A 115,343-nucleotide genomic window follows, 5' to 3' on the forward strand; every position below is an offset into this window, starting at 1 on the left:
ATCCTTAGCATATCTCTACTCGACAAAACTCCTATAAAAGAAGTACTTACGAAATACGATTACAAAAATGTCAAAGAACTAAAAAATAAACAATTAATAATCAGCGGGTTTTAAGTGCCCGCTTATGATACTATCTATGAATTAAATACAATTTTTCAGAAGAAAATATGTTCTTTTTACTGGATTTTTTTTCTTTCAATTGAGAAAAGAAATCAAGTAGACTCGTGCTTTTCAGGAAGATACCGCCAAAACCTCCGCGGCATGTGCTGTAACTGCAAACGAAGGTTTTTACGTTCCTCAATATTGATATGCTTGAAATAAGAGCGCCACAATTTCAGGTAAAAATCTTCATCTTCATCCAGCAAAGCCTGTTTCACCTGACCGTTAATCGCATTAAATTGTTTCTTCGTTATCTCCACTTCTTCCACCTTGTTTTTATCGTAAAAAACGCCGTAGTTGCGCTGCAGATCGTAAATCAACCATTCTTGGTCGGCAAAACGGTTCTGATAATGCTTGACAACCAAAGGCAGGACATCGAATTTGGGCTCAATTCCACAAAAAAACATACCATCTTTTGTACGCTGAAAACGCACAAACTGCAAGATTCGCATGGCCTCTTTCTTAACTTTCTGCGCCGACTGCACAATGTAGATAACATCAGAGTCGCCAAAATCGGTTTCCAGGTTCATGTATCCGCTGAACAAACGTCTCAAAAAACGGTAAATTCTCATTTCAATTCCTTCTTCTTCTGACAAATAAGCATAAAACAACAGCTGTTTATTGCCGGCCGATAACTTATCCTGAATACCCTTCCAAACCCGTTCTGCCTTTTGGGGGTCTGTTTGAATATCAACACTCTCGACAAAAAGATACCGCGGTTTGGCGTACCTCGAACAAATATCAATCGGAAAATCCTTGCGCCGGTAACATTCAAAAACGGCTGTCAGCAATCCTTCAAAGGTATGATCGTATGTGTAAATTTTCATAATTCGATACTGGTTTTAATGGGCGATTGTAAATCACCCAACCCAACTTTGAACTCTAAACTCAATGTAGCGTTGGCAGTACTGGTTTAAAATCGGCAAACAGCTTCAGTTGAGTATCAAGCGATTTTTTATATTTTGAATGAGTGTCAATCACCAGTTGCCGCTTTAAACGAACCGGGTCCCAATCGGAAAACTTTGCAGGCAGCTCGTTACAGGTAATAAAATATTTGGCGCGTTTCAACACCACTCCCAGCTCTTTAAGATTTAAGGTGGTAAGCCGGCGATGACGACGTGCCATGATGATCTTCTGCGCCGACAGCACGCCAATTCCCGGCACCCGCAAAATCATTTCATAATCGGCTTTATTGATATCCACCGGAAACAGGTGCATGTTTCGTAAGGCATATCCCAGTTTCGGGTCCACATCCAGATCGAGAAAAGGTTGATCGTCGCTGAGAATTTCCTCTGCTTTAAAATGATAAAAGCGCATCAGCCAGTCGCTTTGATACAAGCGGTTTTCGCGCACCAAGGGAGGTCGGCTAATCGCCGGAAGTCGCTTGTCGTAATCATTTACCGGAAGATAACCCGAAAAATACACACGCTTCAAATTCTGATTTTTATACAATCCCGATGAAAGCAGGATGATTTCCCGGTCGGTTTCAGGTGTGGCTCCCACTATCAGCTGCGTACTTTGGCCCGCCGGGGCAAACTGCTTTGCACTTCGGTACTTTCTGTGTTCTTCCTTGCTGATCAGAATCGAATTCCGAATCTGAGTCATCGGCGAAATAATGTCGGGGTAATTCTTTTCGGGCGCCAGTTTTTTCAGGTTGGGCTCGGTGGGTATTTCCATGTTTACACTTAAGCGATCGGCCCAGATACCTGCTTCCTGAATCAACTCGGAACTCGCTCCCGGAATGGCTTTCAGGTGAATATATCCATTATAGTTTTCCTCAGTACGCAGTTTTTTCGCAGTCGAAACCATCCGTTCCATCGTGAAATCAGGATTTTTTATCACGCCGGAACTTAAGAACAGTCCTTCAATATAATTGCGGCGATAAAAACCAATCGTCAGGTCAACAATTTCCTGTGGGGTGAAAGTCGCCCGCGGACGGTCGTTGGTACGGCGGTTAATACAATAGGCGCAATCGTAAATACAGTGGTTGGTCATCAAAATTTTAAACAGACTGATGCAACGTCCGTCATCGGTAAAACTGTGGCAAATGCCTGCATAAACTCCGTTTCCGATTCCATTTCCGGTATTTTTTCGCGTGCTCCCGCTCGATGCACACGAAACATCGTACTTGGCAGCGTCGGATAATATCGCCAGTTTCTTCTGAATTTTCTCGTTCATTGTTCGTTAATTACAGCTTGCATTTTTCAAATCGTGCCTACTAAAGTTCATCCTTCATGAAGGCAAAAATCCCCGGTCAACACCGGGGATTTGGAACCTAATTATCGGGTATGAACCCACTGGAATTGATGGAAATTGTTTTCATAGCTTTGATAATATTATTATCATTATTGCCGATAATAATTTAATCATTTACATCGTATCCACAAGAAAAATTTTTACTTTTGAAAAAATAAATGAATAGGATGAATCATTTCAGCAACAATATCAGGCTTTTACGAAACCGGAAAAATCGTACACAAAATGACCTGGCTTTAGCGTTAAATTTAAAGCGTACAACGATCAATGCACTCGAGAATTCGATCAGCCAGCCAACGGTTCCGCAGCTACAGGCCTTTTCAAAATATTATGGCATTGCCATCGATACCTTGATCAACATTGATTTGAGCCGGCTTTCAGAAATGCAGTTTACCGATCTTCAAAATGGTTTTGATGTTTTTATTCGGGGAACCAATCTCCGCGTCATTGCCACCACGGTTGATTCATCGAACAACGACAACATTGAGTTTGTAAACGAAAAAGCGCAGGCCGGTTATGTAACCAGTTTTTCCGATCCTGAATACATTGGGAAACTGCCCGTTTTTCAGTTGCCGTTTTTGTCGAAGGAGAAAAAATACCGGGCATTTACCATAACCGGCGATTCGATGTTGCCTATTCCCAGCGGATCGGTGGTGATCGGTGAGTTTGTTCAGGATTTCCTGGACGTAAAAACGGGACAAGCCTGCATTGTGGTTACCCGCGACGAGGGTATTGTTTTTAAGCTCGTGAAGAATGAGATTGCCGAAAAAAGATCGTTGGAGATGATTTCGCTGAATGCACAGTTTGAAACTTATGATTTAGCGGTTAGCGAGGTAAAAGAAATCTGGAAATTTGTTTGCTACCTGAATACAGAAATTCCGGAACCCGAAAGCGATTTGCAACAGCTGTTGAAAAGTGTAAATGAAATGAAAATGGAATTGCAGCGTTTAAAATCAGGAATGCTGTAATCAAATCAATACCAACTATTTCGTTATTTCTTCTGGCGTTCGATCAGTTCGAATACCACTCCTTCGCGCAAGGCAAAATCGGTTTGTACAATTTTTTGAATACCTATTTCACGAACCAGGGTTTCAATCAAAATCACGGCCGGAACAATAAGATCCACCCGCACATAATCCATTCCTTTAAACTGCATCCGTTCGGCGCGGGTCGAAGCAATCAATTGGTGGTAAACCGTATAAAAATCATCGAGTGTTACTTCCTGCGTAATACGTTGTTTGGTTCCAGGCTCTACCTCATCAATCATATCCACCACAGTATCAAAAGCACCGGAGCACCCTACCAGCATTTTAACGCCGTGCTGCTTGCAATTAAAAATGGCCTGCACATGTTGCGCTGCAAAATAATCCTGAAGCAATTTGATTTCATTCTCCTTGATCGGATCGGAAAGACCGAAACGGTTAATAATACGTGCCATTCCGGTTGGCTGACTTTCTTTCCAGATAATATCCGTATCTAAAGCCACGATTAACTCATTACTTCCACCGCCGATGTCGAGAATAACTGAAGGATCATCAAGATTTGTGAAAGCCAGCAACACTCCTTTAAAAATCAAGTCAGCTTCTTTTGCTCCCGTAACAATTTTCACCAGCCAGCCACTCTCCTCTCCCAGTTTTTCGAGAAATTCAGCTTTATTTGCCGCAGTACGAACTGCAGAAGTAGCGATTACATACACACGATCCACGCCTCCAAGTTCCCGGATAATATTTTTGTGTTTACGAAACGAGTCAACCGTCCTCGCTGTTGCTGCTTCACTGATTTCATTCTCGCGAATCTTGTCGTCGCCCAGTTTTACCAGCTGTTTACTTTGGTGCAAAATCCTGAAATTTCCTTCCAGAATTTCGGCTACCAGTAAATTACAGGTATTGGTTCCTAAATCAACAACAGCGATGCGCATAAATGCTATTAATGAAAGTTTCTTAATTTTGATTTCAATGAAATCCACACAAATATCTGATTTAATCAAAGAAAAAGCAAAATCGCTTGGACTTTCTGACTGTGCCATTGTTCCGGCTTCTTTTCTCGCGGAAGAAAAGGAACATTTTGAATCCTGGCTTTCAAATGAAATGCACGGCGAAATGGGGTATATGGCCCGAAATGTGGAAAAACGGCTCAATCCAAAACTTCTGGTTGAGGATGCTCTTAGCATCATCGTCGTACTGCAGAATTACTTCCCGAAAGAAATGCAACACGACAAAGATGCTCCTGTACTTTCGAAATATGCATACGGTACCGACTATCATTTTGTGTTAAAAGAAAAGCTGCGTCAGCTTCTGGAGTTTATTAATACTGAAATCGCCCCCTGTTCGGGACGACCGTTTGTAGATTCGGCGCCGGTACTCGAACGTGCCTGGGCCCGAAAAGCCGGGTTGGGGTGGATTGGCAAAAACAGCAACCTGATTTCACTTCATCACGGGAGCTTCTTTTTTATCGGGGAACTGATCGTCGACATTGAACTCCCGTACGACAATCCCAAACCGGTGACCGACCATTGCGGGCGCTGCACCAAATGCATCGATGCCTGCCCAACAAAAGCCATTGTGGCCAACCGGGTGGTGGATGCCCGCCGCTGCATTTCGTACCAAACCATCGAAGTTAAAGGCGAACTGGATGAAGCTCTGAAAGGCCAATTTGAAAACCGTGTTTTTGGCTGCGACATTTGCCAGGATGTTTGTCCCTGGAACCTGAAATCGGAACCCCACAACGAAACTTCATTTGCTCCTCATCCTAAATTACTTCAGTTAAATAAAGAAGAATGGGAAAACATGGAGCGGCCGCTTTTTAATGAGCTTTTTAAGAACTCTACAGTAAAAAGGGCCGGTTTTGGTGGATTGAAACGCAACCTGAAATTCCTAGGAGATGCCTAAAAAGTTCGCATATAAAACCGTCCTGATAAAAGGCCCGATGAACGGGGTTTATGCAGAGTTTCCCTTTGACAGCCGTAAGGAATTCGGGACCAAAAAACATATCTGGTGTACAGTAATTGTGGAGGGTAAAACCTTCGCCATGAATTTGCTTCCCAACGGGAAAAACGGGCACTGGCTTCATTTGAAAAAGAATATCCGGGAAATGATCGGGAAACAGGAGGGTGACACGGTTCAAATTGAGCTGGAACAAAACACAAAGCCGCGTACTGTTGCCGTTCCGGATTACCTGCAATGGCTGCTTGACGACGATCCGCTAATGGCCAAATACTTTGAAAGGCTGACGATTTCGGCTAAAAAATTCTGGATTGCCAACATCGAAGACACAAAAAACGAAGACACAAAGGTGGACAGGATCAATGTTTTTTTTGAATATCTGCATCGGCATTATTCAGGGAAGGTGTAGTAATGTTTGAATAATTCATTAATTTCGGAAACCAACTAAATCAGATCGTTATGAAATCAATCTATTGGCTTGCCTTTTTAATCATTCTGTTTTCATCCTGTTCAACCCAGTCTTCAAAAAAAGAAAATGAAAAACTGCCCAATTTTGTGGTGGTGTTTATCGACGACATGGGCTATGGTGATGTGGGATGTTACGGAGCCACGGGTTACACAACGCCCAACCTGGATAAAATGGCAGCCGGCGGTATGCGGTTTACCAATTTCTATGCCGCACAACCGGTGTGCAGTGCTTCGCGTGCAGGACTGCTCACGGGCTGTTATCCCAACCGGATCGGATTTTCCGGAGCACTTTCTCCGCACAGCAAGGTGGGCATCAATCCCGACGAAACGACCATCGCCGAACTTCTGAAATCAAAAGGATATGCAACGGGTATTTTTGGCAAGTGGCACCTGGGCCATCTTCAGAAATTTCTTCCGCTGCAAAATGGCTTTGACGAATATGTGGGTATTCCCTATTCCAACGACATGTGGCCACTCGATGATGTAGGCAATCCGCTGCCAGAAGGGCACCGCAGAAGAACGTTTCCCGAACTTCCCATTATGGTTGGAAACGAAGTCGGCGAAAGGGTTACCAGTCTGCAAGATCAGGATAAACTCACAACGCTTTACACCGAAAAAGCAGTGAATTTTATCAACCGCCACGCCGGCGAACCATTTTTTCTATACCTGCCTCATTCTATGGGACATGTTCCACTGGGGGTTTCCGATAAATTCAGGGGGAAAAGCCAGCAGGGAAAATACGGAGATGTGATGATGGAAATTGACTGGAGCGTAGGCGAAATTGAAAAAGCGCTGGAAAACAACGGAATTGCCGATAACACTGTTTTTATTTTCACAACCGACAACGGCCCCTGGCTGAACTACGGCAACCATGCGGGATCGGCAGGAGGTTTACGTGAAGGGAAAACCACCAGCTGGGATGGCGGACAACGTGTGCCATTCATCGTTAAATGGCCTGGCAAAATACCTCCAGGAACCATTTGTAACAAGCTTGCCTGTGCCATTGATATTCTTCCAAGTTTCGCGCAAATTTCAGGAGCAGATTTACCTAAGAACAAGATTGACGGAACCAGTATTGTTGAGCTATGGAAGGGCAATACTGACGCCGAACCTCGCGAAACCATTCTTTTTTACTATGGTAAAAATAACCTGAACGCTGTACGAAAAGGCAACTGGAAACTGGTTCTACCTCATACCTGGGCTTCTTATAACACCCGGCCGGGGAAAGACGGGCGCGGCGGCCCGCGTGCGAACATGAAGGTTGAAGAACCCGAGCTTTACAACATGATGCGCGATCCGGGGGAGCAGTACAATGTTATCGAATGGAATCCCGAAAAAGCGGCTGAATTGATGGAGATTGTTGAAGCTGCACGGGCCGAACTGGGAGACCTGAATGTAGGATTGGAAACCGGAAGCGGCTCACGCGAAATAGGCAGATCCGAATAACCCGCGATATCGACAGTTCGTTACCTTATATCCAACAACAATGAAAAAACAAATATTTTTTATTTTACTGACTTTGACGTGGAACACTATCGTTTTCGCGCAGGAAACAACAGTGAAAGGCAAACGCATTTTGATATACACAAAAACAGGAGAAGGCTATGTACACGCCAATATTGCGGCGAGTGTAAACGCCATCCAGGAGATTTGCGACAAAGAACAAATTCGGTACGATGTTTCGGACAACCCGGAAACCATGACCAAAGAAAACCTTGAAAAATATGATGCTTTGTTTTTTGCCAATGCATCCAACAAAGTGTTCGAAACGCAGACTCAAAGAGATGCATTTCAGGCGTACTGCCGGAGCGGAAAAGGATTTGGAGGTATTCATGCAGCCAATACCGTTGAACGCGACTGGCCGTGGTTTGTACAGTTGATTGGCGGAAAATTTGTGCGTCACCCAAAGTATCAGGCCTTCGATGTTCTTGTGGTCGACCCCAATCATCCGTCGACCCAACCATTACCCAAACGATGGACCGTGGAAGATGAATGTTATTTGTCAGATCAGCTCAACCCTGATATACACATTTTAATGGTGGCTGACCTGAATACACTCGAAGACGATAAGTTAAATGAATATCCCGGCAACACTTTCTACCAGTCTTTTCCGCTGGTTTGGTGTCACCAGTTCGAAGGAGGCAGACAATGGTTCTCTGCCTTGGGCCACGATCCTGAATTTTATAAAGATCCTGTTTTCAGAGCACATATTCGCGGGGGTATCTTATGGCTGCTTGGTGTTGAATAAACAAAACCACAAAATAATCCCGCGAAATGCTACATCGATAAACGGCAATCGTTTATTTGGTTATCACTCCTATTTCGGCAGCTGAAAAGCGCTTACCACCTCCCAAACTTTTCAGACAACTCAAACGGATCATACGCGCCGGATATTTTTTGTCGAAACGTTCTTCCTGCAACACAGGGTTGTTTTTGATATTATCAAAAGTTCCGGTTGCCGCTGTTTCCCATTTCTTACCGTCGCGGCTAACTTCCAATTTATATTCCTGGCAAATTCCGCTTTCATCTTTTGCATCCGGCAGATAGCTAAACCCGTGCAATTTTAATTCTTCGCCCAGATCTATTTCAATAAACGGAACACTTCCACTTTCTGCACTTTCCCAAACAGTTGATGGATCTGCGTCAATGGCGTTTAACGCTTTATTTCCTTCCAGCTCTGACGAGACCTTAGCTATTTCCCATTTTGCAGAGCAGATATCAAAATCAACTGAAACTACTTCACTTTGTCCTGAGCCATCCAAAGCATAAGCAATGGCTTTTATTTTTCCACCTTTCGGAAGATGAATAGACTTTTGATAAACCGGTGAATCTTGCGTGGGTTCGGCTCCATCGGTCGTAAAATGAATTTGTGTGTTTTCAACAGAACATTGAATGCCAACCTCACCTTCCCTGTTTCGAACAATCTGAGGATTTTCGAACAACTCAATGGTTTTGTAAATTCCGATTTCAGAAAGCGTAGGTGCAACGCGCGATTCCAGTATCCGAACTCTCACTTTATCCGTTTTTACCATCGGAATCCGACGGATGCTTTTATAACCGATAATGGTGCTGTTGTCAACCTCCTGCCAGCTTCCGTTTTTCCAAACATCAATAGCAAAAGCTTCCACCCGCTGTCCCTGCGTTCGAATGGCTTCCTGTAAAAGAATCGCATTAAACTCTTTCTCTTCCCCCAAATCGATTGTGAAAGAGGCATTGGTTGTTCCGTCTTCCGGTTTCCAGAAAGTGTTTTCATTACCGTCGTTTGCCAATTCTGCACCGTGGTCTGCCATGGCTGCCGAAGCACTCATTTTCGCTCCATCTGCCAGATTATCCTGAAACGATTCTTTGATGATCCTTCCCACTTCGCGTAAACGCGCCGCATCTTTATCGGGTATCAGTCCTCTGCGGTCAGGCGTTAAATTAAGCAACAACACCGTATTTCCGCCAACGGAGCGGTACCACAAGTCGAGCAAGTGTTCAACGGTTTTCACATACTGTTTGTCATCGCGGTAAAACCAGCCATGCCGAACAGAAGTATTGGTTTCCGCCGGATACCAGTACAAGTATTTGGCGTCTTTCAGCATTTCCCTGCTTCCCAGATCATCTTTTGTTTTATCGGGCCAGTCGTAATCTGCAGGCGCAACCGGTAATGGCAATACACTCCACTCGGCATTTCGGGTATGGCCTGCTTCGTTTCCACACCAGCGCACATCCGGTCCTTTGATTGCAATCACAGCTCCCGGCTGCAACTGACGGATCATATCGTACCAGGCTTTTCGATTATAGCTTTGCCCTGTCCCCGGTTTAGGATTGGCCCCATCAAACCAGACTTCTTCAATCTGCCCGTACTGCGTGAGAATCTCATACAACTGATTCATAAAAAGGGCATCGTAATCGTCGAGTTCGTACTCAAAAATCTTTTTTGCTGTTTTTTGCAAGTCGGGATCGGAGGGAATCTGAACCTTGTGTGGTTTTGAACCATTTCCGTAAGTCCCTCCGGGGCGTTCAATCTCGTGAAGATCGGCAGGCGACAAATACAGGCCCACTTTAATATCCTGCTTACGTGCTGCAGCTACAAGTTCACCCAATACATCGCCCTTACCGTTTTTCCAGTTCGAGCTTTTTACCGAATGGTCGCTTGTTCGGGTGGGCCACAAACAAAAGCCGTCGTGATGTTTTACCGTTAGCATGGCCATTTTCATTCCGGCATCTTTCACCACCGAAATCCATTGATTGGCGTCCAGTTCGGTCGGATAAAAATCTTTTGGATCTTCCTTGCCGGTTCCCCACTCCAAAGCATGAAAGGTATTTTGTCCGAAATGCAGAAAAGCAATGTATTCCAATTGCTGCCACTCGTATTGGCGATCATCGGGAACGACCAAAGTCGATTTCCTGACGATTTCATCAAGATCGTCATTCGGTTCTACCTTAATGGTATTTCCGGGTGTTTGCGCGAAAACGTTCAAGTTCAGCAAACACAACGTCAGAAAAATGTATCGTTTTAGATTCATAGCTTATGTTGATTTAGATATCCACTCTGTATTCCATCTTTTCACCGGCTTTTAAGGATAATTGCGAATAATCGTCGTTGTACAACACCCGAATGTCGCCTCCCTTTTCCGAATAAATGCTTGCACTTACCAACCGGCCCTCTTTCCAATTGAAATCGACAGTAAACCCACCGCGGGCTTTAAAACCCTTAACACTACCGTCTTTCCATTCTGCGGGAAGCGCAGGGAGCAAGTGCAACACGCCGGCCTGACTTTGCAAGAGCATCTCGGCAATTCCGGCAGTGGTTCCAAAGTTGGCATCCATCTGAAATGGAGGATGCTGCCCGAACAGGTTGGGCGAAGTGCTTTTGCGCAGAACAGTATTCAAACTCTTTTGGGCATTGTCACCGTCGAAAACACGGGCATACTGACTGATCAGCCAGGCCGCACTCCATCCGGTGTGACCACCACCGTTGGCAATACGGTAGTCGAGCGATTTTTTTGCAGCCTCTACCAAATCGGGAGTATCCCATGGATTGATATGTTCTCCGGGATGAACGGCAAACAAATGTGAAATATGACGGTGTCCGGGTTCAACTTCCGGAAATTCGTGTGCCCATTCCATCAAACGGCCATCGGAACCGATCTTCGGACCTGCCAGTTCATTTTTGGCTTCCGAAACTTCGCGCACAAAATCGTCTTCAATACCCAACTCGTTTGAAGCATAAATAAAGTCGGTGAACAGTTGCCAGATCACTTCCTGGTCGTGTGTTGGCCCCATGCTTATCTGGCTCCGGCTTCCATCGGGTGCAATAAAGGTATTTTCGGGCGACACAGCCGGTCCCGAAACCAGCTTCCCTGTTTCAGGGTCGGTTACCAGCCAATCGATGTAAAATTCAGTCGCGCCTTTCAACACCGGGTACATCTTTTTCAGAAAATCCTTATCACCGGTAAACCGGTAATGTTCTGCAATGTGCGTACTGATCCAGGCACTCCCCCCGGTATGCATTCCCCAGCTGGCAGCTTCTCCCGGAGCGGTGTAGCCCCAAACGTTGGTAATCGGGTGAATTACCCAACCGCGGTTTCCGTACTGAACATCAGCTGTTTTTGTGCCGGGCTTTACCAACGACTCCAAAAGGTCAAAAAGCGGCAAATGCATTTCAGAAAGATTGGTCGATTCGGCGGGCCAGTAATTCATTTGCACATTTACATCGGTGTGATAATCGCCGTTCCAGGGTGTTTGAATTTTATTCGTCCACAAGCCCTGCAAATTGGCAGGCAAACATCCCGGACGCGATGATGAGATCAGCAGGTAGCGCCCGTACTGAAACATCAGCTCTACAAGGTGCGGATCGGAATTGCTTTCGCGAAATAACTGAATCCGTTTGTCGGTGGGAACAGGAGCTACCTCGGCAGGAGTGAGATCAAGCTCCACTCTGTTGAAATAACTTTGATACTCATCCACGTGTTCCTTTAACAATTCCTTGTATGATTTTTTTGAAGCGTTCTCAATACTTTGTGCTGTTAAACCAACATAATCACGTCCTTTGTACTCGGGATAAGTCAATTTATAATCGGTAGATGCAGCGAGTAACAAAATCACCTCATCTGAATTTCTTACCACCAATTCAGAACCTTTGCAGGCCACTTCCCCGTTTTTTGCAATGGCTTTCAGGCGAGTCATATAATGAAGGTTCTCGCCTCCTTTTCCATCCGATAATGCACCGGACATGATCAACTGATCGTCTTCGGCATAGGTTTTAAAACATTCGGGGCGGTCCATAGTACAACTAAAAGAAATCTGCCCCGATTGATCGGCTGTGAATTTTGCCACCATCACCTGCCCGGGATAACTGGTAAAAATCTCGCGTTGAAAATTCACGCCATCCTGGGAATACTTCACACGCACCACTGCATCGTTTAAATCGAGTTCGCGGTGGTAGTTTTCAAATCCGGAGGTTTTGCCAAAATCGATGCGCAAATCGCCAAGCGTTTGAAACGAACCAAACGGAACGGTTGAGCCATTTCCGTGACCGCTGCCCGCACCTTTACATATCTGCGTTTTGTTGGTCAGCTCGGTTGCTTCTTTGTATTTTCCTTCAAACAACAACCTTCTGATTTCCTGCTGAGCTTCGCGTGCTTCGGGATTATCGTTGTCGTCGACACTTCCCGACCACATACTTTCTTCATTCAACTGAATCCGTTCGTTATTGACATCGCCAAACACCATAGCCCCCATCGAGCCATTCCCCAACGGAAGCGCTTTCAGCCATTCAACATCGTCTTTCCATCCATTCTTGTCGTCCACAGCCGTTGCATTGGCAGGAGCATCGTACCACAGTTTGAGTTCAGGTTTCTCCTTCGTCGCTGTTGTACAAGAGATCCATAAAATAAAAGGAAGAAATAAAGAAAATCTCAGAAAGTGTCTCATCTTGTTAAGTTTTCAAATGATTCGTTTATTCGTGCAATTCGTTTACATTTCAATGCATAAAAATAATGCTTCCTGTAAAACATACTTCAGAATTTTCGGTCAATCCGTCTGTAATGTTTCGTGAACAAGAATATCGCATCAATAATTACGAACAAAAGCCGCTACCGTGCGGGATTTTTTTACTTTTGGTTACCTATTTCAACATTTAACGAATCAAGAATTATGAAGAATTATTGTATGGTATTTACCCTGCTGGTTTTGTTAGCTTCCTGTGGAGGAAATACCAAGACACAAAAAGCAGAAGAAACGCAAAAAAATATGTTTACCGGAGCCCGTGGGGAAGTAAAAATCATGACACTTGACCCGGGGCATTTTCATGCCGCGCTGGTTCAGAAAAATATGTTTGATCAGGTTGATCCAACGGTGTATGTTTATGCGCCTGAAGGTCCCGATGTTCAGAGTCATCTGGCATTGATCGAACGCTTCAATACCCGTGAAGAAAATCCGACCAGCTGGAAGGAAGAAGTTTACACCGGCCCGGATTACCTGGAGAAAATGCTGGCCGACAAACCGGGTAACGTTATGGTGACCGCCGGTAATAATGCGAAAAAAACGGAATACATTTTAAAATCGGTGAAAGCAGGGATAAATGTTCTGGCAGATAAACCCATGGTAATTTCACCCGAAGAGTTTCCGATACTGGAAGAAGCCTTTAAAGTGGCCGAAGAAAATGGCGTGTTACTGTATGATATTATGACCGAGCGCCATGAGATTACAACAATGCTCCAACGTGAATTGTCGATGTTGCCTGAAGTGTTTGGAACACTGCAAACCGGATCGGAAGAAAACCCGGCGATTACCAAGGAAAGTGTTCACCACTTCTTTAAATATGTTTCGGGAAATCCGCTGGTACGTCCGGCCTGGTTTTTCGACACTCAACAACAGGGTGAAGGAATTGTGGATGTGACCACTCACCTTGTGGATATGATTCAGTGGGAAGCGTTCCCCGAAGTGATTTTAAACAAAGCTGATGTGCAGGTTTTGTCGGGCAAACGCTGGGCCACTGACCTGACTCCGGAGATGTTTACTAAAGTTACCGGCCTCGCAAGCTATCCCGATTATTTGCAAAAAGATCTGGACGGCGATGTACTTAAAGTATTTGCCAATGGTGAAATTAACTATACGCTAAAAGGTATTCATGCTAAAGTTTCGGTAATCTGGAATTTTCAGGCTCCCGAAGGAACCGGTGATACCCACTACTCGATTATGCGGGGCACCAACTGCAACCTGATCATTCAGCAGGGTGAAAAAGAAGGCTATAAACCACAATTGTATGTTGAATCGACCGGCGGTGACGTTAAAGCTTTTGCAGGTTTCCTGTACAATGCAGTTGAAGGTCTGACCGCCAAATATCCGGGAATTGCCCTGGAAAAAATAAACGATACCCAATGGAAACTAAATATTCCGGATGAATTCAAAGTGGGTCACGAAGCGCACTTTGGACAGGTGACAGAAAAGTACCTGAAATATTTGGTTGACGGAAAACTTCCGGAATGGGAAGTGCCGAATATGATTGTAAAATATTACACCATTACCGAAGGCTTAAAGTCGGCATTAGAGAAGTAACGTAAACGAATAAAATTAAAAAGGCTGATTCATTCCGAATCAGCCTTTTTAATTTATTTATTCACCGGTTTATCTACCACAATCCGGTTCTTTTGATTGGCCACTCTGTCTGCCAGCAGAAAAGCATACTGAGCCACCCGCTTCATTTTTGTATAATCGATTTTATCCACCTCATCGGTAACTTTATGGTAATCGTCGTGCAATCCGGTGGAAAGCCCAAGAACCGGGATATTGTTCTTGTAGAAATGCAAATAATCGCTGCGGTCGATAAAAGCTTTTGACAAGCGATCGTTTAACACCAGGTTTTGTTCTTTGCTGATTTCGTTGCTCAGTTCCCAGAATTCGGTACTTTGCTTTCCGGTAATCACATACAAGCCGTTGGGCCCCGCCAGTTGTTTTTCCTCGGCAGCATCGGCCGGAGGTTCTGTTTCAGCTGAGCGCCCCACCATATCAAGGTTAATATCCACCAGTGTTTTTTCGAGTGGAAACACCGGATGCCCGGCATAATACCCGGAACCAAACAAACCTTTTTCTTCGGCAGTAACCCAGGCAAAAACAATGCTTCGTTTAGGTTTCTTTTTCATGCTCTGGAAAGCCTGTGCAATCTCGAGTAAAGCTACAGTTCCGGTACCATTGTCATCGGCGCCATTGTACACTTCACCACCGGCATCTACTCCAATATGATCGTAATGCGCAGTAAAAATCACACATTCATTTTTTAACACAGGATCGCTGCCTTCGATCACCGCCACCACGTTTTTCCCCTGTACTGCGGTCTTTTCTTTTGGCAACTGAATTTTTGCCTTAATACCTTCAATCTCAAAAGACTTTGGAGTTCCGCTTTTGTTGATTTCGTTTTGCAGCTGCGCCAGCGTTTTACCGGAGGGTTTAAGCAACTCACCGGCCAGCCTGGCTGTTCCAAAAATCAGGTTCATCGGCAGCACCTGCCTTCTTTGGACCCCTTTTAAGGTGATCGTTCCGCCTGTGGCATATTTTTTTACTTCCTCAAATTCTTTGGGATCGGGATTCAAGGGGTCGGGAACAAGAATCAGGGCTTTGGCGCCACCCAACAGCATCTTGTTCATTTTCTGCATTTCTGTATTAAAATCAAGGTTTTTGGAGGCAGTGTCGGCACACAGTTCTATATTCCGGCTCATTACCAGAACAATTTTGCCTTTCACATCTATTCCTTCCGTGTCGTTGTATTTGGTTTTATCGTTGTACCAACCGTAACCGGCAAACACCACCTCGCTCTCTATCGTATCTCCGTTTGGAGGTCCCATCAGTGCAAAAAAATCATCGGTAAAGGTTTCCAGTACTTCTCCTTCACTGGTTTTAATCTGAAAAAATGTGTTGGCCAGGTCGGGTTTCGTCATTTCCATATCAATGTTTTGGAAATAATCGTCAACCCCCGGTTTCAGCCCCATTAGCCGGCACTGAGCCCTCAAATAATCAGCGGCTAAATCCACTCCCGAAACTACAGTATTAAAATCGCGGCCCAGCATGTCATCGCTGGCAATAAACTCGAGGTGAGCGCGAAGATCGTTCTCCGTAATGGTTTCCATCTCTTTCTTTTGCGCGAAAAGAACAGTTGATACTGAGAGGCAAAGAAAAGTCAGCAAAAATTTAGCATTCATTGTTTTGTTTGTTTTATGGCTCATGAGTAAGCATTTGGGGCTAAAAATTACTCTTCTGTGGTTTTTCTGTGTATCTCGTTACGATTGGCAATATCAAGTCCCATCAAAAAGCAAAGCTCTGCCACACGTTTTATTTTTTCGAAATTGATCTTGTCCACTTCATCCCCCACCCGATGATAATCGGCATGATAACCGGTGGCATAATTCAAAATGGGAACTCCGCTTTTATGAAAGTTATAATGGTCGCTGGCCCTGATAAAATATTCAGGCAGGCTGGAGTCGGCAACCAGTCCCAATTCGGCACATTTTTGCTGATTGAGTTCAGCCAGCTTCGGCCATACATTGTTTGAAAGCGTATACAATCCATCAAAATCCTTTACTTTTTTAGGCGATTTGTTCCAGATCGAATCCCGGGGTTCGAACACACGCCCCACCATATCGAGGTTGAAACAAGTCACTGTTTTTTCCAGCGGAAATACCGGATGTTGTGTGTAATAAGTGGAACCAAACATCCCCAGTTCTTCGCAGGTAACCCACAAAAACACCACGCTGCGTTTGGGTTTAGGATCGAGACTGGCAAAAGCCTCAGCCACTTCCATAATGGCCACGGCTCCCGAGCCGTTGTCGTCGGCGCCATTATATACCTCTCCGCTTTGGTCTACACCGATATGGTCGTAATGCGCCATAAAAACCACACACTCGTTTTTTAACTCCGGATCGGTTCCTTCTACATAACCGACGATATTCCGGGCATGGAGTTCCCCTTTTATAACTGACGATGCGAAAGAAATCGTTTTATCTTCAACCTTCAGCCATTCGTGTTGCTGACTTGCAGCAACTGCCGCAAGGTATTTTTTGAATTTTCCTTTTCCACCCAAAACCTTGTCGGCTAATTTAGGTAAGGCCACCAGAACCGGGATTCCTGCCTGTTCCTGCTCATCGGTCAAGCGATATTGTTCGCGGTTGAGCCAGGCTTTTAGTTCGTTAAATGCCTGATGGTGATGATCAAGAGGACTAGTAACAACAATAATGGCGGCTGGATTTTTCTTTTCGATTGCACGTATTTTGCTTCGTTCGTCCCGGTTGTTCCACGAGAACTTCTTCGTTGTATTAAAATCTTTTGCCTGCCCCTGAGCAAGTATCACCACTTTCCCTCTCCAATCTGTTTCATTGGAAATTTCACCAAAACCGGCCATAACTATAGAAGCATCGTACAGCGCTTCTTTTGCCATTCTTCCATCGAGCCGGATGAGATCGTTGGTACGAAAAACCGTTCGTCCTTTGTTCCCGGTAATTTCAATAAAACTCTCCGGATCAGGAACCGAAGTAACCAGGGGCACTTTCTGACTGTATCCCGGCACACCGGGTTTAAGGCCGAGTTTCCGGGCCTGTTCAACAATATAGTCAGCTGCCATCTCCAATCCGTCGGCCGGTGTTCCCAACCTGCGTCCCTGAAGTTCATCAGACGCCAGGTAAGTCAAATGTTCGTGCAAATCCGCCGTATCGATTTTGCCGATTGCCGCATGTTGTCCAAAAGCGTTAACAAAAAACAACAGTAAAAATAAACCCGGGAAAGCAGTTTTTTGTATTAACATAGATTTGTCCGTATTTTTGAAGAAATTTACATTTCCGTTCTTTAAAAGTAACAATTAACACGAAATCGGGATTAAATCCGTTTTAAATTGAGTGTAAAGTCGTAAACAAAGAAACCACATCTAACATTCAGAATATGAAAGCTACTAAATCGATTTTTTCACTGTTGCTACTTGCAGCGCTAATTTTATTGATTCCCTCATGTGCTGTAAATCCTGTAACCGGCAAACGGCAAATCATGTTTGTTTCGGAGGAACAGGAAATTGCCATGGGTGCGCAGTATCATCCGTCGGTGGTTGCCACTTTTGGAATTTATGACAACCCTGCCTTGCAAAAATTTATCGAAGAAAAAGGGACAGAGATGGCCAAAATCTCGCACCGTCCCAACTTAAAATATCATTTTACCATTCTCGATTCTCCGGTGGTGAATGCCTTTGCCGTTCCAGGCGGCTACCTCTACGTTACCCGCGGAATTTTGGCGCAGTTTAACAGCGAGGCAGAACTGATCGGGGTGTTAGGGCACGAAATGGGGCACGTTACAGCACGGCATTCGGCGCAACAACAAACCAACCAAACCATTGGGCAGGCCGTTTTGCTGGGTGGAATGCTGGCCTCTAAAGAAATTTATGAAATGGCTGATGCGGCGATGGCCGGAATGCAGCTGCTTTTCATGAGTTTCAGCCGCGAAAATGAACGCGAATCCGACCGATTGGGTGTGGAATATGCCACAAAAATTGGTTACGATGCCCACAAAATGGCCGATTTCTTCCAGGTACTTGAGAAAATGAACATGGCCAGCGAGCAAGCCGGTGTGCCTACGTTTATGTCGACGCACCCCAATCCGGAAGACCGTTTTAATACCGTCCACAAAATCAGCGACGAGTGGCAGGCTAAATATCCCGGAAAAGATTTTATAGTTGACAACAACGACTATCTCAGCATGATTGACGGAATCGTGTATGGTGATGACCCGCGGCAGGGCTTTGTGGAAAACAACACTTTTTATCACCCGGAATTGAAATTCAAATTTGCATTTCCATCGGGCTGGACATTGGTAAACTCGCCCACACAGGTGCAGATCGCCGCTCCCGATCAAAAAGCCGGAATTATCTTTGCACTTTCCGACGAAACCACAGCGGCAGCAGCTTCGCAAAAGGCGATCACCGACCTGAAACTGTCAGGAGTTGAGAGTAAGAATGTGCAGGTTAACGGAGCCAATGCAGTAGAAGTCATCTCGCAACAAAGTTCCGAAACACAATCAGGAACTCAGCAGGTGATCAAACTTTGCTCGTATTTTATTGAAAAGGGCGGCAAAGTATTCGCTTTCCATGGTATTGCTGCCGATGCCGACTTCAGTAAATACCGGCCTTCTTTCGAATCGACCATGAAAGGTTTTTCAACTTTAACTGATGCATCGAAGTTAAATGTAAAACCTGACCGGATCAGGATAAAAACGGTTCAAAAAACAAGTACCCTTTCCGATGCTTTTGCTTACTTCGGTGTTCCCAAAGACCAGTACAAACAACTGGCGCTTCTGAACAACATGGATTTAAACCAACAGCTGACCAGAGGCAAACTGATTAAAGTTATTCTGAAATAAGCAATCACGGTTTCAGCCCCATCGCCTGAATGTATTCATCGTTAACTGTACAATTTTTGAATCGGCAGTTTTCGATGAATTCAAGCATGGCTTTTTTCACCACCTCCTGGTCGGGACGGGCAGCACGAATTTCGGCAAAACTACTTCGCGGAGCTTCGGTAAACTCAACGATTACCTCCCAGTTTTCGGGGGTTGGAATGGTTGCCATTCCGCGTTCACTTCCCATCTTTTTATAGGGCCAGTAGGTGTATCCAATGTTATTGCGGATCATCAGCCGGGTCCAGGCCGAAATCCACTCGTTGGTGTTCTCGCCTGTTTCACCCATAAACATAGGCAGGTTTACCGAGTCCCTGAAATCAACAAAATCCTGAATATTGGCCTGCAGCGTATCGCACCAGTAGCGGTGGCAGGAGTACATGATGTTGTCATCAAACTTCGAATCGGTAAAAACGCTGAAGTTGCTGTTCCACTGCGCACCTCCGAGCATAATAATATGGTTGTTATCTACCTCGCGAATAGCTTCAACGGCCTTCATATAAACCGGTTCAAGTTGCTTGTTCAGCATTTCCCGTTCTTCTCCGGTAAAATGTGTTGCAATGGGTTCATTTAACAGGTCGTAACCTAAAATCACGGGCTCATTTTTATAATGATCGGCAATTCTTTTCCAGATATCGACAAATAGTTTCTGACTGGATTCGCTTATCATCAGCCACGGATAGCCGTAGCTGTCGTCAATGTTGTCGCCCGTTTGTCCGCCGGGAGCATCGTGCATATCAAGTATCAGGTAAATCTCCGACACGCGGCACCATTCCACCAAACTGTCCAAACGTTGAAATCCATCCTGATCACGGGTTAGGCCCATGTAATCTTCATCGGTAAAAAGTTTGTAGTGAAAAGGTATTCGAATGGTATTGGCACCCGTACTTTTAATGTATTGAATATCCTCCCGCGTTACGTAATTGTCTTTGAACTGCTTCCAGAATTCATCGACAAAATCGGGCCCTACCATTTCGCGAAATGCCTGATCAATCAACCTGGCCGAGTTGGTTTTCCGGAATTGAAACATATAACCTTCGGGATTCAGCCAATTCCCCAAATTCGTGCCCTGAATAAAAAACTTGCTCCCGTCAGGAGCGAGCAGATCAGGTCCGCTAATGGTAATGAATTCAGGCTCGGGATTGCTTACCGGTGTTGTTTTACAGGAATAAAAGGCAGCCACCAGTACTGCCAGTAAAATGATCAGTCCAGCATGTCTCTTCATATCGGTTTATATTAGATAATTCCTGAAAATACAAACAATCCCCGGAAACGAGATAAAGACGCTGCTCTTTCCGTCAGAAGAAGGTTTATTTTCAGAATGTTAGCTTTTCCAAGGTTTCTCCGTCGGTACTTTTTCGAAGAATTGAAAAGCTGTTAAGATCGGCATTTACCTCCAGCGAGGTGTTGTGCGCATTAATAATGATCGGAAAATCATACAGTCCCGGCTCCGGTTTTAAATATTCGTAGCTATGCAAATGCCCGCACAACATGGCTGTTACGCCCTGGCCGTTTAATACCGGCAAAAACTTATTCCGGATATCGTTGGGGCCGTGCCAGGTCGATCCTGCCGGAGGAATGTGAATCAGCACCACTTTGTATTTCGCGGTTTTAAAATCTTCGGTTTTGATCAATTCTTTCAGCCACTGCTGCTGTTCGCTGCGGTAGGCGTCAAATTGTGCCAGCCCCGAATATTCGATATCCGAATCCGGTTTGTCTTCGCCTCCGTCGAGCACAATAAAATATACCGGCCCCTGGCGAAACGAATAATAGAGTTTCCCGGTATTCGTCGGAAAATACTCCGGAAAATTAACACTGAACTTACCGCGTGTTTCATGATTTCCGCGGCAATAGTACATGGGCACTTCGCCGGCAAACATCGTTACGGCGTCGTCCATAAAACCGCTGAAAAACTGTGTCTCGTCGTTCATCGACGAAACCATATCGCCGTTAAAAATGACAAGATCGGTCTTTCCGTACTCAACCTTTCCCGATAGGTTCTTCAGGTCATCCACCCGGCTGTGGATATCATTTAACATCAGAAATGAAATTGTTTTTTTGTCTTTATCGAGCGTTGAAAAACGCAAAGGTTTTTTCGAATATACATTCGACGATGCAATGTTTCCGTACAAAACACGGTGCCCTTCGTAACTCCGTACCGCCTTCGAAAAAATACGGTAACGGTATTCCGTTCCTTTTTTCAAACCTGCAATTTTTATTTTATGCAGCGTTCCCACCACCCGGTTTCCGTTTGAAGTCTGGTAATACTTCGGGCGTTCGCTGGCATAAAAACTGTCGTCGCCAGCCGGTGCTACTTCCACCCACGAAACGGCGTTGCTATCAGTGGTCCAAACAATGGTTGCTTCATTTTCCCCAAGTGCCTGAATATACGGCCCATGTGTAATATTTACCTCTTGCGCGTATCCTGCAAGCGAAAAAATAGAAAGGAAAAAAGAGAGAAGCGGAAATGTTATTGCTCTGTTCATGATTTTTTAGGTTATCGCTTCAAACTGAATTCCCATCGTTCCATACGATTTGAATTCAATCAAGCTTAGTTGGTAAAAACAGCTGTGAAATTAGCAAAAAGTGTCAAAAGAAAAAGCAGACAAACTTGCGCTTACCTGCTTTTTCTGCTATTTCGTTATAAAACTATTCGTTCAGCAACGAAGCGCTTTCGCCGTCCAAAAACAGAATGGCTTTAGGATGCTGGCGCAAAGCCGTTGAGGGATAGTTCTGATCGACCGTTTGCGTTAACGTTTTTTGAACAGCCCATGCCTTGGTAAGCCCCGGAACCATACAAAATACAGAAGCAGGACGCATTAAAGTGGGCACCGTAAGTGTAAGTGCATGCGTTGGAACTTCCTCAATCGCAGTAAAACATCCGTCGTTTACCTGCTGCTGACGGCACGAGAGATCCAGGTCAACCACTTTTACGGTTTCCGGATCGTTGAAATTAGCCACATGCGGATCGTTAAACGCAATGTGTGTGTTTTCGCCAATTCCCATACAAACAATATCAGGCTGAAAACCATTCAGCAGTTCGGTATAGCGCACACATTCCTGCTGCGGATCATCAGCGAGTCCGTTCAAGTAATGTACTTCATGGAACGGCACTTTATCAAATATCCGTTCTTTCAGGAAATTTCCAAAGCCCTGCGGGGCGTCTGCCGGGAGCCCAATGTACTCATCCATGTGAAAGGCAATCACACGTTGCCAGTCGATGCCCGGCTGAGCGATTAAAGCCTCCAAAAATTCGTTTTGTGAAGGCGCTGCGGCAAAAATCATACTGATGCGCTCGCGTTCGTCCAGCAAAGTACATATGGTTTCAGCCACCATAAAGGCTGCACTTTCGCCCATTTCGCGGCGAGTGGAATATATTTTTACAGAAAGGCTATCTTTCTGAAGTTCGGTTTTTATCTTCATTCTTTCAATTTTGTACAATGATTTTACAAGCAAATTGGTTCCCCAAAAATTACTGCTCCTTTCATTGACTTTTTTATTCTGGTCTGTTATAAATTTTGATAGATCATATCGCCTTTTACCAAAGTAGCCAACACCCGAATATCAGCATCAAAAATGGTGATGTCGGCATCTTTCCCAATGGTCAGGCTTCCTTTTTGTTTTTCTACACCTGAAATTCGTGCGGGTGTAGAGGTGATCATCTGCACGGCATGCAACAGCGGCACCCCCGCCAGCTCGATCATGTTTCGCACCAGGCGGTCGGCCGTAGCCACACTTCCGGCAAATGCAGTACGATCGGGCAATTTGGCAACGCCATCTTCCACCAAAACGGGCATCCCGTCTTTTGTACTTCCAAGTATGCTTTCGCTTACTTCCTGACCGGCAGCGCGCATCGAATCGGTTATTAGTGCAATCCGGTTCGGCCCCATTTGTTTGTAGATCAACTGCAACAAACTGGGCGGAAGATGCACGCCATCGGCAATAATTTCAACCGTTAACTGATCGTATAAATAGCCACTTTCGATGATCCCGGCATAACGGAAAGCATTGCGACGGGTTACACCCGACATGGCTGAATAAAAATGCGTCAGGTGCGTATAGCCATTCTCCAGCGCCTCGGCCACCACTTCGGAAGTAGCGTCGGAATGAGCGATTGCCGCCAAAATTCCTCTTTTGCTCAATTCCCGGCCAAATTCCATGGCGCCGTCCAGCTCGGGAGCGGCACTCCAGCGAATAATATCCGACGATTGATTCAGCAAAGCCAGGTATTCATCGCGTTGCGGACTCCGGATGTAACGCGGGTCTTGTGCTCCTTTCTGACTCATGGCAAAATACGGTCCTTCGAGATGCAGCCCCAAAAACTGCGCGCCTCCGAAGTTCTCGCTTTTCACCTGCTTGTACGATTCCAGCAGTTGCAACAGGTCTTCTTTTTCGGCCGTAAGCGTTGTAGGTACCAGCGCCGTTGTTCCAAAACGGGCATGCGTACGGGCAGCTTCGCGAAAAGCTTCAACCGTACCGTCCATAAAGTCGTAGCCACCGGCGCCATGCGTGTGCAGGTCGATAAATCCGGGGGAAACATAATTCCCCCCGGCATCCACTACCTCTGAGTCCGGAAAAGATATATCTCCCGAACCTACTCCTATAATTGTCCCATTTTCAATCAACAAGGTTCCGTTCTCAATAACCCGGAACGGAGTTATCAACTTCCCGTTTATTATTTTTATCCGTTTCATTGTGTTCCTTATTTAATTATCCTAAATAACCAGCTAGGCTGCCACACCTGGTCTCCACCGTTTGATCCGGTAACCATAAGCAGCAAAGAAAACCAGGTACATGTAACATGGAATTAAAATCAGGTAGGCCGAACGCACGCTAAAATGATCGGCCATTATTCCGTACAATACCGGAGTGAGAGCATTACCACACAAGCCCATAATCATGATGGAAGAACCGAGTTTGGTAAAACGTCCAAGCCCTTTGATGGCCAGGGGCCAAATGTTTGCATAGATCAGCGAATTGGGTAGCCCCAACGCTGCCAAAAACCAAATGGAGATATCGGTTTGGTGCCCAAATACGTTAACCGATCCGCTAAAGATCAGCACCGCTGCAGATAACACCAGTCCAAGTAAAGTACAAACCAATAGCGCATTTCGCTGATTAATAAAACGCGGAATGGTGATCACTCCCACGAAATAACCACACATGGTTGCGCCCAACACATACGAAGGAAACACTTTGGCTTCAAGCAAATCCAGTCCCATGGTACGCGCGTAGCCAATAATGGTATCGATGGCAATGATTTGCGACCCCACATGAAAAAATATGGCCAGCGCTCCTAAAACCAGGTAGGGAAACTGGAAAATACTGGTTTTGCCATGTTCACCTTCCGCCAGTTCTTCTTTGTTCGATTGTTCGGTATTCAACTCGGGTAGCGGCGAAAAGCGAACCAATATGCCCACTGCAACCAGCATCACTCCCAATACCGAATAAGGAAAAATCACTCTGCGGATCAGCTCATCGAGCAGGTGGTTTTTCTCGGCCACAGCCAGCGTTCCGCTTTCGAGTGTCCGGAACAGTTCACTGTCGGTTACCTTCAGTACAACAGCAGCAAAAACCAGCGGCGCCAGAATACCGGCTATCTTGTTACAGATTCCCATAATACTGATGCGCTGTGCAGCTCTTTCAATCGGGCCCACAATGGTCACATACGGATTGGCCGCTGTTTGCAGTAAAGCCAGTCCGGTTCCGATCAGAAACAAACCGGAGAGAAACACCGGGTATGCCCGGGTTAAGGCTGCCGGAACAAACAAAAATGCGCCGATAGCCATCGAGAAGAATCCAATCATCATACCTTTTTTAAAGCCCACCTTATCCAGCAAAAGCGAAGAAGGTACCGACATAAAAAAGTAAGCCACATAAAATGCAAAGGCCACCAGGTACGATTGGAAGTGCGTTAATTCGCAGGCAATCTTAAAATATGGAATCAGGATGGCGTTGACCCAGGAGACAAAGCCAAAAATAAAAAACATGAGTCCAAGGATTGCGATCGATATAATTGATGTTTTGTTTTTCACAAACTTGATATATTATTCTTATTGACTCGCAATAAGAGAGTTTAGATAATCTTTTTATTTACTTCGTCCCACTCCACGCATCGTTTTTCAACATAAGCGCGGTGAGCCATAATACAGGTAATACCTTCTTCAAAAGCCATGTCGATATTGGCGCTGGTTGTTCCGCCGTTTCGAATACAACCCAGCCACTCTCTCAGGTGAAGGTGCGTTACATCAACATTTCTCCCGTTAAGAGTGGTTGTTGTAAGTCCGCGCGAAGCATAATATTTCTCAGAAGCCGAACTCACTGCATCAATTTGCTGTGAAGCCGGATTGTAAGTTAAAAGTGGCGAGCCGGTATCGATCGCCCCCGATTTTATTTGCTCTTTGTAACGTGTCGATCCCGAATCGGCATGAATGATGACATTGCTTCCGAGTTCCATCGAGGCATCGTGCCCCATAAAAACCCGTCCGCGGCTGCGACTCGATGCCAGGTTTCCGCTGTACATCAGCGTAAGGTCATGTTTCGGATATTCAAAAACACAATTCAGCGAATCGGGCATTTCGCGGCCGTCTTTCCAGAAGTACACCCCGCCTGACGAAACCACTGATTTTGGAATACCCACACGTAGCAGCTGATTTACCGCATCAAATTCGTGGGTAAACAATTGCCCGATCATGCCAGTATCGTAATCAAACCATTGAGTCCAGTTGTAAAAACGTTCCACACTAAAGGGCACCTCGGGCGCTTCGCCAAGCCACTGTTTCCAGTCGATGCTTGATTCGCTGCCGGGTTTCAGGTTTCCTTTGGCATCGAGATGCCTCACCCAGGCGCCGTTTGCCGAATTCCGGTTCGATGTGGTTTCGATCAGGGTAATTTTGCCAAGAATATTCTTTTTGACAATTTCTTTGGCTTGCTGAAAGACCACACTTTGCGGAATTTGATGACCGAGCTGAAAAACAACCGCGCTGTTTTTTACGGTGGCGTACAACTCGTTGAGCTCGTCTTCGTGAAGCGCCACACTTTTCTCGCAATAAATGTGTTTTCCGGCTTTTGCCGCATCAATCGAAATGCGGGCATGATGGTGATCGGGCGTCGCCACAATCACGGCATCAATGTCTTTGTCGGCCAGCATTTCGTGGTAGGTGCGATAGCGTTTTACCGGTAATTTGGGAGCGCTGTTGCCTCCCGGGCGCGTATAGTTTTCGGCAGTAGCCAGTCCGTCTTCGGCATGGTTATCGAAAACATCGCAAATGCCTGTGATGGCTACATTCAAATACTCCTGTTGCAACCAGTCGTTAAGCAAATTTCTTTGCTGCCACGATTTCATATCCTCGGGATGAATAAAACCGAGCGCACGCGATAATTGCCGGGCACGCGTGCCAAAGCCGATAAATCCGACCCGGATTAAGTCGCCCTGCGGTTTCGTTTGTCCGTAATCTGATTTTGGAAGCTCCAGCGAATCCAGGCCCAACTCTTTTATAATGGAATTCTTTTTAGAAAGATCGTACTCCCGCTTATTGAGTAAGCCGATTCCAAACAAGCCCAAAACAGGCAATCCGGCCATCGCTTTCAAAACAGTTCTCCGTTTCATATCCCGGTTAATTCCAAGATTTTCGCGTAACGAAGGTCCCTGATCCGTTTTTTTATCACTCATCTTATTTCTCCTCCTTCTTTTTTTTCCATCCCGCCATCAGTGCATCCATTCCCAAAATTCTGGAAGTTGGGAAAAAGGCGAGTACAGCCAGTGCAAAAGCCTCGATCAGCGTTTTATTGACAATCAGGTTGTTCCCATCGGCCGGCAACGAGTATTCGATACCCACCAATGGCGGACAATTGAAGTAATACACCACCAATAGCACAAATCCGGACAGTGCAGCAACTCTGAAAAACATCCCCAGAATAAGCCCCAGCCCGATGGCAATCAGCCCCCAGGTATTCAGGAAATCAACCGCACTCAGGATCGACGGATCGCTGATCACCCATTTCGCAAATCCGGATAAAATCCACTGCGATTCTTTTAAAAATCCGATGGATGACCATTGTGGATTCAACAGTTTTGCAATCCCTTCGTACAACAGGTGCCATCCGATCAGAAATCGCAAGGCCATCAGAAAAAGCAGTTGCCAACGGGTATAAGTATTTTTCATGTTAAGCATCGAAAAAGTAAATCAAGGGTACTACAATTTCATTTCCCAGCCTTTTTCATACTCACGTGTCCACAGTTTGCTGGCTTCCTTGTCTTTTATGATATGTCCGTTAGTCGGATCAATGTCCAAAGAACGGCCTACACGCTGAGCAATATTTCCCAACTGCACCAGGAGAGTACTTTTGTGTCCTGAATCAATATCCGATCTAAGTTTTTCTCCTTTTAAAATGCCGTTAAAAAAGTTTTGAATGTGCAAAGCATCCAACTGCTGAGCAGGGCTGGCGGCATTACGCGGATCAATTTTAGCTTTGTCTTCTACTTTTTTAAGTTCTTTCCCGGCATTGTCGAAAAGGGTGTATCCGTTTCCTCCGGTAATCAGTAAAGAACCTTTATCGCCGTAAAACATGGCACCAACCGACGAACCTTCAATAGGGCTGCCGTTGCAGCTGCGCCCCTCCCAGGTCATGGTAAAGCCTTCTTCAAAATCCATACTGATTACTTGTGTATCGGGCGTTTCCCAGTCGTCCTGATAATGGTATCTTCCTCCGTTTGAGCTTACACGAACGGGGTAATTCACTTCCATTCCCCAGCGCAGCAAGTCGACCATGTGTGTTCCGTTATTTAATGCTTCTCCGGTACCCCAGCGCCAGAACCAGTGCCAGTTATAATGTACAAAATTATCTTTAAACGCTGTACGCGGAGCCGGTCCTTGCCACAGCTCCCAGTTCAACCAGTCAGGAACAGCTACATTTTGTCCAACTCCAATTGATGCACGGGTATTGGTATACCAGCTTTTCCCAAAATAGGGTTTCCCGATGGATCCAGCTTTAATTTCCTCGATTCCTTTAATCACGTTAGGCCACGAACGACGCTGATTTCCCATCTGCAAAACCCTGCCGTAACGAGCAGCAGCTTCCACCAGCATTTCTCCCTCTGCAGGACTGTGACTACAGGGTTTCTCCAGGTAAACCTCTTTGCCGGCTTTCATGGCGAGCAAAGCTGCCGGTGCATGCCAGTGGTCGGGTGTTGCAATAACCATCGCATCAAGGTCTTTATCCTCTAATGCTTTCCTGAAATCGCCATAGATTTTAGGACGACTCGCTGATACTGCTGAAACCTCTCCAACACAGCGTTCTGCAGCTCTGCTGTCGACATCCGAAACCGAGATTAAATTACAATTTTCCTGCATTGCAAAGTTTTTTGCCAATGCCAATCCCCTGGAGTTAACTCCAATTGAGCCCACATTAATCCTATCGTTGGCTCCTAAAATGTTCCGGTAGCTTTTTGCAGCCATTCCTGGCAAAATTCCGCCAAATGATAAAGCTGCAGTTCCAAGTGCTGCTGTTTTTATAAAGGTTCTTCTATTGTTTTCCATAATTTTTCGTTTGATTGTTATAATTTGATTTTCTTTTTGCTCTCTTTCTCTGCCTTTTTCATCACATCGGCAATTGAAACCGGGACTCCCCCTTTTTTCTTACTTAGATCGGCAGCTTCCATGAAGGCCAATATTTCCAGCGTTTCTTCTTTTATTACCGGCACTTCTCCTGTTTCAAAAAAATGTACAATTTTATCCAGCAAAGGAGTATATCCGTTGTAAGAACCTAATGAAAGAATGCCTTTCTCTCCGTAAACAACACCACCGTATCCATCTTTTCCGCTACGAATTCCGCGAAACGAGCCAATTCTTCCGCCAGCCCAGGTTCCCACTGTCACATCAGTATCCGGCGTGTTAATACGCACTACCGTTTCACAACCGGTTCCCATTGCGGTAAACAAAGTTTCTACCCCGTGAATTCCGTACCAAAAGAAATCGGGATGTGTAGCTTCCAGTTTACAGGGGCTGTATGTTTCGGCGCCTAGCACTTTACCGATACTTCCGCTGGCAACTTCATCCATCTTAACAATGTAACGAAGCGACGAAGCCGAAAAAACAGGAAGATTATAGTGTTCTGCTGCGCTAAAAATTGCCATTGCATCGCTTAACGATGCGGCCATCGGTTTATCAATAAACATGCGTTTCCCGGCAGCCAGTACCGGCAACGCCTGCTCCAGGTGACGGCGACCATCGTTTGTTTCCAACAGCACCACGTCCACTTTGGTAAGTAATTCTTCAACAGAACCTACGATCTCCACATCAAGTTGCTTCATTTGCTGAGTATAGCCTTCAATCCGGTCGACTGCCGACTTAATATCCAAACTTCCCTGCGGATAAGCCGCCACCACTTTATAATTCAGAAAAGTATCTCCGGCCGATGGGTCATTCATCGCCTTTGTAAAAGCAATACTGTGTGAGGTATCCAGGCCAATAATTCCTACCCGTTTCCCTTTCAACACCGGCTGCGCGATGCTAAAACTGCTCAAAAAGGCCATTACTATCAGCAATACGCCTACTTTCATCGAAATCAATCTTTTAGTCATAATATCTTTTTTATGGTTTTATATTTATTGTCCTTCCAGTTTGTTCTTGCGCTTCAAAAAATAGCTAAAAAACGCATATATCTGCTTATTCGATTCTTTATTCGGAGCATGTTCCGGCCGGTTGGTCATGCCCACTCTCCCGTTATATCCGAGTAATGCATTCACTTTCACGGCATGATTTAATGCCACCCAGCGTTCGGGCGGGTCTTCCGAACCTCCCGATACCAGGAAGGGTCGCGGAGCCATCAAAGCGTGCAGTTCCGTCAGATTATATCCCTCCGTTCTAAGTTTCGGATAAAGTCCCCTGGCCGGATTATCTTCCGTAATCATTCCCCTTTTTCTCCACGGTTTGGGATGATAACCCAGATACCAGGGCTCCCAGTAATTTACAGACTCACGCGATTCTTCGAAAACAATCCCGGGATCGGACCAAACGGCACAGGCAAACTTCTCGTACAAACACGATGCAAACATGGCCCACTTTCCGCCAAACGAATGTCCCACAATTCCAATCCGGGTAGAATCAACGCCTTCAACCCGGGCTAACACATTCCAGGCATTGGCTGCGGCATAGCCCAACATCGACAACGGCTGAACCTGTGCATTCTCAATTGAAGGATAATACAGCGAAAAGTTATTGGCTTTTGATGCCTCGCGCGTTCCCAACGACAAGGTAACAAAACCGCGCTGCGTAAGTTGATTGGCAAAATCGCGGTAAGGCTTCGCTCCTTCGGCTCCGATAGCCGTCTCGGGCTCATAATAAACCGTAATTACCGCAGGCTTTAGCCCTTCGCCATCCGGCACCAGCAGATAGGCATCTGTTTTCTCGTTGGGTGTCCAGTAAAAACGAATGTGATGTTGCGTGAAATTTTCGCGCCGAGTTGTCTCCAAATACTCTGGTTCCTGATTTTTAATGATCGCCGGCCACTCTCCCATCATCCCATGCCAGCGAGTAAGTATTTCGTTTCTGCGGTTGCTCCAGTCAGTAGTTGTTTTTACCGGAGTACCATCATAAAATTCAAGAGGAGAACGCAATTCACCATACGCCTCTGCATATTTTTCAGGAGGGCAAAAAACCGAATCCGGAAGCCGAGGTGCAGTATCTTGTTCTGTGATCTTAATCTCACCGGCGCGAAAGAATGATCCTGCCAGATTCTGACCGGCTTTTCCGGCAATACCGGCACCGCGAAAAAGAAGGAAAGCAAACGCTACTCCGATCGGTATAAGCACAATTATCATGAATCTTTTCATAGCACAGAAAATTACAGCGCTCTGGCACTCTTCTAATAATCAACAAAAATAAAAAACAAAACGAACTACGCAAACGTTTGTCTTCCAAATATGTTTCTATTAAAGTTTTTTATAGAGCCCCTTAAAAAATTGAGAATTACTAACAGACAAACGTTTGTTTCCAGCTATCAAAAAAAATGTCCCAAAAATCAAGTTCCGGTTTCAATCTGCGGTAAGCTTCTGTTTTAAGGTCGACTCCCTCACCACCAAATCGTTTCGAATAATAATGGTTTCCGATGCAATATCCTCCTGAGGTTGTTCAATCTGACGAATCACCATTCGGGCAGCTGCCTGCCCCATTTCAAACGCATGGTCGTCGATAGTTGTGAGTGCCGGCTCTACAATCAACGACACGGGTGTATTACTAAAACCAACCACTGCCATATCATCTGGGACTTTGCATCCAGTTCTTTTGACTTCCTGAATAACACTGATGGCACTGGTATCGTTTGAACAAAAAACTCCGTCGGGACGAGATGGCATCTCCAGGAACCTTCGGGCGGCTAAGGCTCCTTCCTTGCCACTCAAGTCTTCGGTATAGTAAATCAATTCATCTTCCTGCGCAAGGTTGTTCCTTCGCAAAGCCTCCTGATAACCCCGCAGGCGATCTCTGAAAATAGCGATTTGCTGGTTTCCGGCCACATGCGCAATTCGCTTGCATCCGATCGAAATCAGGTGCTCGGTTGCTTTCATCGCTGCTCCAAAATCATCAATAACCACTTTGTGGGTTTCAAGCTCGTAACATACCCTGTCGAAAAATACCAACGGAACATTATTGTTTTTAAACGCAAGCAAATGATCGTAGTTATTGGTTTCCATCGCCAAACAGGCAATTACTCCATCGGCCTGGCTACTCATTAACATGCGTGCATTCTCTTTTTCTCTTTCGTAGGAATTGTTGGATTGGAAAATAACAACATAATACCCGGCTTTACTCGCCACTTCTTCAATACCACTAATGGCCGACGACTGAAAATGCCGGTCAATCCGGGGAATAATTACACCGATCAGGTTGGTTTTGTTTCTTCGGAGATTGGCAGCAAGTGAATTCGGGTAATATCCCAATTTTTCTGCGAGTTTATGCACCTCCTGGGTCATCTTCTTTCCGATACTGGGATGATTTTGCAGAGCCCTTGAAATGGTAGACGGAGAAACCTTAAGCCTTTCTGCCATCTCCTTAATTGTTACTTTTGACCTCTTCATAGCCTGACGTAAAATTTTTTAGCTATCCGCAAATTAAAGCAAAAGCTCACACTTATTGACTACATCTGCTCAACATAAAGTTACTATAAAACGTCAAACATCAAAAACAACGACATATGCACTTCATAATAAACCGATGATTTTCTATGCATTACCTCACACTGCATCCGGCAATGACAGCTGCCAAAGACCATAAAAAAAGCTCCACAATTTCTTGTGAAGCTTTTTTTCGAGCGAGAAACGGGACTCGAACCCGCGACCCCGACCTTGGCAAGGTCGTGCTCTACCAACTGAGCTATTCTCGCATTTGGTACCCGGAGGGGGACTTGAACCCCCACGATCATAATGATCATTGGATTTTAAGTCCAACGTGTCTACCATTCCACCATCCGGGCATCCTTATGATCTTGAACGAACGGGCAGGTGACGTCCCAATCCTCTTTTCGGATTAGGGATAGACATTTCCTTCCCTTCTGTTATGAGCGAGAAACGGGACTCGAACCCGCGACCCCGACCTTGGCAAGGTCGTGCTCTACCAACTGAGCTATTCTCGCATGTATTAAAGAACGTTTTTAAAAAGCGTTGCAAATATATTGCTATTTTTTAATCTCGCAAAATATAAATGCACAGCTTTATTTGATTCCGGTTAATTTCTTTATTTCATTCAGTTTATTCAAGGCTTCGAGTGGCGTCAGATTATTTACATCCAACCCTGCTATCTCGTCTCTAACCTGCTTTAATACAGGATCGTCGAGCTGAAAAAAGCTCAACTGAAGTCCTTCTCTTTTTTCACCGATCTCTTCCAAAGGTTTCGCCAAATTTTCTTTTTCTTTTCCGCCTTCCAGCTTCGTTAATATCTGTTCGGCCCGTTTTATTACCGATTTTGGCATCCCTGCCATGGCGGCCACATGAATACCAAAACTGTGATTACTGCCTCCGCGAACCAGTTTCCGGAGAAAAATCACCTTATTCGCTACCTCTTTAATCGAAACATTGTAGTTCTTCACCCGCGGAAAAGCGCCCTCCATTTCGTTTAACTCGTGATAGTGCGTGGCAAAAAGTGTTTTCGCTTTTGCATACGAATGTTCGTGCAGATGCTCGACAATCGACCACGCGATGGAAATACCATCATAGGTAGAAGTTCCGCGCCCCAATTCGTCAAACAAAATCAGGCTACGGTTCGATACGTTGTTCAGAATACTGGCGGCCTCATTCATTTCCACCATAAAGGTTGATTCGCCCAGCGAAATATTGTCTGACGCGCCCACCCGCGTAAATATTTTGTCGACAAAACCGATTTTTGCCACTTCTGCCGGTACAAAACTTCCCATTTGTGCCAGTAAAACAATCAGGGCTGTTTGCCGCAGCAAAGCCGATTTACCCGCCATGTTGGGCCCGGTAATAATAATAATCTGCTGATCGTCCTGATCGAGCTTTACATCGTTCGCAATGTATGACTCCCCTATCGGCAACTGATGTTCAATAACCGGATGCCGGCCATTTCGAATATCGATATCGGTAGCTTCGTTCACCTCGGGACGGAAATATTTATATTGAACCGCACACGTGGCATACGACAACAAGCAATCGATTCGGGCCAGGATATTCGAGTTTAGCTGAATAGCCGAAATGTATTCCGACAAAGCCATCACCAAATCGTTAAACAACCGGGTCTCGAGTACCTGTATTTTTTCTTCCGCTCCCAGAATCTTTGATTCGTATTCCTTTAGTTCTTCGGTGATGTAACGTTCGGCATTCACCAGCGTTTGTTTACGGATCCACTCTGGCGGAACTTTATCCTTGTGCGTATTCCGTACTTCGATATAATAACCAAACACATTATTAAAGGCAACCTTCAGCGAAGTAATGCCGGTTCTTTCACCTTCGCGCTGCTGAATTTTCAGCAAGTAATCTTTCCCTGAATAAGCCAATAAACGCAAATCATCCAATTCTTCCGAGACACCATCAGCAATTACTTTTCCTTTATTGATCGCCGTTGGCGGATCGCCAGCAATTTCTTTCTGAATCCGTTCCCGAATCAGGTTACAGGTATTCAACTGTTCGGCAAAGCGGTTTAATGCCGGATTATCAACCACTGCACAGGCCTCTTTTATGGGACCAATAGCATTCAGCGCATTCATTACCTGAACCACTTCCCTCGGGTTAATCCGTCCGACAGCTACTTTTGAAATCAGCCGCTCCAAATCACCAATCTGCCGCAAATGTTCCTCCAGGTTTTCTTTTACATCCGGATTTTTCATAAACGTCTCTACCACTTCCAGACGCTCGGTGATTGGGCCAACGTCTTTTAATGGCAATGCCATCCAACGCCTGAGCAAACGGGCGCCCATGGGGGAAATGGTTTTATCGATCACCTCAATCAATGATTTTCCTCCATCGTGAAGCGGAGAGAAAAGCTCCAGGTTTCGAATGGTAAAACGGTCGAGCCAAACGTAGTGTTCCTCCTCAATCCTACTCAAACCCGAGATATGACTTAAATGCTGATGCTGGGTGAGGTCGAGATAATGCAACACCGCCCCTGCAGCAATTACCGCGAGCTGCAAAGTCTGCACACCAAATCCCTTTAGCGAGCTGGTTTCAAAATGACGGGTTAAGCGATCGTTGGCAGCATCCCTGGTATACACCCAATCTTCCATGTTGAAGGTGTAGTATTTCGATCCAAACAGCGTCTGAAAATCGTTTCCCCGTCCGCGTTGAAAAAGCACCTCTTTGGGCTGGAATGAAGTCAGCAGTTTATCGACGTATTCATGCGTCCCTTCGGCTGCCAAAAATTCACCGGTTGAAATATCGAGAAAAGCTACCCCTGCGCGTTTTTTATCAAAATGAACCGATGCCAGAAAGTTGTTTTCCCTGTTTTCGAGAATATTGTCGTTTATGGAAACACCGGGTGTCACCAGTTCGGTGATCCCCCTTTTTACAATCTTTTTGGTAAGCTTGGGATCTTCGAGCTGCTCGCAAATGGCCACCCGCTGCCCTGCCCGCACCAACTTCGGCAAGTAGGTGTCGAGTGCATGATATGGAAATCCGGCCAGTTCCACATAACTGGCAGCTCCGTTGGCCCTGCGTGTAAGTGTTATCCCCAGTATTTCGGAAGCCTTTATAGCGTCTTCGCCAAATGTCTCGTAGAAATCGCCTACCCGAAACAACAAAATTGCTTCCGGATGTTTCTCTTTGATGTCGTAATACTGTTTCATCAAAGGTGTTTCCACGTATTTTTTCTGTCCTGTCAAATCAATTTGTTTTAAGCGAAACAAAGATAAAAGTTTAGCTACGGAAAGGAAATCCAGGGCCAGATTGTTCAAAGATTTTTTTCAACAATACGGCAGAATAAAGGAACAAAAAAAGCAGAACACTTTTGCATTCTGCCCACCAAACTCATGCCGGTCAATCAATGCCAGGCACCGAGTACTGCCCCCATAATGATGTAGATTACAAGGGTGTACCCCAGGTTAATGAGGTAAAGTTTAAACGGTTGCCGTTCGTACAAGACATCATTCAGGCGACTGGTGCCGATCCAGAACAGAGCAATCATAAAGCCGGCAAAAATACCAAAGTGCATGTCGGCTGCGCTGCCAATAAACATTGCAATGGCAAAAGCTGCCAAAACAGTGGCAATGTAGTTGATGATCATCACCAACGGCATAGCCATTCCTTTACCGTCGCGTAACATTTCTTCGGTGAAACCATTTAGCTTCATCCACAGTTTCCCAAACAACAATCCGTACCAAAGCCAGCCCACAATAAAAGCGCTAAAGGCAGCCACTAAAACCGCCCAAACATTAATCGTAGAAAGGATTTCAAACATATTCATACTTATAGGTATTAATTTAGACGGTATTTAAATTACGATATTCAATTCTTTTTTCAATCTTTGTACCCAAATATTTTCAGTGAGCGTATCATGCAACTGATTTTGAAAGTGCAGGATAACAGGCTGAAAGAAAAAGTGGAGAGGATATATGAGTTGTAACGGATGTTCATTAAACAACGATTCGACCAATACAGTAAAAGGATACGACTGGCTGAGCGATCTGCCGGACACCTCAGATAAATCAGATATTGTTGAAGTCAAATTTAAAACTACCCGGAAGGAGTATTTTAAAAACATAGACCGCCTGCCTGTAAAAAGGGGCGATAAAGTGGTGGTAGCCACTTCTCCCGGACACGATGTGGGCGAAGTAACTTTAACCGGTTATCTGGCGGAGAAACAATTTAAACTTCGGATTAAAAACCCTTCAAGATATACCTTGAATCCGGTTTACAGGAAGGCTACCGAATCGGATATCGAGAAGTTAAAAGAAGCCCGCGGCCGCGAGAAGGAAACCATGATCAAGGCACGGCAGGCAGCAGCAGAGCTGGGCCTGGACATGAAAATTGGTGATGTGGAATACAGAGGCGACAACAAAAAAGCCATATTTTATTACATCGCCGAAGGACGGGTTGACTTTCGCGAGCTTATCAAAATTTTCGCACGCGATTTCCGCATTAAAATCGAGATGAAGCAGATTGGCGCACGCCAGGAAGCCGGACTGGTTGGTGGAATCGGATCGTGTGGCCGCGAACTGTGTTGCTCGAGCTGGCGTACCGATTTTTCAAGTATCTCATCCGAAGCAGCATTGAGACAGGGTTTATCGCCGTCGGCACAAAAAATGGCCGGCGCCTGCGGAAAACTGAAATGCTGCCTGCTATACGAACTGGATGCTTATGTGGAAGCCGGGAATGAGTTTCCAAGAGAACTGCTCGACCTGGAACTGGCCAAAGGCGTGGCCAAACCGTTCAAAACCGATTACCTGAAAAAAGAGATTTGGTATGCACTTGCAGGAAGTATGGGAACCACTTTCAACCTTTCTCTGAAACAGGTCAAAGACATCATTCAACAAAACAAACGGGGCATACAGCCCGAGGTTGACCTGCTCGGTAAGAAAGTAAAAGAATCGAGCCAGATGGAAGTAACGCTGGACGGAGAACTCGATCGTTTCGACAAGAAAAAGACGCGCAATAAAAGTAAGGAACGCCGCGGAAACAACCGTGGTCCCCGAAACAACCAGCAGGAGATGAGAAACAAAAACGTGCAGGAAAATGGCACGTCGAATGAGTCGAACCCCAACAAGAACAACAGCCGGAACAGAAACCGGAAACCACGGTTTAAGGCAAAAAACAAAGCCGAATAAATCTATTTTTTTCGGATCAACGTCATACCATCGCGTAGTGGAAGAATCACCTTCTCTACGCGATTGTCGTTTTTAAGCAGTGTATTGAAATCCAGGATTCCCAGGGTTTGATAATCATCGGTACGCGGCGTATCAAGCACTTTCCCGCTCCACAGCGTGTTATCGGCAATAATATAAGCGCCGCTCTCCAGACGGTCGATCAGCAAATTATAATAATCTGTGTATTCGCGTTTGTCGGCATCAATAAAAACCAGGTCGAACTTTTCTTTCAGGGTAGGAATAATTTCCAGCGCCGAACCAATGCGTTGTGTCACTTTATCCTGAATTCCCGCTTTCTTGAAATATTTCGCGGCCATGCTTTCCAGCTCATCATCGATTTCGATGGTAACGATCTTTCCCCCCTCCTGCAATCCTTTCGCAAGACAAATGGCCGAATAACCAGTGAAAGTTCCCAACTCCAAAATGTATTTTGGACGGATCATCCGGGAGATCATCGACAGAACCTGTCCCTGCAGGTGCCCGGACAACATGCGTGCTCCCAGCACTTTTAAATGCGTTTCACGATCGAGTTCTTTCAGTACTTCGTCTTCCTGATCTATGTGATCTCTGATGTACTGATCTATGTCTTTTTGCCGGTTCATTTTCGAAAACGTTCAGATTACTTATAAATCAAGGTACTCATCTGGTTTTTATCGAGCACCAGGTTGGCCACTTCCAACAACTGTTCCGCAGTGATTTCTTCGATGGTTTTAAACACCACGCGCAACGGATCTACCTTATCGTACAACAGGTAACTTTTCGCAATCGACAGCATCATGTCGTCGTGGCTTTCGGTAGCAATTGCAATCTGTCCGATCAGTTGTTTCTTGGCATTGCTGAGCTGCACTGCACCCAGTTTTTTAGAACGCAACAGATCAAACTCTTTTTGGACCAGCGCCTGCGCTTTATCAAGATTTTCCTTGTCAGTACCAAAATACACGCTGAAAAGCCCGGTATCGGAGTAAGCCGTGTAACCCGATTCCACATTGTAAGCCATTCCCCGGCGTTCGCGTAAAGCAAGGTTCAACCGTGAATTCATAGCCTGACCTCCCAAAATATTATTGAGTAAAACCATTACCGTTCGCAGCGGATGATTGGCATCGAACGAGGTATTACCAATGATACAATGCGACTGAAAAGTATCCTTTTGTACCACCAGCTGTTGCGGTTTATAATTATCAAACTGAACGCGTGTATTGTTTCGCAGTTTGGCAGGCGCCATTCCAAAATACTTTTCGAGCATTTTAACAAGCACGCCAAAATCGACATTCCCCACCGAGCTGATCACCATTTGATCGGTGTGGTAGTTGTTTTCGATAAACCGGAAAATCGAGTCGCGAGTAAATGCCCTGACATTTTTCTTGGTTCCCAAAATATTCCGTGCAATAGGATGACCGTCAAAAACCAACTCTTCAAATTCATCAAAAATAAGCTCCGATGGCGAATCCTTATACGAATTGATCTCCTCAACCACTACTTCTTTCTCGCGCTTTAATTCTTTCTCGGGATAAACGCTGTGAAACAAAATATCGCTGAGCAACTCTGCCGAACGCTCGTAATAATCGGTTAAAAAGGTCGCATACAGAACGGTTTCTTCCTTGGTAGTATAGGCATTTAGCTCTCCTCCCACTCCCTCAATCCGCGACAGAATATGAAAAGCTTTTCTTTTTTGGGTTCCCTTAAACACCGAATGCTCGATAAAATGAGCCAAACCGTGTTCCTCCTCCTGTTCATCGCGCGATCCCGCATTAATCAATACCCCCAGGTGCCCTACCGGCGAGTCGGTAAACTGGTGAATAATGCGAATTCCGTTACCCAATGTATGTGTCAGAAAATCAGTCTCTACCATTATGTATTATAATCAGCCTGCAAAAGTAAGAAAAGTATTCAATTGCGAACTCACGATTTCGGGGAAACCCATGAATGATGACAAGCGCCGCCAGTCGTAAAAACCAGCCATGAAAAACAATGATTGATTTTTTTTCAAATTCTGCATTTTTTCTTTGGAGTTTCAAAAAAATGTCTACTTTTGCAACACCAAAATAAAAACGGTGCCATAGCTCAGTTGGTAGAGCAACGGACTGAAAATCCGTGTGTCCTTGGTTCGACTCCGAGTGGCACCACAAAAAAGGGGAAAACGAGAGTTTTTCCCTTTTCTGTTTTCCAGACTAGGATACATTTCATCGCTCAAGATTAAAGCCTTCAGAAATCAATTCAGGGGAGTTCGCGATATTCGTTTCTTCCTGTTTAGACTAGCCAAAATATATGCTTGAAATTTGTTTCCCCACAGAAAGTTTAATTGATCACATGGAATGGGTTATTAAGGAAATCCAGAGATAAAAAAAAGGAACCCACTTTTGTGAATTCCTTTCGTTATTGGTTGACCTGCCAGGGCTCGAACCTGGACTCTTCTGAACCAAAATCAGACGTGTTGCCAGTTACACCACAGGTCAGTCCTTTAATGCCCTTTTGTTAAGGACGGTGCAAAAGTATAAAAAAAATTTATTCTGCAAGGGTCGCATAGATATTTTTTGAAAATTCATTCTTTTCGACTGTGAATGTGGCTGTTACCGTATGCAAATGCGGTTCAATATCCCCGGATGGCAGTAAAATGCCTGTAGTGAATAGTTTGCATCGTATCAACCATGGATACCGGATATATTTTAAAGACGTTAATTGGTTTAAAACTTTATCTTTGCCATTAATCAAAAAAGTCGATCATGCAACGCACCCAACTTATCAATAATATTCTTGGCTGGATTGTATTTATCATTGCTGCCATCACCTATTTGTTAACGATGGAACCTACCGTTAGCTGGTGGGATTGTGGCGAATTTATTACCAGTGCTTTTAAACTGGAAGTTGGACACCCTCCCGGGGCGCCGACTTTTATGATTTTGGGTCGCATTTTCACCTTGTTCGCACCCGATGCCAGCAAGGCGGCTGTAATGGTAAACGCGATGTCGGCGCTGGCCAGCGCAGGTACCATTATGATTCTTTACTGGACCATTGTACACCTTGCCCGAAAACTTTTTACAGATGAACAACTTTCTTCCGGTGAACAAATTGCGGTTTGGGGAAGCGGTTTGCTTGGCGCGCTGGCGTTTACATTTACCGATTCTTTTTGGTTCTCAGCGGTTGAAGGAGAAGTGTATGCCTTGTCGTCATTTTTCACGGCGCTGGTTTTTTGGGCGATTTTGAAATGGGAAAACGTAGCCGAAGAAAAAAACTCGAACCGCTGGCTGATTTTAATTGCCTACCTCGTAGGACTGTCGATAGGCGTTCATCTGTTGAATTTGCTCGCCATTCCTGCAATTGGATTGGTATATTATTTCAAAAAATATGAATTTTCGTGGAAAGGAGTGATCACAGCTTTAATCGCCTCAATGGGTATTCTGCTGGGTATTCAGTATGGAATTATTCCCGGTTTGCCTAGGATCGCTTTTGTAATCGACCGTATTTTTGTGAATGGTTTTGGATTACCGTTTAATTCCGGAATCATTTTCATGTTTGTTTTACTCGCAGTAGCCGCCTTTTGGGGACTTCGATATACCCGGAACCGGAATATGGTGATTTGGAATACCGCCATCACCATGGTAATGGTAATTATCATTGGCTATTCTTCGTTTGGCCTGATTGTTATTCGGGCATCTGCCAATCCTCCAATGAATCAGAATGCACCGGATAATGCCTTTTCGTTGGTGCGTTACCTGAACCGCGAACAGTACGGCGATCGTCCGTTGTTTTACGGGCCGTATTACAATGCATCGCCCATTGCCAACGGCGAACCCAAAGTTCAATACAATAAAGTTGACGGGAAATATAAAATGACGGGATCAATGCCCGGTTCATTAATTTACGACGAGAAGATGGAAACCATTTTCCCAAGAATGTACAGTAGCGCCGATAACCACATCCAGGCATATAAAGACTGGGGAAAAGTAAAAGGTACTCCTGTTCGGGTAAATGAGCGCGGTGAGGTTAAAACTTTGATGAAACCCACATTTGCGGAGAATCTGCGTTTCTTTTTCTCCTATCAGTTGGGGCACATGTACATGCGCTATTTTATGTGGAACTTTGTTGGAAGACAAAACGATATTCAGGGACATGGAGGATTTGAAAACGGTAACTGGGTAAGCGGTATTGAGTTTTTCGACAAGGTAAAAGTCGGTCCGCGCGATGAAATGCCCGATTTTATGAAAAACGACGCCAGCCGGAATGTCTATTATTTTCTGCCCCTTCTATTTGGTCTGATCGGATTGTTTTTCCAGTACAATCAGGGGAAAAAAGGAAAGGAAACATTTGCGGTTACCATGATGCTTTTTGTTTTAACCGGAATTGCAATTGTAGTTTACCTGAATCAGTATCCGTATCAGCCCCGCGAACGCGATTATGCTTATGCCGGTTCGTTTTATGCGTTTGCAATCTGGATCGGTTTGGCGGTGCCGGCATTTTACAGCGTTATCAGCAAGGTGCTGAAAGGAGCGCCGGGAGCCGTTTTGGTCACTGTTTTGTCGCTGGGTTTGGTGCCGGGCGTACTGGCCTCGCAAAACTGGAATGACCACGATCGGTCGGGTAAATACATGACCCGTGATTATGCGAAAAACTACCTGGAGTCGTGTGCGCCAAACGCCATTTTGTTTACCTATGGCGATAACGATACTTTCCCGCTTTGGTATGTGCAGGAAGTGGAAGGCGTTCGTCCCGATATCAAAATCATCAACATCAGCTACCTGGGGATGGATTGGTATATTTATCAGCAACAATTTACCACCAACGATGCTCCCCCCATTCCGTTCACGTTCAGCCGCGATAAATATTATATGGGAAGAATGGATGCGATTTTGATTCACGAACGCTTTAAAGAATCGGTGGAACTGAGCGATGCCATGGAATTTCTCGGAAGCGACGATGTGCGCACCAAGGTTAAAGTCACGTCTGGCGAAACGATTGATTACCTTCCTTCAAAAGAATTTCATATTACGGTGGATAAACAAAAAGTGCTCGATAGCGGAACCGTAAAAGCCAAAGATGCTGATTTAATTGCGGATCGTGTCGAAATTAAAATCAATAAAAGTATGATCGGCAAAAGCGAAATGGCGCTGCTGAACATGATTGCTGCCAATAACTGGGAACGCCCTGTTTATATCGATCACAGTTTGCTTTATACCGGAAATGTGCATTTCCTGGATTGGTTGCAGTTCGAAGGTCTGGCCTATCGTTTTGTCCCGATTCAAACCAAGCGTCAGGGAATTATGAGTGGTCGCATTGATACCGATATTCTGTACGAAAATGTAATGAACAAGTATGTTTGGGGGAATGTAAACAGTCCGGATATTCATATGGATGAATACAACCGGAAACAGATCAACATTATGCAAACCCGCTATATGTTTGCCCGATTGGCTGAAGCGTTGGTTCAGGAAGGCAAAAAAGACAAAGCGATTGAAGTGGTTGATCGGATGTTTGAGCTTTTCCCCAACGAGATTATTCCCTACACCTATGATTCTTTCCCGGCAGTGGAACAATACTACCGTGCCGGAGCAGCAGATAAAGCCAACGAAGTGGTTCGTACAATGGCCAAAAACAGTCTGGGTATTTTGAACTATTACGCTTCGTTGCCCGATAACATGGCTGCATCGATTGAATCGGAGCAGAACAGGGAAATTGCCAACCTGAAAAACCTCATAGTGATTACGCGTAATTACAAGCAGGAAGAACTGAATAAGGAAATCGACGAACAGTTGCAGACGCTGATTGATAAGCTTTCGAGCTAAAACAGCTTAGAGTTTCCGAATTTGCTGCTGAAGTTTTCGCGTAAGTTTTTTACCCCGGCTGATGATGCCGGGTGTAGGGTGAAATTCCATTTCCTGTAAAATTATTTCACACAATTCAGGTTTTAACGCCGGTTCGGTTTCCGATATATTGAAAAGAATTTGCATGGCGTGAACCCGGTTGGCCACAGGCTCTTTGTCCGAAGTGAAAGTATTCATACAGTAATCGAGTAAAAAACCAAAAGTGTCGGGATGTATCTGATTCTGACTGATCAGTTTTAGCAGATGGCGTTTTTTCCCGTGATGCTGTTCCCTTTTCAATTGTTCGATCATCTCCGGAACATAAGGTGCAATTTGCCGGGGATGAAGGTCATGCAATTTGTCGGCCAGATATAAGGCACGCCAGCTGTTGGCTTGGTCGCTGTAAATGGCCACTTTCATTAAAACAGGGATGTATTCAGGATTTTGCTCCAGCTCTCGAAGAGCAAAATGGAAATTCTGCCAGCTTTCTACAACATTCAGTATGTCGGATTCTGTCATGCCCGATGGTTTTGAACAAAGATAGCCAGAAAGCCGGATTGCCGTGAAACTTTTCTATTTTTAGAAAATGATCCGGGTAGCATGTGCAATCATCATTCAGAAGGGAAAAATCCTGCTGGCGCAAAACAGGGCCGATTCTGATCACGCCTTTCAATGGGAGTTTCCGGGAGGCAAGATTCGCGATCACGAAACAGAAGAAGAATGTATTGTTCGGGAGATTAAAGAAGAACTCGAGCTGGAAATTTTGGTCGTAATGAAGCTGGAGCCAATCGAACACGATTATGGCCACAAACAAATAAGGCTGATTCCTTTTGTGTGTTCAGTGACAGGCGGAGAAATGGTTTTAAACGATCACCAAAGTATTAAATGGTGTAAACCCGATGAAATATTGAAGCTGGATCTTGCAGGAGCCGACAGAGCCTTGCTGGAGAAAACATTGAACCGGGAAAGATTAAAAGAATACGCGGGGAAATAAATGTATAATTCCGGAATAAACACCTGCCCAGCCAACAATCGACAGAATCATATAAAAAACAATGTTTTTGCGGCGCGAATAGTATTTATTGGCCAAAAAAGCACCAACCGGGATAGTCAGAAATAGCGGTGTGGCAATTATAATTCCCCACAATCCGTAGGTGGTTTTCATTTTCACCAGCAAGCGTTTTTTGCGCGTAAAGCGTTTTTTCGGCTTTGTGCTTTTATTCGGGCAAAAAAACTGAAGGCGTTGTTTGAATCCTGACGGAACACGTTGACAAATCTGAGGACGTAAAAAACGCCAACCTTTCAAAACCGGTTTCGTGAGGTAGTAAAAGAAAAGAAAACCTCCGATTCCACCACCCAGCAAAGCCAGAATGGCATATTTATACTCCATGCCGATGATCATTGCGTAAGGCAAGGTCAACATGTATTTTACCGAAGCAAGTATTACAATATGAAGGACTTTTAACGCCATGAATTTTCTGTATCCAAACTTTTTCTACAACGTTTATGGCTTTTGATTTGTTGCATGAAAACTGCAATCAATTCATCAGTTTTAACGTTTTTTCTAAAAACAGAAGCAATTTAGCATCCAAACCATGAAGCGCATAAGTATTATGATTAACAGCGACTTATAATTGATGTTTTCTTAATTTACGACATTAACCGGGCTCCCGTTAACAAATGCGCGTAGATTATTTACCGCTATTTCCATCAATCGCTGGCGGGCTTCAAAGGTGGCCCAGGCAATATGCGGGGTAATGTAGCAGTTTTTGGCTTTGGGAAGCGGATTATCGGGCGTGGCCGGTTCTATCGACAGAACATCCAGTCCGGCACCGGCAATTATTCCTTTGTTCAGAGCATCGGCCAGGTCCTGTTCATTTATCAAGGGTCCCCTTCCCGTATTCACCAAAAAGGCCGTTCTCTTCATTTTCTGAAGTGTTTCACTGTTAATAAAACCCTTATTCTCTTCTGTTAACGGGCAGTTAATGCTAATGAAATCACTTTCAGAAAGCAATGTATCCATATCAACCTGTTGTGCTTCAATGGTGGTTGATTTTACACTTCGGTTGTTAAAAAGCACTTTCAAGCCAAACGCCAGGGCGATGCGGGCAACGGCCTGCCCGATCTGACCAAAACCAATAATTCCCAGCGTTTTCCCGGCCAGTTCAATTTGCGGACTAACCGAATAACTAAAGTCGATGCTTTGAGCCCATTTCCCGTTCGACACGGTTCCAGCATGTCCGGCAACGTTCTGCGTAAAATGAAGAATATGGGCAAACACCATCTGCGCCACCGAATCGGTGCTGTAGGCGGGTATGTTTGTAACGGTAATGCCTGCGGTCCGGGCAGCTATTGTGTCAACAACGTTATAGCCGGTAGCCAGCACTCCAATGAATTTCAGGCCAGGGAGCTGACGGATAATGTTTGCATCGATAATCACTTTATTGGTGAAAATTGCTGTAGCTTCTTTCGCTCGTTCCACCACCAGCTCTTTGGGAGTACGGTCATAAATATCGCACTCTCCTGTTTCTTTTAAGGCATCCCAGCTAAGATCTCCCGGGTTTAATGTGTATCCGTCCAGTACAACTATTTTCATTTTACGTTTTTTTGATTCGTCTGCGTTCTTGCCAAAAGTAAATAAAACAAGTCATTTCATTGCTTGCTGTTGATTGTTGTATTAAAAGTTTATCTTTAAGCTTTCTTTCCGGAAACGGAAAACCAAGGGACGTTTTTTCAAATAGATAATTTTTTAATGTATTAGTAGGGAGATGGAAGAATCCATAAAGGATAAAGCCAATAGGAGTCGTAGGATTCTTGTGGCCGAGGACGATAAAATCAATCAACGTTTATTCTTCTACTTATTAAAGGACGTGGCAGATGAGTTAATCTTCGCCGACGACGGAGCGGAAGCATTTCGGAAATATACAGAAGGTGGGGACTTTGGACTGGTATTGATGGATATTAAAATGCCGGTAATGGACGGTTACGAAGCTACCCGGAAAATTCTGGATCATGATCCGGCGGCGAAAGTAGTTGCATTGTCGGCTTATGCTTTTGAACACGAGCAAAACAAGGCAATTGCGGAAGGATTTATTGATTATATCACGAAACCGGTTCAGCGCGAGCGACTGTTGGACGCAGTAGAAAAGTACCTTCAGTAATCATAGTTTCTAAATCTTATTCCTGTCTGTTACATAATAGTGGATGGATCCAACGGCGAATAAAACAGAGCATTGATTCGTTTTACGAATCAGAATAAGGCCTCAACCTTATTTTTGGTTCTGCGAGATTGTGGTTGGTTGATATTTTATGAATAGCTTTAGGGACAGTTATATTTAACTTAAACCTTTACCTAATGACTAAAATACTAACCGGTCTCTCTTGCTGTGTCTTTATTTTGTTGATGGTTTTGCAGGGGCTCGCACAAACTGAAGTGGCTCCCGTAGTTCCATCGGCAACTGAGTTGAACGCGCCTTTCAGCGACAATGATATTGCAACGTTTAAGAATCCTCCGAAAGTTTATCATCCGGAAACGTGGTTTCATTTTATCGGAGGGAACGTAGCTAAAGAAGGAATTACTGCAGATTTGGAGGCTATTGCGAATGCGGGCCTCTCCGGTATTCATTTGTTTCACGGACAATTTGGTGGTCCCTGGCCTGGCGTGAGCCCCCAGATTGCCTGCCTGAGTGAATCGTGGGATGATGCTGTGCGCTACACTGCCGAAGAATGCCGGAGATTAGGCTTGCGTTTTACCATGCAGAATTGTCCGGGCTGGGCCATGTCAGGTGGTCCGTGGATCGAACCTTCCAATGCTATGCGAAACCTCGTTTGGAGCAGGACAGATGTTACCGGTGGTCAAACCTTGGAAGTTTTGCCTGTACCACAGCCAAGTGCTGAAGACTGGAGAGATTACAAAGACATTGCCGTGCTGGCATTTCCCACGCCAAAAGGTTATGAGGAAGAACAGCTAAAACCTGAAGCGGTTAAAAGCGACACCTTGTTGCCCTGGAAAGAGTTTTTGTTGAGTGAACACAACGGTTCATTCAATTTAAAACCATCTACTGAAGCAAATCCACATTGGCTGGAAGTTACTTTCTCCAAACCGGTGGAAATGCGAACCATCGAATTTTCCGATGTGCAGAAATTCAATCATGCCTGGTGTTTTACTCCCGACGTTCAGGTAAAAGTGACTGCTATTTTACCCGACGGAACGGCTCGGGAAATTCTGAACATCCCGATGCCGATGGCATCCTGGCAGTCTGATCATCCGATTTCACTGGCCTGCGATGAAACAGGAGGAGCTCAAACCTATCGTATCGAAATTGTTAATCAGCACGATATGAACCTGCGGTCGCTGCGCTTGCTTTCGGCGGCCCGCAAAAACAATTGGGAGTCGGAAGCTGCATGGACCCTGCGCAGCATCGTGCGAAACAGCGAAAATCCACGTCAGTCGGAGGACGCATTTGTTAAATCAGGAGATGTGCGGGACATCTCATCCTTCATGGATAAAGATGGAAAATTGAATTGGCAGGCTCCCGAAGGGAAATGGACGATATTGCGTATCGGGCATGTAAATGCGGGGCGAAAAAACGGACCTGCACCTGCCGAAGGAACCGGATGGGAGTGCGACAAACTTTCGGAATCGGGGCCAAAAGCACAGTTTGCAGGCTACATCGGGCGACTCAATGATGGCCCGCTGAACGGTGGATTGCTAAACGGAATGCTGATGGATAGCTGGGAATGTTACACACAAACCTGGACAAACGAAATGGAAAGCGCGTTTAGTCAGTCAACCGGATATGCGTTGAGAAAATGGCTGCCGGCGGTTTTTGGCTATGTGGTAGACAGCCCGGAAACCACCAGTCGGTTTTTGCGCGACTGGCGCGGAGTGATCGGTGATTTGTTTGCGAACAAATTTTACGGAGGAATGGCTGGCCTGGCTCAAAAGAACGGGCTGAACATTATTTATGAAACCGCAGCTGGCGATGTTTTCCCCGCCGATATCATGGAATATTTTAAATACGCCGATGTGCCGATGTGCGAATTCTGGCATCCCTACTCCGATTCGTATGTAGGGGCAATCAATTTCAAACCGATAAAACCAACAGCTTCGGCAGCCCGGATGTACGGAAAACCCCGCGTTTCGGCGGAGGCTTTTACCTCATTCAATCTTACCTGGGACGAACACCTGAGTATGTTGAAAGAAGTCGCCAACCTTAATTTTATTGAAGGCGTAACACATTTGGTGTTTCATACCTACACACATAATCCACGAACCGATTGGTTACCGCCGGGTACTTCTTTTGGGTCGGGAATTGGTACACCATTTTTACGGGGGCAAACCTGGTGGAAACACATGCCTGAGTTTACGACTTACCTGGCCCGGTTGAATTATCTGTTAGAACGGGGAAAACCTGTTTCGGATGTACTTTGGTATTTAGGCGATGAAATCAACCACAAGCCTGATCAGGAAGCACCTTTCCCAAAAGGCTTTAAATACGACTATTGCAATCCCGACGTCCTTTTGAATCGTCTTTCGGTGCGCAACGGGAAGATTGTTACTCCCGAAGGTTTGGAGTACAAGGTATTGTGGTTGCCCGATAATGAGCGGATGTTGCCGGAAACACTTGTGAAATTACAGGAGCTGGTGCGTGCCGGAGCAACGGTAATCGGAAACGCTCCCCGTGGACTTGCAACCTTAAAAGATGGACAGGCTGCGCAGCAACGCTTCAATAAGGCTGTTTCTGATATGTGGGGAGATGGAAGTGAAAAAATCCGAAGCATTGGAAAAGGAAAGGTACTGGCAGGTTTTAGCATCGATGAAGCATTGGCTCAGCTTGATATGGCTCCCGATGTTGCTGGAAACGATGCTTTGTGGATGCATCGTCAGATTGACGGTGCCGACTGGTATTATGTTTCTGCACCATTTGGAAGAGGGTTTCAGGGCAAGTTGAGCTTTAATAACAAAGAGGTTCCTGAAATATGGAATCCGGTGAGCGGAGAAATAGAACCGGCAATGGTAGTTGGGCAAGAAAACGGCAGGACGACTGTTTTGTTTGATTTGCCCAAATCGGGATCGTGCTTTGTGGTTTTCAGAACAAAGGGAAAAGTTGCGGTAAAACCGGTGACTGCTGAAAATACAACTGAAACCCTTGCAATTTCAGGCCCGTGGACACTTTCTTTTCCTGCCGGATGGGGAGCCCCGGAATCGCTTGAGACATTAGAATTAAAGGCATGGAAAGAACTGGAGACAAGTCCAGAAGCAAAAGCGTTCTCGGGAACGGTAACTTATACAACCAACTTTGAAGCAGGGAAAATAAAGAAGAATGAAGTTTTCACCCTAAATTTAGGGAATGTGGAAATGATTGCCGAAGTAACACTCAACGGAAAGCCGCTGGACACATTGTGGACACCGCCGTATTCGCTTGATATTACCGATGCACTTAACTCAGGAAAAAACACGCTGGAAGTAAAAGTTACGGGAACCTGGTTCAACCGCCTGGTTTACGATGCAAATCAACCGGAGGAAAAGCGAAAAACCTGGACGATTAGTGGTCCGAACAAAGACGAAGCATTGCGTGAAAGTGGCTTGCTGGGGCCTGTCGTTTTAACCAAAAGATTTTGAGCGTTAAAGGTTTTAGTGTCTTCCGGAAAAATGAAGAAAGTTCAGGAAAAACTGTTCGAATAACGGATTCTACAGGATACTGAAACAAAAGCTATTCTTTTATTTTAACCGACAATGTTTTACTTGGCATGTTGCCTAAATCAAATAATTGCTTAACCGATGAGACTTTTTTCTGTGTTGTTTCTTTATTGGTGGACATTTTTGTTAGCGCCGTCTGATTATGATTTTCCTGTGAATTCCGGCATTGAATCCGTTACAGAAAATCAACGGAAGACCTATTCGAATCCGTTGAAAACAATCGACGGTGCCGAAATTTTTGTTGCCGATCCGTTTGTTTACGAATACAAAGGAACTTATTATCTGACAGGGACCACCAACTTGCCAGAAGGTGAGGGTTTTGCATATTATATTTCAACCGATCTTATTACGTGGGAATACAAAGGAGCATTATACACCCGCCCGGCTGATCATATCGGCACGACTGCATTCTGGGCGCCGGAAATAGAATATTACAAAGGAAAGTTTTACCTGACATACAGTTGCTATGTTCCGGCAAAAAAGCATTTGCAAACTTGCCTGGCAGTTAGTGAAAAGCCCGGAGGGCCTTTTGTAGATATTCATACACCCTGGTTTGACCTGGGATATTCAGCAATTGATGCTGATATTTTCGTAGATGATGATGGTACTCCATATGTTTATTTTAGCAAAAATGGTATGCAGGATACATTAGCAACCGGAGAACTTTATGTTGCTAAGTTGAAAAAGGATCTTTCCGGCCTCGACGGCGATCCTGTATTTATTTCCAGGGCATCTCAGCCTTGGGAAAAAGTTAACTGGAACAAAAACCGTTGCAACGAAGGCACTTTTGTTTTTAAACGAAAGGGAACATATTATATGACTTACTCTGCCAATGACACTGGATACGAATATTACGGAGTGGGTGTTTCTTATGCAAAAAATCCCTTGGGGCCTTGGAAAAAGGACGATAATAACCCGTTGATGACCACCGATCTTGCAAGGAATATTTCTTCTCCGGGGCACAATTCAATAGTGGAAGCTCCCGACGGCAACCTCTACATTGTTTATCATCGCCATGCTGATGCCAATTGTCGAAAACCAAACTGGGACCGTGTGGTTTGTATCGATCGATTGTATTTCGACAAAGACGGGCAATTAAAAATGGAAGGCCCGACCAGTACCCCGCAAAAAGTTGCATGGTAATAACATCAGGAATTGGCAAGCTAATTCGTGATTTCGACCGCTGTCAGCAAACAGATTCTACAGGATACCCAAGTGGATTTATCCAACTAAATTTGATGCAAAAGCATAAAATTAGCAACCTAAAGTAAATGAATCGGAAATGAATAAACGGACTAATCCAATTATAAACAGAGTTGGCATTTTGATGCTGGTATTTCTGTTTTCTGTTTCCCTAACATCCTGCAATTCTCCAAAGCCTGCCGAGCCGGGGCTAATAAAAAAGGCTCTCCCGGTATGGGCCAAAGGCCGGGAGACTGAAATGAACCTGAATCTTGGGTTTCACGGAATTTTTAGCGCTGAAAAAGGACAAGATATAAAACTGAAAATTACAGGTTCAACGCTTTACCGTGTTTTCCTGAACGGAAAATACCTGGGCTATGGCCCCGCACGAACAGCTCAGGGCTTTTTTCGTGTGGATGAATACCAACTGAGCGAACGCCTGAAGCCGGGAACGAACGTCGTGGCAGTTGAAGTGGCCGGGTACAATGTAAATTCATATTACACCATCGATCAGCCTTCGTTTCTGCAAGCCGAGGTGGTGGTTGGTGACGATGTTTTGCTAGCAACCGGGGAAGAATCCGGATTTAGCGCTTTCGAGCTAAAAGAACGTTTGCAAAAAACCGAACGTTACAGTTTTCAAAGGCCCTTTACCGAATATTATCGTTTAAACGAAAATGCGCGTGCCTGGAGAAGTGCAGAAACAAAACCAACAGAGACATTGGAGTTGGCCGTACAACCCGAAGGAGAGCTGCTTCCGCGTAATGTATTGCTTCCTGATTTTGCTGTAGTTCGCCCGCAAAAAATCCATTCTACGGGAACGCTCAGGAAAATAATTCCGGCAAATTACAGAAAAGACCGTGCGCTTACCGGCATCAGTCCCATTTTCAAAGGCTACCCGGAAAACGAACTGGAAACTGTTCCTTCGCTTTGGCTACAGGAAATTGAGACTGCTGCGCAGGAAATCGCAGAAGAAAAGTATCATACCTCTTTTGTCGTTACCGCGAATTCGTTCATAACCTGCGACCTGGGAACTAACCTTTCCGGATTTATCGGAGCTAAAGTGAGCTGTTTGGAACCATCAAAGCTGGTTTTTATTTTTGATGAAACACTTACCGAAGCCGATGTGCAACCCAAAAAACGCATGGCGGATGTCAACAATTATGTAGTATACGAACTGCAACCGGGAAATTATGATTTGGAGTCGTTCGAAAGTTATACCTTAAAATTTTTGAAGATAATGGTGTTGGAAGGCGAATGTACCTTGGAAGATGTTCACCTTCGTGAATATGCATATCCTGAACACCCGCTGGCCGATTTTAACTGTGACAACGATAAGTTAAATGCCATTTACAAAGCTGCTGAGCAAACATTCCGTCAAAACTCGGTGGATATTTTCATGGACTGTCCTTCGCGCGAGCGGGCCGGCTGGCTGTGCGACAGTTATTTTACCGCCATTATGGAAAAGGATTTCACAGGAAAGTCGGCAATTGCACATAATTATTACGAGAATTTTGCACTGCCCGATAGCTTTGCCTTTCTGCCCGATGGAATGCTGCCCATGTGTTTTCCGGCCGATCATAACGATAAGGTGTTTATTCCCAACTGGGCGATGTGGTTTATTGTGCAGATTGAAGATTATGCCAGCCGCGGCGGCGATCCGGAACTAATTGCAAAACTGGAGCCCCGTGTTGCCAAATTGCTTGATTATTTTGTTCAGTTCGAAAATGAAGACGGACTGCTGGAAGACCTGGAAAGCTGGATTTTTGTGGAATGGTCGAGAGCCAACGATTTTGTACAGGATGTAAATTACCCCAGCAATATGCTTTACAGTGCTGCGCTTGAAAAAGCCGCGAAATTGTATCAAAATAAACTCTGGGAAGAAAAAGCGGAAAAAGTAAAACAAACCATTTTGAAACAGTCGTTTAACGGAAGTTTCTTTGTGGACAATGCCGTTAGGGAAGCAGATGGCAAACTTCAGGTGACCAATAATACCACGGAGGCATGCCAGTATTATGCTTTCTTCTTTAATGTGGCCACACCGGAAACGCATCCTGAATTGTGGAAAAAACTGACCTCTGCTTTTGGCCCCAAACGCGACGATAAAGTGACTTACCCCGATGTTTTCCGTGCCAACGCTTTTATCGGCAACTATCTTCGGATGGACATCCTGTCGCGTTACGGTTTGCAAAAACAAATGCTGGGCGAAATTCAGGATTACTTCTACTACATGGCAGAACAAACGGGGACGCTGTGGGAAAATGTAGGTGCGTATGCAAGCTGCGACCATGGATTTGCTTCATTTTTGGGGCATGTTTTATACCGCGACGTATTGGGAATAAGTTCCGTGGATTACCTGAAAAAAGAAGTAAGCATTCGCTTCTCCGATCTCGATTTGAACAGATGTAGTGGAGTATTACCGGTGGAAGACGATGCCATTGAGTTAAAGTGGGAACGTTCCGGGAATCAGCTAAATTATTCGTTGAAAGTGCCTGCAGGTTTCAAAGTCAACATTGAAAACCTGAGTTCGCTGGAGTTAAATAAAGTAAGCTAAACTCAAAAAGATGAATCAAATCCGATGTATTGTTCTGTTGATTTCAGCTGCACTGTTGCTGCCTTTGTTCGGGGGTTCGCAAAATAAGATCCAGAAAATTCCGGATAAACTGGTGGTTCTGACTTTCGATGATGCATCGATCAGTCAGTACAGTTTTGTGGCGCCGCTGTTAAAAAAGCACGGTTTTGGAGCTACTTTTTTCGTATGTGAGTTCCCTCCGAATTTTAGCGATAACACAAAGTATATGAGCTGGAAACAGATGAAATTGCTCGACGATATGGGGTTTGAAATTGCCAATCATACCCGAACACATCCGGCAGTTGCAAATATTTCGAAAGAAGAGTTGCTGAAGGAGCTTGTTTACATCGAAAACAAATGTGATTCAATGGAGATTCAGAAACCGGTTTCGTTTGCCTACCCGGGCTACAGTTTGAGCGAAGCGGTGGTGGAAGTTTTGGCCGAAAAAGAATATCGTTTTGCAAGAGCCGGAGGGAATCGCGCCTACGATCCTGCAGCAGATCATCCTTTACTGATCCCAAGCTGGTCGATGGTGAACGACAACAATCCTCAAATTATGCAGGCTTTGGATCAGGCAAAAGACGGCAAAATTGTAGTACTCACCATTCACGGTGTTCCGGATATTGAACATCCGTGGGTGACCACTTCTCCCGAACTATTTGAAGAATACGTGAAGTTTCTCGCTGATAATCATTTCACAGTAATTGCGATGCGCGATTTGAAAAAATATGTTCGTTTAAAGGATACGAAGTTTCTGGAAGCCGATTTTGAAAAACCTTTGCGAAACTGATAATGCCCGTTTGATAAGGATCAAAAATTGTGTCATTTTTATATAAAATATTGAACTCGAATTAAATAACCTAAATCCGATGAAAACCGTTTTATCCGTCTTTGTGGCTGTCATGTTATTTTCGTGCAGCCCGCAATCTGTCGATTTTGCACCCGAAAATCTGAAAAGTGAATACCTCGAAAACCCGATAGGAATCGACACAAAAAATCCGCGATTCACATGGCAACTGCAGACCAATCAACCAGGAATTTCGCAACAGGCTTACCAGGTGGTTGTGGGGACTGATTCTTCAGCTGTAGTTGATGGTACGGGAGATGCATGGAACTCGACAGATATTCAGTCGGAAACCATTCCCGTAAAATACGCAGGCGAAGAACTGCTGCCTTTTACAAAGTATTTCTGGAAAGTAAAAGTTCAGCTTCAGAATGGTAGCTGGACCGCTTATTCAAAAGTTGCCAGTTTCGAAACCGGGATAATGGATCAGTCGAACTGGAAAGGAGACTGGATTTCAGATTCGTATGATTTTAATATTAAACCGGCTCCGTATTTCAGGAAAGAATTCAAGGTGGAAAAGAAGATCAAATCGGCGCGGGCATACATTGCTGTTGCAGGTTTGTATGAACTGTACCTGAATGGTGAAAAAGTGGGCAATCATCGTTTGGACCCGATGTACACCCGTTTCGATCGCCGCACACTTTATGTAACTTACGATGTTACCAGAAGTATTTCTGAAGGGAAAAACGCGGTGGGAGTCATTCTCGGAAATGGCTGGTACAATCATCAATCAACTGCTGTTTGGTATTTCGACAAAGCCCCTTGGCGCGCACGCCCCAAGTTTTGCATGGATTTGAAAATTCAATATGAAGACGGAACGGAAGAAACGCTTTCTACCGATCAGGACTGGAAGACTTCGCTATCGCCGGTTATTTTTAACAGCATTTACACCGCAGAACATTACGATGCGCGTTTGGAACAGGCGGGTTGGAACAAAGCAGGTTTTGACGATTCAAAGTGGAGAGGTTCGATGAAAACCAACGCTCCTTCCAAAAATATTACAGCGCAGGTTTTACATCCGGTCAGAAATGTTACTGAAATTCCCGCAAAGACCGTTACAAAGTTCAGCGATCATAACTATGTGGTTGATTTTGGACGCAATATGGCCGGCGTAACAAAGCTGAAAATCAAGGAGGCTGCCGGCACAACTGTTCGTTTGAAACATGGAGAACGTCTGTACGACGACGGACATGTGGATATGTCGAACATTGATGTGCATTACCGCCCAACCGATGATTCCGATCCTTTTCAAACCGATATTGTGATTCTGAGTGGCAACGATGATGTTTTTATGCCAAAATTCAATTACAAAGGATTTCAGTTTGTGGAAGTTACTTCAGATAAACCGATAGAATTTGCGGAAAAGAATCTGACGGCTTATTTTATGCACAGCGATGTTCCTCCGGTGGGCGAAATTAATTCCTCGAACGAAACGCTGAATAAAACATGGAAGGCGGCCAATTCATCTTACCTATCGAATTTGTTTGGCTACCCGACCGACTGTCCGCAACGTGAGAAAAACGGCTGGACCGGCGATGCACAGATCAACATTGAAACCGGTTTGTATAACTTCGATGCAATCACCGTTTACGAAAAATGGATGGCCGATCACCGCGATGAACAGCAACCCAATGGAGTGCTTCCGGCAATTGTTCCGACCGATGGCTGGGGATATACCTGGGCAAACGGCCCCGACTGGACCAGTACTATTGCCATTATTCCGTGGAATATTTACCTGTTTTACGGCGACACAAAAATTCTGGAAGACTGCTATGAAAACATCAAACGCTATGTCGATCATATCAACGACTTGTACCCGACCGGAATTACCGATTGGGGATTGGGCGACTGGGTTCCGGTGAAATCAAAAGCCCCGAAAGCGTTTACGTCCACTGCTTATTATTTTGTGGATGCCACCATTCTTGCAAAAACAGCCCGGATTTTAGGTAAACAGGCCGAGGCTGAAACTTATTTTGCGCTGGCCGATAAAATAAAAAACGCATTGAACAACAAATACCTCGATCGCGAAACCGGAATCTACGGCAACGGGCTTCAAACTGAATTGAGTTTTCCGTTGCAGTGGGGTTTGGCCCCGGATGACATGATTGAAAAAGTGGCTGCTAACCTGGCCAAAAGAGTGGAAGCGGATGGCAAACACATCGATGTGGGGCTGTTAGGAACAAAAGCTATTTTGAATGCAATGAGCGAAAACGGTTATGCTGATCTGGCTTACGAAGTGGCAGCCCAGGAAACTTTTCCGTCGTGGGGATGGTGGATCGTAAACGGAGCCACCACGTTTTACGAAAACTGGCCGCTGGATGCAAAAAGCGATATTTCGATGAACCACATCATGTTTGGTGAAATCAATGCCTGGTACTATAAGGCTTTGGGCGGAATTTTCCCCGACGAAGAAAAACCCGGCTTCAAAAACGTGATACTAAAACCCAACTTTGTGACGGGGCTCGATCATTTTGAGGCGAAACACGAAAGTCCGTATGGAGAAGTCGTATCGGCCTGGAAAAAATCGGGAGATGAAGTGGAATACAAAGTGCAAATTCCTGCGAATAGTTCGGCCACACTTTTTATCAACGCTGCAGAACTTTCCGAAAGCGACAAAGATATTTCGGAAAACAAAAACATTGTGATAGAGCAAAACGATAGCAGTCAATTGAAAATTCAACTTGCTTCCGGAACTTATTCTTTCAAAATAAAACAGTAAAGAATCGGAAAAAAGCAGGTCTGTTCAAAAGCCTGTCAAATAAAATAACTTATAAGATGAACAAAGCAGGAGTTTTTATCGGATCGTTACTGAGCATCGTAATGCTTGTTTCGTGTTCGGCACCCCAGCCAAAAGAGACGGTTCAGGCATCGGAGAATGACAAACCAAAGATCGTTAACATCATCAATTTTATTCGTTTGCTGGAGCCCCGGAGCGAAGAAATCACCGAAGATGTGCTTTATCAAACCGTGGTAAAACAGGTGGAGATGATGCAAAAATACCGGCTTGGAGGGACATTTTTGCTGCAATACGATGCTTTGCTTGATTCCCGTTATCAGACTCTTTTAAAAAGTCTTCCCGATAGCTCATTCGAAATAGGTGGATGGTTTGAAATTCCGCAGCCGCTGGTTGAAAATGCAGGAATGAAATGGCGCGGACGTTATCCGTGGGATTGGCATGCCGATGTTGGTTTTGCCACCGGTTACACACCCGAGGAGCGCGAAAATCTGGTGGATGTTTACATGGAAGATTTCAAAAAGATTCTTGGCTACTACCCCAAATCGATGGGTTGCTGGTTTATCGATGCACACTCGCTGAAATACATGTACGATAAATATGGAATTGTTGCCTCGTGCAATTGCAAAGACCAGGTGGGAACCGATGGTTACACGATGTGGGGTGGTTACTGGAGTCAGGCTTATTATGCAAGTGCAAAGAATGCCTATATGCCGGCACAAAACGCCGAAAACCAGATTCCGGTACCTATTTTCCGCATGCTGGGAAGCGATCCGATCCATCAGTACGACAATGGTTTGGGGACGAGTCATCAGGGAGTTGTGTCGTTGGAGCCGGTTTATACCGGAGGTGGCGGCGATTCAACCTGGGTAAACTGGTATTTTAAACATTTTGTTGAAGGAGAATGCCTTGAATTTGCCTACGTGCAGACCGGACAGGAAAACTCTTTTACCTGGGGCAGCATGAAAAAAGGTTTTGAAATTCAGATTCCGTTAATTGCTCAATTGAGGGACGAGCATAAAATAAAGGTGGAAACACTTGCCGAGTCGGGAGAATGGTTTAGTAGGAAATACAAAACCACCCCGGCAACGTCTGTAACTGTTTTGGAAGATGTACCCGGCAGCAACCAGAAAACGGTGTGGTTCAACAGCCGGTTTTACCGCGCCAACCTGAACTGGGACAAAGGAACACTTCGTTTCCGAGATGTACATCTTTTTGACGAAAACCTGGCTTCGAAATATCTTACTGAAAGGGGAACTTCAACGCAGTGTATTTATTATACGCTTCCGTTTGTAGACGGATATTTCTGGAGTTCACGTAAAACAACAGCCGGTTTGTGGTTTAAAGCTGAAAAAGACGGGAAAGAGATTCTTTTAAAAGGCGCGGAGCTTTCAACAGCTCATTCAGAAAACGAAACGTTAAACGTGGTTTGGAAACTGGACGACGGATCAGGCACTTTTACGATCAGTCTGGACGAAAACAATACGAAAGTGACTTTTGATGGCGACAGCGACCTTAAGTGGTATTTGACCCTGGATGTGGCTGAAAATGCAGAGCTTCCTTTTACTTCGGTGGAAGCACAAAACGCGAAGATGAACTTTGAAAATATCGATTACAAAGTAGAAGCCGGAAGAGGGAACTTTGTTGTTCACGCAGCAAGCAAGGTTTTCCGCATTCTTCCCGATAAAAATGAGGTGGTATTAAATTTTTCGGACCGGGCAGTGGATTAAGCAATGGCCTCGTAATGAGAATAAAGAAAGCAAATGGGATGGCAGTTGGTTTTCCCATTTTTTTTATTCAGTCGGAAGTGTTTGTTAAAAAGAAAGAGGGTGGCCAAAAAAAGATAAAATCACCCTCTCGCAAAGACGCGCAAGAAACGCAAAGGTCGCAGATTGCTATTTTTCATGTTCTGTGTGCGCGTTCTTTTGAGAATACCCTGGCGTGAAATTTTTTGGCCACCCTCCTGTGAATTATAGTATTCGAATGAATCGACTTTGCGGTCGATCATTTTTGTCTATTTCCCGGTAAGGCTTTTAATTAAATCAACTTCCTCCTGTTTGTAGGGTGTTCCGTCGGGATGAAAAACTTCATGAAACCAAAGTTCCGGTTCCGATCCGTCAGGAATAGGTTCGTCCCAGGCATATTTGGTGTTCGATTTGCCGGCTACCAGTCCCCAGTTTATGGCAGCGATATTTTCGTTCTTTAGAATCGGCATGATGTTCGTAAACAGACTGTTGTTACGGCGTGCCATGTACTCGGTGCAAACGAGCGGACGACCGTAGGTTTTCAAGGTGTCGATGGCAGCCTGATGTTGCTCCGGCCCTTCGTAATTGTGGTAGGTGATAATATCGGAGTTTTCGAGTTGAAACTTATTTAAGTCGGTTAACGACGCTTTCCACACGCCTGCCGACAGTGGCTGAGAAGGGCGGATTTCCCATCCCCATTCGAAAACTTTCTTCAGAAGTGGCATCGATTTGTTGTCGTATCCCGAATTGCCCGGCTCGTTGTAAAGATCCCACAGTGCGATGCGTTTGTCGTCTTTGAAGGTTGATAAAACATCTTTTACATATGTTTCGAGCGTGGTCATCAGCGTTGAATCCCGGTGTAACAGGTCACCCGGATCGCGCACCCATCCCGAATTGTGAACACCAGGTTTCGGTTCGGGTTGTTTGCCGGCCTCGTACTCCGGATTCCAACAGTCGTCGAAAAAAACAAAAATGGTTTTTATCCCATGGCTGTTGGCTATGTCAAGGTATTTGTCCATGCGGCTTTTAAAGCCTTCCTGGTCCACTTCCCAGGCAACATGGTGCAGGTAAACACGCATGCAGTTCAGACCAATGTCTTCGGCCCAGCCTAATTCGCGGTCAATGGTTTCCGGGTCAAAGGTTTCGGCTTGCCAGTTTTCCAACTGGTTAATGGCCGTACTCGGATTAAAGTTGCAACCCCGTAACCAACCGTTTTCAGTCTGCCAGTTTTGAGCTTGTTCTGCCGTCCATTTTTTTGAAATCGTTTCCTTTTGGGGTGTCGCATTCTGGCAGCTTGTGAAAGCAAATAAAGCCGCCATTACAATCAAGTAAATCGGGTTGTTTTTCATTTTGTTAAGGTTATTTGTGAAATATGATATCCGTATCGGTAAAGGTTTAGCTTGTTTGCCGTAAAGATAAAAACGAAATCCGAAATTGCATTCTCTTTTTATTTCGATAAAGGGTACAGGCGTTATTGCTGAAAGCGAACAATCAGAAATACGCTGTTATTTAAGAATCACAATTCCATTGGCGACGGTGCGTGCGCCTTCGTGGTCAAAAAGCTTGTTATCCGAAGGATAATTCACAACTCCCTCTTCTTGCAGCCATAGTGTGGTAGAACCTCCCCCATCCAGATTCATGGCATTTTTGCAGTTCAACGCTTCCATTAAAATACCAAGTTCTTTCATAGATAGCCCAACAGCTTTGTCTTTGTGTCTTCCGTCAGCCGTCACCAGTAACAACTGATAATCAGGTGTGATTCCAACTGCCGAGCGAGGATGCTTAGTGGTATTAAAGGCAACAGAATCCGGTTCAACTAATTTCCCATCTTTTATCAGCATGGGCCCCGAAACCATGATGTCTTCGAAAGCAGGGTGCCAATTCCCCCATTCCTCTTTGGGAAATTCCACAACACGAACAGAATCTCCGACTACAAAAGCCGCTTCCCGAATCATTGCCCCGGCTTCGGGATTGGGCGGCGTTATTATTGTATCATCCACTTTTAGAAACACCACCGATCCCCCTTTTTTCATGTCGAAAAATGTTCCGTTTATGGCAGCCAAGGCATCTTTATCTTCAGCCATCTCACTCAAAAGAACGCGTGCAGAATCGGAATAAACCATTGACACATCGTAGCGGTGTTTTCTCAGGTCTATCTTAACAACATTAATACTCTGCGGCTCCCCGAACAGTTCACCGCTTTTTAACTGATACCACGTAATTTGTTTGTTTACCTTCTCCTTCGACCAATCTTTTGGCGAGAAAGATTTCTCACTTAATCCGGTTTGCAGCTCCTGCGAAAAAGCAGTTCCGCAAACAACAACCAACACCAGCCAAAGCAGTATTTTATTTTTCATGATCTGTTCTCTTTCTATTTCGTAATGCAAGCAGTTTTTCGGATATCTGAATTCCCATATCCCTTTATTCGGCTTAGAAGTTATACCCCCAAACGCAAAAAACAACTTATGTTATGTTAAAATTTTCACCTTTGCTGTACAGAACAATTCCACGTTAAGGAATAGGTTAAATACCGAAACAATTTTCCGATGAATATTTTTGATAAAAGAACAATTTATTTTCAGAGTTTTCTTATTTTTGCAGCCACATTGACCTGTGGTGTAACTGGCAACACGTCTGACTCTGGATCAGAAGAGTCCAGGTTCGAGCCCTGGCAGGTCAACTAAAAAATAAAAAAGCCTGTTAATTTTTCAATTAACAGGCTTTTTTATTTTTTGCTTGTAAATGATAATTGAGAGGTGTCGCCGTATACTTAAATAGCTATGCACCGCCCACCAATCTCCTACATAAATAAATTCTCGTTTGGGCCGAATCAAAATTGCGTTACGAAATATATAATCAATCTAAATTCTGAAGCAATAAGATGTAAACTAAAAAATAAGTGCTAAAAACACACTCAATAACCCACTATATATCAGTAACTAAAAAGCCATTACAGACATTCTACCCAAAGATTTAAAGTTGAATCAAATCATTATAAGAGTCATATTTTTATAAAGAATGACTATCTTCATCGCCAACTAAACCTGACAAAATGGAGAATCAAACGTAAAAATTAGATTCCTATTCACTTCCCCTTGTCAGTACTAAAGTTTTATAAATTAGTAGTACAGCTACTGTTGTTGGAGTTTTATTATCAATATTGCCAACAAAATTTATAAAAAAGATTTTTTAAAGAATTTGCTGATATTAAAGATCAAAGTAAAAAGATACTTACAGTAATCTAAAAATTTGGATTCGGGTAAGAACGCAATTAAAAACGTTTCTGGATTTTAAACCATTAGTTTTAAATGAATATTTAGAATGAACAATTCAGATCGACTTATTTTAAACGAATTACAAAAGCACAACAAAAAAGTTTTTGAGGCTATTTTTTACGAATATCATCAGGCATTGTTGAGATTTGCTGAACGTATTGTGTTTAATAAGGATGTGTGCGAAGACATTGTTCAGTCGGTATTTATCTCTTTATGGGAAAACGCAGGTTCCGTAGAAATTCAGAAATCTTTAAAATCGTGGCTATACCAGGCAGTCCGCTACAAGGGGCTAACCTATCTCAGGAACATGAATATCTATGATAAGCATAAGCTAATTTATCTGGAATACGAGATTTCAGAGCTTATCGAGTCCGAGGCGCAAGATCCTTCGGAACTAACAAAAAAAATTAATATTGCTATTGAGACACTCCCATCCGAAATGCAAAAAATATTTCGCATGAAATATCTTGACGGGTTAAAAGTCAGGGAAATTGCTGAACAGTTCAATATCTCGGAGAACACAGTAAAAACACAGTTAATGCGCGCCAAAACCAGCCTTCGCGAGGTACTTTCCAAAGTTTCATTTATATACTTCTACTTCTAACAGATTTTTTTCTCCGTGTTTGTCACCCATTTTGTCTTCTCGCGAGACATAGGATTAAACATCTCTGCAAAAGGTGTTTGATACAATTTGCGACAAACCAAATTAATGAACGGAAAAAAGAATATTGATTTTAGTCTTATCTGGAAGAAGATACACAAGAAAAACTTCGAAGACAAAGACTTGAACGAATGGCTGAACGACTCTAATAAAAAGAAAGAACTCTTTACTAGTGCCAAACAGTTTTACGAAGAAGGTTCATCTTTTGACAGGAATCCGGTCGATTCGAATGCCTCGTATCGCCAGCTTATAAATAAAATAAGAAGGCGAAAATTCATAAAGGTGGGAACATCAGCCGCTGCGGTTCTGGCCCTTGCTGTTTCGATTTTTATAACCGTTAATAATCAGCGCTCAGAGAATACTAATCCAAACAATATTATCACCCCCGGCACAGACAAAGCCATTCTCGTCTTAAATAATGGTACTGAAATAGATCTCTCTCAAAAGAAGGAAATTCATCTGAAAGAGAAGGATACAAAAATTGCCAGCAATGGGAAGAAATTAGAATATCACCGGGAAAAAAAGGAAGAAGTTCATAAGGCTGAAATAATTTATAACACCTTAAAAGTACCACGTGGGGGTCAATTTTTTCTTGTACTGTCCGACAGTACAAGGGTATGGCTAAATTCTGAATCGGAACTTCATTATCCTGTTACTTTTCCAGATAAAAGAAGAGAAGTTACCTTGGTTGGCGAAGCCTATTTTGAAGTGACCAAAAACAAAAACAAGCCCTTTATCGTGCATTCCGATAATCAGCAAATAGAAGTTCTGGGAACTTCATTTAATGTATCGGCCTATCAAAATAATGAATCAATTAAAACCACTCTGGTTGAAGGACGAGTAAAAGTAAACAGCTCGTCCCAGGAATTATTTCTCGACCCTTCTTTCCAGGCAGTTGTTGACCGCGCAAACGGAAATCTAAGTAAACAACTCGTAAAACCTGAATTATATATCAGCTGGAAAGATGGAAACTATTATTTCGAGAATGAAAGTTTCGAAACTATTCTGAAAACGATTTCGAGATGGTACGATTTTGAATACGAATTCCGGAACCCGGCAGCAAAAGAGATTCAGTTTACCGGAAGTATCAACAGAGAGCAAAAAATTGAAACTATATTTCAAATCATTGAAGAAACTCAACGAATTAAAATGACTGCTTATGAAAAGAAACTTGTGATTAACTAAAAAAAGCGGCAGATGCTGACACCATCCACCGCTAAAAACTTTAGAATAAACCAAAGATTAATTCCAAATCAAATTTATGAAAAAAAAAGAAGTAAAAGCTTTCCTTTTACGGGGAAGCGGTTTGTTACGTATGAAGATTACAGTATTATTTGTATTTCTTTTTGTAATGCAAGGCTTCTCCAGCGTGTATTCGCAAACCGAAATACTTAGGCTAACTAAAACTAAAGGTAATATCAGCGAGATATTAGAATCGATTGATAAACAAAGTGAGTTTCGCTTTTTCTATCCTTCCGACCTTTTTGACGAAACGGGAGAGATCGATGTAACCGAAACTCAGATCACGATGGATGTATTTCTGGAGAAATACATTGCTCCTCTTGGATTTGAATACAAAGTTACTGACCACACAATTGTTATCCGACACCGGGAGACTCCAATACCGGAGGAAACCAAAGAACCCGATCAACAAACTATATGGGTGAAGGGTGTTGTAACCGATGCTACCGGAGCACCACTGCCGGGTGTAACCGTAATTGTAGTTGGCAGTACGCGAGGTGTAATTACAGATATTGACGGTAAATTTTCGATAGACGTCGATCCAACCGGAAAATTGAATTTTTCGTTTATTGGTATGTCCGACCAGCAGGTTGAGATAAATAACAGGACCGTCATTAACGTGATACTTCAGCAGAAATCGGAAGAATTGGAAGACGTTACAGTAGTGGCCTTTGGTAAACAAAAGAAAGAAAGCGTACTTGCGTCTATCAGTACCATAAAAACAGAAGAACTAAAAGTACCTTCGAGCAACTTAACAACTGCACTTGCAGGTAGAATCTCCGGTCTGATCTCGTATCAGCGAAGCGGAGAACCGGGAGAAGATGATGCCAGCTTTTTTGTACGCGGGGTTACCTCATTCTCTTACGCCGCCGGACCGCTTATTCTGATCGATGGAGTAGAAATGTCATCATCTGATTTGGCTCGTTTGCAACCCGACGATATCGCAAGTTTTTCAATTATGAAAGACGCTGCGGCTACTGCGCTGTATGGTGCAAGAGGTGCCAACGGCGTTATTTTGGTTACAACAAAAGAAGGTACCGAAGGAAAAGCAAAAATATCGTTCCGGTACGAGACTTCATTTTCGACACCGACCCAGGAAGTAGAACTGGCTGACCCGATTACTTACATGAAACTCAACAACGAAGCTGTTTTAGCAAGAAATCCTCTATCTGCAGTTCCATACTCCTACGAAAAAATTGACAATACAATTGCCGGAACCAATCCATATGTTTACCCAGCCAACGACTGGTATAACATGCTATTTAAAGACTACACCATTAACCACAGAGCTAATTTTAACGTAAGTGGCGGAGGTAAAATAGCACGTTACTACATAGCTGGAACTTACAATCGCGACAATGGTGTTTTAAAAGTAGATCAAAACAATAACTTCAATAATAACATCGATTTAAAAAGATATTTATTACGATCAAATATCAACATCAATATCACAAAAACTACCGAAGCAGTTGTTCGCTTACACGGTACATTTGATGATTATACCGGCCCGATTGACGGAGGAACCGACTTATACAAAAAAGTTATGAGATCGGATCCGGTTCTTTTCCCGGCGTATTTTGCACCTGATCAGCAATACAGCTACGTTACGCATACTCTTTTTGGTAACTACGACCAGGGACAATACATAAATCCATATGCCGATATGGTAAAAGGCTACAAAGACTATTCAAAATCGTTGATGCTTGCCCAATTCGAGTTGAGACAAGATCTGGGCTTTATAACAGATGGATTGAAAATACGCGGACTGTTTAATACCAACAGGTATTCCTATTTCGATGTTAGCAGGTTCTATCATCCTTTCTGGTATTCAGTGGCCAATTACGATAAGCATACCGATACTTACATATTGGGCCGTCTAAATCCAGATTCGGGAACCGAATGGCTTAGCTACTCTGAAGGTGATAAAAATATTACATCAACCACCTATGCCGAAGCGGCACTTAACTACGACCGCACCTTTAAAAAACATAGTGTAAGCGGTTTACTCGTTTCGACCATGAGAAATACAATCAAACCAAATGCTTCTACTTTGGCTCTTTCTCTGCCATCCAGAAACCTCGGTTTATCTGGGAGGTTTACCTATTCGTACGACAGCCGATATTTTGCGGAATTTAACTTTGGGTACAACGGATCTGAACGATTTGCCAAAAACGAACGATTTGGCTTTTTCCCTTCTGTTGGAACGGCCTGGATCGTGTCGAACGAAAAATTCTGGGGAGACAATATCAGCCGGATCGTTAATAATTTCAAATTAAAAGCTACTTATGGTCTTGTTGGAAACGATGCCATCGGCGATGCTGAAGATCGGTTCTTCTACCTTTCAGAAGTAAATTTAAGTAACTCCGGAAGAGGATTTTTATGGGGTGAAGATTTTGGATATTGGGTTAATGGTGTTGGCACAACACGTTATGCCAATGATCAAATTACCTGGGAGGTATCAAGGAAAATGAATACCGGCGTTGAACTTGGGTTATTTAACAAGCTCGACATTCAGGCTGATTATTATACCGAGCACAGAACAAACATCTTAATGGACCGTGCTAACATTCCAACTACAATGGGTTTACAGGCAACTCCCCAAACCAATGTTGGTGAGGCAAAGGGAAAAGGTTTTGATATTTCGGTTGATTATAACCAGTCGTTTAATAATGATTTCTGGATTACCGGCCGTGCCAACTTTACCTATGCCACAGCAAAATTTGAAGTTTACGAAGAAGTGGACAATACAAGTACACCTTGGCTATCGCACATCGGACAGCCTATTTCGCAAACCTGGGGTTACGTTGCCGAGCGTTTATTCGTGGATGAGTACGACGTCAATAATTCTCCAACTCAAACGTTTAGTGAATACATGGGCGGCGACATCAAATACCGTGATATAAACGGCGATGGTCAGATAAGCTCACTGGACAGGGTTCCTATTGGTTATCCCACACAACCGGAAATTATTTATGGGTTTGGTATTTCTACAGGATACAAAAATTTCGATTTTTCCTGTTTCTTCCAGGGATTAGGACGAGAATCATTCTGGATTGATGCTTACAAGACTGCTCCGTTTATCGACACGGATGAAAGTTCAGGTACCATTTCAAAGAATGCTTTATTACAAGTGTATGCTGACGACCACTTCTCGGAAGATAATCCAGATGTTTATGCATTATGGCCAAGATTATCAGACAAGTATCTTGCAAACAATTCTCAAACCAGTACATGGTTTATGAGAGACGGTTCTTTTTTAAGGTTAAAATCGGTTGAATTTGGTTATACAATACCCAAAACGGTAATCGAGCAGATTGGAATCACAAATCTTCGGCTTTACCTTTCAGGAACCAACCTACTGACTTTCAGCAAGTTCAAATTATGGGATCCTGAGATGGCGGGAAATGGATTGGGCTACCCGATCCAGAAAATATTTAATCTTGGAGTTCAGGTCTCATTCTAAAAAAAAGTTACTATGAAAAAGTTAAAAATTATTATAACGATAAGCGTACTTGTTTTCAGCTTTGCATGTTCTGATTATTTAGATGTGGTACCTGATAATGTTGCTACAATTGACCACGCATTTCTGGACAGAACCAGCGCCGAGCGATATTTAGCCACTTGTTACACTTATTTCCCTGAATTATCCGATCCAGCAGGAGATCCGGCAATACTTGGAAGCGACGAGTGGTGGGCAATTGAAGATGACTACTATAATAGCCGTAACCAAAGCTATGCCGGATTAAAAATTAAAAAGGGTGAGCAAAATTCAAACAGCCCCTTATTCAATTTTTGGGATGGTTACAACGGGGGAAAAGCCTGTTACAGGGCAATCCGCGATTGCAACGTCTTCCTTGAAAATATAAGAAAAGTAGGGGGTGATTTAAGTGAAGAAGAAGCCGCCAGGTGGACTGCTGAGGTAAAAGTATTGAAAGCCTATTATCATTTTTATATGATGAGAATGTACGGGCCAATACCAATCGTCAAAGAGAACCTTCCTATTTCTTCCAATATTGATGAAGTCAGAGTTTACAGAGATCCCTTTGATGAAGGTATAGACTATATTGTTAGTTTACTCGACGAAGCTGTTCCGGATTTACCCTTGGAAATCCTGAATGTAAGTGCTGAAGATGGTAGAATTACGAAACCGATAGCACTCGCCTTAAAAGCTGAAATCTTAGTAACAGCTGCAAGCCCGTTGTTTAACGGAAATTCTGATCTGGACAGATTGGTTGACAACCGTGGGGTACAATTGGTAAATACCACATACGATGTGTCGAAATGGAGCCGGGCGGCAACAGCATGTAAAAATGCGATCGACACTTGCTTGCTGGCCGGGCACCAGTTGTACGAATTCACCAAGCAAACCAACCTCTCTGATTCTACAAAACTGTTGATGACACTTCGCCATGTTGTAACCGACAGGTGGAACAAAGAAATTATCTGGACCGAAGCAAAATTGTCGATGTACAATTATCAGCGTGCCACCACCCCACTCTTCTTTATTGAGCAGTTTCAGTGGATGCCAACCGACCCGTACATGTGCCCCACCCTGCGAATGGCAGAACTCTTTTATACTAAAAATGGCGTTCCGATTGAAGAAGATACGGGCTTTGACTACCCAAACCGCTTTAATACAACGGCTGCACCCGATGAAGCAAAATACTACATTCAGCCCGGGTACGAAACCGCCAAATTGAACATCAACAGAGAAGCAAGGTTCTATGCCAACCTGGCATTCGACGGAGCAATATGGTTTGGGAATGGCCGTTACAAAGACGTTGGAGATGGCGCAGCCAATGAACAACCTTGGGTTTTTCAGACAAAAAAAGGACAAGCTCAGGGAAAAACATCAAATATACGATACTCCCTATCGGGATATTGGGCAAAAAGAACCAGCCATTTCGAAAGCGTGAGCACATCTTCATCGTCGAACGTAATTGTACGTTCTACCTTCCCGGTTATTCGTTTGGCTGATTTGTATTTGTTGTATGCCGAGGCATTAAACGAATCGATGGAAATACCGAACCAGGATGTATATGAATATATCGACAAAGTTCGGGAACGTGCCGGATTAAATGGAGTTATGGAAAGCTGGCAAAACGCTTCAAGATACCCGTCAAAACCATCTACAAAAGAAGGAATGCGTGAAATTATTCAACAGGAAAGAATGATTGAATTGGCCTTCGAAGGGAAACGTTTCTGGGATATCCGCCGATGGAAAACTGCTCATGAGTGGTTAAATCAGCCGATTAGAGGATTGAACCCGGCAGGAGAAACGGCTCAGGAACTCAATTCTGTAAGAGTGCTTTACACTCCTGAATTTTCGACAAAAGATTACCTTTTCCCAATTAGGCAATATAACCTCAGGGTTAATACAAACCTGATTCAGAATCCATATTGGTAAACTAAGTAAATTCAATTCGAACGAAATGAAACAAGCATGTTAAATTTTTCATATAAGAGATGATTAAATTTTATGCGAATTCATGAGTTTCCGATGAAAACTTTAAATATAAAACGAATGAAAAAATACATCATAAGCATTGCATTTCTGATCTTCTTTGCGTACTCGTGTACCGAAGAACCGATTGGGCAATATCCCGTTGACGAAACCTCCCCGCAGATGATTTCGAATCCGGTTGTTACAAACTTTAAAGGTGGAGCAACAATTAAATACGAGCTCCCCGGAGATAAGGATTTACTCTGTATTAAGGCAGTTTATACACTTCCTACCGGAGAGAAAAAAGAAAAACTAGCCTCTGCCTATATTGATGAGCTCACAATTGAGGGATTTGCCAAAGCCACAAAAACAAGCGTAAGTTTGATCGCTGTTGACAAAAGTAGAAATGAATCGGCACCTGTTGTTGTTGAAATAGAACCACTCGACTCACCAATTTTCGACATCTACTCCAGCCTTTCTGTTATTGCCAGCTTTGGAGGCTTAAAACTTACCTGGGAGAATCCCGAAAAGAATGATATCGTTGTTGGAGTTGTCGCTAAAAATGAGGAAGATGTTTTTGTCTCTGTTGAAAATTTTTATACTTCTGTTAGCAGCGGCCTTGGTACTGTTCGTGGTTTAGAAGCCAAAGAAACAGAATTCGGTATTTTTATCAGGGATATTTATAACAATTATACTGATACGCTTTTTACTGTGATAACTCCCTGGGAAGAATCGGAATTGGATAAGGGTCTTTGGAAAGGTATGCCGTTGTGCTCCTCATACACTTTGTCACAATATGGAGGAGCAATTAGTGTTTTGTGGAATGGAGTGACTCTGGCCGATGGATATGGGTGTTACTATATCAACAGAACTTCGTCAGACCCTATATTTTTTACATTAGATTTAGGAGTTTCAGCCAAATTTTCGAGATTCAAGTTCTGGGGTAGAAACGAATGGTACTTTAACCTTCACCATCCAAAAGAATTTGAAGTGTGGGGGACCAACGATCCCAATGTTGCCAATGGTGGTGCATGCTCCTGGGATGGATGGGAATTGTTACTTAGCGGCACTTCTACAAAACCATCAGGAGATGACGCAACATCCTTTGCAAATCTAACAAGTGAAGATCTGGCACTGGCCTATACAGGAGAAGAATTTGAATTCTCGCTCGACGTTCCCGCGGTGCGTTACATTCGGTTCAAAACCATTCGAACCTGGACAGACTCCAACAGTTCATTTGTATCAGAATTAACATTTTGGGGGCAGGTAAATGAATAAAACCAATTGATTTTAAAGTTTAAGCAAATGAGAAAAATAAAATATTTAGGACTGTTCATCGCTTCCATGTATATGATATTGCTGTCGTGTTCCGACATGAATGATAAACATGATATCTATATGCAAAACGGTGAGATTCTGTACATCGGGCGTGTTGACTCGGCAGTGGTACTTTCCGGCAACGAGCGCTTTATCCTTCGTTACTGGATTACCGATCCAAGAGCAAAAGAATTAAAAATCTACTGGGATGAAAAAAGTGATTCTATTGTAGTTCCAATACCAGAGCATTTGGCGGCTGATTCAATCGAAGTCTTGGTAGGCGACAACTCGCTTGCTGTCCCCGAAGGTGCTTATACCTTCCAATTAGTGACAACTGATGGCGAGGGTTTAACCTCCGTAGATTTTGATATGATCGGCAACGTTTACGGGTCGCAATTCGAAGCAACCCTGGCACAACGTTTTGTAAAAGAAACAACCTTCGACCCTGACAATAACCAGCTGGCCATAACCTGGGGCGATCCGTCCTCAACCAGAGATATCGGAGTAGAATTGACTTATTACGAAGGCGAAGAAAAGAAGGTGATTAAAATCTATAACGAAGATGGCGCTCAAACCGTATTAGATAATTATAATCTAGACAAAGGAGCTTCGTACCGTACCATGTTTTTACCCGAGGAAACAGCAATCGATACCTTCTTCACAAGTTCAGCTTCTCTTGAAATCATTCAAAATGTTGCCTTAAATAAGCCAACAACCACCAGTTCTTATCTGAGAGCCGGATTTGAAGGAAGCTATGCCGTCGATGGTATTATTACTTCCGCTTCAAGATGGATTACTCTTGCCGATGCAGGACTTGAACATTGGATAGAAATAGATTTGGGGAAAGAATATTCGCTAGCTTCTTTCACTGTTTATAAGAATTTGTACAATCAGTATCTCATCCCAAATTTCAACTTCCAGATAAACGTCAACGGAGATTGGGTAAATGTTGTTGAGGTGAATAATTTCCTGGGCGAAACATATTCAGCAACCTTTGAGGAGGAAATCAAAACCGATAAGGTTCGGGTTTTTGTTCCCAATTACGAAAATAACATGGTGAGAATAATGGAAATTGAAGTTTACGCAAAACTTTAATTAGCCAGGAAACCAAAAGAGGCTGTCTTAAAAGTAAATTCCTTTAGTTGTCGAAATTTACTTTGGGCAGCCTTTTACTTATGTTTTTAGTAAATCAGAATCATTCAAATGAGCTATTTAAAGCGCTTGAAAAAGGAGTACTTTCAAAATATACTTGCATAATGGTAAAAGAGAAAAGTGGTCATAGTCGCGTGAAATTATGAAGTTTGAAATTGTGAAGTTTTATTACAGAACTCACCCTGATTGAGAATACGTCACAATCATTCCTCTATAAGCATCGAAATGGAGAAGAAGGAGAGTCAGAAACATTACTAAACGAACATATATTCATTTACAGCAGATGAACTTTTTACAACTTTAATAAAGAGATTATTTACAAGATTTTCTTTTATCGAAAAACAGAAGAATCCAATAGTACAAAACCGGGGAAACAATATTTTTTAGAAGAAAATCAAAAACTAATAAACTTAAAAATGATAAATCGACTTTCATTTATTGCAGTCTGGGCACTGCTGATGTCTTGTCAGCCCAAAAATGAATTAAAAGAAAAGCCTGTTCAGGTAAGCGGAATTTATCCCTCGCTTGCTTATTACAACAACGAAGGAGAATGTGGAACAGGCGCCGTTGTTCCCTGGGCCGATCGTTTGTGGGTGATCACTTACGGGCCTCACCTTCCACTCGGTTCTTCAGATAAATTATATGAAATAACTCCGGATTTGGCACAAATTGTTCGTCCTGAAAGCATTGGAGGAACTCCGGCCAACCGAATGATTCATAAAGAAAGTAATCAGCTTTTTATTGGTCCTTACGCTATTGATGCTGAAAGGAATGTGCGAGTAATTCCCTATTCCGTAATGCAGGGCCGTCATACCGGGAATGCACGTCATTTATTTAAACCGGCTGAGATGATCTACTATGGAACCATGGAAGAAGGTTTTTACGAAGTGGATGTGAATGCTCTTAACGTACATGAATTATACAAAGACGGAAATAATTCGAATGGTAGAAAAGTTGAACACGACGACACCGGAGTAAATCCCGAAAATGCCACGTTGCCGGGAGCACATGGCAAAGGTTTGTACTCGGGACAGGGAGTGATGGTGTATTCAAATAATGGAGAAGCAACCCAGGAAGCCCAGCATAAATTCGACGTCAAAGCCGGATCGTTATCGGAATGGGATGGAAAAAACTGGAAAGTTGTCCGCAGAAACCAGTTTGTTGAGATAACCGGCCCGGGTGGAATTTATGGAAATTCTAATCCGGAAACCGATCCGATTTGGGCAACCGGTTGGGATCACAGATCACTTCTTTTGGGTGTAAGAAATCCGGAAACAGGTTGGGATTTCTATCGTTTACCCAAGGCAAGTCACAGTTACGATGGTGCACATGGATGGAATACCGAATGGCCTCGAATCCGGGATATTGGTACCAATGAAAATCCGGACTACCTGATGACCATGCACGGTATGTTTTGGCACTTTCCGGAAGGATTCACTGCCAAAAGTTCGGCAGGTATTCGTCCGCGTTCCGCCTATTTAAAAGTTATTGGCGATTTTAGCCGCTGGAACAACCAACTGGTTTTTGGTTGCGACGATTCAGCTCAAAAGGAATTCCTCAATAAAAGAAAACAAAAAGGAAATATTGAAGGGCCGGGACAATCCAATTCAAATTTATGGTTCACTTCCATCGAAAAACCAGACCAACTTGGACCGAACACTGCATCGGGATCTGTTTGGCTGAACGATGATGTGAATGCAGGAGAATACTCGGAACCGTTCCTGTTTTCGGGCTGGGCTAAACGATGTGCCTGGATCAAAAACAGTGGGAAAAGCACTGTTGATTTCAGTTTTGAAGTAGACAAAAACGGAACAGGTGAATTCAGCAAAATGAAAGCTGTAAGTGTTGCTCCCGGAAGCTCTGAGTTTGTTGAATTTGGCACTGAAGAAACAGGCGAATGGGTGCGGATTGTTACCGATAAAGCGACAAATGCTACCGTAAGTTTTAACTACACCGACGTAGACGAAAGGGCTACTTCACCGGCTGAAATGTTCGGGGGACTGGCCGCAGTTGATCAGAACGAAGCTCTGGGAGGACTTTTGTACGGACTGGGAAATAACCGACGTGCATTGGGAGTTTCGGCGATGAAATTTGAGGATGAAACTGCCACTGAAACCGGGTACTACGAATTGGATGAAAATCTGACCCTGGTTGCCAAAGACGATGCAGAAACCAACAGTTTTATCAAAGAAAAATTTGCTATTCCTGAAAATGTTGTTCAATTCGATAATTCTTCGGTTTTGGTAGTTGACGACCAGGGACGCCGTTGGAGATTGCCATTGGGGAGCAGTGAATACGAGTCGCTGACAAACGCGGCACAACTGCGTATTTGCAGGGAAGTTGCCACCGAACGTGACTTATTTAATTGCGCCGGTACTTTTTATGAACTGCCGGCCGAAAATGCCGATGGTTTTGCAAAAATCCGACCGGTTTCTTCGCACAATTTCAGAATTCACGATTATGTATCGTACCGAGGCATGTTGGTTTTAACCGGCCTTGAAAGCAATGTGCAGGCAGGAGAACACATCGTTCGTTCCGACGACGGCAAGGCCGCTCTGTGGGTGGGTACCATTGACGATCTGTGGGAAGTGGGCAAACCTGTTGGGCATGGTGGACCGTGGAAAGATGCAACAGTAAAGGCCAATGAGCCTTCTGATCCATATTTAATCGGATTTTATGACAACCGCAGCCTGAAAATCTCGCACGACAAAAAACAAGCAGTCACTTTTAGAGTTGAAGTTGAACCGATCGGACATAGCCCGTGGATGCTTTACAAAGAAGTAAGTGTTCAGCCCGGCGAAACTTTCAATTATGAATTTCCGGCAGATTTTCAGTCGCGGTGGATAAGATTTGTTGCAGATAAGGACTGTAAAGCAACTACCTGGCTGGAATATAAATAAATTTCGAAACTGATTATGAGAACTTTTGCCACACTGTTAGTCATTATGCTTTTCTCCGGAACTGTGCGATCGCAGTCAGCCGAAACAATTCTAATAGAAGCAGAAAGCTTTTCCAATACAGGTGGCTGGGTTGTAGATCAGCAGTTTACCCATCTAGTGGGAAGCAGTTATTTACTGGCTCACGGGATGGGCACACCGGTTGCAAATGCCAGCACAAAACTAAAGCTACCCGCATCTGGGGCCTACCGAATTTGGGTTCGAACCAAGGACTGGGTTCCCGAAAATGAACAAACTCCGGGACTATTTAAATTGAAAGTCAATAATGTTCAGTTGGAGCAAACATTTGGCATTAATCAAGACTGGAACTGGGTGGATGGAGGGACCCAAAATCTTTCGGGAGATAGTATATTCGTTGAACTGGTCGATCTGACCGGTTTCGACGGACGTTGCGATGCAATTATCCTCACAACTGATCTTGATTTTATTCCCCCAAACCAGAAGGAGGAACTAGATTCCTGGTGTCGTCAGATACATAACCTTCCCGACAGTCCGCCTCTGGCAGGTACCTACGATGTTGTTATTGTTGGGGGTGGAATGGCAGGATCTTCTGCTGCCTTAGCTGCAGCCCTGGAAGGTTGCTCTGTGGTTTTAATTCAGGACCGGCCCGTATTGGGAGGTAATGCAAGCGGGGAAGTACGCGTTCATACAATAGGAATGTCCGGTTACCGCATTGTTGATGAAATAAACACCGGGCATTATGTTAATGGCTCACCTCTGGCTGCTCAAAGTACCGAAAACAGACACCGGATAATAGAAAGCGAACCGAAAATAACTTTAATGCTATCAACCCGCGCCTTTAGAGTAAACACCACCGGGCGGATTGTTAATTCTATTGATGTAAAACATATTGCCAGCGGAGAGGAGAGCCGGATTAAAGGAAATCAGTTTATCGATTGTACCGGTGACGGCTGGATCGGATACTGGGCCGGAAACCGATTTATGATGGGTCGTGAGGCGGCCGATGAATTTGATGAGTCTCTTGCTCCGCAAACCGCCGATAATAAAATGATGGGGAGTACCTTGTTATTTTTGAGCAAGAATGATTCTGTGGTGCAACCATTCCCCGAAGTTCCATGGGCAATGGACGTTGCCAAAGATTATTCTGCAGCTCAAAACGAATGGTTTTGGGAATATGGAATTGGCCTGAATCCTTTTGCCGACGCCGAACACATACGTGACCACCTTTTAAGGGCAATTTATGGCGCCTTTTACAACGAAAAACAAAAGCCGGGAAATGAGAACCTTAAGCTTGACTGGGTTGCTCACATTATGGGAAAACGAGAGTCGAGAAGGCTGGTGGGCGAACACATTTTAACGGAAAAGGATGTGAGAAATTCAGTCGATTTTGAAGATGCAGTGGTTGTGGAAGAACGCGAGATTGATCTTCATTTACCAAATTCTGAAACCTACGATTTTCTTACAAAAGCATACTTTACCCAAATCAACAGATATCATGTGCCATTTCGGAGTTTCATTGCGGCCGATTTCGAGAACTTAATGATGGCCGGAAGATGCCTTAGTGCCTCGCATGTTGGTTTAGGAAGTCCCAGGGTGATGAATACTGTCGGACAAATGGGGGTGGCAACAGGCTGCGCTGCAGCACTATGTAAAAAGTACAATACAACACCTCGTGATGTTCACGAAAATTATTTGGATGAACTAAAACAAATGGTCGGTATCGATCAGTCGATTCCTGATGGAGGAATGATTTATGACAATGCCGATTTTGGCGTTGATGTTTATGGCGATTGGGTAAACAGCACATATAACAATACATATTACGGGAGCAACTACATGCATGACAACGATGAGGGAAAAGGAGAAAAGTCGGTAGTGTTTCACCTTAATATTCAAGAATCTGGAAATTATACTGTATATACCCGTTATACAAGTGGAGAGAACCGTGCATCAAACACTCCTTACGATATTTTACATGCCGACAGCTTAACGCGGGTTTTAGTAAATCAGCAGAATTACGACGGAGTTTGGTTAAACCTGGGAAGCTACTATTTTGATGCATCAAAAGAAAGTAAGGTTACCATTTCGCCCGAAAATACCGATGGCCACGTTATTGTTGATGCAATCTCGTTGGTGAAAGAAATCGTAACCGGAACATCTGATATATATGAAAAGCAAACAGGAATCCGTTCAGTTTGTGCAAACAATACCGAAGTACGATTTTATATTGATGCTCTGGACGGGAAAGGGAACCTGGAAATTTTTAATCTTCAGGGGGAAAAAATGGCCTTCATCGAAACCCATTTTTTAAAGGGTAATCAACTTGTAACCTGGCATTATAATGCTCAATCAATGTCAGACAAAGTTCTACTTGCACGGTTTACACAAGGTGAATTAAGTGCCTCTATGAAATTTTTTATAAAGTGATGGTTTAACTTAGATATTTTGTTACTTAGGCTTATTAACAGACCAATTGAAACTATTAATAATGAGAATTTTATCCCAAAATAAAAAAGATGCTTTTACTATATTGCTCGGTACCTTGTTTTTCATGCTTTGCATTACAGATGCAAAAGCCCAAACACAGGCTTTCCTGAAAAACGATACACTATCGCTTTCAAATTCAATGATAAAAAGACAGTTTTTGTGGAATAACGGAGAATTACTGTCGCTCGATTTGGTTGATGTAAGAAGTGGGAAAAAGCTACTGGTGCAGTCGAATCTACCGGTATTTCGCACTACAAAGAATTTTTCAGTTAAAGAATCATCATTTAAAACAGAAAAGGTTGCCGAAGACAATTTGAACTACGCTCATCTCACAGCCGAAGTTTTGCTTGATTACGGTAGTTTTAAATTGAAACGGATATTCCGGATCTATGAAAATGTACCGGCCATTTCCTGCGAAAATTATCTGTGGGTAGATCAGGATTCGGAACTGGGAAAAGCCGCGGCATTCCTACAAACTCCAATCCAACTTGAGAATATTAATTCGGTTATTAAGTATCCGCATTTAAAAGCTGTTGAGTTTTTCGACAGAACCGATCATAACAATAACCTGGTAAAAGAGGAGGAGGCACTGGCGTTCAGAAGTGACCTGGGGCTGAAAGGAAATCTATTGCAAGTTTCTTCTCCCCAGGCTGAAGAACCCGGATTTTTTATTCTGAAGGAAGCGCCTTGTTCGTTTGTGCAATTAAGTTATCTGGGCTATGATTTTAAATCAACCCGAAATGCGATAAGTGTCGCCGGTGCAGGTATTTCAACCCAATCGTTAATTAAAGGTGAGTGGGTAAAGCTGTACGGAACTGTAGTTGGCGTTTATGATAGTCCAGAACTTGGTTTTATGCATGCTTTACATACCTATCAAAGGTCTGTTCGGAAAACGGTTGCTGAACGAGATGATATGATTATGATGAATACCTGGGGCGACAGAAATAAAGATGCAAGCATTAGTGAGTCCTTTTTGAAAGCAGAGCTGGGCGCTTGCGAAAAATTGGGTATTTCACATTTTCAGGTTGACGATGGTTGGCAACAGGGATTATCACAGAACTCGGCGCAAGCCAGCGGAAATAAGTGGGATTCGTGGTCGAAAGAAGACTGGAAACCTCATGCCGAACGACTGCCAAACGGTTTTAATCCAATAGTCGAATATGCCCGCAAAAAAAATATTGAACTGGGGCTCTGGTTTCATCCCAGTAATCACAACAGTTACGAAAACTGGAAAACAGATGCCGAAATTATTCTGAATTTATACAACACTTATAACATACGATATTTTAAAATTGACGGGATAATGTTGCCCGATAAGCTTGCTGATCATCGTTTGCGCATGCTTTTTGATAAAGTTGCAACTGAATCTGAAGGGGACGTTGTCATCAACCTCGATGCCACTGCAGGAAACCGAACCGGGTACCATTACATGAATTCGTACGGAAATATTTTCCTCGAAAACCGCTATACCGATTGGGGAAACTTCTACCCTCACTGGACTTTGCGCAATTTGTGGCAACTGTCGGCCTATGTGCCTTCACGGAATTTTCAGATTGAATTTCTGAATAAATGGCGTAACAAAGCTGTTTATGGCGAGAATGACCCACTTGCACCCAATGCTATTCCATTCGAGTACCAGTTTGCAATTACAATGATGGCTCAGCCACTAGCCTGGTTTGAAGGGACCGGCTTGCCTGACGAAGCCATGAAAATCGGATCTGTAATAAAAAAATACAGAAGCATTCAGGCTGATATTCATTCAGGAGATATTATTCCCATTGGAGAGGAGCCAGGCGGCTTTGGCTGGACAGGTTTTCAGTCTGTAAAAGACGATAGGAACGGATACTTATTGGTTTTTCGGGAAAAGAACAAAGAAGCTTCCTGCTTAATGGAAACATACTTACCTGTCGGTAAAAATGTTGTTTTAACTCCTGTTTTGGGAACCGGCGATAAGATAAAAGCAACTCCAAATTCAAGGAGAGAGATACAGTTTGAACTACCTAACGAGTTTTCATACTGTTTATACCAATATGTGATTGAAGATTAATGAGTAATCCCTGAATTTGTTTGGTGTATATGCAACGAAATAATTATTCAATAGCTAATTCTCGGATTCTGATCTCTATTTTATTGATCGGGCTATTGGGTTTTTGCTCATGCAATGCAAACAAACAGGCAGGACCTGAAAAAGCTGAATCCAAACGAATAACGATTCTCGGGTTGGGCGATTCCATTACCGAGGGAGGCAAAACTTTCCACTCGTATCTTTTCCCTTTGTGGAAACGTCTTTTTACCGCAGGTTATAAATTTGATTTTATTGGGCCGCGAAGCAGCAACTCTCGTATTGGAAAAATTAAACACTGTGGTTTTAGCGGGGAAAATGCAGAGTTTCTAAAAAAACAAATCGACAGTATTTATCGTGAATATCCGGCCGATATTGTGTTGCTTCATTCGGGGCACAACCATTTTAATACCGAAAATCCGGTGAATGGGATTATTCATGCCCAAAAATCAATAATCGAGAAAATTCTGACCATCAATCCCGATGCAAAAATTCTGGTAGCAAAAGTAGTTGAAAGCGGAAAGCTGCCTAAGTATTCTTATATCCCGGAGTTAAACCAGCAAATTGAAAAAATGCTTGCTGACCTGAAGAATCCCAACGTGACTTTAGTGGATCAGTCGAAAAAATTCAATTGGGGAAAGCACAGTATCGCCGATAAAGTTCATCCTAATCCCGAGGGAGCCGAAATTATGGCAGATGCCTGGTTCGAACGGCTAAAACAAGTATTACCTGAACCGGAAAATTCTTTTCACCCTGAAATTGTACCATATAAAACTACAGAACAGGGAAATCTGGATCTGCATATTTTTAAGCCTGAAAAATCGAACAATCAGGGAAAATATCCGGTCATCGTATACTTTTTTGGAGGTGGCTGGAGTTTAGGTACACCTCTGCAATTTTATCGCGAATGTGATTATTACGCATCAAAAGGATTTGTAGCTATTGCTGCCGACTATCGCATTAAGTACCTGAATCATACAACGCCTTTTGAAAGTGTGGAAGATGCAAAAGACGCAGTAAGATGGATTCGTGCCAATGCCGAAGAATTAAACATCGATCCTGACAAAATAGTGGCTGCAGGTTCTTCTGCGGGAGGACATTTGGCTGCGGCGATCGGAACCTTAAATGAAACGCATAAGGGTGCGTTAAGCAATTATAAACCCAATTTGATGCTACTTTATTACCCGGTAATAGATAACAGTGAAGAAGGATATGGACCCGAGATCATAAAGAGCCGGTACCTGGAGATTTCGCCCCTACATAACATTGATACTGCGACACCGCCTGCCTTGTTTGTTTTGGGAACCCAAGATCCGCTGATTCCTGTGAAAACAGCAAGAGAATTTAGGGCAAAAATGGAAGAGAATGGTGTTGAATGCGAATTACATCTGATTGAAGGGGCAGGACACCCAATTTTTTATTATGCAAAAGACCTCACAGATGAATTTTATACCATTCGAAAGTTAACAGATCAATTTCTTTTGAAACATGGATATCTAAATAATGAAAACTAAAAAGAAGATACTGAAATGACGAAACTATTTATGAATAATCACCAATACAATAACACGATGAAATACACTTTTTTAATTGCGTTTATATTCTTTTCGTTTGTGCTCTCTGCTCAAAAAACGTCAGTTTTTATCGAAGCTGAAAGCTTTTCAAACACCGGCGGATGGGTGATCGACCAGCAATTTATAAATGAGATGGGCTCGCCTTATCTGATGGCACACGGCATGGGCATTCCGGGAAAAGATGCCGAAACCATCGTTAAGTTCCCCAAGACAGGCAAATATTACCTGTTTGTTCGTACAAAAAACTGGGCAGCACAATGGTCGGATGCAGAAGCTCCCGGAAGGTTCCAGGTTTTGATCAACGGAAAACCTGTAAACAAAACATTTGGTACCGAAAAAAGTGACTGGGACTGGATCGAAGGCGGAGAAGTAGAAATAACTCAAAAAGAAACAAGTATTGCACTTCACGACTTAAGCGGTTTTAACGGGCGCTGTGATGCACTCATATTTTCTGCCGACTCTGAATTCAAACCGGTTAACGAATTAAATGATTTATCGGCATATCGCCACGAAATGCTTGGAATCCCGGATAAACCCAAAAATGCAGGGACATACGATTTTGTGGTTGTTGGAGGAGGAATGGGTGGCGTGTGTGCCGCCATTTCAGCTGCACGACTCGGTGTAAAAGTGGCACTCATTCAGAACCGACCGGTACTCGGAGGAAACAACAGTTCGGAGGTACGCGTTCATTTGGGTGCAAGAATTAAACAAGAACCCTGGCCCAACCTCGGAAACCTGGTGAATGAAATTGGCCCGGAACAGGGAGGAAATGCACAACCTAAAGATTATTACGAAGACGATAAAAAACTAAAAGCTGTGCTGGCAGAAAAAAACATCACTTTGTTCCTGAATTGTAATGCTGACGGAGTGAAAATGGAAGGAAATAAGATTGCTGCAGTTACTGCTCAAAGTATTATTACCGGTGAACGCTTTATTTTCAAAGCTCCACTTTTTGCTGATTGTACCGGAGACGGAACCATTGGTTTTTTGGCCGGAGCGGAATTTATGCAGGGCCGCGAAAACCGCGATGTTTTTGGTGAACAAACTGCCCCCGAAGTTTCCGACAATCTTACTATGGGGGCCTCCGTTCAGTGGTTTTCAAATAAAAAGGAAAAACCGGCTCCTTTCCCCGATATTAAATGGGGCATTGAAATAAACGAAGAAAAATCGCACGCCCTTACCCGGGGAGACTGGGATTGGGAAACCGGAATGGGTATCGATCAGACAAAAGATTTTGAGCGTGTTCGCGACTATGGAATGCTGGTGGTTTTTTCAAATTGGGCATACATCAAAAATCATTCAACGGTAAAAGACAAATTTGCCGACGAACAACTGCAATGGGTCGCTTTTATTGCCGGAAAACGCGAAACCCGCCGTTTGGTTGGTGACTATGTTTTGAATGAAAATGATTTGCGAAACCGAACGGTTTATCCCGATGGCACTGCACCAACCACCTGGACAATGGACTTACATTATCCGCATCCTGAAAATGCAGAGTTGTTTCCTGATGCACCTTTTCGTTCCATTGCAAAACATATAAAAATTTATCCCTACCCGATTCCTTTCCGCTGCCTGTATTCCAAAAATGTTTCAAACCTGCTGATGGCAGGGCGCCATATCAGTGTTTCGCATGTTGCACTTGGCACAACACGATTGATGCGTACCATCGGAATGGAAGGAGAAGTAATCGGGATGGCCGCTTCGATTTGCAAAAAAGAGAAAACCACTCCCCGGGGTGTTTACCAACATTATTTTGCCCAAATGGAGAAACTCATGGACAAAGGCATCGGAGATGCCAGCCTTCCCAACAAACAAACCTACAACATGGGTGGAACGTTGATGGAGGAGTAACATCAGAATCCTAATTTGAATGAATTTAAACAAAAGAAATAGCAGCGTGGTGATCGTGTGGATTGCGGTTATCGCGCTGCTATTTTCATCCTTCAAAAGTAAATTCAGCCACAACCAACAACCGGCTTTTCACTTTTTAACCGAAGATTCGATCGATATTGAAGTAATTGCGCTTTTCGGGCAGGATTCGGTATTAAGCGGATACAAAGCCTATGTTTTTTCCCCGGTTTGTGAAGATACAACCTGTTACCCGGTTGAACTTGAATTTTACTGGGACGTACTGGGCAGGTATCAAAAGTATGAAGTATTTCCGGGCAGGGGGTTGACAAAACTCGATCACAAACCGTTTACCGAGGCCGACTACAATACGCTTTCAAGGCTACTACTGAACAATGAACCCGCTTTTCTGGCAATGAAACGTAAAGACCTGGTGGTGAAAGTAAAAAAAGATACGGTTGACGGATACACAGGAGCCACTATTGCTGCCATTAAAAATGAAGTAATTCCGGGAGCAGTGTACAGTTGTTATACTTTGTGGCACATTGCACACGGCGTTGTTGCCGACAGTATCAAAAATAACACACAAAGGCATTTTAACCCTATTCTTCTGAAAAGTTTGTTTGATTCAGGCGAAATGGAAGCCGCCTACTACTTAACCGGCAGACTTACCGAAGAAGAATTCGTTACTTACCTGCCTGAAATACTAAAGCTTTTGCGCGAGAGGAAAGGATATCTTGCGCAACACATACTGGAGCAACTTCCACCCAAAGTAGTTGGTTCGGAAAGTTTTCAGGATTCGATGGTCACGATTATGCCGAGTCTTGATTATTACGCACAAAAAAGCCTGCTACGGCGGTTGGATGGAGCTCTGACTTCAAACAAACTGGGGAAAGTTCTGGCTGAAAATATTGACTCAAGGGGTTCTTTGCACAATGAACTGATCATCAGAATATTTTGTAACAACGGCAGTCAACTCACCCCTGAATTGTATCAAACCTTTCTGCAGCAATTACTAACAAAAGAAGTAAGGCTCAACAAAACACAATCGGAGAGCATTAAGAACCTGGCGAATAGCAACAAACAACTCAAACCGCTTATCAAAGCCTTGAAGCAAAAAACGCTGCTCAACCACTAAATACAAACTAAATTGCGCCTAAGTTCTGGATTATTTTCCTTCACGTTTGAATTGAATCAGACGCTGGTTTACTTCCATTTTTTACTTTATCGGCATACACATGCAGGTAAAAATACACCAGTGTAAATACTGCATAAATTGTCGCCTGAATATAAAGAGCAATCATGTCGTTTCGAATACCAGACATCTCCACTCCCATGGTTCTCAAACGCAGATACGCGGGAATAGCAGTTGTTCCGGGAAATATTTTAGACAACACCACCAGCCATTCGGGCATGGCCGAAACGGGCCACGAAATTCCACTTAAAAACAAAGCAATGGGTGACAGAAATACCATAAAAACGATCGATGATTCCCGGTGTTTGAATAGGGTTGAAAGTGCAATCCCCAGAAAAATAGTCGCCAGTAAAAACGGGAACAGCAACATCATGATATGCAGGATACTTCCTTTATCGGGGTAGTTAAACCAGTGGTGTACCAAAATTACTGCCAGCACCACGTTGAACAACGAAACCAGCATGTAAGCCCCGGTTTTGCCAAGTAAATAAGGAAGAACCTCCCGTCCGCGCCGGTCTTCCGGTAGCAAAAACGGTGTTTTTTTCGATGCTGAAAATGATCCACCTAAAATACCGATTCCAATCAGCAAGGTTTGCTGAATGATAATCAGAATTATACCCGGCATTACAAAACTCCCATAAGAAGCATTGGGATTGTAGAGAATATGCGTGTGTGTACTGATCGGGCTGCTGGCCACCACGGCCTGATCAAACGACTTGCCTTCGATCATATAGCGCTGCACCGCAACACCGGCATTAAAATAAGAATTCACCAGGTTGGAAGCCAGAATTTCAGCTTTGTATTTCAGGAAATAGCTTCCATCGGCATAAACCGAAACATGCGCCTGCTTCCCGTTTAATATTTCAGTTCCAAAACCTTTCGGAATCAGCAACACGCCTTTTATCTCATCTTTCATGAATAGTTTCTCGGCCTCATCCAGGCTGGAAGGATTGCAACTAACATCCAGTTCGTTGGTGGCATCAAGCATTCGCGTGTACTGGCGGCTCATGCTGCTTTGGTCGAGGTCAACTACGCCAAACGACAATTCAGTCAGCACTTCGCCCGAGTATCCAATAGAATATATGAGCGGATACATGATCATCGCGCCAACCAAAATCAGTAAAGCACCTTTGTCGGCAAAAACCTCGCGCAATTCCTGTATAAAATGAAGCGCAATCAGCTCCAGGCTTCTCGGACTATTTTCTTTTTCCGTTTTCATCTTATGCTTTTCCCCAGTATTTTTCTTCGCTCAGGCGACGTTTATATAACTTAAATCCGGTAAAGGCCAGCAACTGAAAAATCAAGATATAACAGATGTAAACCAAAGCCTCTCCTACCGGGGCACCGCGCAGCGACTGCGAAATAAAAAGCTTTTCCCACCAGGTAAACGGAAAAGCAGCAGCAAAAACCCGTGCAACCATTGGCATCCCTTCAAAAGGAAAGGTAAGTCCTGAAAAGGTTATAGCCATCATCGAATAAGCGCTGGCAATGGACAGCGACAAACGCAGGTTGAAAGTCAACGCAACCAGCCAAACGCCCAGCAACTGGTAAGTGATCATAGTAACCAGTTGTCCGAACAGGATCAGGAAAAAACTACCGTTCATTGGCATTCCGCCAAATTCGTACAGCAGTACATTTATCAGCATGGCAAATCCTGTAAAAATTACAGTGTACGGAAACATTTTCCCGGCAATGGCCAACCTGACACTCGAATTGCTGGTTTCCAGCAAATCGCGGCCGGTGCCTCTTTTCAGTTCGTTTCCGAAGGTGTAAATCGACGACAAAAATGCAAACAGGTACAATATAATGTTCATCATGGCCGAATTCAGAAAGTAATTGTAGTTTCCATACGGATTAAACAAAATATGTTGTCGCAGTTCAACCGGCATAATCCGGGCCATCGCCTGTGTTTCATTCTTTCCGTCCAGCATTTGTTTTTTTAGCTGAATCCCGGCTGAAATTGTTCCAACGGTTTTCAGCACCGAACGTTGAATAATACCTCCTTTCAGCACATTGGTGCCGTTGATGTAGGCCGGCACAACAGCTTCCACTCCGTTGTAAACTCTTTTCTCCAGGCCGGAAGGGAGCAATACGATTGCATCAACCTGTGCACTTTCGAGCATTTCGCGTGCCTGAAAAATATCGGCAGGCGATGCCACCACTGCCATATCGGGAGAAGCCTCCAGTGCATTCCGTAATTTGATAGATAGATTGGAATTGTCCTGATCGACCACTGCAATGGGTAAATCACGCGCCACCCCTTGTCTGAAAATAAAAAACAGCAGGAAAATACCGATCATCGGCCCCAGGAACAAAAGGAAACGATACGCAGGATTGTGCTTGATCCTTTCGGCCTCACGCTCCATCACCATAAATATCGGATGTCTTTTCAGCTTGGTCATTTTCAAATGATTTTACAAACGAACCACGGCGGTCATTCCCGGACGCAGCCCCGGAATTTTGGTTACCGGACGGGCTTCAATTTCAAAAGATTTCAAGTCGAACTCACCCGAAGTTTTAGTGGCGTTGTAACGCGCAAAATCGGCCGTCGGGCTGATGTAAGTTACTTTAAACTGAAACTCCTGATTTTCCAGTCCGGGGATCATTGCTGTAAATGTTTCGCCCATTTTAAAATGACTCAGGTAATCTTCGCGGATATACAAAGTGGCCCAGATATCGTCGATATCCATCACATTCACCACCGGAAATCCGGTTGAAACCAATTCGCCTTCTTCCACATTCACTCCTGAAACTTCGCCTTTCGCAATCGAGTGGATTGTAGTTTCATCGAGGTACGACTGAACTTGTTCGATAGCGGCGTCAGCGCGTTTAACAAGCGCTTCGGCAGCTGCTTTGTCTTCTTCGCGTGCACCTTTTTCGGCTTTCTGCCAGATGGCTTTTGCCGCATTGGCTGTTTCGCGGGCCGCTTTCATTTTTGTTTCAACTTCGTCGCGCTGTTGCTCAGGAACAACACCTTCGTTGTACAGATTCAAAATACGCTGAAAGGTTTTTTCTCCGAACTGGGCTGCAGCTTCGGCTTTTATGTATGTGCTGTAAGCCGCTTCGATGTCTTCTTTCTGAGCGCCGTTTTTTGCTTTCCGGCTTTGGGCATCGGCGGCCATGCGGGCAGCATTGGCTTCGGCCAGTTTTGCATCAATTTCCGGACTGCTAATGGAAAAAACAAAATCGCCTTTCTCCACTTTCTGTCCCTTTTTTACCGCAATTTCCTGAATTCTGCCCGGTACTTTCGAAGCAACGTTGTATTCTTTTGCTTCAATTTCGCCCTGTAAAATAATTGGCTCGGGTTTTAGTACCACAATCAGCGTGTAAACAATAAATGCTACAATCGCGACCAATACAAACAGAGAGGCTAGTGCTTTTTTACTCATCGCTTTTATTTTTTTATTTTTCTATTTCTATAATGATTCCAATACTGAATTCTCTCCGCGACAATACGACGTAAAATCTTCGGGAGTTCCTGTAGCCTGAAGAAAGCGGGCCAGCGCCACATCGTAATCGTAAAGTACTTTTAAACGCAATGCTTTTACCTGGGCTACTTTTGTGTAAGCTTCCACAACCGAGGTAGAAGTAGCAAATCCTTCGTTAAACGCTTTCTCTGTGCTGGCGGCATATTCGCTTGCCAATTCCAGCGTGGTTTCCAGTTCTGTTTTCTGTTCCATTTGCATGTGAAGTTCCTGGTACAACTTTGTTAAGTAGGCTTCGAGGTCGCTGTGTGCTTTCTGTTCTGCGAATTCAACCTGATTATGCAGCGTTTCGCTGGCGTGTATTTTATTATTCCGGCTCATGCCTTCAAACAAGGTCCATTTCATTCCTACGCCAACCAGCCAGTCGGGCATGTAAGGCGAAAGATTTTTGTCGATTAGATTGTAATTTCCCATTGCGGCAACCGAAGGCAAATAATTGCGTTTTTCCACTTTATGCTGAATATTCACCAATTCTTTTTTACCCTGAATTTGCTTTAACATCGGGTTTTCCTGTTTGGCTTTCGAAATCCATCCGGACAAACCCTCCAGTTCTTTGTTGATGAAAAGATGGCTGGAAGGTGTTAAGTTTTCCAGCGAATCATTTGCCAGTGTAGCTGCCAAACCCGATCGGATAATGTCCAGATTTCTGACTGCCTGTTTGTATTCACGGTCGGCTTCATTCCGTGCAACCTGTGCATGAAGAAGTTCCACTTTGGCGATGATACCATTGTCGAACATCTTTTGAGCATCCTGGTAGTGCTTGTCCATACTTTCCAGCATCTGCTCACGAACTTTCACCACCTGCAAACCCAGCTCCAGTCCGTAGTAGCGTTGCACCAACTCGGTAAGCAAGGCCCCCTGCTCCACCCGAACTTCCTCTTTGCTGATTCCAAGATTTACCCCGGCAGCTTCGTTGGCTCCCTGAATTTTACTGCCGACATAAATGGGCCAGACAAAGCCTGCCGAAACGCTTGCAAAATTTTTCTCCTGGATCATTCGGTCCCAGTCACCTGCCTGAACTTCCTGACCGGCTTCGAGTAGTTTATCGCGAACAGCAGCAGTACTCATATTATCGGGTAAAACGGGCAACACCTGGTTGGTGGCCGGATCGGGATTAGGCACACCCGAAAACACACCATAAGTTCCCAAGGTATTGTATAACGGAACAATGGCGTCGCGTACCGGAGTCAGATCCAGATGCAAAGGATCGGACATGGTTACCGCTTCGGCATTCAGTGAAACAGTTGGCAAATGAAGGCCGCGTTTCGCCTTTTGCTCAAACTCCTTCTGCTTCACCTGTTCTTTCATCCGCAGTAATCCCGGGTTGTTCTGCTCCATCATCTGATAAGCTTCTTCAAAACTCATCATTTGCGGCGTACTGGTTTGTCCGGCAACACTTCCGGCAACGCCCACAACCATAATCCACACAAATAACATATAAATACTCGTCCTCATGGCATCTATTTTAATAACTTCTTAATCAGGTATAAAAGATGTATCGTCTCTTTTTCCTGAATACTTGTTTCGTTTCTTTTAAAATGCAAATTGATGTATTGAAAAATGGTGGCGAGCATAATCAGGTACAAATCATTGTCCGAAATATTTTCGTCCAAATCTCCCGAAGCCTGCCCCATTTCACGTAATCGGTTAATAATCCGGTAGGTATTCTCTTTGATCTCCTTGTCCAGCAAAAAACTATAATCATTGGTCAGCACATACAGAAATTTGATCTTCACCGGCTCGTTATTGGCAATTTCGATAAAGTGACGAACAATCTTTTCGACCGTTTCCCAAAACGAATATCCATGCTGAATAAGATCTTCAAAATGAACCAGCACTTCGGCATACACTTCTTGCAAAATGGAATTCACCATTTCATATTTCCCTTTGTAGTGCATGTAGAAATAGCCCGAAGCCACTTGTGCATCTTTGCTGATCAACGCAGCCGAAGCTCCTCCAAAACCTTTTTCCACCACCAGCTTCATGGTGGATTGTTTTAAGCGCTGGATTTTGTTTTGATCTGTAATTCGTGCCATTCTACTATCATTAATAAATGAACGTTCATTCATTTAATTGAATACAAAAGTAAAAACAATCATTTAATCCCGGTGAATTTTCATTTCGATTTAAAAAATCTTTTACATTGAGATTTCTTTGTCTTGGGGCTGAACGCCGGTGTTTGGGAAAAACGTCACGCAAATTGATACAAATAAACTGCCGATTGAAAAACAGGTTATTTAGCTTTGCAACAAATCAAAAGAACTTATGAAATATATTGTCCCACTGCTCATTATCATCCTGTTTTTGGGCTGTTCGGTCCAAAGCAAAACACCAGTAAAGAGATATCCTGGGCAATCCGTGTTGCCGATGCCACAATGCACCGCTCCGACAGCCTGATCTATTATTTACGCGACAAGCCATAATATGAATACGATTATGCCATCCTTGGCGATGCGATTTACAAACTCAGAAATACCGATCCGAAATACGAACAATATTTGAAGGATTACATCGACTATTTTTTGCACGACGACGGAACAATTGACGGACATAAAACTTCGGATTTCAACATCGACCGGGTGAGGCAGGGAAACAGCATGATTTCGTTGTACGAAGATTACGGTGATGAAAAATACAAACTCGGAGTGGAAACGCTGGTTCATCAAATGGAAGGACAACCACGCACCAACTCCGGCGGATTCTGGCACAAAAAAAATGTATCCTTATCAAATGTGGCTCGACGGACTATATATGGCTCAACCGTTTTTAGTGCGTTACGCCACGGTTTTTGATCAATCCCAATGGTATGACGAAGCAACATTTCAGCTCGAAGAAGTTTATAGACACACCCTTGATTCGGTTACTGGTCTTATCTATCATGCCTGGGACGAAAGCAAACAGGAACGCTGGTGCAATCCCGAAACCGGCCAATCGAAACACTTTTTGGAGCCGCGGTACCGGCTGGTACATGATGGCGTTGGTGGATGTACTTGAGTTCCTTCCTGAAAATCATCGCGAACGCCAAAAACTGGTTGAAATATTGAATCACCTAAGTGCAGCACTGCTTAAGGTGCAAGATCCGAAAACAGGATTATGGTACCAGGTGCCCGACATGGGAGGCCGCGAAGGAAATTACCTCGAAGCATCGGGATCGGCGATGATTATTTACGCTTTTGCAAAAGGTGCAAAAACGGGCTGGCTCGATCAGAGTTACCTTGAAACCGCCGACACCTGTTTCGACAGCCTTATTAAAAACCTGGTTACCGAGGGCGAAGACGGGTACCCCAACCTCAACAATACCATCGGAGGTTGCGGATTAGGTGGAAATCCTTATCGTGAAGCCGATTACCATTACTACATTACGGAAAAAAAAGTGGTGAACGATCCCAAAGGCGTGGCCCCTCTAATTATGGCTGCCATCGAACTAAACAAATAATTTCAAACGCTTTAAAATGAAACGAATAACCATAGTACTATTTGCTGCCCTCCTTATTATTCTGGCGCAGGCACAAAATAAAACCGATGTAAGTTTATTTATGCACTCCGATAGTTTACAACAGGCTGAAATCAGCGCAGAATCGGGCGACCTGTACAAAACCATCGGGCATCACGGTCCTGCAGTCGAAAATGAGTGGATGGCATTACGCATTTATTTTAGCGAAAAAGCAGCGATCGATGTGTATTCAAAAGCCAGACCTCAGCTTGAATTGCAGGCAAAAAAATGGTATCCAACCGCAGAAGAGCAAAAAGAAGGCTGGGGAGCCGACTACTACAAAGTGGGAGAAACAGTTGGTTTGGGCGGAGTTCGTCTTTGGGACGGCGAAAAAGTGATAAAACTGAATCCTGTGTCGAACCGTACAGCACGTGTTGTAAAAGAACCAACCTGTTCGTACATGGAAATGTTGTCGGAAGATGTGTCCTACATGGGACGAAAAATTGATGTACTGGTACGTGTTACTGTCTATTCAGGTGAAAGAAATGCCAAGGTGGAAGCTTTTGCCTTAACCGATGACCCGGTGCAATTTGTAACCGGTGTGAATTACCACAAAGGCGAAGAGATTTATAAAAAAGAAGGACTTATCGCCGCATGGGGAGTTCATCCCGAAGATGTGGCTGCTGAAATTGTAGAGCTTGGAGCGGCTATAATGTATGATCCGGCAGACTTTGTAAAGACGCTTGATGATGGCACTCAGTTTTTATTAATCAGCAAACCGGGCAAGCAATTAAAAACATGGGTATCATCAGCTTGCGCCCGTGAACCGGAAGTAAATACCCTGAAAAAATTTATCAGCTTTCTGGAAAAGGAATAACAGTGGAAATGTAATTCGCTTTTCTAAAGAATCATTTCTTTATTGTCCGTTAGAAAAAAACCGTGACTTTGCTGAAAGACAAAACAAGCTACCGATCAATGCCATCTAACGCAGAAACCAGAAAAACCAACGGGGCATTCCAGTTGATCGCCGTTTCGTTGGTCGAATAACTGCATTCCTCGTCCACATACGAACTGGCCGGGAAGCGACTTCGCTGCACTTTATCCGGATCGCAGTCGGTAAACACGTTTGTATTCGGACCACCCACCAGGTAACCCGGCATGGGAGCCTCCACCCCATCGGCAGAGGAAATCCGCTGGTGCGGGTGCATTGGCGACTTGGAACCAAAACCAGTTACAAAGGAATAGCCGGTTGCATTTCGACCGAGGATGTAATCCAGGTCATTCCGGGCTGAAGCAAGGTATTTTTCATCCCCGGTTAAGCGAAAAGCAATCAATTTCAGCATACCCTCATTGGCCACATCGGAGTTACTTCCCCAGGCAAAATGATCGATGCTGACAATGTATGGCGACTCTTCCTCTTTGGTCAGTAAAAGATCGGCGTACGAAAGAAAATCCTGCTCTATATTGGAAAAATCACGGCGTTTTTCGGAAGTCAGTAAGGAAATCACCCCCAATGTATTTACCCGTCTCCATGTGGGTGTGCCCGGTTGTTGAATGGCATTCTGAACTTTCTGAAGGCATTGGTCATTTTCTGTCAACAGATACATTTCGACAGCTGCCCAAAACCATTCATCCTCTAAATTATTATCGCCATAAGCACCGGTCGAAATATCTCCGGGCTGTTCGTAAACCATATCCGGGTGACGAAGCGCCCATTGCCACGCTTTTTCTGCACTTGCAGCGGTTTCATTTGCCAGTTCATTTAAACTGTATGTACTTAGAACGCGGGATGCATAAGCCATGGTTGCAGCAAAATCGAGCGTTGCAGCAGTAGTTTTCTGAACAACATACCGCTGATCGCTGGTTTCCGAAGGCATTACAAAACCCACAAAATTTTTGGTTGTTAACTTGTGATACACCCCTCCGTCGTTGGGATCCTGCATGGTCAGCATCCATTTCAGGTTTACCAATGTTTCATCGAGAATATCAGGCAATTCATTATTCGATTCGGGAATATTCAGGTTCTGAGCCTGATGGTATTCTTTGTTTAATCGACTGCTCAGCAGCAAAGTATAAGTAGAAATTCCGCTGTTTACAACGTATTTTCCAAAGTCGCCGGCATCGTACCATCCGCCCGATGATGCAATTATGGTTCCTTTGGGCCGGTATGCGTCAACAGCAGAAACATGCACCACCACCGAAGTATCGGGATGCCCGGCTTTGCGGTGCCATTTACCGGCATAGCGTTCCTCCAGATCCACTCCGCAACGGGCATAATAATATGATTTTAATACAGCATCGGCCAGTTCTCCGTACAAACGGTCAGCAATTTTGAATGGATAGGAAACCGAATCTCCAACACATAAAACGTAGGTTCCCGGAGTAGTAAAATCAGAGAAATCGGCTAATTGGACTGAATCTCCCGATAATTCCCAGTACTCAGGCGGACCGGTTTCACCTTCAAAAACCACCTTCCCTTCACTGGTTTTAATCTGAAAATTATCGGATTTGATACGCAACAACGCGTATTTGGAAGATGAGGAGACATAACCGATCTGGTTAATCAGAATATCGTCCGAAGGAGTTTGAACGTCTTCTTCTCGGCTGCAAGCCATAAGTAAAAACAGGCAACTCGTCAGAAATACCTTTATCGTCATCTGTACCTTCATTTTTCTGGTATAATAATTAGAATCTTTTGTACACGTTCTTGAAAACGCTAAACCTTGTTGAACTTAGCTTATTTTGAGTCAATCGCCAAGCCTTAGGTCAAATTTATCAATCCACCCAAAAAGAACTGTCCTGTTATATTCCCTTTTTATCACACGCTTTACTCTCCACTATCTCACTAGCGATTTCACAGACACCCGGCATTTTAGTCAATCGAATCCCATACATTTCGGTTAAAACTACCAGGTTTGTTTACGATCTTCATTCAATCGGGATACAAGAATAAATGAGCCATTCTCCCTCCTTTTTCTTTCCCGCTATCGTTTTCATGGAATGCACGTCAAAATTAAACACAAAAAAACCGGTTCCTTTCAGAACCGGCTCCCATTATTTTTTACAATCTACTTTACACCAAAATCTTGGTAGTAAGATTAGTGATGCTTGCTCCAATTCCTTCAAAAGGTTTTCCGTTCCCCTGGTTATCGTCTTCCACGAAGAAGTATTTCATGCCTGCTTTTTCGCGTGCAGCATAAATACGTTTGAAATCGATAAGTCCGGAACCAACTGATGTGATATCATCTTTATCGACGGTGTAAAATGGTGTTGTTACCTCAGCTGCCATATCTTTAAAGTGCAGCAACTGGAAACGGCCGGGATATTTATCGAACATTTCAACAGGATCCTGTCCGGCTTTTGTTGCCCAGTAGCAATCCAGTTCCATGGTGATCAGATCGGCGTCCATTTCTTTCAGGAAAATATCGTAATAAGGAACCATTCCATCGGTTGGTAAAAATTCGAAGTTATGGTTATGATAACCAAACTGAATCCCAACATTCTTCATGATCTCACCGACTTTATTCCATTCGGCAATCATGCGCTTGTAGGTTTCCACGTTCCTGTCTTTTTCTTCAATCCAGGGCTGAACACAGTATTCTACGCCAATTTCAGCATGTGCATCTGCCATTTTTTGCGCACTTGCCGTGGTAATTCCTTCCGCTTCAACACTGGTGTGGCTACTTACGATCTTCATTCCAAGATCTTCCACAATTTTCTGGAATTCTTTGGGAGCCATGCCATAGAATTTACCATCGGAATAAGATGCCATCTCTACGTATTTATAGCCCAGATCTGACATTTTTTTCAGCGCCCCCGGAGCATCAGCAGCCATGGCATCGCGAATGGTGTATAATTGCAATCCTACGCCAAAGCTTTTTTTATCGGGAGCAACCGCAGTAGTACAGGCAGTTGGCCCAAGAATTACAGCTCCAACAGCTCCGGCCGCAGAAATCTTAAGAAAGTCTCTTCTATTTTTCATTTTATATGTCGTTAATTGGTTTTTGTCTTTCACCATTTTTACAGAAAGCGCACTAAAAATAATAGATTCCCCGCATTAATAAAAAAACTTGTTCATTTTTTACCCTCCAACTTTTTGAAATCCATCTTATTCTGAAAGAAAAACTAGAAGGGAAAACCCACGCTTAAGAAAAAGCGAGTTTTTGAATCGAGGTTATTTCCTCCAACCAACAACTGAATGGGCCCGATTAAAGAACTGTACTTTACACCGAAGTTATACCCCCAAATATAATCGGTAACCGGTTCCCTGAAATTATCGACCAGTCCGTCAAAAGTGTTATTTACATTTCCAACATTCAGTGTGGTTGACAAATACAGGCCTTTTACAATTCGGGCATTCAGCTCTGCTTTTGCAAAAGCCATATTGTACGTGAATAACTCAGCCGTATTAAAACCCGCTATATTCCGGTATATTTCGCGGGCATTAAAACGTTCACCACCCAGCAGTAACATCCCGCCAACTCCGGGATCCGTGGTATTGAAACCCGCGTTCAATCCAAAATCGAATGTTAGAAAACCGTCGATGGTTTTGTACCAGTTGTAGTCGGCCAGCATGGTAGCGTACGCCCCGTTGTTTTCCGACAAAACATAATCTACAGTTTCGTTATGTAATTCTCCCACCCGGTTAACCTTTGTGCTTAACACATGGGAAAACGACAAATTCAACCTGACTCCTTTCCCGGGAAAATAGAGATCGTCGGTAGTATTTAAGCGGTAAAAGAATTTATAACCCCATTCTTTTGATGCATGTCGGGCAAATCCGGCAGCATCGTAAATACTTTTTAAATCTTCCATCGGCGAAATCCGGTTGTAGCGGAATATTCCATTTAGTCCTAAAATATGATTAAGGCCGGGGGCATAATGAATGCCGTAACCTCCCTCCAGTGAAAAGTATTTATAATTGCCCAGCTCATCGCCGTTAACAAACATCGGATGCTTGTAATCGCTCAGGTTAAAAAAGTAGTGGTTCGAGAACTTTTGCTGGTTCCCCAGCAGTTTGTTCATCTCGAGACGAAGTGCTGGATTTTCTGCAATGTGTGTGGTAAAAAGCAAACGGGAAGACGGCATTACGACATTTAACAGCGTAAAATTGGTGACCAACCCAACGCCCATATCGTTGTCGTAATTTGGTGTAAACTTGAACATCACACGGGGATTCTCTTTCACCTGAAACACCAGAATGTAATCATCGTCTCCCGGACCCTTTTTTAGTGAAAAAGAAATTTTATTGAAATACGGGGAACCATGCATGTACTCGATAGCCTCGCGCACATCGTTGAACGACACCGAATCTCCCGGCGCAATTCCCGACTTTGACACCACATAATCTTTACCGATAAATTGCAGGCCCTCCACTTCAATTCCGGCGACTTTTATCCTACGTGGCTGCTTGATTTTCGAAACAGGCTTGAACTGAAGATCAAGACTGTCGGCCAATTCCTTTAATTGATCGAGTTTTTCCCGCGCTGTAATTTCACCCAATTGCTGAATAGCCGGGCCATTCAAAAAGTCGCTCGATCCGTAATCGTACAATTCGGGAATAATCAATATATCCACTTTCTCGTTTTGTTCGCGGGCATCGACAATACCCGCCAGCGCAATCGAACGGGAAAGAATTTCGGGTACGGTGTTGAGTTTGGCCTTGGTAACTTCCTCCGGAAAACCCACATACACGCCAATAATGATATCAGCGCCCATGTCTAGCGCTTCCTGTACCGGAAAATTTCGGGCAACACCACCGTCGACCAAAAGCATTGAATCCAAATCGACCGGAGTAAAAACCGTGGGAATAGCCATACTCGCGCGAATGGCTTCCACGAGATTGCCCGATGCATGTTCAACCACATTGCCTGAGATGATATCGACCGACATGCAATGAAAAGGTATCGGAAGACTGTCAAAACTCTGCTCGCTGGTAAGCGGCCACAACAGTTCAGAAAAATAAGCCTCCAGGTGCTGGCCTTCGATCATTCCCGCGGGTAACCGGATTTTATTATCACTGATCGGGATAACAAAGATGTATTTATTGGTTTCCTTTTTTTCTTCCATGCTTACTTTCTGAAGGACTTCCTTGTCGGTCAGCAAATTCTTCCAATCAGCATTTTCATTAATGGCAGAAAGCTCATCCACGGTATAACCACAGGCATACAAGGCCCCGATAATACTCCCCATGCTTGTTCCGGTAATAATGTCGGGGCGAATCCCGGCTTCTTCCAATACTTTGATAACACCAATGTGCGCCAATCCTTTAGCTCCGCCCCCACTCAAAACCAATCCGATTTTCGGTTTCTTCGGGATCGACTGATCAGTTTGCTGCGCATACGCCGAAAACGAAATCAATATTCCTATTGTCAAGACAGATATTCGGAGAAAAAAAGTGAATCTATGTTTCATTGCTTTATGGAATTAGCTCACCGGCTGTGGAAAACTTATCGTATACAGCCGATCGTTTTTTTCAATTTTCTGAATTTGAAGCAACTAATTTATAGTAAAATAAGGATTTCGACGAGCTTATTCCGAAGATTTTAAAACAACGATCAAACACTGAAGGTTGTTGGGAACCATCTATTCTGAACATCTGCACAAACCGCTGAATCCAACAGAAACCGGCAACTAATTTTCAGCATGGCGGGTTTCTAGGGTTTCCAGGGCCACTTCACACAATCTTTGATATCGGGAAATAATACAAAGTCGGCTTTCCCTTTCATGGCGCAGGTTTTCACATCAAATCCCTTCAGTAATTCCAGGGCAGCATTCATCGTCTTTCCACTTACCGACACATCGTCTACCAAAAGAATTCGCTTTCCTTCAAGTTGCCATTCAGGCTGATTCAACACACGGGGAGTTTCGTACCTCGGATTATTCTGCTCATCACGGTAATTCATGGTGAGCACCTGCAATTCCGCCTCCAGATAAAAAGCGACCATGGTTGCAGCAGGGACTCCTCCCGTTCCAATTCCAATTACAACATCCACGGGTGGAAAATCAATTGTTTTCAACCGTTCCGTAATTTCTTTAAATGAAAGTGGTACCATATTCTTGCTGCTTCTAATTTATATGTTTGTTCTTCTGAGGTGAATTTCCGAATTGTTTTGATAAACAGGCATCTCGATAAAAAAAGTTGTTCCTTTTTGAATTTCGGTTTCAAACCAGATCTTCCCGGAGAAATTCTCTACTATATTTTTCACAATGGCCAATCCCAGGCCCATTCCGCTCGTTTTGGTCGTAAAACTTGGGGTAAAAAGTTTATGCCGAAGTTCGACCGGAATTCCCGAGCCGTTATCTGTAACTGCAATCACCGCAATGTCGTCTTGCTGAGTAAGATCCAGGCTTATTTTACCTTTCCGATCGTCGGGAATCGACTGGATCGCATTGCGGATGAGGTTAATAATTGCCCGCGACAACTGCTCTTTATCCGCATTCACCTCTAAATTTTCGCATCCGTTGGCATGAAAAACAATTTCGGCCTGGTTATAGGTTTCGTAAAGATCGATCGTTTTTTGTAGTTGTTCTGCCAATTTAAATACCTGGTTGCTTGCTGTGGGTATTTTGGCAAAGTTCGAGAACTCGGTGGCAATATTGGAGAGATTATCGATTTGTTCGATCAGAATATTTGTAACCCGTTCGAGATGTTTGTTGTAATCTTCGTCTTTCCCTTTTGATCGCTGTAAATACTGAATATTCAGTTTCATCGGGGTAAGCGGATTCTTGATTTCATGCGCGATTTGCTTGGCCATCTCGCGCCATGCCGACTCACGCTCCGACTGTGCCAGCAACTCGGCACTCATGGCCAGTTCTTCTACTTTTTTGTTGTATTCTTTTACCAGCCTTCCAATCTCATCCTGACGGCTGTACTGAATCGGCTCGTTACGTTTCCCCAACTGCATTTTCTGAAGATTTTCCTGAATCAGCACCAAGGGGCGTGTAATTTGGTTGGCAATGAACACTGCCGCGATAATACTGGCCAAAAACAGCAATACATACAAATTGATAAAGGCAACAATGTAAGTGGAAATTTCCTGGCTGTAAGAATCTTGTTTTATAAAATAAGGCAGGTTTATGAATCCCAGGTAATCATTCCAGTCATTTAAAAGAGGCCTGTATGCCGACAAATAAGAAAGCGAGCCAATGTTCTCGGGCTGGAAATAGTTAATCTTGAAATTATAGAATACTTCGTAATAAGCCCGCGAATTTATCCGGGGAGACACCAATTCCTTATCAAAGATTTCGCTACGCGAAGAAGCGATCAGCCGCCCGTTTGTTCCATAAATATTAATGTCGGTCCGAAAGATATTCGACAATTTTATCAGCTCGCCCTGAAGCATCACGGCTATTTCGGGAGTAATGGTACGCTGATTGGTCAAGCGCATATCAATCTCTTCGGAGATCGATTTCATTTTCTCATCAAGATCCTCGCTGTGCTTCGATTTAAATTGTTTTACGTTATAAAAAATAGTGACCAGCGCCACCACCAGCAACGAAACAAATACAATGGAAATAATGGCCGCCTGTATTTTAAATTTCAGGTTGAACGAAAAACGGCGTTCGCGCAGCGTACTGTTCCCAATCACCAAAATAATCAGCAAGAGCAGGAAATAGAACACAAACAAATACGGAAATGCAATCAGGTAGTCGATAAAAGTCAGCAATTCGCGGGTTACAACCACATAATTATTTTCGCGGGAATGATAAACAAGATGCTCGTATTTATCCTGACGAATAAAAGAAAACTCTTCGTCAGAAGTCAGGTAAACGTGCCCGTAGTAGTTGTAGTTGTAGTCGCCAAATTTGTCGGTCAACTCGCCTCCGTAATATTTTGCATACGAGAACTTCCGGTAAACATCTGAGAGTACAATTGATTTATCAATCAGCAACTCCGGGAATCCGATGCCCTCAAACAACAAATCCGAATCCAGGTCGATAAAAATGTCCACCAATCCGCCTTTTCGCTTCAAATCGTAAGTAAAACGTCCGGTATACGATACCCGTCCGTTCATATTATTCATAAAGTAAAAATGGGTACCGGGTATTTGTATGCCCTGGCTGGCAATTAAATTATCCATAAAACTTGAGCACGGGGCAGGTTCATCGTCCGGTTGAATAATCAGTTGCTGAATGCTATCGCAGACATAAATATTGAGGAGGTACTTTCGGAAATAGGTGTTGAAATATGATTTTTCGATGTATTCAGCCACATCCTCGCGTTGCAGCAGGAGACTCTGAATCGCGGGGTCGCTTTCCAAACGGGATTGTATCTCAGCCAGAAAAACCTCTGCCGCAGGGTCGCGTTCGTTCACCAGTTTTATGGCCAGCCATTTTTGTTGCCCCTTCTCTTTTTCACTGATGGTCTGATTAATCACCATAAGCGAATACACCGAAACCAGCGATACAAATACGATCAGATAACTCAGGGTAAACGTTTCGAGGTATCGTTCACTCAGCAAACAAGCCAGCATGGTACCTGCAACAAACAAAACAAGCACATAATAGTAAATCTGCCCGATGGCTATCCACTGAACACCCGCCAGAAACAAAGCAATCAGAAGCGCATACAGAAAGACTTGCTTTAACCTCAATACTCCTTTAGCCTCATCTGCGATACGAATGATCAAATAAATAATTCCGAGCAGCAACAGCCCCATCGAAAATATTCCCAATACACTCTGAAACGATATCCCGGTTATTTTATTCAGGGCAAACGATATGGTGGAGTTATTAATGAGTTCGCCAATCAGGTAGTGCACCATTAAAAAAAGTGTTCCGGCGAACAATAATAACAACCCGATGATCCATTTTTCGGGTAGCGGAGTATTTTTTTTAAGTTCTTTCAGGCGCAGGTCGATCGCAAAATTGTAAACCCAGAAAAGGAAAAATACAGACAGCAAAAAATAGTCGCCCAAAGACGGCAGCCAGTAGTTGATGGCAAAAAAATCGGGTCCAAAAAACTTGAGGTGATAAAATACCTTGGGAACCCGAAACAACAGGTGTATCCAGTAAACAATGAAAAGTGCACCGCCCAGACCGGTCAGTTTCAATGCAAAAGGAGCTTTGGCGGCAATAAATTCGCGCCTGAAATAAAAAAGCAATACGATTAATCCCAACAAATAAATAAATCCGGGAAGATACAACTGTTTGGTCGTACAAAGATACTTCCCGTAGGGCCACAACGAGAACAGAAAATTACCCTCGGCATCGTACAAAACATAAGCATCGTCGTATCTTTTCGCTTCGATGATATAATCGTTTGGGATCTTATAATCAGAATAGAAATTATTTTGCAGGTATTTATTCTCGAAAGTGTAGTGGTTTTTTATCAACTGCAGACCGTAAATCCGGAAATCGTTCACGATCATCGTATCAAGCAGATAATATCCGTTGGGCAACCTGGCAAACCCTGCCTTTTTGTTCATTAACGAATCGGGCGTGTCGTAAAAAGCAATGGAACGATCGGACCAAAAAACCAGATCTGAGTCCTGGTAAACCAAAAAACCAAATCCGGTTTCCAGTATATTGGTTTCCTTTTGCTGAAAAAACTCATCCACAACCACTTCGAAATCCTCTGTTGCCAGTTTTCCGCCCAATTCGTGAACGCGCGATTTCAGTTCTTTTTCGTTGTCAATCAGTTTGTCTTGAAAATCCTGAATAAGCGCAGTTTCGGGATGCCGCTTCAGCAAACCGTTTTCAAGAACCGCAGCAGTAATTAAAATAAGGATTGCGACAAAGAGATAGGTATATTTATTCAGTTTCCGCATTTTTTAATCGTGGTGATATGGTTCGCCTTTTAAAATGGTAAATGCCCTGTAAATCTGCTCCACACACAAAAGTCGCACCATTTGATGCGAAAAGGTAAGTTTTGATAAAGAAATTTTTGATGTTGCTTTTTCGTACACCTCTTCCGAGAAGCCATAAGGTCCTCCAATCACAAATACGAGCTCCTTTACACTGCTTATCATCTTCTGTTCCAGAAACTGAGCAAAACCTTTTGAAGAAAATGCTTTCCCGCCCTCATCAAATAAATGTAATTCTTTACCGGGCGCCAGACGAGACAAAATAAGCTCTCCTTCCTTTTGTTTTTGAAGATCAACCGTCATGTTTTTGGCTTTCTTCACGTCCGGTATTACTTCCATTTCAAAAGAAATATAGTGCTTCAGCCGTTTTGTATAAATATCAATTCCTTCGCGTAAATAAGCGGTATCTGTTTTACCAATAACCAACAGGGTAATCTTCATTTTATCATTTTTTCAGGGAATGTAAGTGCCAGTTTTGCATTGAATTAAACGATTATTATGCATTAACTCCTTTATTTCACCTCCCAGTTGACATATAATTTTATAAATTTACAGTAAAAATAAGGGTATAATCCTGTTTTGCATAGTTTTTGTATAAATGCAACGCGAATGCAATATAAAAATTAGAACAAAATGCAGTTATCAAAAAAAATATCAATTGTTGCCATTTTATTTTTAAGCCTGATGGCATTTCATGCTTCAGCCCAGGTTCCAAAAGATATCATAAAAAGTTTTGACACCGGCGACTCTAAACTTTTATCCGGCTTTTTTAATCAGGATGTTGAACTGGTGGTGTTGGATAACGACAATGTTTACAGCAAAGCGCAGGCAGAACAAATCGTCGCCAGTTTTTTCAAAAGCTTTCCTCCCATCGAAAAAAGTGCTTTTACCGTTATTCACAATAGCGAAAAAGAAGATCCAAAGTTTGTGATTGGAAAATTACAAACCACGAAGGGAAACTTTAGGGTTAATTTTCTTTTGAAAAAAACAGGCGCTAAAGAATATATTCACCAATTAAGAATTGAGAAACAATAATCCCAGCAATATATGGGAACAAACCAAACTTTTGGTCGCTTAAAAAAGTTAGGAGAGAAAATTGTTGAACGCGCAAAAAAGATCTCATTTCCTTTATTTGACGGTGTTCCCCTTTACGATGTCGCCGTGTTTTTTTGGAGAAGCATCGTTGATGGCTCTATAACCACCCGTGCGTCAGCCATTGCATTTTCTTTTTTTGTAGCGCTTTTCCCATTTATAATTTTCTTGTTCACCCTCATCCCGTATATTAAGATTCCCAATTTTCAGGACGAACTGTTTCTGTTTATCAAACAGATGGTTCCATCGAGCACCTTTTCAACCATTGAAGATACGTTGATCGAAATCATCACGATACCGAGGAGTGACCGACTTTCAATCAACTTTTTTGCTGCTTTGTTTTTCGCAACCAACGGTCTGGCGGGCATGATGAGTGCGTTTGATGCCACCATCCACAGCATACAGGGAAGGTCGTGGTGGAGCCAGCGAATTACGGCCATTTACATGCTGATTGTTCTATCCGTTCTACTTACCATCGCAATAGCATTGCTAACCGGAGGACAGCAATTAATTAATTACCTCGACCGCATCAACATTATCCGCGATGACTTCCTGGTGTTTTTTCTCACCATAAGTAAATGGGTTATTACGGTGGCACTGTTCTTTTTTGCCTACTCTTTTTTATACTATATGGCGCCGGCCAAAAAAATAAAATGGCGGTTTATATCGGCAGGAGGAACCTTAACCACTGTCTTAAGTATTGTCGGATTAATCGGATTCACCTATTACATCAACAATTTCAGCCAGTACAACGCGCTGTACGGATCGATTGGCACCCTGCTGATTATTCTTCTTCTGATGTACCTGATGTCGCTGATTCTGCTAATCGGGTTTGAGCTGAATGCCAGCATTTACGAGGCACACACACAACAGAGCGATGATAATAAAAGTAAAAAAAGCATTTTTGGAAGATCCGGAAATTGAAAGCAGAAAAGCATTAAAGGGCTACTTCTTCCCTTGTTTAAATAGCAATTCCTTTTCTTCTTTTGTTAGACTTTCGTAACCCGACTTGCCAATTTTATCCAGAATACGATTGATTTCCTCTTGCTTTTGATGTTGCTGGTGAGCGTACTCATGATCGTCACGGGGTGGTTGTTTGTAAGTGACTTTCATCCGGCTTTTAGGTTTGAATGTACCGTCAAAAAACGCTGCCATACGATCGATGAAATCGACTAACCCCGAGCCCCAGTCTTTACCGCGACGTAACTGATAAATATAAAACCATCCCCAGAAAGCGCCTCCCAAATGAGCAATATTTCCTCCCGGATTAGTCGTTGAAATATCAATTACTGACAATAACACATAAAAAGCTGCTACGTATTTCAATGAGAATTTTCCGATAAAAAACAGGTAAATCTCGCGGTTGGGGTCGTAAACCGAAACGGCGACCAGCACTGCAAAAATGGAAGCAGAGGCTCCCAACAGCAATCCATAAACGGAATCGAAGGCCGGGAACAAATTATAAGCTAAAATATAAAACGCTGCCCCCATCAAGCCTCCAAGCAAATACACACTCAGTAATTTACTTCCTTCAAAATGATAGAGAAACAACTTCCCAAACCAGTACAGTCCCAGAATATTAAAGATCAGGTGAAGAAAACCTGCGTGCAAAAACATGTAGCTTACAACCGTCCACGGGCGATGCAACAGCTCATTGGTTGCAGAAGGTACGGCCAACCAGTTGACCAGCGAAAACGGCTGACCTGCCAGGTAGAAAACAACACCGATCAATTTCAGCACCAGAAAAACCCCGATATTAATATAGATCAGCCGGGTGAGTACTGAACCTTCTTTAAATGTTCGTTTTATATCGCTCCAGATATCCACTTTATCCTTTCAATTAATAGAAATGCCTTGAATTCTTGTTCCAGTGCCGGATCATGAAATACCCGAACAACATCCCTCCTAGGTGCGCAAAATGAGCCACACTCCCCTGGATTCCGGAAATCCCAAAAATCAATTCCAATATACCGTAGCCGGCCACAAAATATTTTGCTTTGATTGGAATAGGCGGAAACAACAACATCAATTCAGTATTAGGAAACAACATACCAAACCCAAGCAGAATACCAAAAACAGCACCAGAGGCACCAATAGTTGGAGTATTCAAAAACATCGTCAGTTTTTCAGATAAAGTATTTGGGATATACTTACCCTGCATGGCCAACTCTTTAAAGTAGTCCAATTGTTCGGGCGCAATTTTTCCGATCAACGATTTGTATTCCAAAAACAACACAAAGGTATGCAGGGCTGCTGCTCCCAGTCCGGTTACGAGATAAAAGGTTAGAAAACGCTTGGGCCCCCAAACACTTTCCAACACCCGGCCAAACATATACAAGGCAAACATATTAAAGAAAATATGCCCGATGCTACCATGCATAAACATATGGGTGAATATCTGAAACAGCTGAAAATGGTCAGAAGCCGGAAAATATAAACCTAAAATTCGTGTCAGGTCAGTTCCGCTTTGTTGAAGCACCACTGTTGCCAAAAAGAAGACGACGTTTGCCAGAATCAGGTTTTTTACCACTGGAGGCATATTGAGCGCTGGTCTGTAATTCATATTCCAAAAGTTAGAAGCCGGAAGTCAGAAGTCGGAAAAGAACCGTCTCAAGAACTACCGATTTTTTTATTATAAAAAACTAAACATTCATTTCAGGCTGGAAGTTTACAATAGCCGTTCCATTTTTAAATTCCTTGAAAATAAAGACAATCTGTCATCTTAAAAAACTTTTTTCGATGTCGTCAATCGGAATGATGGTCAGTACTTTCTTTCCGTCGGGGGTAAAATTTGGAGTGGAACAGGCAAACAGGTTATCGATCAAATGATCCACTTCTTCCTGTTTCAGATCAACTCCATAGTTTAAGGCCGAAGCTTTTGCCAGCGAAAGGGCAATCTGCTCCTTTGCCTTGGTACGCGCATCAACTGGCGAGTTTTTGTATTCTTCCAGCAATTTCTCCACGATCAGTTCCGGTGAAGTGACATCCAATACACCGGGTGTTCCGTTAATCACAAAAGTGTCTTTCCCAAATTCCCGGATATCAAAACCCAGCGAAAGCAAGTCGTCGAGTATCGATCTCAGTACTGCCGCATCAGCGGGGTTCAAATCAATGGTTTGCGGAAAAAGTTGCTGCTGGCTCGCCACCGAGTCCGATCTCAGCACCTCCAGAAATTGTTCGAATAAAATCCGTTCGTGGGCACGCCGCTGATCAATCACCATTAATCCCGATTTTACAGGAGTAAGAATATAACGCTGCTTCAGCTGAAGTACTTTCTTCCCTGAAAAATGCTCTGCCCGGGCTTCCGAAAAATCGACAGACTGCCTTACCGAAACCGGCTCTTGTTCGGATTTTATTTTTAACTGAACCCCCTGGTACAAATCCTCCCAGTTCCCGAGGTTCTTTTTCTCGCGAAAAGAAGTAGTTGAAGAAGGGGTGTAACTTCCTTCTGAGTGTTGTTTATCAGTATCAAACGGGTTGTAATCGGGATTGATTTTTATATCCGGAAAGCGAATTCCCTCGGCACTGCGTTTGGGTACCGGAATATCGATGCTCCCGCTTTGGTCAAAATCGATCGAAGGAACAACATTGTGTTTTCCGAGCGACTCGCGCACAGCGGCATGAATAATTGGCCAGATATCGCGCTCGTTTTCAAATTTGATCTCCGTTTTTGTAGGATGTACGTTGATATCAATGCTTCCCGGATCCAGTTCCAGAAACAAAAAATACGAAGGAAATGAATCGGGTGGCAACAACTGTTCGTACGCCTGCATTAAGGCTTTATGGAAATACGGGTGTCGCATAAATCTTCCGTTAACAAAGAAGAACTGTTCTCCCATTGTTTTTCGTGCGAATTTGGGCTGCCCGATAAATCCAAAGATCTTTACGATGCTGGTATCTTCGTCAACATTCACCAAACTTTGTGCAAGGCTTTTCCCAAAAACATCCACAATGCGTTTGCGGTAATTGGCTGCCGGAAGTTCGTACACCGGCGTTCCGTTGTGAATCAGCGAAAAGCGAATTTCGGGATTGGGCAGCGCTACCCGCTGAACTTCCCATATGATGTGTTTTAACTCGGTTGAATTGGCTTTCAGAAATTTCCGGCGGGCAGGAACATTGTAAAACAGGTTCTTGATCAGAAAATTTGTTCCGTTGTTTACCCCGGCAGGTTCCTGTGTTTTTACTTCGGACCCGATAATATGGATAAACGTCCCCAATTCATCTTCCACTCTTTTGGTGCGTAGCTCCACATCGGCAATGGCTGCGATCGAAGCCAGGGCTTCCCCCCTGAATCCCATGGTACGGATACAAAAGAGATCGTTGGCACTTTTGATTTTCGAGGTAGCATGCCGCTCAAAAGCCATGCGGGCATCGGTGGGCGACATTCCACAACCGTTATCACTGATCTGAATCAGCGTTTTACCTGCATCTTTTATGTTGATGGTAATTTCGGTGGCTCCGGCGTCGAGGGCATTTTCTACCAATTCTTTCACCACTGATGCCGGACGTTGAATAACCTCACCAGCAGCTATCTGGTTGGCAACCGCATCAGGTAATAACTGGATGATATCGCTCAAAGTAAGATTTTTATTCGATTAAAAATGAGTACTATGACAATTTGATTAGCCTAAAAGATCTGAATAAAAGAACAGGTATAACACCAACGCCAGGACCAGAAAGATCCAAATCAACCGTCGGTTCTGGGACCTGCGCGCACTTTCTGTAGAACGTGAAAGGCCACCCTGAGTGCGGAATTGCCCCTTTATATTCGGACGGTAAGGTCTCCCGTCATTCGTTTTTTCATCCACTATCCCCAATTCGTCTTTTATTCTGCGTTCGCGTTCCTCCCGGGCGTCCTTGTCAGGATTCCAGAAACGGGGAGTGATGCCAAACTTCTTTGTTCCGGGCGTATGAAAAAAATTGCCAATCATTATCGTAGTATTTGTTACAAAGATAACCTTTATTCTGCAAAAATTATTCCACGGGCTTTCTTCCTTACCGGTTAGAAAGACAGAAGCTTTAAATTAAAGTGATTTCTCAAGGATCCGGGTCAGTTGTTCGTCGCTTAATTCCACCGGATTCCCTTTCATGCTACTGGCAACTTTTGCTTTTTGCACCAGTCCGGGGAAATCATCTGGGGTAAGTCCGAAAGCTGCCAGCGAAGGGATGTTTAATGCTTCAACAAGATTTTGGGCCCAAATCACGGCATCTTCTGCTTTGGCCAGTTCACTGCCGGTAAGTATTTCGGCCAGTTCATCGTATTTCGAAATGCTTTGTCCTTTCTCTTTTAAGGCTTCGATATTGGTTTCAATCACTGCGTCCATCAAACTGGCACAAACCGTTCCGTGGGGAATGGGATACAAACCGCCCATGGGCCCGGCAAAACCATGAACAGCACCCAGCTTTACATTGGCCAGCGCCATCCCTCCGAGCAAACTGGCCATCGACATGTCGGCTCTGGCAGCCTCATCGTTTCCATTTTCGAAAGCCACCTGCAAGGATCGTGCAATCCGTTGCATTCCTTCCCGGCAAATCATATCGTTAAAAGGATTGGCCTGGTTCGAAACAAAAGTTTCCATCAGGTGCGTAAATGCGTCGATCCCGGTGCTTGCCGTTAGTGCCGGCGACATGGAGTACGTCAGCGTTGGATCGACCAACGCAACCGCGGGATACATCGAATTACTTCGCAGACTCACCTTTACGTTATTTTCAGGAGATTTGATGACCGAATTTTTGGTGACTTCGGCGCCGGTTCCCGATGTGGTCGGAATCGCAATACAGGGCAATGATTTCTGGCTAAGTGTTTTCCCGTTCCCAATTACTTCCAGGTAATCCAGCAAATCTCCGGGATTGGTGGCCATGACCGCAATCGCTTTCCCTGCATCAACCACACTTCCGCCGCCCAAGGCCAGCACCACATCGCATTTCCTGTTGCGTGCCAGCTCAATCCCGGCACTTATCATGTGCGTAGTCGGTTCCGATTCTACTGAAAAAAAATCAACTTCGGTTCCGGGTGCCAGTTTTCCAACCAAAGCAGAGGCCCGTTCCCGGTTTTTTCCGGTTACGATCAACACACTTTTCCCATATTCCGAAATCAGATCCGGCACCTTGTTTACGACATGGTTCCCGAATATAACCTGCGATGCCGTTGCAAATGAATAAGTGAATGACATATCAAAACTTTACTCCCGGAGACCCAACTATTGAGATCGTATAGATTAACCCCAGCTTTCGTCTTCCGGAAAAACATTATAAAATACTGTCGAAGTACGTGGTTCGGCCATCATGTCTGAAACCTTTTCGCGCCAACGCTGATAGTGTTCCGTGTTTTTATGCTTGGCCGGGTCTTCGTAATGACGGTAAACTTCCACGAGCACAAAACGAGTGAGGTCATCTTGTTGTTGCACAATATCGAATAGGGCAACTCCCGGCTCCTGAAGACTGTTCTTCGCATTTTCGACGGTTGCCTCTATAAAATCCTCAACGTAATCTCTTTTCACATGAACAAAAACATGGACGATGTACATAACTTCGATTTTTTATTTTCAGACAATTAGATACCCGACACACAAACGTCAGGCTCTACAAAATTGATAAATATTTTCTGAAACACTCCACCCTTTTCAAACATAATTTTAAAGGAAGAATGCAGGCTTAAAACGACCGGTTACAACCACTTTTTTCGTTTGAAATAATAGAGCAAACCACCTGCCAGCAATAAAATAATACCCCATAAGATTGGATAGGAATATTTGTAATCGAGCTCGGGCATGTACCTGAAATTCATCCCATAAATGCCGGCAACAAAAGTCAGGGGGATAAAAATGGATGCAAAGATGGTAAGTGTTTTCATTACTTCGTTCATCTTGTTGCTCATGTTGGAATTGTAAATATTGAGCTGATCCGAAACCAAGCTGTTGTAAAGCTCGATGGCATCGGTGCACTGCACCGCCAGTTCGTACAGGTCGGCCAGAAATTTTTGATTCTTCTCCTGAATATAGGAATCTTCGGTACGATTAAGAAGCACCAGAAAATCGCGGACCGGCCGAATTGATTTACGCAGGTAATTCAACTCCGTTTTAAACTGATAGATCTCTTCTACAATTTTTGTATCCATCTGCCTGAACAAGCGGTCTTCGAGATCTTCCACCTTTGTTCCGATGTTTTCAATCAGAATCGTATAATTATCAACGATTGTATCCATCAGCGCATACGCGAGGTAATCATTCCCGTGGCTGCGAATCCGGCCTTTGTTTTTACGAATCCGTTCGCGCACGGGGGTAAACACATCTCCCCTCCGCTCCTGCAAGGTAATAATACAGTCTTTCCGAAGAATAATGGTGATTTGCTCGGCATGAATCCTGTTCGAATTCTCAACCTGGTGCATCATTTTCATGATAAAAGCATCGTAGGTCTCTCCGTTATCGTATTTGGGCTGCTGGTCGGTGTTCAGAATATCTTCGAGCAAAAGCGCCGGAAGTTCAAACTCAGAACCCAGGGTTTGAATCATGTCCAGGTCGTGTATCCCATATATATTGATCCAGTTAACAGCTTCCGGATTTATTTTGTCCAAAGCTTCGCGGGTGCTGCTCACTTCTTCTTCCACCAGGGTTTCAGTATCAATCTGCATGTACTGAATGACGGTTTTTTCCATCTTTTGTTTTCCGATCAGCACCAGCGATCCCGGTACCATTCCTTTTGCCTTTGAGCGGTCTTTTAAAAATCGTGCCATTGCAAGAATGTTTTCTTAAAGATACTATTTAAACAAGTTAGTCCAAATTGACTGTTAATGCCTATTAACAAAAAACTCCATCCGAAACGCATTGTTCAAATGGAGCTTTGTATCTTTTTTTGAAGATTCTATTTCTATTTCTGGCGGAAAAAGATCTGAATCGGCACGCCGGTAAAATTAAAGTTATCGCGCAACTGGTTTTCGATATAACGTTTGTACGGCTCGCGAATGTATTGCGGCAGGTTGGCAAACAAGGCAAACGTTGGCGTTGGCGATGGCAACTGCGTACAATACTTAATTTTGACAAACTTACCTTTTACAGCGGGTGGCCCGTAATTTTCAATGGCTTCGAGCAACACTTCGTTCAATTCCGAAGTTTTAATACGCTGCTTGCGGTTTTCGTACACTTCCATGGCAGTTTCGAGCGCCTTGTGCACACGCTGCTTGGTAAGTGCTGAAATGAAAATAATCGGCACATCGGTAAACGGCGCAAAACGTTCCTGAATTTGTTCTGCAAATTTTTTGGTTGAATGTGTATCCTTTTCAATCAAATCCCACTTGTTTACCAGCACCACAACTCCTTTTTTATTGCGAACGATCAGGTTGAAAATATTCACATCCTGCGCCTCCACTCCACGGGTGGCATCAAGAATCAGTAAACACACATCCGAGCTTTCGATGGTACGAACCGAGCGCAGCACCGAATAAAACTCAAGATCTTCGTTCACTTTTCCCTTCTTCCGCAAACCGGCGGTGTCGACGATCATAAAATCGTGCCCAAATTTATTGTAGCGCGTATGAATGGAATCACGGGTGGTACCTGCCACATCGGTTACAATGTTGCGGTTTTCCCCGATCAAGGCATTGATAAATGACGATTTACCTACATTCGGCCTTCCCACTACCGACAAGTGAGGCAATTCGTGCTCCTCTTCCACGTCCGATGTTTTGGGAAGTTTATCCACCAGCACGTCAAGCATATCGCCGGTACCGCTACCTGTCATTGAAGAAATGCAGAAAATCTCTCCCAAGCCCAGGCCGTAGAATTCCTGTGCATCCATGATACGCTGATTGTTATCTACTTTGTTAACTACCAGCACCACTTCTTTTTTACTTCTGCGAAGGATATTTGCGACGGCATCATCAAGATCGGTTATCCCGGATTCAACATCAACTACAAACACTATCACATCCGCCTCATCGATTGCCAGGTGCACCTGCTTGTTGATCTCCGCTTCAAATACATCATCCGAATTTACCACGTAGCCTCCGGTATCGATCACCGAAAATTCCACGCCGTTCCACTGGCTTTTCCCGTAATTGCGGTCGCGGGTTACACCGGCCGTTTCATCCACGATGGCTTTACGCTGTTCAATCAAACGGTTAAAAAGTGTCGATTTCCCAACGTTAGGTCTTCCTACTATTGCTACTATTTTGCTGCTCATTTCTTTCTTCTTTGTTTAAGGACCAAAGTCCGGTGTTTCCTGTCATTGCTTAACAAGAAATTCTCATTACTCACTACTAAATACTCTCTGCTGGAATTAATACGCGTCGTAACCAAATTTCTTCAGCTGACGGTCTGTTTCCCGCCAGTCTCTGGCCACTTTCACATACAATTCGAGGAATATTTTTTTATCGAAAAACTCTTCTGCATCTGCACGCGCTTCAGAGCCCACTCTTTTAATCATTTTCCCCTGGTGCCCGATAATGATTCCTTTCTGGCTGTCGCGCGAAACATAAATCACTGCTCTTATATTGATCAGTTTTTCCGTTTCCTTGAACTCTTCCACTTCCACTTCCACCGAATAAGGAATTTCCTTTTGGTAGTTCAACAAAATCTTTTCGCGGATAATTTCCTGTACAAAAAAGCGTTCGTTCCGGTCGGTCAGTTCATCTTTTGGGAAGAATGGCGGACTTTCGGGCAACAACTCCAGGATGCGGTCGAAGATCGGTGCAATGTTAAATTTTTCGAGGGCCGAAATCGGAAAAACATCCGCGCCCGGAAAAACATCTCTCCAGTAATCGTAAAGTTTTAGCACTTCTTCCTGGTTCGACAAATCGATCTTGTTGATCAATACAATCACCGGCATATTCGACTTGCGTACCTTTTCAATGTACTCCGGATTCTTGTCACTCTTTTCCTTTACATCGGTTACAAACAAAATCACATCCGCGTCGATCAGCGCCGAATCAACAAATTTCATCATCGATTCCTGTAGTTTGTAACTGGGTTTCAGAATACCGGGTGTATCCGAGTAAACGATCTGGAATTCATCGCCACTAACAATGCCTTTGATGCGGTGGCGGGTGGTTTGCATTTTTTGGGTGATAATGGAGAGTTTTTCTCCAACGAGTGCGTTCATGATCGTGGATTTCCCTACGTTGGGATTTCCAACAATGTTCACAAAGCCTGCTTTATGTGTCATTATTTCAATTTTAGGTGATCCTTCCTTTTCAGGAATTCTAAATAAATTACTAAAAATCAGCGCAAAGATAAACGAATTTCGGGAGATTGAAACAATCACCACAAAATTGCAGCTTTTTCGTATTACTATGTTATCGCACCTCTGTTTCGATCAATTCAAAGGGCGATGATTCAAGACCTTTTTTCACCGCAAATCTTCGATCAGTTCAGCATTGAGTGCACCCGAGGCAATCTCACGCACTTCACCGGTCATGCGGATTTCCCAATCCTCATCGATTTCAATGCGAAGATTTCCCCCCGGCATTTTGATGGTCAGGTTTCTTTCGGTCAGTCCGCGTTTAATAACGGTTGCAGCCACCGCACACGACGAACTTCCGGAAGCCAGTGTCCAGCCAGCGCCCCGTTCCCAGATCATGGCTTCCACTTCAGTCGGCGAAATCACCTTTGCAAACTGCACATTAATACGGTTCGGGAACATCGGATGGTTTTCAATGTCAGAGCCATAGCTTTTTACTTCTGCTTCATCCAACTCATCAACCAATATTACACAATGCGGGTTTCCCACCGAAACACAGTTTATTTTAAACGACTTGTCGTGCAAATGCAAAGGTTTGTCGATACATTCAGCAGCCTCAATGTTCACCGGAACTTTCGCTGATTCAAAAATGGCTTTGCCCATATCCACCTTAATCGTATGTGCTTTGCCGTTGCGCTCTGCCACAATCTCGGCAGTAACCAGTCCGCCGGGTGTTTCAATGCTAAATCGTTTTTCAGCGGTATGCCCGTGATCATACAGAAACTTCGAAAAAATCCGCAGGCCGTTCCCGCTTTTTTCCGCTTCCGATCCATCGGGGTTTAAAATGCGCAAGCCAAAATCAGCTACTTCTGACGGCACTTTCAACAAAATTCCGTCGGAGCCAATTCCAAAGTGCACATCACAAATCCGAACAATGGCTTTTTTAGTCAATTCAAAAGTGATCGTATCCTGGTCAAGTACAATGTAGTCGTTACCTAATCCGTGTGATTTGATATAGAAATTTTGCATAATCGTAAGAATTTAATTGCTTTCAAAGTTATAATTCCTGACAAATTCGGCATACTCTTCATCCCAACTTTTCTTCCGATGGTGCTCTTCCTGATTTAAAATATATGCTTCAACTTTTTTAACCTGAGACTCGCTGACCGACACCGCAAAATATTCACTCGCCCATTCGAATTTACCTTTTATCAGTCCATTTTTATTTATCCAGAACGAAGACTCTCCTTTTATTAACTGAATCACTTTTGCCAGACTTTGATCCGGATTCAACGACAACAAACAATGGATGTGCTCTTTTCCTCCATTTATAACTCTAATATATATTCCTTTCGATTTTGCGTTTTCCAGGATATGATTCAGGATTTCTCGCTTATTCGATGCATTAATCACAGGAGCTCTTCCTTTTGTACTCCAAACACAGTGTAGCCAGTTTCTTACGTACGACATCGTTTTTATGCTTTGGGTTAAGAGCTAAAGCCCGGATTATTATGGTTCCATAGCCCAGGCTTAAGCCTGGGGTTACTGAAAAGTTACAACCAATGGGTTTTAAGCCACAATCTTTTTGTTGTTATTCAAAATTATATTTTGCAAAAGCACCATTGTAAGATTTAAAACAAACAAAGCATCCGACTGACTGGCAGAGCCGTTTGTTGGATGAACACCGGCCTTGTCTTTTCTTACCCGCTCCAGAAAACTATTGATATCTGTGTAAATGGAGTTGGTCAGTTCATAATCCGACAACAAATTATTTCTCTTAGCCTCCTTTAAAAGAATGCTGATATTCTTTTTCTGATTGACTTCTCCATCCACCAAAATCTGCAAAGCAGCCTGAACCGCATTGATCGACTTTGTTATCACATCCTCGTAATCTTTTCCCCGAAAACTTTCAAATGCTTTATTTAACTCACTGTTTACACCATCGTAAGTCGGATCATCCAGCAGCCTAAACGTGGGATCATAAATTTCTTCTACAATTTTCTCCGATTGTCGAGGGACAAATTGATTGTTGCGGATCATAATGTTTATGCTATACTGATCA

At 43.7% G+C, this 115,343-nt stretch carries 85 protein-coding genes and 6 tRNA genes (1 of these 91 running past the window's edge); 37 read left to right on the forward strand and 54 right to left on the reverse strand.

Translation table 11 applies throughout. The features are described 5' to 3' along the window. Positions 1 to 212: 212 nt before the first annotated feature. Both MR764_RS07005 and MR764_RS07010 read right to left on the reverse strand, forming a co-directional pair. Positions 213 to 986, reverse strand: coding sequence for a TIGR03915 family putative DNA repair protein (locus MR764_RS07005; RefSeq protein ID WP_247978695.1), 774 nt, complete (start codon positions 984 to 986; stop codon positions 213 to 215). Between the two features lie 61 nt (positions 987 to 1,047). After that, a complete protein-coding gene (locus MR764_RS07010) occupies positions 1,048 to 2,337 on the reverse strand; it encodes a putative DNA modification/repair radical SAM protein (RefSeq protein WP_247978696.1) in 1,290 nt (429 codons plus the stop codon). Positions 2,338 to 2,582: 245 nt separating this feature from the next. Here MR764_RS07010 and MR764_RS07015 point away from each other — a divergent pair, with 245 nt between their 5' ends. Then, on the forward strand, positions 2,583 to 3,383 hold the full coding sequence (locus MR764_RS07015) for a helix-turn-helix domain-containing protein (RefSeq protein WP_247978697.1): 801 nt from the start codon (positions 2,583 to 2,585) through the stop codon (positions 3,381 to 3,383). 23 nt (positions 3,384 to 3,406) lie between these two features. Here MR764_RS07015 and MR764_RS07020 read toward each other — a convergent pair whose 3' ends face one another. Then, complete coding sequence (locus MR764_RS07020; protein WP_247978698.1) at positions 3,407 to 4,381, reverse strand: hypothetical protein; 975 nt, start codon at positions 4,379 to 4,381, stop codon at positions 3,407 to 3,409. Between MR764_RS07020 and queG the strand changes: the two genes are divergently transcribed. Genes queG through MR764_RS07040 form a run of 4 tightly spaced genes read left to right on the forward strand, consistent with a single transcriptional unit; the run spans position 4,371 to position 8,073 of the window. After that, positions 4,371 to 5,303, forward strand: a complete 933-nt coding sequence (gene queG / locus MR764_RS07025; RefSeq protein ID WP_247978699.1) for a tRNA epoxyqueuosine(34) reductase QueG — start codon at positions 4,371 to 4,373, stop codon at positions 5,301 to 5,303. The genes MR764_RS07020 and queG overlap by 11 nt on opposite strands. After that, positions 5,296 to 5,766 (forward strand): YdeI/OmpD-associated family protein, encoded by a 471-nt coding sequence (locus MR764_RS07030; protein WP_247978700.1) that lies wholly within the window; start codon positions 5,296 to 5,298, stop codon positions 5,764 to 5,766. Before queG ends, MR764_RS07030 begins: the two co-directional genes overlap by 8 nt. 50 nt (positions 5,767 to 5,816) lie before the next feature. Beyond that, entirely contained in the window at positions 5,817 to 7,271 is a 1,455-nt protein-coding gene (locus MR764_RS07035) for a sulfatase (protein WP_247978701.1), read from the forward strand. Between the two features lie 40 nt (positions 7,272 to 7,311). Continuing rightward, positions 7,312 to 8,073 (forward strand): ThuA domain-containing protein, encoded by a 762-nt coding sequence (locus tag MR764_RS07040; RefSeq protein WP_247978702.1) that lies wholly within the window; start codon positions 7,312 to 7,314, stop codon positions 8,071 to 8,073. 52 nt (positions 8,074 to 8,125) lie between these two features. On the opposite strand, the gene MR764_RS07045 is transcribed toward MR764_RS07040, so the two are convergent. Both MR764_RS07045 and MR764_RS07050 read right to left on the reverse strand, forming a co-directional pair. Continuing rightward, positions 8,126 to 10,336, reverse strand: a complete 2,211-nt coding sequence (locus MR764_RS07045) for an alpha-L-fucosidase (protein WP_247978703.1) — start codon at positions 10,334 to 10,336, stop codon at positions 8,126 to 8,128. Positions 10,337 to 10,349: 13 nt separating this feature from the next. Next, entirely contained in the window at positions 10,350 to 12,746 is a 2,397-nt protein-coding gene (locus tag MR764_RS07050) for a glycoside hydrolase family 95 protein (protein WP_247978704.1), read from the reverse strand. 222 nt (positions 12,747 to 12,968) lie between these two features. Between MR764_RS07050 and MR764_RS07055 the strand changes: the two genes are divergently transcribed. Then, complete coding sequence (locus tag MR764_RS07055) at positions 12,969 to 14,372, forward strand: putative oxidoreductase C-terminal domain-containing protein (RefSeq protein ID WP_247978705.1); 1,404 nt, start codon at positions 12,969 to 12,971, stop codon at positions 14,370 to 14,372. A 53-nt stretch (positions 14,373 to 14,425) separates the two neighbouring features. On the opposite strand, the gene MR764_RS07060 is transcribed toward MR764_RS07055, so the two are convergent. Both MR764_RS07060 and MR764_RS07065 read right to left on the reverse strand, forming a co-directional pair. Continuing rightward, a complete protein-coding gene (locus tag MR764_RS07060; protein ID WP_247978706.1) occupies positions 14,426 to 16,009 on the reverse strand; it encodes a M20/M25/M40 family metallo-hydrolase in 1,584 nt (527 codons plus the stop codon). A gap of 47 nt (positions 16,010 to 16,056) precedes the next feature. Further along, on the reverse strand, positions 16,057 to 17,604 hold the full coding sequence (locus MR764_RS07065; protein WP_247978707.1) for a M20/M25/M40 family metallo-hydrolase: 1,548 nt from the start codon (positions 17,602 to 17,604) through the stop codon (positions 16,057 to 16,059). 134 nt (positions 17,605 to 17,738) lie between these two features. Here MR764_RS07065 and MR764_RS07070 point away from each other — a divergent pair, with 134 nt between their 5' ends. Beyond that, positions 17,739 to 19,202, forward strand: coding sequence for a M48 family metalloprotease (locus MR764_RS07070; protein WP_247978708.1), 1,464 nt, complete (start codon positions 17,739 to 17,741; stop codon positions 19,200 to 19,202). 4 nt (positions 19,203 to 19,206) lie between these two features. Here MR764_RS07070 and MR764_RS07075 read toward each other — a convergent pair whose 3' ends face one another. From MR764_RS07075 to MR764_RS07150, 16 genes are all read right to left on the reverse strand, one after another. Next, a complete protein-coding gene (locus MR764_RS07075) occupies positions 19,207 to 20,463 on the reverse strand; it encodes a glycoside hydrolase family 5 protein (RefSeq protein ID WP_247978709.1) in 1,257 nt (418 codons plus the stop codon). Between the two features lie 91 nt (positions 20,464 to 20,554). Then, positions 20,555 to 21,724: a metallophosphoesterase family protein gene (locus MR764_RS07080; RefSeq protein ID WP_247978710.1), complete on the reverse strand. Its 1,170-nt coding sequence runs from the start codon at positions 21,722 to 21,724 to the stop codon at positions 20,555 to 20,557. A 163-nt stretch (positions 21,725 to 21,887) separates the two neighbouring features. Next, positions 21,888 to 22,661: a glucosamine-6-phosphate deaminase gene (locus MR764_RS07085; protein ID WP_247978711.1), complete on the reverse strand. Its 774-nt coding sequence runs from the start codon at positions 22,659 to 22,661 to the stop codon at positions 21,888 to 21,890. Positions 22,662 to 22,747: 86 nt separating this feature from the next. Beyond that, positions 22,748 to 23,932 (reverse strand): N-acetylglucosamine-6-phosphate deacetylase, encoded by a 1,185-nt coding sequence (gene nagA / locus MR764_RS07090; RefSeq protein WP_247978712.1) that lies wholly within the window; start codon positions 23,930 to 23,932, stop codon positions 22,748 to 22,750. Between the two features lie 33 nt (positions 23,933 to 23,965). Continuing rightward, the gene (locus tag MR764_RS07095) at positions 23,966 to 25,273 is read right to left on the reverse strand and encodes a sugar MFS transporter (protein ID WP_247978713.1); all 1,308 of its coding nucleotides are present in this window, start codon (positions 25,271 to 25,273) and stop codon (positions 23,966 to 23,968) included. 41 nt (positions 25,274 to 25,314) lie between these two features. Beyond that, positions 25,315 to 26,910, reverse strand: coding sequence for a Gfo/Idh/MocA family oxidoreductase (locus MR764_RS07100; RefSeq protein ID WP_247978714.1), 1,596 nt, complete (start codon positions 26,908 to 26,910; stop codon positions 25,315 to 25,317). A 1-nt stretch (position 26,911) separates the two neighbouring features. After that, positions 26,912 to 27,403 carry a DoxX family membrane protein gene (locus tag MR764_RS07105; RefSeq protein ID WP_247978715.1) on the reverse strand — a complete coding sequence of 164 codons (492 nt, stop codon included), beginning with the start codon at positions 27,401 to 27,403 and terminating at the stop codon, positions 26,912 to 26,914. Positions 27,404 to 27,433: 30 nt separating this feature from the next. Next, positions 27,434 to 28,777, reverse strand: a complete 1,344-nt coding sequence (locus MR764_RS07110) for a Gfo/Idh/MocA family oxidoreductase (protein WP_247978716.1) — start codon at positions 28,775 to 28,777, stop codon at positions 27,434 to 27,436. 17 nt (positions 28,778 to 28,794) lie between these two features. Continuing rightward, positions 28,795 to 29,820: a Gfo/Idh/MocA family oxidoreductase gene (locus tag MR764_RS07115; RefSeq protein WP_247978717.1), complete on the reverse strand. Its 1,026-nt coding sequence runs from the start codon at positions 29,818 to 29,820 to the stop codon at positions 28,795 to 28,797. Between the two features lie 24 nt (positions 29,821 to 29,844). Then, on the reverse strand, positions 29,845 to 31,071 hold the full coding sequence (locus tag MR764_RS07120) for an acyl-CoA thioester hydrolase/BAAT C-terminal domain-containing protein (protein ID WP_247978718.1): 1,227 nt from the start codon (positions 31,069 to 31,071) through the stop codon (positions 29,845 to 29,847). A gap of 201 nt (positions 31,072 to 31,272) precedes the next feature. Further along, the gene (locus MR764_RS07125) at positions 31,273 to 32,328 is read right to left on the reverse strand and encodes a LacI family DNA-binding transcriptional regulator (protein WP_348773074.1); all 1,056 of its coding nucleotides are present in this window, start codon (positions 32,326 to 32,328) and stop codon (positions 31,273 to 31,275) included. A 217-nt stretch (positions 32,329 to 32,545) separates the two neighbouring features. Beyond that, positions 32,546 to 32,618: transfer RNA gene (locus tag MR764_RS07130), tRNA-Gly, on the reverse strand. A 3-nt stretch (positions 32,619 to 32,621) separates the two neighbouring features. Beyond that, positions 32,622 to 32,708, reverse strand: a tRNA-Leu gene (locus tag MR764_RS07135). 86 nt (positions 32,709 to 32,794) lie between these two features. Beyond that, positions 32,795 to 32,867: transfer RNA gene (locus tag MR764_RS07140), tRNA-Gly, on the reverse strand. Between the two features lie 78 nt (positions 32,868 to 32,945). After that, a complete protein-coding gene (gene mutS / locus MR764_RS07145; RefSeq protein ID WP_247978720.1) occupies positions 32,946 to 35,564 on the reverse strand; it encodes a DNA mismatch repair protein MutS in 2,619 nt (872 codons plus the stop codon). Positions 35,565 to 35,722: 158 nt separating this feature from the next. Beyond that, complete coding sequence (locus MR764_RS07150; protein WP_247978721.1) at positions 35,723 to 36,145, reverse strand: DUF1761 domain-containing protein; 423 nt, start codon at positions 36,143 to 36,145, stop codon at positions 35,723 to 35,725. 148 nt (positions 36,146 to 36,293) lie between these two features. On the opposite strand from MR764_RS07150, the gene ricT reads away from it, so the two are divergent. Then, positions 36,294 to 37,505, forward strand: a complete 1,212-nt coding sequence (gene ricT / locus MR764_RS07155) for a regulatory iron-sulfur-containing complex subunit RicT (protein WP_247978722.1) — start codon at positions 36,294 to 36,296, stop codon at positions 37,503 to 37,505. 2 nt (positions 37,506 to 37,507) lie between these two features. On the opposite strand, the gene MR764_RS07160 is transcribed toward ricT, so the two are convergent. Both MR764_RS07160 and MR764_RS07165 read right to left on the reverse strand, forming a co-directional pair. Further along, positions 37,508 to 38,146 carry an O-methyltransferase gene (locus MR764_RS07160; RefSeq protein ID WP_247978723.1) on the reverse strand — a complete coding sequence of 213 codons (639 nt, stop codon included), beginning with the start codon at positions 38,144 to 38,146 and terminating at the stop codon, positions 37,508 to 37,510. Positions 38,147 to 38,163: 17 nt separating this feature from the next. Continuing rightward, the gene (locus MR764_RS07165) at positions 38,164 to 39,393 is read right to left on the reverse strand and encodes a pitrilysin family protein (RefSeq protein ID WP_247978724.1); all 1,230 of its coding nucleotides are present in this window, start codon (positions 39,391 to 39,393) and stop codon (positions 38,164 to 38,166) included. Between the two features lie 201 nt (positions 39,394 to 39,594). Between MR764_RS07165 and MR764_RS07170 the strand changes: the two genes are divergently transcribed. Beyond that, positions 39,595 to 39,667 (forward strand) — tRNA-Phe (locus MR764_RS07170). 254 nt (positions 39,668 to 39,921) lie between these two features. Here MR764_RS07170 and MR764_RS07175 read toward each other — a convergent pair. Then, positions 39,922 to 39,997, reverse strand: a tRNA-Gln gene (locus MR764_RS07175). 267 nt (positions 39,998 to 40,264) lie between these two features. Between MR764_RS07175 and MR764_RS07180 the strand changes: the two genes are divergently transcribed. Then, a complete protein-coding gene (locus tag MR764_RS07180) occupies positions 40,265 to 43,321 on the forward strand; it encodes a DUF2723 domain-containing protein (RefSeq protein ID WP_247978725.1) in 3,057 nt (1,018 codons plus the stop codon). 6 nt (positions 43,322 to 43,327) lie between these two features. Here the strand turns inward: MR764_RS07180 and MR764_RS07185 are convergent, their stop codons facing one another. Beyond that, positions 43,328 to 43,858, reverse strand: coding sequence for a hypothetical protein (locus tag MR764_RS07185; protein WP_247978726.1), 531 nt, complete (start codon positions 43,856 to 43,858; stop codon positions 43,328 to 43,330). A gap of 67 nt (positions 43,859 to 43,925) precedes the next feature. Between MR764_RS07185 and MR764_RS07190 the strand changes: the two genes are divergently transcribed. Further along, positions 43,926 to 44,333 (forward strand): (deoxy)nucleoside triphosphate pyrophosphohydrolase, encoded by a 408-nt coding sequence (locus MR764_RS07190; protein ID WP_247978727.1) that lies wholly within the window; start codon positions 43,926 to 43,928, stop codon positions 44,331 to 44,333. Here the strand turns inward: MR764_RS07190 and MR764_RS07195 are convergent. Then, the gene (locus MR764_RS07195) at positions 44,310 to 44,810 is read right to left on the reverse strand and encodes a hypothetical protein (RefSeq protein WP_247978728.1); all 501 of its coding nucleotides are present in this window, start codon (positions 44,808 to 44,810) and stop codon (positions 44,310 to 44,312) included. The two genes, MR764_RS07190 and MR764_RS07195, sit on opposite strands and share 24 nt — an antisense overlap. Before the next feature lie 174 nt (positions 44,811 to 44,984). Further along, positions 44,985 to 45,935 (reverse strand): D-2-hydroxyacid dehydrogenase, encoded by a 951-nt coding sequence (locus MR764_RS07200; protein ID WP_247978729.1) that lies wholly within the window; start codon positions 45,933 to 45,935, stop codon positions 44,985 to 44,987. A gap of 172 nt (positions 45,936 to 46,107) precedes the next feature. Here MR764_RS07200 and MR764_RS07205 point away from each other — a divergent pair, with 172 nt between their 5' ends. The 8 genes from MR764_RS07205 (at position 46,108) to MR764_RS07240 (ending at position 59,316) form a co-directional block, all read left to right on the forward strand. Further along, positions 46,108 to 46,500 carry a response regulator gene (locus MR764_RS07205; protein ID WP_247978730.1) on the forward strand — a complete coding sequence of 131 codons (393 nt, stop codon included), beginning with the start codon at positions 46,108 to 46,110 and terminating at the stop codon, positions 46,498 to 46,500. A gap of 194 nt (positions 46,501 to 46,694) precedes the next feature. Then, positions 46,695 to 49,964 carry a glycosyl hydrolase gene (locus MR764_RS07210; protein ID WP_247978731.1) on the forward strand — a complete coding sequence of 1,090 codons (3,270 nt, stop codon included), beginning with the start codon at positions 46,695 to 46,697 and terminating at the stop codon, positions 49,962 to 49,964. 159 nt (positions 49,965 to 50,123) lie between these two features. Next, entirely contained in the window at positions 50,124 to 51,185 is a 1,062-nt protein-coding gene (locus MR764_RS07215) for a glycoside hydrolase family 43 protein (protein ID WP_247978732.1), read from the forward strand. 139 nt (positions 51,186 to 51,324) lie between these two features. Then, on the forward strand, positions 51,325 to 53,775 hold the full coding sequence (locus MR764_RS07220) for a hypothetical protein (RefSeq protein WP_247978733.1): 2,451 nt from the start codon (positions 51,325 to 51,327) through the stop codon (positions 53,773 to 53,775). A 10-nt stretch (positions 53,776 to 53,785) separates the two neighbouring features. Further along, positions 53,786 to 54,583, forward strand: coding sequence for a polysaccharide deacetylase family protein (locus MR764_RS07225; protein ID WP_247978734.1), 798 nt, complete (start codon positions 53,786 to 53,788; stop codon positions 54,581 to 54,583). Between the two features lie 79 nt (positions 54,584 to 54,662). Beyond that, complete coding sequence (locus tag MR764_RS07230) at positions 54,663 to 57,356, forward strand: alpha-L-rhamnosidase (protein ID WP_247978735.1); 2,694 nt, start codon at positions 54,663 to 54,665, stop codon at positions 57,354 to 57,356. A gap of 56 nt (positions 57,357 to 57,412) precedes the next feature. Beyond that, entirely contained in the window at positions 57,413 to 59,101 is a 1,689-nt protein-coding gene (locus MR764_RS07235) for a hypothetical protein (RefSeq protein ID WP_247978736.1), read from the forward strand. A 14-nt stretch (positions 59,102 to 59,115) separates the two neighbouring features. Further along, positions 59,116 to 59,316 (forward strand): hypothetical protein, encoded by a 201-nt coding sequence (locus MR764_RS07240; RefSeq protein ID WP_247978737.1) that lies wholly within the window; start codon positions 59,116 to 59,118, stop codon positions 59,314 to 59,316. A 69-nt stretch (positions 59,317 to 59,385) separates the two neighbouring features. Here the strand turns inward: MR764_RS07240 and MR764_RS07245 are convergent, their stop codons facing one another. Both MR764_RS07245 and MR764_RS07250 read right to left on the reverse strand, forming a co-directional pair. Continuing rightward, entirely contained in the window at positions 59,386 to 60,465 is a 1,080-nt protein-coding gene (locus MR764_RS07245) for a hypothetical protein (RefSeq protein ID WP_247978738.1), read from the reverse strand. A 156-nt stretch (positions 60,466 to 60,621) separates the two neighbouring features. Beyond that, positions 60,622 to 61,473 (reverse strand): phosphodiester glycosidase family protein, encoded by an 852-nt coding sequence (locus tag MR764_RS07250; RefSeq protein WP_247978739.1) that lies wholly within the window; start codon positions 61,471 to 61,473, stop codon positions 60,622 to 60,624. 250 nt (positions 61,474 to 61,723) lie between these two features. Here MR764_RS07250 and MR764_RS07255 point away from each other — a divergent pair. The 13 genes from MR764_RS07255 (at position 61,724) to MR764_RS07315 (ending at position 84,233) form a co-directional block, all read left to right on the forward strand. Then, positions 61,724 to 61,796: transfer RNA gene (locus tag MR764_RS07255), tRNA-Gln, on the forward strand. A 641-nt stretch (positions 61,797 to 62,437) separates the two neighbouring features. Then, positions 62,438 to 62,995 (forward strand): RNA polymerase sigma-70 factor, encoded by a 558-nt coding sequence (locus MR764_RS07260; RefSeq protein WP_247978740.1) that lies wholly within the window; start codon positions 62,438 to 62,440, stop codon positions 62,993 to 62,995. Positions 62,996 to 63,100: 105 nt separating this feature from the next. After that, positions 63,101 to 64,237 carry a FecR family protein gene (locus MR764_RS07265; RefSeq protein ID WP_247978741.1) on the forward strand — a complete coding sequence of 379 codons (1,137 nt, stop codon included), beginning with the start codon at positions 63,101 to 63,103 and terminating at the stop codon, positions 64,235 to 64,237. Between the two features lie 76 nt (positions 64,238 to 64,313). Beyond that, positions 64,314 to 67,757 (forward strand): TonB-dependent receptor, encoded by a 3,444-nt coding sequence (locus MR764_RS07270; protein WP_247978742.1) that lies wholly within the window; start codon positions 64,314 to 64,316, stop codon positions 67,755 to 67,757. Positions 67,758 to 67,769: 12 nt separating this feature from the next. Further along, positions 67,770 to 69,701, forward strand: coding sequence for a RagB/SusD family nutrient uptake outer membrane protein (locus MR764_RS07275; RefSeq protein ID WP_247978743.1), 1,932 nt, complete (start codon positions 67,770 to 67,772; stop codon positions 69,699 to 69,701). Between the two features lie 117 nt (positions 69,702 to 69,818). Next, positions 69,819 to 71,015: a DUF5000 domain-containing lipoprotein gene (locus tag MR764_RS07280; protein WP_247978744.1), complete on the forward strand. Its 1,197-nt coding sequence runs from the start codon at positions 69,819 to 69,821 to the stop codon at positions 71,013 to 71,015. 27 nt (positions 71,016 to 71,042) lie between these two features. Then, positions 71,043 to 72,149, forward strand: coding sequence for a DUF4998 domain-containing protein (locus MR764_RS07285; protein WP_247978745.1), 1,107 nt, complete (start codon positions 71,043 to 71,045; stop codon positions 72,147 to 72,149). A 473-nt stretch (positions 72,150 to 72,622) separates the two neighbouring features. Continuing rightward, positions 72,623 to 75,106, forward strand: a complete 2,484-nt coding sequence (locus MR764_RS07290) for a hypothetical protein (protein WP_247978746.1) — start codon at positions 72,623 to 72,625, stop codon at positions 75,104 to 75,106. A 15-nt stretch (positions 75,107 to 75,121) separates the two neighbouring features. Continuing rightward, entirely contained in the window at positions 75,122 to 77,551 is a 2,430-nt protein-coding gene (locus MR764_RS07295; RefSeq protein ID WP_247978747.1) for an FAD-dependent oxidoreductase, read from the forward strand. Positions 77,552 to 77,612: 61 nt separating this feature from the next. Beyond that, positions 77,613 to 79,658, forward strand: a complete 2,046-nt coding sequence (locus tag MR764_RS07300; RefSeq protein ID WP_247978748.1) for an alpha-galactosidase — start codon at positions 77,613 to 77,615, stop codon at positions 79,656 to 79,658. A 29-nt stretch (positions 79,659 to 79,687) separates the two neighbouring features. Continuing rightward, the gene (locus tag MR764_RS07305) at positions 79,688 to 81,187 is read left to right on the forward strand and encodes an alpha/beta hydrolase fold domain-containing protein (RefSeq protein WP_247978749.1); all 1,500 of its coding nucleotides are present in this window, start codon (positions 79,688 to 79,690) and stop codon (positions 81,185 to 81,187) included. Positions 81,188 to 81,202: 15 nt separating this feature from the next. Beyond that, positions 81,203 to 83,098 (forward strand): FAD-dependent oxidoreductase, encoded by a 1,896-nt coding sequence (locus MR764_RS07310; protein ID WP_247978750.1) that lies wholly within the window; start codon positions 81,203 to 81,205, stop codon positions 83,096 to 83,098. Positions 83,099 to 83,117: 19 nt separating this feature from the next. Next, positions 83,118 to 84,233 carry a hypothetical protein gene (locus MR764_RS07315; RefSeq protein WP_247978751.1) on the forward strand — a complete coding sequence of 372 codons (1,116 nt, stop codon included), beginning with the start codon at positions 83,118 to 83,120 and terminating at the stop codon, positions 84,231 to 84,233. Positions 84,234 to 84,273: 40 nt separating this feature from the next. Here MR764_RS07315 and MR764_RS07320 read toward each other — a convergent pair whose 3' ends face one another. From MR764_RS07320 to MR764_RS07340, 5 genes are read right to left on the reverse strand one after another with little or no spacing between them, the layout of a single operon-like run. Further along, positions 84,274 to 85,509 (reverse strand): ABC transporter permease, encoded by a 1,236-nt coding sequence (locus tag MR764_RS07320; protein ID WP_247978752.1) that lies wholly within the window; start codon positions 85,507 to 85,509, stop codon positions 84,274 to 84,276. Position 85,510: 1 nt separating this feature from the next. Then, positions 85,511 to 86,692 (reverse strand): ABC transporter permease, encoded by a 1,182-nt coding sequence (locus tag MR764_RS07325; RefSeq protein WP_247978753.1) that lies wholly within the window; start codon positions 86,690 to 86,692, stop codon positions 85,511 to 85,513. 12 nt (positions 86,693 to 86,704) lie between these two features. Then, positions 86,705 to 87,679 carry an efflux RND transporter periplasmic adaptor subunit gene (locus MR764_RS07330; RefSeq protein WP_247978754.1) on the reverse strand — a complete coding sequence of 325 codons (975 nt, stop codon included), beginning with the start codon at positions 87,677 to 87,679 and terminating at the stop codon, positions 86,705 to 86,707. A gap of 27 nt (positions 87,680 to 87,706) precedes the next feature. Further along, positions 87,707 to 89,230, reverse strand: a complete 1,524-nt coding sequence (locus MR764_RS07335; protein ID WP_247978755.1) for a TolC family protein — start codon at positions 89,228 to 89,230, stop codon at positions 87,707 to 87,709. A 5-nt stretch (positions 89,231 to 89,235) separates the two neighbouring features. Beyond that, positions 89,236 to 89,811, reverse strand: a complete 576-nt coding sequence (locus tag MR764_RS07340) for a TetR/AcrR family transcriptional regulator (protein ID WP_247978756.1) — start codon at positions 89,809 to 89,811, stop codon at positions 89,236 to 89,238. A 462-nt stretch (positions 89,812 to 90,273) separates the two neighbouring features. On the opposite strand from MR764_RS07340, the gene MR764_RS07345 reads away from it, so the two are divergent. The 3 genes from MR764_RS07345 to MR764_RS07355 are packed head-to-tail and all read left to right on the forward strand — an operon-like array spanning position 90,274 to position 92,085. Continuing rightward, on the forward strand, positions 90,274 to 90,567 hold the full coding sequence (locus MR764_RS07345) for a glycoside hydrolase family 88 protein (RefSeq protein WP_247978757.1): 294 nt from the start codon (positions 90,274 to 90,276) through the stop codon (positions 90,565 to 90,567). Between the two features lie 14 nt (positions 90,568 to 90,581). Further along, positions 90,582 to 91,211 (forward strand): glycoside hydrolase family 88 protein, encoded by a 630-nt coding sequence (locus tag MR764_RS07350; protein WP_247978758.1) that lies wholly within the window; start codon positions 90,582 to 90,584, stop codon positions 91,209 to 91,211. Between the two features lie 16 nt (positions 91,212 to 91,227). Beyond that, positions 91,228 to 92,085 carry a DUF4861 family protein gene (locus MR764_RS07355; RefSeq protein WP_247978759.1) on the forward strand — a complete coding sequence of 286 codons (858 nt, stop codon included), beginning with the start codon at positions 91,228 to 91,230 and terminating at the stop codon, positions 92,083 to 92,085. A gap of 88 nt (positions 92,086 to 92,173) precedes the next feature. Here MR764_RS07355 and MR764_RS07360 read toward each other — a convergent pair whose 3' ends face one another. The 6 genes from MR764_RS07360 to rlmH all read right to left on the reverse strand — a co-directional run bounded on the left by MR764_RS07360 (position 92,174) and on the right by rlmH (position 102,457). Further along, the gene (locus MR764_RS07360) at positions 92,174 to 93,877 is read right to left on the reverse strand and encodes a glycoside hydrolase family 9 protein (RefSeq protein WP_247978760.1); all 1,704 of its coding nucleotides are present in this window, start codon (positions 93,875 to 93,877) and stop codon (positions 92,174 to 92,176) included. Positions 93,878 to 94,281: 404 nt separating this feature from the next. After that, on the reverse strand, positions 94,282 to 95,190 hold the full coding sequence (locus MR764_RS07365; protein ID WP_247978761.1) for a TIM barrel protein: 909 nt from the start codon (positions 95,188 to 95,190) through the stop codon (positions 94,282 to 94,284). Between the two features lie 143 nt (positions 95,191 to 95,333). Beyond that, positions 95,334 to 97,583, reverse strand: coding sequence for a patatin-like phospholipase family protein (locus MR764_RS07370; protein WP_247978762.1), 2,250 nt, complete (start codon positions 97,581 to 97,583; stop codon positions 95,334 to 95,336). A gap of 281 nt (positions 97,584 to 97,864) precedes the next feature. Continuing rightward, the gene (locus MR764_RS07375; RefSeq protein ID WP_247978763.1) at positions 97,865 to 98,263 is read right to left on the reverse strand and encodes a phosphoribosyltransferase; all 399 of its coding nucleotides are present in this window, start codon (positions 98,261 to 98,263) and stop codon (positions 97,865 to 97,867) included. Between the two features lie 18 nt (positions 98,264 to 98,281). Then, a complete protein-coding gene (locus MR764_RS07380) occupies positions 98,282 to 101,980 on the reverse strand; it encodes a HAMP domain-containing sensor histidine kinase (RefSeq protein ID WP_247978764.1) in 3,699 nt (1,232 codons plus the stop codon). 3 nt (positions 101,981 to 101,983) lie between these two features. Beyond that, positions 101,984 to 102,457, reverse strand: coding sequence for a 23S rRNA (pseudouridine(1915)-N(3))-methyltransferase RlmH (gene rlmH / locus MR764_RS07385; protein WP_247978765.1), 474 nt, complete (start codon positions 102,455 to 102,457; stop codon positions 101,984 to 101,986). A 192-nt stretch (positions 102,458 to 102,649) separates the two neighbouring features. Here rlmH and MR764_RS07390 point away from each other — a divergent pair, with 192 nt between their 5' ends. Both MR764_RS07390 and MR764_RS07395 read left to right on the forward strand, forming a co-directional pair. After that, the gene (locus MR764_RS07390) at positions 102,650 to 103,051 is read left to right on the forward strand and encodes a DUF4783 domain-containing protein (protein WP_247978766.1); all 402 of its coding nucleotides are present in this window, start codon (positions 102,650 to 102,652) and stop codon (positions 103,049 to 103,051) included. 12 nt (positions 103,052 to 103,063) lie between these two features. Next, positions 103,064 to 104,032, forward strand: coding sequence for a YihY/virulence factor BrkB family protein (locus MR764_RS07395; RefSeq protein ID WP_247978767.1), 969 nt, complete (start codon positions 103,064 to 103,066; stop codon positions 104,030 to 104,032). Between the two features lie 21 nt (positions 104,033 to 104,053). Here the strand turns inward: MR764_RS07395 and MR764_RS07400 are convergent, their stop codons facing one another. The 12 genes from MR764_RS07400 to MR764_RS07455 form a co-directional block, all read right to left on the reverse strand. Continuing rightward, positions 104,054 to 104,935: a rhomboid family intramembrane serine protease gene (locus MR764_RS07400; RefSeq protein WP_247978768.1), complete on the reverse strand. Its 882-nt coding sequence runs from the start codon at positions 104,933 to 104,935 to the stop codon at positions 104,054 to 104,056. Between the two features lie 13 nt (positions 104,936 to 104,948). Continuing rightward, positions 104,949 to 105,671 (reverse strand): rhomboid family intramembrane serine protease, encoded by a 723-nt coding sequence (locus MR764_RS07405; protein WP_247978769.1) that lies wholly within the window; start codon positions 105,669 to 105,671, stop codon positions 104,949 to 104,951. Positions 105,672 to 105,825: 154 nt separating this feature from the next. Beyond that, on the reverse strand, positions 105,826 to 107,685 hold the full coding sequence (mutL, locus tag MR764_RS07410; protein WP_247978770.1) for a DNA mismatch repair endonuclease MutL: 1,860 nt from the start codon (positions 107,683 to 107,685) through the stop codon (positions 105,826 to 105,828). A gap of 45 nt (positions 107,686 to 107,730) precedes the next feature. Beyond that, on the reverse strand, positions 107,731 to 108,039 hold the full coding sequence (locus tag MR764_RS07415) for a hypothetical protein (protein WP_247978771.1): 309 nt from the start codon (positions 108,037 to 108,039) through the stop codon (positions 107,731 to 107,733). A 93-nt stretch (positions 108,040 to 108,132) separates the two neighbouring features. Then, positions 108,133 to 109,281: an iron-containing alcohol dehydrogenase gene (locus tag MR764_RS07420; RefSeq protein ID WP_247978772.1), complete on the reverse strand. Its 1,149-nt coding sequence runs from the start codon at positions 109,279 to 109,281 to the stop codon at positions 108,133 to 108,135. A gap of 45 nt (positions 109,282 to 109,326) precedes the next feature. Further along, complete coding sequence (locus MR764_RS07425) at positions 109,327 to 109,635, reverse strand: putative quinol monooxygenase (protein ID WP_247978773.1); 309 nt, start codon at positions 109,633 to 109,635, stop codon at positions 109,327 to 109,329. 140 nt (positions 109,636 to 109,775) lie between these two features. Beyond that, the gene (corA, locus tag MR764_RS07430; protein WP_247978774.1) at positions 109,776 to 110,840 is read right to left on the reverse strand and encodes a magnesium/cobalt transporter CorA; all 1,065 of its coding nucleotides are present in this window, start codon (positions 110,838 to 110,840) and stop codon (positions 109,776 to 109,778) included. Between the two features lie 134 nt (positions 110,841 to 110,974). Further along, positions 110,975 to 112,285 carry a ribosome biogenesis GTPase Der gene (gene der / locus MR764_RS07435; RefSeq protein WP_247978775.1) on the reverse strand — a complete coding sequence of 437 codons (1,311 nt, stop codon included), beginning with the start codon at positions 112,283 to 112,285 and terminating at the stop codon, positions 110,975 to 110,977. 96 nt (positions 112,286 to 112,381) lie between these two features. Next, positions 112,382 to 113,266: a GTPase Era gene (gene era, locus MR764_RS07440; protein WP_247978776.1), complete on the reverse strand. Its 885-nt coding sequence runs from the start codon at positions 113,264 to 113,266 to the stop codon at positions 112,382 to 112,384. 183 nt (positions 113,267 to 113,449) lie between these two features. Continuing rightward, positions 113,450 to 114,310: a diaminopimelate epimerase gene (dapF, locus tag MR764_RS07445; protein WP_247978777.1), complete on the reverse strand. Its 861-nt coding sequence runs from the start codon at positions 114,308 to 114,310 to the stop codon at positions 113,450 to 113,452. Between the two features lie 12 nt (positions 114,311 to 114,322). Continuing rightward, positions 114,323 to 114,751, reverse strand: a complete 429-nt coding sequence (gene tnpA / locus MR764_RS07450; protein ID WP_247978778.1) for an IS200/IS605 family transposase — start codon at positions 114,749 to 114,751, stop codon at positions 114,323 to 114,325. 99 nt (positions 114,752 to 114,850) lie between these two features. Then, on the reverse strand, positions 114,851 to 115,343 hold the 3' portion of the coding sequence (locus tag MR764_RS07455; RefSeq protein ID WP_247978779.1) for a hypothetical protein. It continues 89 nt past the right edge of the window; only the last 493 of its 582 coding nucleotides appear in the window; its start codon lies off the right edge, out of view; its stop codon occupies positions 114,851 to 114,853.

The sequence above is a fragment of the Maribellus sp. YY47 genome (assembly GCF_023111095.1).
Lineage (GTDB): Bacteria > Bacteroidota > Bacteroidia > Bacteroidales > Prolixibacteraceae > Draconibacterium.

What these genes read in the sequence shown, in the direction of transcription:
- MR764_RS07005 (WP_247978695.1), bottom strand. Translation starts at nt 986, where the DNA reads ATGAAAATTTACACATACGATCATACCTTTGAAGGATTGCTGACAGCC.
- MR764_RS07010 (WP_247978696.1), bottom strand. Translation starts at nt 2,337, where the DNA reads ATGAACGAGAAAATTCAGAAGAAACTGGCGATATTATCCGACGCTGCC.
- MR764_RS07015 (WP_247978697.1), top strand. Translation starts at nt 2,583, where the DNA reads ATGAATCATTTCAGCAACAATATCAGGCTTTTACGAAACCGGAAAAAT.
- queG (WP_247978699.1), top strand. Translation starts at nt 4,371, where the DNA reads ATGAAATCCACACAAATATCTGATTTAATCAAAGAAAAAGCAAAATCG.
- MR764_RS07030 (WP_247978700.1), top strand. Translation starts at nt 5,296, where the DNA reads ATGCCTAAAAAGTTCGCATATAAAACCGTCCTGATAAAAGGCCCGATG.
- MR764_RS07035 (WP_247978701.1), top strand. Translation starts at nt 5,817, where the DNA reads ATGAAATCAATCTATTGGCTTGCCTTTTTAATCATTCTGTTTTCATCC.
- MR764_RS07040 (WP_247978702.1), top strand. Translation starts at nt 7,312, where the DNA reads ATGAAAAAACAAATATTTTTTATTTTACTGACTTTGACGTGGAACACT.
- MR764_RS07045 (WP_247978703.1), bottom strand. Translation starts at nt 10,336, where the DNA reads ATGAATCTAAAACGATACATTTTTCTGACGTTGTGTTTGCTGAACTTG.
- MR764_RS07050 (WP_247978704.1), bottom strand. Translation starts at nt 12,746, where the DNA reads ATGAGACACTTTCTGAGATTTTCTTTATTTCTTCCTTTTATTTTATGG.
- MR764_RS07055 (WP_247978705.1), top strand. Translation starts at nt 12,969, where the DNA reads ATGAAGAATTATTGTATGGTATTTACCCTGCTGGTTTTGTTAGCTTCC.
- MR764_RS07060 (WP_247978706.1), bottom strand. Translation starts at nt 16,009, where the DNA reads ATGAATGCTAAATTTTTGCTGACTTTTCTTTGCCTCTCAGTATCAACT.
- MR764_RS07065 (WP_247978707.1), bottom strand. Translation starts at nt 17,604, where the DNA reads ATGTTAATACAAAAAACTGCTTTCCCGGGTTTATTTTTACTGTTGTTT.
- MR764_RS07070 (WP_247978708.1), top strand. Translation starts at nt 17,739, where the DNA reads ATGAAAGCTACTAAATCGATTTTTTCACTGTTGCTACTTGCAGCGCTA.
- MR764_RS07075 (WP_247978709.1), bottom strand. Translation starts at nt 20,463, where the DNA reads ATGAAGAGACATGCTGGACTGATCATTTTACTGGCAGTACTGGTGGCT.
- MR764_RS07080 (WP_247978710.1), bottom strand. Translation starts at nt 21,724, where the DNA reads ATGAACAGAGCAATAACATTTCCGCTTCTCTCTTTTTTCCTTTCTATT.
- MR764_RS07085 (WP_247978711.1), bottom strand. Translation starts at nt 22,661, where the DNA reads ATGAAGATAAAAACCGAACTTCAGAAAGATAGCCTTTCTGTAAAAATA.
- nagA (WP_247978712.1), bottom strand. Translation starts at nt 23,932, where the DNA reads ATGAAACGGATAAAAATAATAAACGGGAAGTTGATAACTCCGTTCCGG.
- MR764_RS07100 (WP_247978714.1), bottom strand. Translation starts at nt 26,910, where the DNA reads ATGAGTGATAAAAAAACGGATCAGGGACCTTCGTTACGCGAAAATCTT.
- MR764_RS07105 (WP_247978715.1), bottom strand. Translation starts at nt 27,403, where the DNA reads ATGAAAAATACTTATACCCGTTGGCAACTGCTTTTTCTGATGGCCTTG.
- MR764_RS07110 (WP_247978716.1), bottom strand. Translation starts at nt 28,777, where the DNA reads ATGGAAAACAATAGAAGAACCTTTATAAAAACAGCAGCACTTGGAACT.
- MR764_RS07115 (WP_247978717.1), bottom strand. Translation starts at nt 29,820, where the DNA reads ATGACTAAAAGATTGATTTCGATGAAAGTAGGCGTATTGCTGATAGTA.
- MR764_RS07120 (WP_247978718.1), bottom strand. Translation starts at nt 31,071, where the DNA reads ATGAAAAGATTCATGATAATTGTGCTTATACCGATCGGAGTAGCGTTT.
- MR764_RS07150 (WP_247978721.1), bottom strand. Translation starts at nt 36,145, where the DNA reads ATGAATATGTTTGAAATCCTTTCTACGATTAATGTTTGGGCGGTTTTA.
- ricT (WP_247978722.1), top strand. Translation starts at nt 36,294, where the DNA reads ATGAGTTGTAACGGATGTTCATTAAACAACGATTCGACCAATACAGTA.
- MR764_RS07160 (WP_247978723.1), bottom strand. Translation starts at nt 38,146, where the DNA reads ATGAACCGGCAAAAAGACATAGATCAGTACATCAGAGATCACATAGAT.
- MR764_RS07165 (WP_247978724.1), bottom strand. Translation starts at nt 39,393, where the DNA reads ATGGTAGAGACTGATTTTCTGACACATACATTGGGTAACGGAATTCGC.
- MR764_RS07180 (WP_247978725.1), top strand. Translation starts at nt 40,265, where the DNA reads ATGCAACGCACCCAACTTATCAATAATATTCTTGGCTGGATTGTATTT.
- MR764_RS07185 (WP_247978726.1), bottom strand. Translation starts at nt 43,858, where the DNA reads ATGACAGAATCCGACATACTGAATGTTGTAGAAAGCTGGCAGAATTTC.
- MR764_RS07190 (WP_247978727.1), top strand. Translation starts at nt 43,926, where the DNA reads ATGATCCGGGTAGCATGTGCAATCATCATTCAGAAGGGAAAAATCCTG.
- MR764_RS07195 (WP_247978728.1), bottom strand. Translation starts at nt 44,810, where the DNA reads ATGGCGTTAAAAGTCCTTCATATTGTAATACTTGCTTCGGTAAAATAC.
- MR764_RS07200 (WP_247978729.1), bottom strand. Translation starts at nt 45,935, where the DNA reads ATGAAAATAGTTGTACTGGACGGATACACATTAAACCCGGGAGATCTT.
- MR764_RS07205 (WP_247978730.1), top strand. Translation starts at nt 46,108, where the DNA reads ATGGAAGAATCCATAAAGGATAAAGCCAATAGGAGTCGTAGGATTCTT.
- MR764_RS07210 (WP_247978731.1), top strand. Translation starts at nt 46,695, where the DNA reads ATGACTAAAATACTAACCGGTCTCTCTTGCTGTGTCTTTATTTTGTTG.
- MR764_RS07215 (WP_247978732.1), top strand. Translation starts at nt 50,124, where the DNA reads ATGAGACTTTTTTCTGTGTTGTTTCTTTATTGGTGGACATTTTTGTTA.
- MR764_RS07220 (WP_247978733.1), top strand. Translation starts at nt 51,325, where the DNA reads ATGAATAAACGGACTAATCCAATTATAAACAGAGTTGGCATTTTGATG.
- MR764_RS07225 (WP_247978734.1), top strand. Translation starts at nt 53,786, where the DNA reads ATGAATCAAATCCGATGTATTGTTCTGTTGATTTCAGCTGCACTGTTG.
- MR764_RS07230 (WP_247978735.1), top strand. Translation starts at nt 54,663, where the DNA reads ATGAAAACCGTTTTATCCGTCTTTGTGGCTGTCATGTTATTTTCGTGC.
- MR764_RS07235 (WP_247978736.1), top strand. Translation starts at nt 57,413, where the DNA reads ATGAACAAAGCAGGAGTTTTTATCGGATCGTTACTGAGCATCGTAATG.
- MR764_RS07240 (WP_247978737.1), top strand. Translation starts at nt 59,116, where the DNA reads ATGAGAATAAAGAAAGCAAATGGGATGGCAGTTGGTTTTCCCATTTTT.
- MR764_RS07245 (WP_247978738.1), bottom strand. Translation starts at nt 60,465, where the DNA reads ATGAAAAACAACCCGATTTACTTGATTGTAATGGCGGCTTTATTTGCT.
- MR764_RS07250 (WP_247978739.1), bottom strand. Translation starts at nt 61,473, where the DNA reads ATGAAAAATAAAATACTGCTTTGGCTGGTGTTGGTTGTTGTTTGCGGA.
- MR764_RS07260 (WP_247978740.1), top strand. Translation starts at nt 62,438, where the DNA reads ATGAACAATTCAGATCGACTTATTTTAAACGAATTACAAAAGCACAAC.
- MR764_RS07265 (WP_247978741.1), top strand. Translation starts at nt 63,101, where the DNA reads ATGAACGGAAAAAAGAATATTGATTTTAGTCTTATCTGGAAGAAGATA.
- MR764_RS07270 (WP_247978742.1), top strand. Translation starts at nt 64,314, where the DNA reads ATGAAAAAAAAAGAAGTAAAAGCTTTCCTTTTACGGGGAAGCGGTTTG.
- MR764_RS07275 (WP_247978743.1), top strand. Translation starts at nt 67,770, where the DNA reads ATGAAAAAGTTAAAAATTATTATAACGATAAGCGTACTTGTTTTCAGC.
- MR764_RS07280 (WP_247978744.1), top strand. Translation starts at nt 69,819, where the DNA reads ATGAAAAAATACATCATAAGCATTGCATTTCTGATCTTCTTTGCGTAC.
- MR764_RS07285 (WP_247978745.1), top strand. Translation starts at nt 71,043, where the DNA reads ATGAGAAAAATAAAATATTTAGGACTGTTCATCGCTTCCATGTATATG.
- MR764_RS07290 (WP_247978746.1), top strand. Translation starts at nt 72,623, where the DNA reads ATGATAAATCGACTTTCATTTATTGCAGTCTGGGCACTGCTGATGTCT.
- MR764_RS07295 (WP_247978747.1), top strand. Translation starts at nt 75,122, where the DNA reads ATGAGAACTTTTGCCACACTGTTAGTCATTATGCTTTTCTCCGGAACT.
- MR764_RS07300 (WP_247978748.1), top strand. Translation starts at nt 77,613, where the DNA reads ATGAGAATTTTATCCCAAAATAAAAAAGATGCTTTTACTATATTGCTC.
- MR764_RS07305 (WP_247978749.1), top strand. Translation starts at nt 79,688, where the DNA reads ATGCAACGAAATAATTATTCAATAGCTAATTCTCGGATTCTGATCTCT.
- MR764_RS07310 (WP_247978750.1), top strand. Translation starts at nt 81,203, where the DNA reads ATGACGAAACTATTTATGAATAATCACCAATACAATAACACGATGAAA.
- MR764_RS07315 (WP_247978751.1), top strand. Translation starts at nt 83,118, where the DNA reads ATGAATTTAAACAAAAGAAATAGCAGCGTGGTGATCGTGTGGATTGCG.
- MR764_RS07320 (WP_247978752.1), bottom strand. Translation starts at nt 85,509, where the DNA reads ATGAAAACGGAAAAAGAAAATAGTCCGAGAAGCCTGGAGCTGATTGCG.
- MR764_RS07325 (WP_247978753.1), bottom strand. Translation starts at nt 86,692, where the DNA reads ATGACCAAGCTGAAAAGACATCCGATATTTATGGTGATGGAGCGTGAG.
- MR764_RS07330 (WP_247978754.1), bottom strand. Translation starts at nt 87,679, where the DNA reads ATGAGTAAAAAAGCACTAGCCTCTCTGTTTGTATTGGTCGCGATTGTA.
- MR764_RS07335 (WP_247978755.1), bottom strand. Translation starts at nt 89,230, where the DNA reads ATGAGGACGAGTATTTATATGTTATTTGTGTGGATTATGGTTGTGGGC.
- MR764_RS07340 (WP_247978756.1), bottom strand. Translation starts at nt 89,811, where the DNA reads ATGGCACGAATTACAGATCAAAACAAAATCCAGCGCTTAAAACAATCC.
- MR764_RS07350 (WP_247978758.1), top strand. Translation starts at nt 90,582, where the DNA reads ATGACGAAGCAACATTTCAGCTCGAAGAAGTTTATAGACACACCCTTG.
- MR764_RS07355 (WP_247978759.1), top strand. Translation starts at nt 91,228, where the DNA reads ATGAAACGAATAACCATAGTACTATTTGCTGCCCTCCTTATTATTCTG.
- MR764_RS07360 (WP_247978760.1), bottom strand. Translation starts at nt 93,877, where the DNA reads ATGAAGGTACAGATGACGATAAAGGTATTTCTGACGAGTTGCCTGTTT.
- MR764_RS07365 (WP_247978761.1), bottom strand. Translation starts at nt 95,190, where the DNA reads ATGAAAAATAGAAGAGACTTTCTTAAGATTTCTGCGGCCGGAGCTGTT.
- MR764_RS07375 (WP_247978763.1), bottom strand. Translation starts at nt 98,263, where the DNA reads ATGGTACCACTTTCATTTAAAGAAATTACGGAACGGTTGAAAACAATT.
- MR764_RS07380 (WP_247978764.1), bottom strand. Translation starts at nt 101,980, where the DNA reads ATGCGGAAACTGAATAAATATACCTATCTCTTTGTCGCAATCCTTATT.
- rlmH (WP_247978765.1), bottom strand. Translation starts at nt 102,457, where the DNA reads ATGAAGATTACCCTGTTGGTTATTGGTAAAACAGATACCGCTTATTTA.
- MR764_RS07390 (WP_247978766.1), top strand. Translation starts at nt 102,650, where the DNA reads ATGCAGTTATCAAAAAAAATATCAATTGTTGCCATTTTATTTTTAAGC.
- MR764_RS07395 (WP_247978767.1), top strand. Translation starts at nt 103,064, where the DNA reads ATGGGAACAAACCAAACTTTTGGTCGCTTAAAAAAGTTAGGAGAGAAA.
- MR764_RS07405 (WP_247978769.1), bottom strand. Translation starts at nt 105,671, where the DNA reads ATGAATTACAGACCAGCGCTCAATATGCCTCCAGTGGTAAAAAACCTG.
- MR764_RS07415 (WP_247978771.1), bottom strand. Translation starts at nt 108,039, where the DNA reads ATGATTGGCAATTTTTTTCATACGCCCGGAACAAAGAAGTTTGGCATC.
- MR764_RS07420 (WP_247978772.1), bottom strand. Translation starts at nt 109,281, where the DNA reads ATGTCATTCACTTATTCATTTGCAACGGCATCGCAGGTTATATTCGGG.
- MR764_RS07425 (WP_247978773.1), bottom strand. Translation starts at nt 109,635, where the DNA reads ATGTACATCGTCCATGTTTTTGTTCATGTGAAAAGAGATTACGTTGAG.
- corA (WP_247978774.1), bottom strand. Translation starts at nt 110,840, where the DNA reads ATGGCACGATTTTTAAAAGACCGCTCAAAGGCAAAAGGAATGGTACCG.
- der (WP_247978775.1), bottom strand. Translation starts at nt 112,285, where the DNA reads ATGAGCAGCAAAATAGTAGCAATAGTAGGAAGACCTAACGTTGGGAAA.
- era (WP_247978776.1), bottom strand. Translation starts at nt 113,266, where the DNA reads ATGACACATAAAGCAGGCTTTGTGAACATTGTTGGAAATCCCAACGTA.
- dapF (WP_247978777.1), bottom strand. Translation starts at nt 114,310, where the DNA reads ATGCAAAATTTCTATATCAAATCACACGGATTAGGTAACGACTACATT.
- tnpA (WP_247978778.1), bottom strand. Translation starts at nt 114,751, where the DNA reads ATGTCGTACGTAAGAAACTGGCTACACTGTGTTTGGAGTACAAAAGGA.